The organism is Pseudomonas sp. BN607, from assembly GCF_029871175.1.
Classification (GTDB): domain Bacteria; phylum Pseudomonadota; class Gammaproteobacteria; order Pseudomonadales; family Pseudomonadaceae; genus Aquipseudomonas.
Genome location: NZ_SSOE01000067.1, coordinates 26829 through 139898 on the forward strand (window position 1 = coordinate 26829; position 113070 = coordinate 139898).

Below are 113070 nucleotides of genomic sequence, written 5' to 3' on the forward strand. Positions count from 1 at the left end.
GTGTTGGATTCTTCGCGGGGCAAGCCCGCTCCCACAGCTACCCCGCAGGCTTGAGGCTGATGCAGCACCTGGGGAAACGACCTGCTTGCTCAATTTCTAGAAGCTAGCGCGCACCCTGTGGGAGCACCTTGGGTCGTGACTGGGCCGCAAAGCGGCCCTGGGAATCAATAGAACAGCCAGTACCCCACCAACCCCGCTACCTCATTCAGCAACTGCCCGCTCTGCCACATGGCCCGGCTCTCTGGCAGCAACCCGCCAAACGGCCTGGCATGCTCGCGTCCGAGGAACCCAACCGGCGCCGGCACCACCTCGAACCCCGCCAGCTCAAAGCTCCAGCGCGAACGCTGCATGTGCCAGGCCTGGGTGACCACCACCACCCGGCGAATCCCCGCCGGCTGCAGCAGCTTGGCCGTCAGCTGGGCATTCTCCCAAGTCGTGCGGCTGGCCTCCTCGCGCCACTTCACCTGAACAGCAAAATCCTCATGCAGGCGATCAGCCATCAACTGCGCCTCGCTCGGCGGAGTGCCATAGTGCAGCCCACCGCTGGTCAGCACCGGCAACCCTGAAGCCTTGGCCAGTCGCGCGGCAAAGCGCATGCGCTCCAGCGCCGTGGCGGTGGGCTGGTCACTACCACCCCAGGCCGGGTCACCACGCTCGCGCCCCGCACCCAGCACCACGATGGCATCCGCGCGGCTCGCCAGCCCCGCCCAGTCGCTGACAGCCAACGGCGGCTCGGTCTCCAGCACCCGGGCGGTTTCCTGCACCACCAGCGGCAGGCTCATGAGCCACAGGCCTCCCAGCCCCAGGGCAAAGCACAGCGCCGCCAGCCGTGGCCGCCGCGCACGCAACCACCACGCGGCAAGCAGCAGCAAGAACAGGATGCCCGGCGGCATCAACCATTGTTTCAGGAAGAATCGAATCGGCATTGGCCACAGCTCCTTGGCAGGCGTGCAGCCTAGAGGGATCGACGCCGGTCAACAAGGGTTTGACCGGCGCCAATCGTGAGCTGTGATGATATTGAAGAACCGGCGCGCGATGGCCTGCGCCTGGCATCCTGAACGGCTAGCGATGTGGCAGCGTCCTGGATCTCGCCGTGCTGGCGGGGCGTTTCTTGTCCTTGAGCCAGATGATCTTGGCTGATGTCGGCTCCGCTTGTGGGTAACTGCCGACAGCGACATTCTGGCGCTCCGGAAGTGAATCCAGGTAGGCCTTGATCACTTCGAACTCTGCGTGGCTCAACCCACGCAACTCCAGCTCGGCTGGCATCTCGTCGCGCAATCGCACCGAGGTCCTGGCCGTTTCCAGTGCCAGGCCGAGCCGGTCGATCAGGCGCTCGTAAAGCTCCGGTCTGATTACGGGTAGCTGCGTCTCTCCCATCCGTTCACCTCATTGAAGATAAGAATATCTCCCCCCACACCTGAGCTTAGCGTCGATGCAAAAAGCAGCCGCGTGCCGCGACCAGCGGCCATTCGCAACGAAGGTTTCCCACGATGCGCGGCGCTGCTGTATGCTACGGCGTTCACTCTAAACGACACCGGAGTGCCGGACGCAGCGAGGTTCCGCTGCCTGGAACAAGGTCTCTTCCCTCTCAGCAAAAAGTAGCCATGCACGAACAATACACGCCCCGTGATATCGAAGCCGCCGCCCAGAACTTCTGGGACGAGCAACAATCGTTCGCTGTTACCGAACAGCCAGGCAAAGACACCTACTATTGCCTGTCGATGTTCCCGTACCCGAGCGGCAAGCTACACATGGGCCACGTGCGCAACTACACCATCGGTGACGTGATTGCCCGCTATCAGCGCATGCTGGGCAAGAACGTACTGCAGCCGATGGGCTGGGACGCTTTCGGCATGCCCGCGGAAAACGCGGCGATGAAGAACAACGTCGCCCCGGCCAAGTGGACGTACGAAAACATCGACTACATGAAGACCCAGCTCAAGAGCCTGGGCCTTGCCATCGACTGGGCACGTGAAGTCACCACCTGCAAGCCCGACTACTATCGCTGGGAGCAGTGGCTGTTCACCCGCCTGTTCGAGAAAGGCATTATCTACCGCAAGAACGGTACGGTGAACTGGGACCCGGCGGACCAGACCGTACTGGCCAACGAACAGGTCATCGACGGCCGTGGCTGGCGTTCGGGCGCGCTGATCGAGAAGCGCGAAATCCCGATGTACTACTTCCGCATCACCGATTACGCCGACGAGCTGCTGGAAAGCCTCGACGAGCTGCCGGGCTGGCCTGAGCAGGTCAAGACCATGCAGCGCAACTGGATCGGCAAGTCGCGCGGCATGGAAGTCCAGTTCCCGTACGACCAGGCCAGCATCGGCCACGAAGGCACCCTCAAGGTCTTCACCACCCGTCCCGACACGCTCATGGGCGCCACCTACGTCGCCGTCGCCGCCGAGCACCCGCTGGCCACCCAGGCCGCCCAGGGCAACCCGGCGCTGCAGGCGTTCATCGACGAGTGCAAGAGCGGCAGCGTCGCCGAAGCCGACATGGCCACCCAAGAGAAGAAGGGCATGGCCACTTCCCTGCTGGTGGAACACCCACTGACCGGCGAGAAGCTGCCGGTCTGGGTCGCCAACTACGTGCTGATGCACTACGGCGATGGCGCCGTGATGGCAGTACCCGCCCACGACGAGCGCGACTTCGAGTTCGCCCACAAGTACAACCTGCCGGTCAAGGCCGTGGTGCGCACCAGCGCTGGCGATGAAGTCGGCAGCGAGTGGCAGGACGCCTACGGCGAGCACGGGCAGCTGATCAACTCCGCCGAGTTCGACGGCCTGGATTTCGCCGGCGCCTTCGACGCCATCGAAGCAGCCCTGATCCGCAAGGAACTGGGCAAATCGCGCACCCAGTTCCGCCTGCGTGACTGGGGCATCAGCCGCCAGCGCTACTGGGGCTGCCCGATCCCGATCATCCACTGCCCGTCCTGCGGCGACGTGCCGGTGCCGGAAGACCAGCTGCCGGTTACCCTGCCAGAAAACGTGGTGCCAGATGGCGCTGGTTCGCCACTGGCGCGCATGCCGGAATTCTACGCATGCAGCTGCCCGAAATGCGGCACTGCGGCCAAGCGCGAAACCGACACCATGGACACTTTCGTCGAGTCGTCCTGGTACTTCGCCCGCTACGCTTCGCCGAACTACGAAGGTGGCATGGTCGACCCGAAAGCGGCCAACCACTGGCTGCCGGTCGACCAGTACATCGGTGGTATCGAACACGCCATCCTGCACCTGCTGTACGCGCGCTTCTTCCACAAACTGATGCGTGACGAAGGTCTGGTCACCTCCAACGAGCCGTTCAAGAACCTGCTGACCCAGGGCATGGTGGTCGCCGAAACCTACTACCGTGTAGCCAGCAACGGCGGCAAGGACTGGTTCAACCCGGCCGATGTCGAAATCGAGCGCGATGCCAAGGCCAAGATCATTGGTGCCCGCCTGAAGACCGACGGCCTGCCGGTGGAAATCGGCGGCACCGAGAAGATGTCGAAGTCCAAGAACAACGGCGTCGACCCGCAGTCGATGATCGACCAGTACGGTGCCGACACCTGCCGTCTGTTCATGATGTTCGCCTCGCCACCTGACGCGAGCCTGGAGTGGTCCGACTCCGGCGTCGAAGGCGCGAGCCGCTTCCTGCGCCGCGTCTGGCGCCTGGCCCAGGCCCATGTTGCCCAAGGCCTGCCGGGCCAGCTGGATGTCGCCGCCCTGGACGACGCGCAGAAGGTCATCCGCCGCGCTATCCACGCAGCCATCAAGCAAGCCAGTACCGATGTCGGCCAGTTCCACAAGTTCAACACCGCCATCGCCCAGGTGATGACCGTGATGAACGTGCTGGAAAAGGCTCCACAAGCCACTGCACAGGACCGCGCCCTGCTGCAGGAAGGCCTGGAGGCCGTGACCCTGCTGCTGGCGCCGATCACTCCGCACATCTCTCACGAGCTGTGGCAGCAACTGGGCCACCAGCAGGCCGTGATCGACGCCGCCTGGCCGGCTGTCGACGAAGCCGCCCTCGTGCAGGACACCGTCACCCTGGTGGTGCAGGTCAACGGCAAGCTGCGTGGCCAGGTCGAAATGCCGGCCGCCGCCAGCCGTGAAGAAATCGAAGCCGCCGCGCGCAGCAACGAGAATGTCCTGCGCTTCATCGATGGCCTGACCATCCGCAAGGTCATCGTGGTGCCGGGCAAGCTGGTCAACATCGTCGCCAACTGATGGCAACGCCCGCCCGCAGCCAATGCGGGCGGGCGGAACAGGCCCACAAGGGAGCAACAACATGATCAAACGCAATTTGCTGGTAATCGGCCTGGCGGTCATGCTCAGCGCCTGCGGTTTCCAGCTGCGCGGCACCGGCTCCACCGAGCTGAGCGTGAAGGAAATGGACGTCAGCGCACGCAACGCCTACGGCCCGACCGTGGTTCAGCTGCGCGAAGTACTGGAGCGTAGCGGCGTCAACGTGCACGCCGGCGCACCTTACCGTCTGGTGCTGACCAACGAGCAGGAGCGCGAGCGCTCGGCTACCTACAGCAGTGGCAACCGTACCGCCGAGTACGAGCTGACCACAGTGCTGGACTACAGCATCCAGGGCCTGAACAACCTGGAGCTGATGAGCGACAAGCTTGAAGTGCGCAAGATCTACCTGCGTGACGGCTCGAACATCACCGGTTCCGAGCAGGAAGCTAGCCGTGCGCGTGAAGAAATGCGCCGCGACCTGGTCAATGCCATGGTCGTGCGCCTGCAGATGCTGAGCCCCTCTCAGCTGGATGAGCTGCAGCGTAAAGCCGACGAGCGTGCCAAGGCCGAAGCCGACGCGCTGGAGGCTGCGCGCCGCCAGCAGGCCGAAACGCCTCAGCAGTCGCCACTGGAAGTTCCGGGCAACTAAGCCCGAGCGGGGCGCCCTTGGGCGCCCCGCCTGCTCCCCATGAAGCTCGCCCCCGCCCAACTCAACAAGCACCTGCAAGGCGCCCTGGCCCCTGTCTACGTGGTCAGCGGCGACGACCCGCTGCTGTGCCAGGAAGCCGCTGACGCCATTCGCAATGCCGCGCGCCAGCAAGGTTTTGACGAACGCCAGGTATTCAGTGCCGACGCCAACTTCGACTGGGGCACCCTGCTCCAGGCGGGCGCCAGCCTGTCGCTGTTCGCCCAGCGCCGCCTGCTGGAACTGCGCCTGCCCTCCGGCAAGCCCGGCGACAAGGGCGCCGCTGCGCTGATGGAATACTGCGCCAACCCTGCCGAAGACACCCTGCTGCTGGTCAGCCTGCCCAAGCTCGACGGCAGTGCACAGAAGACCAAGTGGGGCAAGTCGTTGATCGAAGGCGCCCATTGCCAGTTCATCCAGATTTGGCCGGTGGACGCGCAGCAGCTACCACAGTGGATCAACCAGCGCCTGCAACAGGCTGGCCTGTCCGCGCAACGTGACGCCGTCGACCTGATTGCTGCACGTGTGGAAGGCAACCTGCTGGCTGCCGCGCAGGAAATCGAAAAGCTCAAGCTGCTGGCCGAAGGCAGCCAGATTACCGTGGAAACCGTACAGGCCGCTGTCGCCGACAGCGCCCGTTTCGATGTCTTCGGCCTGGTCGACGCCATTCTGAACGGCGAAGCGGCGCACGCCCTGCGTATGCTTGAAGGTTTGCGCGGTGAAGGTGTGGAGCCGCCCGTCATCCTCTGGGCCTTGGCCCGCGAGCTGCGCCAGCTGGCGGGGCTAGCCCAGCAGTTCAGCCAAGGCGTGCCCCTGGACAAAGCGTTCAGCCAGGCCCGCCCGCCCATCTGGGACAAACGCCGACCGCTGGTCAGCAAGGCCCTGCAGCGCCTCTCGGCCCAGCGCTGGGCGCAACTGCTACAGGATGCCCAGCGCATCGATGCGCAGATCAAAGGGCAGGCAGAAGGTTCGCCCTGGGTTGGCCTGGCGCGGCTGTCGCTGTTGATGGCTGGCCAGCGCCTGGCCCTTCCTCCCGAGTAACTGGGGCACGCTCCACAGGGTTACCAAGCGCAGGATCTCGATCTATAAACACAATCAATTGGCTCCCCGGCAGCCCAAGCCCTACAGTGCGCCCCGAACCCCACCCAACCCGGGAACACCGCCATGAGCAAAAAGCCGAAAAAGCACGGCCCCAACAAGGCCAAGTCGATCATCGCCCAACCGCTGTTCCGCTGCCGCCAGGAACAGCCGAACAAGGGCAAAGGCAGCTACCGCCGCGAAGCCTTCCAATCGAGAGATTGGGAGGCTTCTTACTTTTTGGCTGCATGAAAGCATCGCAAGCGCAGGCATGGTATGGTCTTCATCTGACCTGCAATTCTGGATCTGTGCATGCTCTTCCGTCTTCTCCCCCGTTGGGAAACCCGCCAGCTGATCGCCGCCTCCAGCTTCATCCTGCTGGTTGCCTGCGCGGAAAAACCCACTGCCGCCGACGCGCTGCCGCTGGCCCCAGCCCAACCCGCTCCAGTGGTGACCGTGCCCGGCACAACGCCCGACGTCAGCACTGAAATCCAGCCTCTGCAAACCTTCGCGCAATGGCAGGCAGGCTTCCGTCAGCAGGCTCTCCAAGCCGGTATTTCGCCGAGTACCTTCGACCGCGCGTTCCTTGGTGTCACTCCAGACCTGGACGTGATCAAGGCCGACCGCAGCCAGCCGGAGTTCACCCGCCCGGTGTGGGAATACCTTGAAGGTGCACTTTCGCCGCTACGCGTGCGCAACGGCAAAAAACTGCTGGAGCAGAATGCCGAGTTGCTGACAAGCCTTGAGCAACGCTATGGCGTCGACCGCCAGGTGCTGGTCGCGGTATGGGGCATGGAAAGTAACTTCGGCCAGTTCCAGGGCAACAAGTCGGTGATCCGCTCGCTGGCGACCCTGGCCTACGAAGGCCGCCGCCCGCAATTCGCCCAGGACCAGCTGATCGCGGCCCTGCAGATCATCCAGCATGGCGACATCCAGCCAGAGGCCATGCGTGGCTCGTGGGCCGGCGCCATGGGCCAGACCCAGTTCATCCCGACCACCTATAACACCCATGCCGTGGACTTTGACGGCGATGGTCGCCGCGATATCTGGAACAGTACCCCGGACGCCCTGGCGTCGACTGCCCACTACCTGCAGAGCTCGGGCTGGAAGCGTGGTCAGCCATGGGGCTTCGAGGTACAAGTGCCCGCTGGGTTCGATTTCTGGCAAGCCGATGGGGCACTGCGCAAACCGGTCAGCGAATGGCTGGCGATGGGTGTGAAGCTGCCTGCAGGTACTCAGCTGCCGCCGGGTAGCAATCAGCTGCCTGCCGCCCTGCTGTTGCCAGCGGGCGCCCGAGGCCCGGCGTTCCTGGTGCTGGACAACTTCCGCGCCATCCTCAAGTACAACAACTCATCGTCCTATGCCCTGGCCGTCAGCCTGTTGGGAGACCGCTTCAGTGGCTGGGGCTTCATCGCCGGCAGCTGGCCCAAGGAAGACCTGCCGCTCAGCCGCAGCGAGCGTATGGAGTTGCAGAACTTGTTGAACAGCCGCGGCCATGAGGCGGGTAATGCCGATGGCATTATCGGTGCCAATACCCGCAAGGCCATCCGCAATGCCCAGCAGGGTCTGGGCTGGCCGGCCGATGGCTACCCAACCCACAAGCTGCTCGAGAGCCTGCGTAGCCAATAAGAATGCCGGGGGGGCGCGTTGCGCCCCTTTCGCGACACAAGGCCCTTCCCACCTAAGAATGCGATCTGCTGCGCAAGCGGCCTTGCGTCGTGATGGGCTGCAAAGCAGCCCGGGTACCTCAAGCCTTGAACAGATCCTGCTCCAGCACCAGGCTCTGCTGAACACTGTCCAGCCTTACCCGAGCCCCCAACGGCAGGCACACATTCGGGTCGCAGTGCCCACTGCGCCACCCCGCCAGCACCGGCACCCCCAGCGGCGCGAAGATATCTTTCAGCAACGGCGCCAAAGCCGCCGTGGTAATACCGGCAAAGTCCCCCACCAGTACGCCCTTCACGCCCTCCAGCTTGCCGGCCAGGCGCAATTGGGTCAGCAGCCGGTCCACCCGGTACAACGGCTCGTTGACGTCCTCGATGAACAGGATGCAGCCTTGGGTATCCAGCTCGGCCGGCGTCCCCATGGTCGCACCCAGCATCGACAGGTTGCCACCGAGCAGCGGGCCGCTGGCCACGCCCGGTAATACACTGCTCAAGGCATAGTCCGCCGGGTGCACGATCTGCTCGCCCGCGCGCACATGCCCCCCCAGCTGCGCCAGCAGCGACGACTCCGTCGGTGGCAACTTGGCCCCTAGCAGATCCGCATTGAGCATCCCGCCATGGAAGGTGAGTAACCCGGCGTGCCGGTAAATCGCCGCGTGCAACGCAGTGATGTCGCTATAGCCGATCAGCGGCTTGGGGTTGCGCCGGATCAGCGCGAAGTCGAGCTGATCGAGCAGGCGCATGCTGCCATAGCCGCCACGCATGCACAGGATGGCGTCGATGGCCGGCTCGGCAAAGGCATCATGCAGGTCCCGCAGGCGCTGCTGGTCTGGCCCCGCCAGGTAGCCCTGGGCCTGCAGGGCGCCTGGGTAAATCCGGCAACGGTAGCCACGGTCAGCGAACCACTGGCTTACCTTGTGCGTGTCCAGCCGCGCCGAGCCTGCCGGCGCAATGATCGCGAAGCAGGCATCCTTCGGGATCGCCCTGGGCAAAAGTACGTGAACAGTATCGACACAATTCATCATGCAGCTCCAGACTTCTTCTCGCTCGTAGCTTATGGCTTGTGGCCCGCAAAAAAAAATGCCGATGCTGCCTTTTCGGCAAGCATCGGCATTTGTGCTTCAGCCCAGGCTCAGAGCTTGATCTTGGCTTCGTGCGCCTGCTGGTCGGCGTGGTACGAAGAACGTACCAGAGGGCCCGATGCGACGTTCTTGAAGCCCATCTTGTAACCTTCCTCGGCGAACCAGGCGAAGGTGTCGGGGTGGACAAATCGCTGCACCGGCAGGTGGCTGCGCGAAGGCTGCAGGTACTGGCCGAGGGTGAGCATGTCGATGTCATGCTCACGCATGCGGTGCATCACTTCGATCACTTCCTCGTCGGTTTCGCCCAGGCCGAGCATCAGGCCCGACTTGGTGGGCACATGCGGTACCAGCTGCTTGAATTTCTGCAGCAGGTCCAGCGACCAGTCGTAGTCCGACCCCGGGCGCGCAGCCTTGTACAGGCGCGGTACGGTCTCAAGGTTGTGGTTGAACACATCCGGCGGCTCTTGCGCGGTAATTTCCAGCGCAACGTCCATACGGCCACGGTAATCCGGCACCAGGGTTTCCAGCTGGACACCAGGCGACAGCGCGCGGATTTCGCGGATGCAGTCGGCAAAGTGCTGGGCGCCGCCGTCGCGCAAGTCATCGCGGTCCACCGAAGTGATCACCACATACTTCAGGCGCAGGTCGGCGATGGCGACCGCCAGGTTTTTCGGCTCGTCCAGATCCAGCGGCTTCGGCCGGCCATGGCCAACGTCGCAGAATGGGCAACGACGGGTACAGATGTCACCCATGATCATGAAAGTGGCAGTACCACCAGAGAAACACTCGCCCAGGTTCGGGCAGGATGCCTCTTCGCAAACGCTGTGCAGCTTGTGCTTGCGCAGCAACTGCTTGATACGGTCGACCTCGGGCGATACCGGGATACGCACGCGGATCCAGTCGGGCTTTTTCGGCAGCTCGTCTGTAGGGATGATCTTTACCGGGATGCGCGCGACCTTGTCGGCGCCACGCAGCTTGACCCCAGCTTCCACCTTCTTTGGCGCTGGGCGCGGGGTGGCATCCTGGGTGGGTATCAGGTTCGGCACGGCTTCTTGCACAGTTGTCATATTCAGTCGATTCCGCCCGTGAGGGTCGTCTGCTCAGCGTAGTCGAGGTGCTTGACCAGCTGTCCGCGCAGCCTTGTCCTGACCTCGTCGAGTTCGATCGGGCCTGCCAGGTCACGCAGCTGGGTCATCGCCAGCCCCGCATAACCGCAGGGGTTGATTCGGCGGAATGGCGCAAGGTCCATGTCCACGTTCAGGGCAAGGCCGTGGAACGAACGGCCATTGCGAATTCGCAGGCCGAGGGAGGCGATTTTCGCTCCATCGACATAGACGCCTGGGGCGTCGGGCTTGGCAGAAGCCTGCACGGCGTAGCTGCTGAGCAGATCAACGAGGCTCTGCTCGATACGGCTGACCAGCTCACGCACGCCAAAGCCCAGACGGCGTACATCCAGCAGCAGGTAGGCCACCAGCTGCCCGGGGCCATGGTAGGTCACCTGGCCGCCGCGGTCGGTCTGCACCACCGGGATGTCGCCCGGCACCAGCAGGTGCTCGGCCTTGCCGGCCTGGCCCTGGGTGAAGACTGCGGGGTGCTCGACCAGCCAGACTTCATCCTGGCTGTCCGGGGTGCGCTGCTCGGTAAAGCGACGCATGGCCTCCAGCACCGGTTCGTACGGCTGTAGGCCAAGCTCGCGAAAACCGAGGCAGGCGGACATCAAAGCACCATTTTCACGATGCCGGTAGCACGCAGGGCGCTATTGATATCGTGCAGCTGGTTCTCGCTTTCGGCAACAATGTGCAATTGCACCGTGGTGTACTTGCCTTCCTTGCTCTGGCGTTCGGCCAGGGTGGAAATGTCGACCTTGGCGTGCTTGCTGAGGATCTCGATCACCGTGTCCTTGAAGCCGACAACGGTATCGCCGATTACCTTGATCGGGTAATCGGCGCAGGGGAATTCGATCTTGTGCGACTTTACGTCTGGTTCGCTCATGGCGGAAACGGCCTCGTAAGCCGTGGCAACAACAAGGCCCCCGCCGGATCTGCGGGGGCTTGCAGGTCACGTATCAGTTGAACAAGCCATAGAAGAATAGACGGATGCTATCCCACATACGGCGGAAGAAACCACCTTCCTCGACACCATCGAGGGCGATCAGGTCGGCGCTGTGAACCACTTGCTCGTCCAGTTTGACTTCCACTTTACCGATCACGTCACCTTTGGCAATTGGTGCAGTAATTTGCGGGTTCATGGTCATCGAAGCCTGCAGGCGCTTCAATTGGCCTTTAGGCATAGTCATGGTCAGGTCGTCGGCCAGGCCCGCCTTGACGACACTGGAGGCGCCTTTCCAGACCGGTGCCTGGGTCAGCTCGGTGCCCTTCTGGTAGAAGGTCTGGGTTTCGAAGAAGCGGAAGCCATAGGTCAGCAGCTTCTGGGTCTCGGCAGCGCGCGACTGCTCGCTGTTGGTGCCGAACACCACGGCGATCAGGCGCTGGCCGTCGCGCACAGCCGAAGCCACCATGCAGTAGCCGGCTTCCTCGGTGTGGCCGGTTTTCAGGCCGTCGACCGTCTTGTCACGCCACAGCAGCAGGTTGCGGTTAGGCTGCTTGATGTTGTTCCAGAAGAACTCTTTCTGCGAGTAGATGGCGTAGTGGGCCGGGTCGACGTTGATGATCGCACGGGCCAGGATCGCCATGTCGTGGGCAGACGAGTAGTGCTCCGGGTTCGGCAGGCCGGTCGGGTTCATGAAGTGGCTATTGCTCATGCCCAAGTCGGCAGCCGTCTTGTTCATCATGTCGGCGAACGCATCTTCGCTGCCGGCGATGTGCTCGGACAGGGCGACCGAGGCGTCGTTGCCGGACTGGATGATGATGCCGTGCAGCAGGTCGCTGACCGTTACCTGGCTGCCCACCTTGATGAACATGCGCGAACCGCCGGTACGCCAGGCGTTTTCGCTGACGGTAACCGGGTCATTCTCGCCGATCTGGCCACGACGGATGTCCAGGGTGGCGATGTAGGCAGTCATCAGCTTGGTCAGGCTGGCTGGCGGCAGGCGCTCGTCACCGTTGTTCTCGACCAGCACGTTGCCGCTGGACGCGTCCATGAGTACGTAGGACTTGGCTGCCAGTTGCGGTGGTGCAGGTGTCATCTGCTCAGCCGCGAAGGCGGCAGGCGTGATCAGCAGCAGTACAGGCAGGCAAAGTCGTTTGGCAAGGTTGGTGATGTTCATCCGTCTCTCGAAAATCGCTAATGGTCTGATGTTCCCTGGGCAAGATCATGTGCCCAGCGCCAGTCAGTCTAGTTTTATGGCCGAGGGCCTGGCCCAGCAAAGTGCGGCGTTATGTCACTGCGGGCAAAAGCCGACATTGTACATGCCTGCGCCCGGCAATTCATGACAAAACCGACAGTTTGGTGCCGCCTTCTCCGCGGGCAAGCCCGCCCCCACAGTCAGTCAGCTGTGACCAGCTTGGCCTGCCCCAAGTTCGCCAGGCGAATGCTGTCTTGAGCCTGTTGTATCTCGCCTTGGCTGCCGATCGGCCCCAGACGCACCCGATGCAGGGTCTGCTGGTTGCGCACGATAGAGCTGATGAACACCGGCGCGCTGACCATGGTGCTGAGCTTGGACCGCAGCAACTCGGCGGCGTCCGGGTTGGCGAAGGCCCCCACCTGCAGGAAGCTGCCGCCGTTGCCGCCAGGTACGTTGTTGCCACCCACCTGCACCGGCACCACCGGCGCCGCATGCTGCTGTGGCGGCGGGGTCCATTGCTCGACACGACCGGTAGTGGCCGGGATCGCCTGGGTCTGCGCCACTTGCGGTTCCTTCAGCACCATCGGCGGGGTCTGGCCACGCTGGGCCCACCACTGCTGCGGGTCGATGCCCTCGACACGCACGTGCGCGGTACCGATCTCGGCATAACCGAGTTTTTTTGCCGCAGCGTAGGACAAATCGATGATGCGGTCGGAATAGAACGGGCCACGGTCGTTGACCCGCAGGATGACGCTGCGGTTATTGGCGAGGTTGGTCACCTTGACGTAGGCCGGCAGGGGCAGGGTCTTGTGAGCCGCGCTCATGCCATACAGGTCGTACAGTTCGCCGTTGGCGGTGTTCTGCCCATGGAACTTGGTGCCGTACCACGACGCGGTGCCCTCGGCGCGGTAGTTGCGCGAGTCCTGCATCGGGTAATAGGTCTTGCCCAACACCGTATACGGGTTGGCCTTGTAGTTGCCGGTGTGCACGGTCGGCGTGGCGTCGGGGATCTTGTTCACATCCACGTCCCACCACGGTGCGCCGTCCTTGTGGGCCCGGTTGATGTCCAGGCCCGGCTGGCTACGCACGACGTTGCCGCTGCTTTGCTGGGTCGGGCGATTGGAGGAGCAGCTGGCCAGCACCACGCCGACGGCGAGGCAGGTCAGCAGCTTGAAAGAGTTGCCAGAGATGATTGCGCGCATTACTTGACGCCCCGTACTTGAACCAGCTGTTCCGCAAGCTGATGCACTGCCATGGCATACATCACGCTGCGGTTGTAGCGAGTGATCGCGTAGAAGTTCTTCAGCCCCATCCAGTACTCGGGGCCACTATCGCCTTCAAGACGGAAGGCTGTAACCGGCAGATCATCGCGCAGCGAATCATGAACCGACCAGCCAAGCGCGCGCAACTCCCCGACCGTCTTGACCGGCTCGATGCCAGTGGTCAAGCCCTCGTCGGCCCGCGCACCCTCGACCCAGGCACGGCTGACCACGCCCTCCCCGGCCACCCAGCCGTGGCGCTTGAAGTAGCTGGCGACGCTGCCGATGGCATCGTCCGGGTTGTTCCAGATATTGATGTGGCCGTCGCCGTCAAAGTCCACCGCGTAGTTGCGGAAGCTGCTTGGCATGAACTGCGGCAGGCCCATGGCCCCTGCATAGGAGCCCTTGAGTGTCAGCGGATCGAGCTGCTCATCACGGGCCAGCAACAAGAACTCGCGCAGCTCCTTGCGGAAGAATTCGGCCCGCGGCGGGTAGTCGAAGCCCAGGGTCGACAGCGCATCGATCACCCGGTAATTGCCGGTATTGCGGCCAAAGAAGGTTTCGACGCCGATGATGGCGACGATGTACTGCGCCGGTACGCCGTATTCCTGCTCGGCGCGGGCCAGCACAGCCTCGTGCTGGCGCCAGAAGTCCACACCGCGGGCGATGCGCGCGTCGGTAATGAACATCGGCCGGTAGTCCTTCCACGGCTTGACCCGTTCGGCCGGACGCGAAATGGCGTCGAGGATCGACTGCTTGCGCTGTACCTCACTGAACACACCCATCAGTTGCTCAGGGGCAAAACCGTAATCGCGGCTCATTTCGCCAACGAACGCGGCCACCTGTGGCGAGCCCTGGTAATCGCCGGCATGGGCCAGCTGTACAGCGCCGAACAGGCCCACCGCGCCGATCCACGGCACACAACGGGCAGCCCAGTTACGCACTGCTTGCATGAAATTGTTCACCTTATTCAAACCTGCGCGATCCATTTGCGGTGCGTGTGGATCGACATCAGCACGCCAAACGCTGACAGCAGCGTCACCAACGATGTTCCGCCATAGCTGATGAAGGGCAGCGGCACGCCCACCACGGGCAGAAGGCCGCTGACCATTCCGATATTGACGAACACGTATACAAAGAAGGTCATGGTCAGGCTGCCTGCCAACAGCTTGCCAAACAGGGTCTGCGCCTGGGCGGTGATCATCAGGCCACGGCCGATGAGCAGCAGGTAGACGATCAGCAGCAGGCAGATGCCGACCAGGCCGAACTCCTCGCCGAGCACGGCAATGATGAAGTCGGTATGGCTTTCCGGAAGGAAGTCCAGGTGCGACTGGGTGCCGAGCAGCCAGCCCTTGCCGAACACCCCGCCCGAGCCGATCGCCGCCTTGGACTGGATGATGTTCCAGCCGGTGCCCAACGGGTCGCTTTCCGGGTCGAGAAAGGTCAGTACCCGCTGTTTCTGGTAGTCGTGCATGACGAAGAACCACATCGCCACCGCCACCGGCACCGCCGCCGCCAGCACGCTGAGGATCCAGCGCCAGCGCAGCCCGCCCATGAACAGCACGAAGGCGCCGGAGGCGAGGATCAGCAGCGCCGTACCCAGGTCGGGCTGGCGCACGATCAGGATGAACGGCACACCGATCAGCACCAGGCTGATCGCCACATGTTTCAAGTGCGGCGGCAATGTGCGCTTGGACAAGTACCAGGCAATGGTCGCCGGCATGATGATCTTCATGAACTCCGACGGCTGGAAGCGGATCACCCCGGGGATGTTGATCCAGCGCGTGGCACCCATGGCGTTATGGCCCATCACGTCCACCACCACCAGCAACAGCACCCCGGTCAGGTAGGCCAAGGGCACCCAGCGGGCCATGAAACGCGGCTCCAGCTGGGCGATGACGAACATCGACACCAGCCCGATACCGAACGACGTGGCCTGTTTGAGCAGCAGGTCCCAGTTCTTGCCACTGGCCGAATACAGCACGAACAGGCTGCCGGCTGCGAGGGTCAGCAGGATGATCAGCAAGGGGCCGTCGACATGGATGCGCTGCAGAAAGCTGGCGCGCCGACGCATCACATCCTCGCTGGAGAGCATGCGATCGAAATTGTTCATCACAGGGACGATTCCTGGGTAACGGTGGCTGGCGCGAACTCGGGCTTGAGCCGGCCGTTTTCGTCGAGCAGCCAGGCGTCCATGATCTGGCGGACCACGGGCGCCGCGACACCGGAGCCGGACTCACCGTTCTCGACCATCACCGAGACCACGATCTTCGGGTCATCGGCCGGGGCAAAGGCGACGAACAGTGCGTGGTCGCGGTGGCGCTCCTGGAGTTTGTTGCGGTCGTACTTCTCGCCCTGCTTGATCGCCACCACCTGGGCGGTACCGCTCTTGCCGGCAATGCGGTACTGGGCACCAACAGCAGCCTTGCGCGCGGTACCACGGGCGTTGTGCATCACCTGCTCCATGCCATGGGTAACCTTGGCCCAGTCTGACTTGTCACGCAGCACGATGTTTTCCATCGGGTTCTCGTCCACCGGCGGCTGGCCCTCGATGGTCTTGGCCAGATGCGGGCGGTTCCACACGCCTTTGTTGGCGATCAGTGCAGTCGCTTGGGCAAGTTGCAGCGGCGTGGCCTGCATGTAGCCCTGGCCGATGCCGAGAATCAGGGTTTCGCCAGGGAACCAGGCCTGGCGACGAGTGGCGCGCTTCCATTCGCGCGACGGCATCAACCCGGAGGATTCCTCGAACATGTCGAGGGAAACCCGCTGGCCAATGCCGAATTTGTTCATGTAGCTGGACAGCCGATCGATGCCCATCTTGTGCGCAAGATCGTAGAAGTAGGTGTCGTTGGAACGCATGATCGCGGTGTCCAGATCGACCCAGCCATCGCCGGAGCGGTTCCAGTTACGGTACTTGTGATCGTAGTTGGGCAACTGGTAGTAGCCTGGGTCGAACACCCGGCTGCCGGCATTGACCACGCCACTGTCGAGGCCGGCGATGGCCACGGCCGGCTTGATGGTCGAACCGGGCGGGTACAGCCCGCGCAACACGCGGTTGAACAGCGGCCGGTCGATCGAGTCGCGCAGCTCGGCATAGGCCTTGAAGCTGATGCCGGTGACGAACAGGTTGGGATCGAAACTTGGCTGGCTGACCATCGCCAGCACTTCACCGGTACGCGGGTCGAGCGCCACCACCGCGCCACGCCGGCCACCCAAGGCGGCTTCGGCGGCCTCCTGCAGCTTGATGTCCAGGCTCAGCACAATGTCCTTGCCCGGCTTGGGGTCGGTGCGCTTGAGCACCCGCAGCACCCTGCCACGGGCGTTGGTCTCGACTTCCTCGTAACCCACCTGACCATGCAGGGCGTCCTCGTAGAAGCGCTCGATGCCGGTCTTGCCAATGTGGTGGGTGCCGCTGTAGTTGACCGGATCAAGGGTTTTAAGCTCTTTCTCGTTGATCCGCCCCACATAACCCACCGAATGCGCAAAATGCGCACCCTGCGGGTAATGCCGCACCAACTGGGCCACCACTTCCACGCCTGGCAGGCGGAACTGGTTTACCGCGACCCGGGCGATCTGCTCTTCGTTGAGCTCGAACAGGATCGGCACCGGCTCGAACGGCCGGCGCCCCTGGCGCATGCGCTTCTCGAACAACGCCCGGTCGTCGTCGGTCAGTTCCAGCACTTCGACGATGGTGTCCAGCACTTCCTGCCAATTACCCGCACGTTCGCGGGTCATCGACAGGCTAAAGCTGGGCCGGTTGTCGGCCACGATCACACCATTACGGTCGAAGATCAGCCCGCGTGTCGGCGGAATCGGCTGCACATGCACCCGGTTGTTTTCCGACAGCGTCGAGTGGTAGTCGTACTGGATGATCTGCAAGTAGTACAGCCGCGCAATCAACACGCAGATGAGCAACATGATCGCCACTGCGCCGACCACGACGCGGTTGCGCACCAGGCGGGCGTCTTTCTCGTGGTCCTTGAGACGGATCGGCTGCGACATCGGACTGCTTACAGGCTCATTTGTGGTAAGGGTGCCCGGACAACACGGTCCAGGCGCGGTAGATCTGCTCGCCGATGAGTATCCTTACCAACGGGTGCGGCAGGGTCAGCGGCGACAGCGACCAACGTTGCTCGGCGCGCGCGCAAACCTCCGGCGCCAGGCCTTCCGGGCCCCCCACCATCAAATTTACCGTGCGCGCATCGAGCCGCCAGCGGTCCAGCTCGGTGGCCAGCTGCTCGGTACTCCACGGCTTGCCATGGACCTCGAGGGTAACGATGCGTTCCCCGGGCTGCACCTTGCTCAGCATGGCTTCGCCCTCCTGACGGATCAGGCGGGCGACATCGGCATTCTTGCCACGGGTGTTCAGCGGGATTTCCACCAGCTCCAGCGACAGCTCGGCAGGCAGGCGCTTGGCATATTCATGCCAGCCTTCCTCGACCCACTTCGGCATGCGCGAGCCGACCGCGATCAGGCGCAGACGCACAGCGCTTTCCTTATTCGCGGTCTTTGAGCTTGTCGGAGTACTCGTGGGCATGGTCCGGGCTGTGGTGCTTGCCATCGGCGGCACGGCTTTGCTCGGCACCCTGCCACAGGCGCTCCAGGTCGTAGAACTGGCGAGCAGCGGCGGTCATCATGTGCACGATGACGTCGTTCAGGTCCAGCAGTACCCAGTCGCTGTCACCCTTGCCTTCTTCGCCCAGTGGCTGGGCGCCCTTGGCCTTGACGGCTTCGCGAACCTTTTCGGCCATCGCGTTGATCTGGCGGTTGGAGGTACCGGTGGCAATGATCATGTAGTCGGTCAGGCTGTGCTTGTCGCGCACGTCGATGACCTGGATATCCTGGGCCTTGACGTCTTCCAGCGCTGCCTTGGTCACTGCGACCAGTTCTTCGCCGTAAATTTTCTGCTTGGTCATATAAAACTCGTTCAACTCGTTGGATGAGGCGCCAGAGGCACCGTCAGTTAGGCGCACGATACAGTTCGTGCGCCTCGATGTAGGCCAGTACGGCGTCCGGCACCAGGAACCTCACCGATTTGCCGCTGGCCAGCAGCTGTCGGATCTGTGTAGCCGACACCGCAAGCGGTGTCTGCCAGACGAACGAAATATTTCCCGCCGGGCCGGACATGGCGGTGGGATCGCTCTCCGAGCGCGCAGCCAGCAGGTTGCGCAGCTCGTCAGGGGGTTCTACGTCGGCATCCGGGCGTTGCAGCACCAGGATGTGACAATGTTGCAGCAGTTCTTCCCAGCGATGCCAGGCAGGCAGGCCACAGAAGGCATCCCAGCCAAGCACCAGGAACAGCTGGTCGTGGCCGGCCAGTTCGGCGCGGATCGATTCCAGCGTATCGATGGTGTACGACGGTTTGTCCCGCTCCAGCTCGCGGGCATCGACGCTCAGGCAGTCGACGCCCTGCACCGCTTGGCGAACCATGGCCAGGCGATCCAGCGCGGCGACTTGCGGGGTATCGCGGTGCGGCGGCCGGGCGTTGGGCAACAGGCGCAGCTCGTCCAGCCCCATGAACTCGGCCACTTCCAGCGCGCTGCGCAGGTGGCCGATGTGCACGGGGTCGAAGGTGCCGCCTAGAATGCCGATGCGCCGGACTACCTGGGCCTTGCTCAACTCAGCAGGACCCCTGGCCGCGCAGCTGGCCGTCGCCGATCACCACGTACTTCTCGCAGGTCAGGCCTTCCAGGCCGACCGGGCCGCGAGCATGCAGCTTGTCGGTGGAAATACCGATTTCCGCGCCGAGACCGTACTCGAAACCGTCGGCAAAGCAGGTCGGGGTGTTGAGCATGACCGACGCCGAATCGACTTCAGCCATGAATTGGCGGGCCTCACCCTGATGCTCGCTGATGATCGAGTCAGTGTGGTGCGAGCCGTAATGGTTGATGTGCTCGATCGCCTGGTCCAGGCCGTCGACGACGCGAATCGACAGGATCGCGTCGAGGTACTCGGTGTGCCAGTCGTCTTCGGTGGCGGGCTTGGCGTCGATGAACGCACGGGTGCGCTCACAGCCACGCAGCTCCACGCCTTTTTCCAGGAAGCGGCGGGCCATTTCCGGCAGGAAGCGCTCGGCAACCTGCTGGTCGACCAGCAGCGTTTCCATCGCGCCGCAGATGCCGTACCGGTAGGTCTTGGCGTTGAAGGCCACGTTCCAGGCCTTGTCCAGGTCAGCATGCTGGCTGACGTAGACGTGGCAGATACCGTCCAGATGCTTGATAACCGGTACGCGGGCGTCGCGGCTGATGCGCTCGATCAGGCCACGGCCACCGCGCGGCACGATGACATCGACGAACTCGGGCATGCTGATCAGCGCGCCCACGGCTTCGCGGTCGGTGGTCTCGACCACTTGCACCACGGCCGCCGGCAGGCCGGCCTCGGCCAGGCCACGCTGGATGCAGGTGGCAATCGCGCGATTGGAATGGATGGCTTCGGAGCCGCCACGCAGAATGGTCGCGTTACCCGACTTCAGGCACAGGCTGGCGGCATCGATGGTCACGTTCGGACGCGATTCGTAGATGATCCCGATCACCCCCAGGGGTGTACGCATCTTGCCGACCTGGATACCCGATGGGCGGTAGCTCATGTCGCGGATGGCGCCGACCGGATCCGGCAGGCTGGCCACCTGGCGCAGGCCGGTGATCATACCGTCGATGCGGGCCGGGGTCAGCGCCAGGCGGTCGAGCAGCGCCGGCTCCAGGCCATTGGCGCGGCCAGCGGCCAGGTCCAGTTCGTTGGCGGCAGTGAGCTCGGCACGCGCGGCGTCCAGCGCATCGGCGGCGGCTTGCAGGGCGCGGTTCTTTTGCGCGGTGCTGGCACGGCCGATCACCCGGGAGGCCTCACGGGCAGCGCGACCCAGGCGGGTCATGTAGTCAAGAACGGACTCAGTCATGGGTTCGGTGTCTTGGCGAAGGGGAAATCGGCTGATTATAACTGCCGCGCAGGTGTACGCCCAGCGGCGGGTGGCGGATGGTAGAAAATGGGTGTTCGCCTGGAGGTGTTTGGCGCCTGTGAGATCGAGCGCCGCCCACGCGGCGCTCGATCTCACAGACACCCAACACCCCAAGGCGAACACCTCCAGCCCCCTACCAATGAAACATATGGATACCAATCAATCCCCCTGCAGGTTCAGCCTCGATTAAGCCATTCATTGCTATCATCCCCGCCTCCCCAGCCACGAACTGCCCGCATGCCAGCCCTGCCCGACAGCTTTTTCGACCGTGACGCCCAGACCCTGGCCAAGGCCCTGCTGGGCAAGGTCATCCGCCATCGCCAAGGCAACCTGTGGCTGGCCGCGCGCATCATCGAAACCGAGGCTTACTACCTGACCGACAAAGGCAGCCACGCCTCGCTCGGCTACACCGAAAAGCGCAAGGCACTGTTCCTCGACGGTGGGCACATCTACATGTACTACGCCCGTGGCGGCGATTCGCTGAACTTCAGCGCCCACGGCCCTGGCAACGCGGTGCTGATCAAATCGGCCTACCCTTGGCAGGACGCCCTCTCGGGGCCCGACAGCCTGGCGCAGATGCAACTGAACAACCCCGATGCCAGCGGCAGGCTACGCCCGGATGAGCGCCTGTGTGCCGGGCAGACCCTGCTGTGCCGCGCTCTGGGCCTGAAAGTGCCGCACTGGGACGCCCAGCGCTTCGACACCGGGCGCCTGTACGTGGAGGACTGCGGCAATGCCGTGCCGAAGGTGATCCAGGCCGCCCGCCTGGGCATCCCGCACGGGCGCGACGAACACTTGCCCTACCGCTTCGTCGATGCCGAATACGCCCGTTTCTGCACGCGGAACCCATTACGGCGCGGCCAAGTCGAAGGCCGCGATTTCTTCATTCTCGAACAAGGAAGCTGAACATGGGCGAATGGCTCGACAGCCTGACCGGCTGGCTCAGCGCCAACCCGCAGTGGCTTGGCGTGGCAATTTTCCTGGTGGCCTGCATTGAATGCCTGGCCATCGCTGGCATCATCGTGCCGGGCACCGTGTTGCTGTTCGCCGTTGCGGTACTGGCCGGCAGCGGCGCCTTCAGCCTGGGCGAAACACTGCTGCTGGGCTTTCTCGGCGGGCTGCTGGGCGATGCCCTGTCGTATACCGTGGGCAAGTACTTCCACCAGAATATTCGGCGCTTGCCCTTGCTCCGCCACCACCCGGAATGGATCGGCAGCGCCGAAACGTACTTCCAGCGCTACGGTATCGCCAGCCTGCTGGTAGGCCGCTTCATCGGCCCGCTAAGACCCATGCTGCCGATGGTCGCAGGCATGTTCGACATGCCGCTGCCGCGCTTCATTGCCGTCAGCCTGGTGGCCGGCGCCGGCTGGTCGGTGGCTTACCTGCTGCCTGGCTGGGCTACTGGCGCGGCCATGCGCCTACCGTTGCCTGAGGGCTTCTGGCTGGACGCCGGCATTATCGCCGGCACCCTGGCGGCGGTGATTGGCCTGAGCCTGAACAGCAGCATTCGCGACCAACGCCACGGCACCCGCCTGGTCGCGGGGTTGAGTTTCCTCGCCCTGGCTGGGATTTTCCTCGGTTGGCCCTACCTGCACGAATTCGACCAAGGCGTGATGACGCTGGTACAGGAGCACCGCAGCCAGGCCATTGACGGCACTGTGGTGCTGGTCACTCGCCTGGGCGACTTCAAGACCCAGTTCTTCCTCGGTGGCTTGCTGACAGGCTTGCTGCTGCTTGCCCGGCAGTGGCGACATGCGCTGTTCGCCGGGGGCGCCTTGATGGGTACAGCGCTCGCGAATGGCAGCCTTAAATGGCTGTTCGCCCGCGCCAGGCCCGAAGTACTGACCGATCCGCTGACCAGCTACAGCATGCCCAGCGGCCACAGCTCGGCGTCTTTTGCCTTTTTCCTGGTGATGGCGGTGCTGGCCGGGCGCGGTCAGCCGCCACGCATGCGCCTGACCTGGGTAATGCTGGGCTGCATTCCGGCGCTGGCGATCGCCCTGTCACGGGTATACCTGGGGGCGCACTGGCCAACCGACATTCTCGCCGGGGCCTTGCTGGCGTGCTGCGTGTGCGCGCTCAGCCTGACCTTGGTGCAGCAACAACAGACGCTACCGGCCTTGCCGCAACGGGTGTGGTGGCTGGTGCTACCGGCGTGCGTGGCGTTGCTGGCGTTCTTTGCCATGCATGCGTTGCCGCAGGCCTTGCTTAGATACCAATATTGATGCCGCCGGCATTGGCCTTTTCGCAGCACACGCTGCGGGGAGGCCGGCGCAGCCCCTGAAAAACGTCAGGCGAACAGCTCACCCTGAATCCGCTCCAGCAACTTCTGGATTTCCTCCAGCCGCTCTTGCGGCGAGTCAATGCTCAGCAAATCCAGCTTGTCTTCTTCCATGAACGGCAACAGGTACGCCAGCTGGTTGGCCAGCGCCTGGCGACCGTCCACCTGGCGCGGCATGTCCAGGGCTTCAACCATCGGATGCTCGCCCAGGGCCACCAGCAGCGCCAGCAGGTCGTCATCCGCCTCGAGCAACGGGCTGTCCGCCTGCTCGGGCAGCCATTGCACCTGCCCTACCAGCAATTGGTCCTTCTGCACCTCGGTGCTGTCCAGGTTGAAGCGCCGCACACCTTCAACGCGTATACCCAGCAGTCCGTTGTCCTGCTGCACGAAGTCGCGGATCACCGCTTCACAACCTATCGAGGCGACCACAGGCGGCGCCTTGCCGACCTGTTCGCCTTCAAGGATGCACACCACCCCGAAACCTTCGCCCTGCTTCATGCAGCGCCCGATCATGTCCAGGTAGCGCGCCTCGAAAATCTGCAAATCGAGGAAGCAGCCCGGAAACAGCACGGTATTGAGCGGAAACAGCGGTAGCGTCATCACAACTCCTCAAGCCACAAGGCTGACCGCCAGCGGCAGAAACACCGCCGTGGCCACGCCCATCAGGCTCATCGCCAGCGCGGCAAAGGCGCCGCATTCGTCACTTTCCTGCAGGGCCACCGAAGTACCCACCGCGTGTGCGGTCACGCCCAGCGACATGCCACGCGCCTCGGGGCTGTGCACGCCAAAGCGGCTCAACAGCGCCGGGCCGAAGATCGCCCCGATCACCCCGGTGATCAGCACGAAAACCGCCGCCAGGGCCGCCACGCCGCCGATCTGCTCGGCCACCAGCATGGCAATGGGCGAAGTCACCGACTTGGGCGCCATGGTCATCAGGATCATGTGCTCGGCGCCGAACCACCAGCCTAGCAGCAAGCAGCACAAGGTGGCGAACAGGCCCCCGACTACCAGCGTAGTAAAGATGGGCCAGAACAATTGGCGAATACGCCGCAGGTTGAGATACAGCGGCACGGCCAGGGCCACGGTGGCAGGCCCAAGCAGGGTGTTCATGATTTCGGTGCTCTTGCGGTACTCGCCGTAGTCGAGGCCGCACACCAGCAGCACGCCGATCACCAGCAGCATCGACACCAGTACCGGCTGCAGGAAGATCCAGCGCGTCTTCTCGTAGGCTGCCAGCACCACCTGGTAGGCCGCCAGGGTAATACCGATTCCGAACAAGGGATGATGCACGACCGCACTGAGGGTGCCTTGCCAGTCAAGCGTCATGGTTGCTCCTCACGCTTGCCCTGGCGATGGATGAGCTTTTGCATCAACACACCGACGAACACCAGGGTTAGCAGGCAGGAGATCAGCAAGGCGCCGGCAATCGCCCAGAAATCGGCGGCGATGTCCCTGGCATACACCATCACCCCCACGGCCGGTGGCACCAGCAAAAGCGGCAGGTAGCGCAGCAGGCTGCCGGCTGCTTCGTTCAGCGGCTTACCGACTTCGCCACGGGCCATCAGGAAGCACAACAGCAGCAACAGGCCGATGATCGGCCCTGGCAAGAACGGCACCAACAGATGATTGATCGCCGTCCCCAGCAGCTGGAACAGCACCAGCCAGGTCAAACCACGCAACAGCATAAGCATCTCCCTCGGGCATGGCCTCATTATAAGCACGCGGGGCAATAGACCGATATTCGCCGAAAAGCGGGTAACTTGACTGAAGCGGTTCGCCGTGCTGATCTTGCACTTTCGTACCAACTGACAATCTGGAGAGTCCGCGATGCCCTATGTACCGGTTACAGAGCTTTCGCAATACGTTGGTAAGGAGCTGGGGCGGTCGGCTTGGCTGAAGATCGACCAGCAGCGCATCAACCTGTTCGCCGAGGCCACCGGCGACTTCCAGTTCATCCATGTTGACCCGGAAAAGGCAGCAAAAACACCGTTTGGCGGCACGATCGCCCATGGCTTTCTGACCTTGTCCCTGATACCCAAGCTGATCGAAGACATTCTGGTGCTGCCACAAGGCTTGAAGATGGTCGTGAACTACGGGCTGGACAGCGTTCGCTTCATCCAGCCAGTGAAGGTGAATAGCCAAGTGCGTTTGAAGGTGGACCTGGCCGAGGTGACGGAGAAAAAGCCGGGACAGTGGCTGCTCAAGGCGATCGCCACACTGGAGATCGAGGGTGAAGACAAGCCTGCTTATATAGCTGAGTCGCTTTCGCTCTGCTTCGTCTGATCCGACCCTGAATGGATGCTGGAACACGGGGCCGCTTTGCGGCCCGATCGTGACGCAAGGCCGTCCCCACAAGGAGCGAGCCCGGCCTTCTCTACAAACCCCCCGCACTCGCGTAAACTGCCAGCCTTCGCGCAGCCTGGGGCTGCCTTCTGTCGATTTACCAAAGGTGCCCGCCATGCCTTGGCTGCAAGTACGCCTGGCCATCAGCCCGGAACAAGCCGAAACCTACGAAGATGCCCTGCTTGAAGTAGGCGCGGTCTCGGTCACGTTCATGGATGCCGAGGATCAACCGATTTTCGAGCCAGACCTGAACACCACCCCTCTGTGGTCACACACCCACCTGCTGGCCTTGTTCGAAGCCGATGCCGACCCTGAGCAGGTGTTCGCCCACCTGCGCCTGCTGACTGGCACCGCGTTGCCCGAGCACCAGGCCGAGGTGATCGAAGATCAGGACTGGGAGCGCAGCTGGATGGATAACTTCCAGCCGATGCGCTTCGGCCGCCGCCTGTGGATCGTGCCCAGCTGGCACGACGCCCCGGATAAAGCCGCCGTGAACCTGCTGCTGGACCCAGGCCTGGCCTTCGGCACCGGCACCCATCCCACCACCGCACTGTGCCTGGAATGGCTCGATGGCCAGCAGCTCGACGGCACCCAGGTGCTGGACTTCGGCTGCGGCTCGGGCATCCTCGCCATCGCTGCGCTGCTGCTGGGCGCCCGCGAAGCGGTGGGTACCGACATCGACGTGCAGGCCATCGAGGCCTCGCGCGACAACGCCCAGCGCAACGGCATTGCCGACGAGAAGCTGGCGCTGTACCTGCCCGAGCACATGCCGGCGATGCAAGCCGACGTGCTGGTCGCCAACATCCTTGCCGGCCCACTGGTGTCGCTGGCGCCGCAGCTGTCCGGCCTGGTCCGCCCAGGTGGCCTGCTGGCGCTGTCGGGCATCCTCGCCGAGCAGGGTGAAGAAGTGGCTGCCGCCTACGCTGCAGACTTCGACCTGGACCCGATCGTCGTCCGCGATGGCTGGGTACGCATCAGTGGTCGGCGCCGCTAAGCGGGCCTAGAATACTCTCTTGCACAGCTCCCGGATCGCCGCATGACCGACAGTTTCGTCACCCAGTGCCCGCATTGCCAGACCAGCTTTCGCGTCACCCACCACCAGTTGAGCGTGGCGCGTGGCGTGGTGCGTTGCGGCCACTGCCTGCAGGTGTTCAACGCCGCCAAGCAACTGCTGGAGCAAACCCGTGCCAATGCACCTGAGGTGCCGGTAGCGGCGCCAGCACCCGCGGCGCCTGCCGAGCCAGTGCCAGCGCCGGCGATTACCCCCGAACCTGTGAGCCGCGAGCGCAGCATAACGCCGGACGAGGAGTGGGCCCTCACTGCCCAAGCGCTGGACGCACTGGACCTCGACCAGGAACTGGCACGCCTGGAGCGGCGCGGCCAACCGGCCCCCGCACGCCCCGCCAATCCGGATAACGGGTTGCAGGCGCGGCGTGACGATCCGCACCCGGACGAGCATGCGCACGAGCACGGCCTGTTCGGCACTGCCACCGATGACCCTTTCGAGCCGCACCCTGCGGCAGAGCCCGCACCGGTGCTGCTTGAGCCGCAGCCCCACCCGCTGGACCTGCAGCCAGAACCCGGGGAGCGCACCGAGCCTACCCTGGGCAGCAACCTCGACCTGGACATCGATGAGGAGCCGCCCGTACACCGCGCAGCCGAAATCGATGACCAGCCCGCATTCAGCGAACCGCTGCGTGCCAGCGATGACGATATGCCGGAAAAAGGCCTGAGCGCCCGCGACGATGAGCCGTTGCCGCTGCACCTGTCGGCGCACGATGACGACCCTGTCGAGGCGTTACCCGGCGAACGCCTGGAACCGGGCCTGGCCAGCAAACCCGAGCGCCCGTCGCGCAAGGAGCCGCTGGTCGATGTGGTCGACGACCCGCTGCAGCTGGGCTGGGAAAAGCCCGCGCCCAACTGGGGCAAGCGTCTGCTGTGGGGCTTCCTGACCCTGCTGGCCGCTGGCTTGCTGGCATTTCAGTATGTCTGGTTCCACTTCGACGAAATGGCCCGCCAGGACCAGTACCGGCCGATGTTCCAGCAAGTCTGCCCGCTGGTCGGCTGTCAGGTCCCCACCCGCGTCGACATTGCCCGGATCAAGAGCAGCAACCTGGTTGTGCGCAGCCACCCGGACTTCAAAGGTGCCCTGATCGTGGATGCGATCATCTACAACCGTGCGCCGTTCGCCCAGCCGTTCCCGCTGCTGGAGCTGCGCTTCGCCGACCTCAACGGCCAACTGATCGCCAGCCGCCGGTTCAAACCGAGCGAGTACCTGTCGGGAGAACTGGCCGGCCGTGGCGAAATGCCCAGCCAGACACCGATCCACATAGCCCTGGACATCCTTGACCCAGGCCCGAAGGCGGTCAACTACAGCCTGAGCTTCCGTTCGCCGGAATAAACAGCACATTTTCCACCTCTCGGGAGTGGCCTTGCGACCCATCGCGACGCAAGGCCTCACCCACGGGTCTGCGCCAACCAAAGCAAATGTCATAAGCCGACAACTGTTCAGATTTTATCCAAATCCATCTTTATCCGGTCACCGAGAGCGGGTATCATGCCAACCCTTTTTCGAACTCCAAGATTCGGCCCCACAACAGGGATCACCTATGTCGGCGGTACGCATCGGCCCATACACACTACGCAATAACCTGATCCTTGCGCCCATGGCCGGGGTTACGGACCAGCCTTTCCGTACACTTTGCCAGCGCCTGGGTGCCGGGATGGTGGTGTCGGAAATGGTCAGCAGCGACATGAGCCTGTGGAACAGCCGCAAGTCGAGCCTGCGCCGCATCCATGAAGGTGATCCCGAGCCCCGCTCGGTGCAGATCGCCGGCGGTGATGCGCAGATGATGGCTGCGGCGGCACGGGCCAACGTCGAAGCGGGCGCCCAGATCATCGATATCAACATGGGCTGCCCGGCAAAAAAAGTCTGCAACAAAGCGGCGGGCTCTGCTTTATTGAGAGATGAAGCCTTGGTCGGCGAGATCCTCCACGCCGTGGTCGGCGCTGTGGATGTTCCGGTGACCCTGAAAATCCGCACCGGCTGGGACCGGGCGAACAAGAACGGCCTGAACGTGGCGAAGATCGCCGAGCAGGCCGGCATCCAGGCGCTGGCGGTGCATGGCCGTACACGCGCCGACCTGTACACCGGCGAGGCCGAATACGACACCATCGCTGCCATCAAGCAGGCGGTGTCGATCCCGGTCTTTGCCAACGGCGATATCACCTCGCCAGAAAAGGCCCGGGCGGTGCTGGACGCCACCGGCGTCGATGGCCTGCTGATTGGTCGGGCTGCCCAGGGGCGGCCATGGATCTTTCGCGAGATCGAGCATTACCTGCGTACCGGCGAGCACTTGCCGGCGCCGCAGCTGGACGAAGTGGAACGCATCCTGCTAGAGCACCTGGCCGCGCTGCATGCCTTCTATGGCGATGTGATGGGCGTACGTATCGCCCGCAAGCACGTTGGCTGGTACCTGGCAACACGACCCGGCGGCAAGGAGTTTCGCTCCCGGTTCAACGCTTTGGAAGACACACAAGCGCAGTGCGCCAACGTTCGCGGTTTTTTCAGCGAGCGTCGACAGAGCCTTGAGACAGAGGACGGACAAGGGGTGGCCGCATGACGATGATGACCGAGAATTTTGTGAGTGGAACAACGCCCGTGAGCGACAACGCCAACCTGAAACAGCACCTGAACACGCCGAGCGAAGAGGGCCAGACCCTTCGCGACAGCGTCGAGAAGGCGCTGCACAACTACTTCGCCCATCTGGAAGGCGCGACCGTCACGGACGTGTACAACCTGGTGCTCTCCGAAGTCGAGGCGCCCCTGCTCGAAAGCGTGATGAACTACGTGAAGGGCAACCAGACCAAGGCCAGCGAGATGCTCGGGCTGAACCGAGGCACCCTGCGCAAGAAGCTCAAGCAGTACGACTTGTTGTAAGCCAGAATCCCAACCAGAAAAGGCGGCTCCCTGAACAGAGGCGCCTTTTTTGCTGACTCCACCGCGTTATTGGAATCCGAAATGACCGACCAGACTACCCGCCTGCCAGTCCGCCGCGCCCTGATCAGCGTCTCCGACAAGACCGGTATCCTCGAATTCGCCCGTGAGCTGCAGCAGCTCGGTGTCGAGATCCTGTCCACCGGCGGCACCTACAAGCTGCTCAAGGACAACGGCGTAAACGCGGTGGAAGTGGCCGACTACACCGGCTTCGCCGAAATGATGGATGGCCGGGTCAAGACCCTGCACCCGAAGATCCACGGCGGCATCCTCGGCCGTCGTGGTACCGACGACGCCATCATGAACGAGCACGGCATCAAGCCGATCGACCTGGTGGCGGTCAACCTGTACCCGTTCGAAGCCACCATTTCCAAGCCTGGCTGTGACCTGCCGACCGCCATCGAGAACATCGACATCGGCGGCCCGACCATGGTCCGCTCGGCTGCCAAGAACCACAAGGACGTGGCCATCGTGGTCAACGCCAGCGACTACGCCGGCATCGTCGAAGGCCTCAAGGCCGGCGGCCTGACCTATGCCCAGCGCTTTGACCTGATGCTCAAGGCCTTCGAGCACACTGCTGCCTACGACGGCATGATCGCCAACTACATGGGCACCATCGACCAGGCCAAGGACACCCTCAGCACCGAGGCGCGCAGCGAGTTCCCGCGCACCTTCAACAGCCAGTTCGTCAAGGCCCAGGAAATGCGCTACGGCGAGAACCCGCACCAAAGCGCGGCGTTCTATGTCGAAGCCAAGAAAGGCGAAGCGAGCATCTCCACCGCCGTGCAGCTGCAGGGCAAGGAACTGTCGTTCAACAACGTGGCCGACACCGACGCCGCACTGGAGTGCGTGAAGAGCTTCGTCAAGCCGGCCTGCGTCATCGTCAAGCATGCCAACCCGTGCGGTGTGGCCGTTGTGCCTGAAGACGAAGGCGGCATCCGCAAGGCCTACGACCTGGCCTACGCCACCGACACCGAGTCGGCATTCGGCGGCATCATCGCCTTCAACCGCGAGCTGGACGGTGAAACCGCCAAAGCCATCGTCGAGCGCCAGTTCGTCGAAGTGATCATCGCCCCGAAAATCTCCCAGGCTGCCCGCGACGTGGTGGCTGCCAAGCAGAACGTACGCCTGCTGGAATGCGGCGAGTGGCCAGCCGAGCGCGCTGCCGGGTGGGACTTCAAGCGCGTCAATGGTGGCCTGCTGGTGCAGAGCCGTGATATCGGCATGATCACCGCCGATGACCTGAAAATCGTTACCAAGCGCGCCCCGACCGAGCAAGAAATCCACGACTTGGTGTTCGCCTGGAAGGTGGCCAAGTTCGTCAAGTCCAACGCCATTGTCTACGCCAAGCAGCGCCAGACCATCGGCGTCGGCGCCGGCCAGATGAGCCGCGTCAACTCCGCCCGCATCGCTGCAATCAAGGCTGAGCACGCTGGCCTGCAGGTACAGGGCGCGGTCATGGCTTCGGACGCGTTCTTCCCGTTCCGTGATGGCATCGACAATGCGGCTAAAGTGGGTATCAGCGCCGTGATCCAGCCGGGTGGCTCGATGCGTGATGCTGAAGTCATCGCTGCTGCCGACGAAGCCGGCATCGCCATGGTGTTCACCGGCATGCGCCACTTCCGCCACTAATTACGCGGATCCCGAGGCGAGTCGAGATCCTGTGGGAGCGGGCTTGCCCGCGAATACGATGGTGGATTCACCGCCGCATTCGCGGGCAAGCCCGCTCCCACAGTGTTCGGCGCAAGCCACTGGATCACTTGAATCGAGGTTTTGACATGAAAGTTTTGATCATCGGCAGCGGCGGCCGCGAGCACGCCCTGGCCTGGAAAGTCGCCCAGGACCCCCGCGTCGAGAAAGTCTTCGTTGCCCCCGGCAACGCTGGCACCGCCACTGAAGCCAAGTGCGAGAACGTCGCCATCGACGTTTGCGCCCTGGAGCAACTGGCCGACTTCGCCGAGAAAAACGTCGACCTGACCATCGTTGGCCCGGAAGCCCCGCTGGTCATCGGTGTGGTCGACCTGTTCCGCAGCCGCGGCCTGGACTGCTTCGGCCCAACCAAGGGTGCGGCCCAGCTGGAAGGCTCCAAGGCCTTCACCAAGGACTTCCTGGCACGTCACAAGATCCCGACTGCCGACTACCAGAACTTCACTGAGATCGAGCCAGCCCTGGCCTACCTGCAGGAAAAGGGCGCGCCGATTGTGATCAAGGCCGACGGCCTGGCTGCGGGCAAGGGCGTAATCGTCGCCATGACCCTGGAAGAAGCCGAAGCCGCCGTGCGTGACATGCTGGCCGGTAACGCCTTCGGTGAAGCCGGTTCGCGTGTTGTGATCGAAGAGTTCCTCGACGGCGAGGAAGCCAGCTTCATCGTCATGGTCGACGGCCACAACGTGCTGCCCATGGCCACCAGCCAGGACCACAAACGCGTCGGCGACCAGGACACCGGCCCGAACACCGGCGGCATGGGTGCCTACTCCCCTGCCCCGGTGGTTACCGCCGAGGTGCACCAGCGCGTGATGGACCAGGTGATCTGGCCGACCGTGCGCGGAATGGCCGAAGAAGGCAACGTCTACACGGGCTTCCTCTATGCTGGCCTGATGATCGACAAGGCGGGCAACCCCAAGGTCATCGAGTTCAACTGCCGCTTCGGCGACCCGGAAACCCAGCCAGTCATGCTGCGCCTGGAGTCGAGCCTGGTACTGCTGGTCGAGGCCGCTTTCGCCAAGGCGCTGGACAAGGTCGAAGCCCAGTGGGACCCACGCCCGAGCCTGGGTGTGGTGCTGGCAGCGGGCGGCTACCCGGGCGACTACGCCAAGGGCGACCTGATCAGCGGCCTGGACGCTGCTGCGCAGATCGAAGGCAAGGTATTCCACGCCGGTACTACGCTCAAGGATGGCCAGGTGGCTACCAACGGCGGCCGCGTACTGTGTGCCACTGCCATGGGCAGCACCGTTGCCGACGCGCAGCAGCAGGCATACCGCCTGGCCAAGGAAGTAAGCTGGAGCGGTAGCTTCTACCGTTCCGACATCGGCTACCGGGCCATCGCCCGCGAGCGCGGTGAGCACCAGCAGTAAGTACTACCGGAGCGCCGTGGCGCCTTGCGCACACGGCATCCGGCTGGTCGACAGGGCCCGGTTTGGGCCTTGCCTTCGACTTGGCGCGCCGCGCATAGTTAGTACCCGGCACATCGGCTAAGAAGGGATTTCGTAGTGCGTCGGCTTCGGATTGCCTCAGCTCTGATCGTCAGCTTGCTGACCCTGCTCTGCATGTTCCCGGCTATGGCCGAACAGGACGGAGGCTGGACCGTTCTGCTCGACGAACAGGCCAACCTGCAACTGAGCGACGTACGCTCCGAGCGCTACCGCAACCAGTTCAGCCCACTGGTGTTAGCCGAGCTGGATGCAGCGCCTGCGGAACAGGCCTTGTGGCTGCACTACCGCCTGCCCCCTGGCGATCAGGAGCAATTGCTGCGGGTGTTTGCCCCCGACCTTTCTGGCCTGGACCTCTACGCCCTCGAAGGCGACCATCTTCTGCGTCAGCTGCACCACGGCCGCCAGGCCGGCAATGCCAGCCCGACCCTGCGTGGCAGCGATCATGTACTGTCACTTCCCAACAGCAAGCAACCGCTGGACATCTATCTGCGCCTGGTCTCAGAGCACCAACTACGCCCGGCCATCAGCCTGGAGCCAGCGGCCGAGGCCGCCTCCGACCAAGGCCAGCCGCTGCTGTTCGGCATGCTGTTCGGTGGTTTGGTGATGCTGATCATGCACAACCTGATCCGCTTCCTTTACAGCCGCTCCAGTACCACCTTGATCCTGGCGCTGTACCACGGCCTGATGCTGCTCAGCGGCCTGATCCTGCTGAACCTCAGTGGCCCCTGGTGGCATGTATGGCACAGCGCGCAAACGCCCGCTGCCTACCTGACACTGGTGCTGGCCGGTCTGGCCGGGCTGTATTTCACCCAGCATTTCTTCTCGCCGTGCAACTCGCCACGGCTGAGCCGCCTGCTGCAAGGGGAAATGCTGATTGTCGGGGTCAGCGGCCTGGTGCTGCTGTTCGTCGATACCCTACCCCTTAACCTCATGACCTACGCCCTGATGGCACTGGGCAGCGTGAGCATGCTGCTGGTCAGCAGCTATCACTGGTACAAAGGCTATGCACCCGCGCGCCTGTTCAGCCTGGCCATGGTGGTGTTCAACCTGGGCGGGCTTGTGCTGCTCCCGGCATTGCTGGGTCTGACCCGCACTGCGACGCCGTGGCTGCTGTGTATTCTGCTGGGCCTGACCGTGGTCAGTGGCCTGCTGCTCAACCTGGCCGTCAGCGAGCGCCTGCGGCGCATGAGCGAAGAGCGTTTCAGCGCCAGCCGTGCACTGGCCGCCAGCGATGCCGAAATCAACGCCAAGGCCGAGTTTCTGGCCAAGATCAGCCACGAAATCCGTACCCCGATGAACGGTGTGCTGGGCATGACCGAGCTGTTGCTGGGCACCCCGCTGTCGGTCAAGCAACGCGACTACGTGCAGACCATTCATAGCGCCGGCAACGAGCTACTCACGCTGATCAACGAAATTCTCGACATTTCCAAGCTGGAATCCCGGCAGATCGAGCTGGACGACGTGCAGTTCGACCTCAATGCGCTGATCGAGGACTGCCTGAACATCTTCCGCGCCAAGGCCGAGCAGCAAAACATCGAACTGATCAGCTTCACCCAGCCGCAAGTACCGCGGGTGATCAGCGGCGACCCGACGCGCCTGCGCCAAGCCTTGTCGAGCCTGCTGGAAAACGCGCTGAAAAACACCGATCAGGGGGAGATCCTGCTGGTGGTGGCGCTGGACCAACGCGGCGAGGTGCCGCGCCTGCGCATTGCCGTGCAGGACAGCGGCGAGCCGCTGCCTGCCGCCGACCGCGAAGCGCTGCTGCAGGCCGAACTGCACAGCCACCACTTCCTCTCCAGCAACAAGCTGGGCGGCCACCTTGGGCTGGTCATCGCCAAGCAGCTGATCGGCCTGATGCAGGGTGAGTTCGGCATCAAGAGCAGCACCGGGATGGGCAATACCCTGTGGCTGACCTTGCCGCTGGACCCGTCGCGCCTCGAGCAGCCCCCGGCCGACCTGGACGGCCCGCTGCGCGATGCCCGCGTGCTGGTGGTGGACGACAACGACACCTGCCGCAAGGTGCTGGTCCAGCAGTGCAGCGCCTGGGGCATGAATGTCAGCGCAGTGCCGTCAGGCAAGGAAGCCTTGGCCCTGCTGCGCACCAAGGCGCACCTGCGCGACTACTTCGATGCCGTGCTGCTGGACCAGAACATGCCCGGCATGACAGGCATGCAACTGGCCGCCAAGATCAAGGAAGACCCCAGCCTGAACCATGACATCCTGGTAGTGATGCTCACCGGTATAAGCAACGCGCCCAGCAAGGTCATCGCGCGTAACGCAGGGGTCAAGCGGATACTCGCCAAGCCGGTAGCCGGCTATACGCTGAAAACCACCCTGGCCGAAGAACTTGCCCAGCGCGGCCGTGAGCAGGCGGTCCCTGCGAGCCCGCCCGGCATCCCCCAGGCACTGGACCTGCCCGGTGACTTCCGCGTGCTGGTCGCCGAAGACAACAGCATCTCGACCAAGGTGATTCGCGGCATGCTCGGCAAGCTCAACCTTGAGCCCGACACCGCCAGCAATGGCGAAGAAGCCTTGCAGGCGATGCAGGCACGCCGTTACGACCTGGTGTTGATGGACTGCGAAATGCCTGTTCTGGATGGCTTCTCGGCCACTCAGCAATTACGTGCCTGGGAGGCGGCCAATCAGCGCCAGCGTACCCCCGTGGTGGCGCTGACTGCGCATATTCTTGCCGAACACAAGGAGCGCGCGCGCCTGGCCGGCATGGACGGGCACATGGCCAAACCGGTGGAACTGTCGCAGTTGCGGGAGCTGATCCAGTACTGGGCCAATCACCGCGAAGCCACGGCAGACCCGGTGCATACTTCCTGATCTGCCGGCACAGGATGGCAACAGCATCTGCTGATAAACTCTGCCCAGCCATCACTGCCTGGACTACCCCCCATGCTCCATGAGTTGTTCAGCGTCTACCTGAAAATGCTCGTGCTCTACAGCCCGTTCTTCGTGCTGTCGTGCTTCATCAGCCTGACTCGTGGCCACTCCAGCAAGGAGCGCAAGCAACTGGCCTGGAAAGTGGCCTTCGCAGCGCTCATCGCCAGCGTGCTGCTGTACCTGTTCGGGCGGGCGATATTCGGCATTTTCGGCATTACCGCCGATGCGTTTCGTATCGGCGCAGGCAGCGTGCTGTTCATTTCCGCACTCGGCATGGCCCAAGGCAAACCCGCCGTCCAGGCCGATAACGTGCAACAGGACGTCACCATCGTGCCACTGACCATCCCGCTCACTGTCGGGCCTGGCACCATCGGTGCCTTGCTGGTGATGGGGGTAAGCCAACCACACTGGGACGACAAATTGCTGGCCATTGTCAGCATCGCCCTGGCCAGCTTTACCGTGGGCCTGGTGTTGTATCTCTCCCACGGTATCGAGCGGCTGCTCGGTGACCAGGGCTTGCAGATTGTCAGCCGGCTGATGGGGCTGTTCGTCTGCGCCCTGGCCGCGCAGATCATCTTCACCGGGATCCGCGGCTACCTGTTGCCCTGACTCACGGGCCGGGTGCTTTACAGTTGCAGGTCGTGTATGGCCTTGCCGTTTTGCTTGTCGACGCTGGCCTGTGCCCGCTTGCGGTAGTCCTCACGGAAGCCCTGCAAGTTGAAGTGGACCACTTCGACACGGATTTCCTCGAGCTTCACTTCCTTGGACGACTGGAGGAACAGAAAATCTTTCACGGTTTTCTTCATCGACATTTGCATATGAACCATCACCATGTCGATAAAGCCGCTGGACTGCTGAGCGCATGGAATCAACTGAAAACGCGCGATACCTTTGGAAGCAGCCGTGCTTTCGAAGGCGCTCAATGCCCGGGTGTCCTTGCGTAACGCCTGTAGAGAGGATTCCGCAGTCTGGTAGTGATTGGCTGAGCCTTTCTCACGAACCTTCGCAAGGGCCTGCTCCGCAATACTGGCCTTGTTAGGCCCCGGCCGAACCGACGTAGGCGCGAGTTTGCCGTCGAACCCCAGAAACGCAAAGTTCCGCCAGTAGTTCCTGAACCAGTCCGCCTCGAGGCCTTCGTTGAAATCCCCCCATGCTACCTGCTGGGCAAATGCGTTGGCCAACAGGATGTCCTGACGGGCTTCCCGACTCACGCCTGGCAAAAACGATATCAGGCTGCTGTGGACGAGTTTGCCACTGGCAACTTTTTGATTGAATTCACTCATGTTCTACTCCCAAAGCAACGACAGGTTTGATCTGGCTGCGGTATTGCAGTTGCTTGACTTTGATAGAGTCATGCAGACCCGCACTTATCGAATGAATCACCTTTTCATCGGTTTGATAGTGGGCATCGAACTGCTGGGTAGATTGGTCGCTTGCAAGTGTTAGCGGCTGCCTCAGCCAATTTCCAGTCAACGCCCCTGCAGTACTGAATCCCAGTTCGGTACTGATGATGCTTGAGTCGGCCAATATCAAGCGCAACTCAATACGTACATGGCTCATGCCTTTATCATCTGGCGGCCGAATGCACTCCTCTGCCAACAACTGCTCGATGGCGCCGTCTGACTGGGTTGGGTATGCGTCAAGGCATTGGGCTAGTGGCTCACGCAGGGTGCTGGGCACGCCTGTCAGGAGGTTGGCCCGCAATATCTGCCAAGGCTCGCAGGCCGTTGCGTTTTTCTCGGCAACAGGGCGGGACTGCATGTTGACGATCGTGCAACCGAAATTGCTCTGCACTCGCAGATAATTTCTATGCCATTCATCATCCTGAATAGCGTGTCCCTTGTTAGCGGTCAGGTAGGCTGCCAGCTGGATATTCAGTAATGTCTCTGACCGTGAAACACTGACGGTATCATCAATGAATACCAGGCTATTGCCGTTTAACCACAGTGTGTAGTTGGCTTGCATCTGCATGCCCTCCAGGCCTGCCGAAAACATATCGGCAGGCCAGCTTTCTAATTAAATATCCAGGGCCAGCAGAACTTCCAAGGCACTGGCGTCAAGTTTGCCTTCAACCGCGCTGCGCAGCTTTTCGTACTGGCGAGCATCGAACTCCAACACCGCACCACAGGCAAAGTTGGTGGTACCACTGCTGTCCCATTTGGCCAGCAGATAGTTAGCAGTTTTGTCGGGTTTGGCGTCGGTCTGAATCGCACTGACAGCCATGGCCATATTGCCCTCGCTCGAGTATTCGCATCGGTTGAGGCTCACCTCGGTTCGGTCATTTTCCGAAGTGGTGCGGCCAAGCAATTCAACGTTGTTGGCACTGGCGGCCAATGCGCTGACAACCGTTTTCCCAAGGCCCTCCAGCGCAGTTGCCAAATCGCCTGTGAAAGCGCCATAGGCCGTCTGCAGGCCCTTGCCCAGCAGGTTGCTGATTTCGAGGCGCTGATTGCTCTCTGTGACCTTCAATACGTCGACGTTGGTCGGCGACCAGCCCATCTTGGACATAACGAAAATGTAGTGGGCGAACCAGACCCGAGGATCGCTGATGGCGTTGTACAGTTTATTGGCACTTTGTGTTGCCAGGGCATGGCAAGCCTTTGCAGCATCGAGGTTTTCTTGGCTCATCCCCTCGGGGAAGACAAACAGGTTCTTGTCCGGCAGCACCTCAAGTTTCATCTTCTGGTGGTCAGTAGTCATAAGAAAGGTCTCCAAGTAGGGTTACGGTTGAAGCCTGATGGCTCCAGCCGCAAACCTACCTGTGACCTTTGCAGGAAACTGCCACGAAGCAGTTCCTCACCCGCCTACTCTGCCGCCGCTTATGGCTTTGCACCGTACCAGCGTGGGGTATAGACCCAGACCCCGCCAGCCAAGCGATCGAACGTGCAGGTGGTGGAAGACCCAACCAGCACCATGGTGCGCATGTCGACCATTTCTGGCAGCAATTCGGCCAATGTGACTACCTTCAGCGTCTGCCCCGGCCTACCGATGTCACGGCCAAGGACTACAGGCGTGTTCTCGTCACGATGACGGCGGACCACTTCGAGCGCCACACCGAGCTGATGCGGCCTGGATTTGGAAATCGGGTTGTAGAACGCCAATACCAGGTCGGCCTGCGCGGCCAGGTCCAAACGCTTTTCAATGATCGACCAAGGCTTGAGGTTGTCCGACAGCGACATCACGCAGAAGTCATGCCCCAGTGGCGCGCCTGCCTGGGCAGCGGTTGCCAGCGAAGCCGATACGCCCGGCAAGATCTCGAGGTCGACGCGATGCCAGGCGGGGTCGCTGGATTCGTGCAACGCCTCCAGCACCGCCGCCGCCATGGCGAACACGCCTGGGTCACCTGACGACACCACCACCACCGAGCGGCCTTGCGCTGCCAGCTCGAAAGCATGCCGGGCACGCTGCATCTCTTCACGGTTGTCGGTGCAGTGCATGACTTGGTCGTCACGGAACGGGCCGGCCATCCGCACATAGGTTTCGTAACCGAGCACATCCTCGGCCCGCGCCAGCTCGGCCTTGACCGCCGGCACCATCAGGTCGGCAGCGCCGGGGCCCAGGCCGATGACGGCCAGGCGACCACGACGGCGACCAACCTCTGCCACCTCGACCGGGGCAGGCGCCAACGCAATGACCGCGTCTGCCTGTTCGACCAACTGGGCATCTGGCAAAGCCGCCGCCACCATGCTGGCCACATCGGCTGGCTTGGCAGCGAAGCGCAGGGCAACACCCAAGGCCTGGGCCGCTTCGTGCAAGGCGACGTCGGCCATGGCTTGCTCGTCAGCCAATATACACGCCACCGACGGTTCGGCGATGCCGGCCTGCTGCAACGCTGCACGAATGCTGTGCAGATTGCCGCCCGCAACCCCCACAACCACCGAGCGCGGGTGGATGAGCAGCTCGTCGCGGCTGGCCGGGCGCGCCTGATAGCCCACATGGATCGTGCGCCGGGCCGCTTCGCTGGCGGGCAACTGCGCTTGCTGCAGCCAAGGCGCGTCACCTTCGATACGCACCGACTCGCCCGCCAGCAGGTCGGAGACAAAGCGCTTGCCTTGCTCGATATCCGCCAAGGCATAGCCTTGCGGCGGGTTCAACAGGCAGGTGCCAAAGCGCAGCTCGCCACTGGTGGTGATAGCGGCGGCAACGCCCAATGCTTCGGCAATTTCACGCGCCATCACGTTCACCCCGCCCAGGCCACCGAGCAATGGCACCACTGCGCTGCCGTCCTCGGCCACGGCCAATACCGGCGGCTCGCTGCCCTTCTCGCTGAGCAGGCTGGCAAGGCTGCGGATGATGATACCGGCGGCGCACAGGGCGATGATGGGCGTGTCTTGCTGGTACAGCCCACGCAAGGTATCGCCGAACGCACTGTAATAGCAGTCGACACCCTCGACACGGCCTTCCAGGCCATGGATCGACGCCTGTGGATAACACTGCTGGATGCGCTGCGCGGTGGCCAGGCTGCCGGGGCCAAGAACGACGATTGCCGGCGCCTTGTGCATGTTCAGCCCTGCCATTTTTCCCCCGGCACGATGATCAGCGAGAAGTACGGCGACGACTGCGGGTCGACCTGGTCCAGCGGTACGATCTTCTGGTTGGCCATGGTGGCCCGTTCCACGTACAGCGCACGCCCGTCCAGCCCCAGTTCGGCCAGCACCTCGCGCACCTTGGGGAAGTTGCGGCCGAGTTTCATGATCACCGCCGCGTCGGCATCGGCCAGGCGGCGCTTGAGCTCTGCGGCCGGCAATACGCCCGACAGCACCGACAGGCTCTGGTTGCGGTACACCAGCGGTGCACCCAACACCGAGGCGCCACCCAGCATCGAGCAGACACCAGGGATCACTTCGGCCTCGTAACGCTGCGCCAGCCGGTCGTGCAGGTACATGTAGGAGCCGTAGAAGAACGGGTCGCCTTCGCAGATCACCGCCACATCACGACCGGCATCCAGGTGCTCAGCCACCTGCACGCTGGCTTCGTCGTAGAAGTCGCTGATCACCTGCTCATAGGACAGAGGCGCCGGCAGGGCCTCGGTGGTCACCGGGTAGACCAGCGGCAGCAAGGTCTGCTCGGGCTGCAGGTGCGCCTCGATGATGCCGAAGGCATTGCCACGCTTGCCCTTGGCCACGAAGTAGCCGACCACCGGTGCCTCGCGCAGCAAGCGCAGGGCCTTGAGGGTAATCAGTTCAGGGTCGCCCGGGCCCACGCCAAGGCCCAGCAGTCGTCCACGCGGCGCCATCACTCCACCTCCGTGGCCAAGGCGTTGACCGCAGCGGCGGCCATCGCGCTGCCGCCCAGGCGGCCTTGCATGATCACGAACGGCACACCACGGCTGTCGGCGGCGAGCATGGCCTTGGACTCGGCCGCGCCGACGAAACCGACCGGGAAGCCCAGGATCAGCGCCGGCTTGGGAGCACCGGCATCGAGCATTTCCAGCAGGTAGAACAACGCGGTCGGAGCGTTGCCGATCACCACCACGCTGCCTTCCAGGTACGGGCGCCACAGCTCCAGAGCGACGGCGGAACGGGTGTTGCCGGCGTCCTTGGCCAGGCCGGGCACGCTCGGGTCACGCAGGGTGCAGATGACCTTGTTGTCTGCTGGCAGGCGGGCACGGGTGATGCCTTCGGCAACCATGTGCGCATCGCACAGGATCGGCGCGCCATTGAGCAATGCCTCGCGCCCGGCCCGGCCGGCGCCGTCGGAGAACTGCAAACCCTCGATAGCGTCGACCATGCCACAGGCGTGGATCACCCGTACGGCAAGCTTTTCGAGGTCTGCGGGGATCCGCTCGAGTCGGGCTTCCTCACGGATGATCCGGAAGGAATTGCGATAGATCTCCTGACCATCGCGGATGTAGTCAATCATTAAGGTGCTCCGTCGGCAGGTCGAGCATGGCGCCTGCTTCATTCAAGGTAAGGTCGGTGCCGCGCAGGGCACCAAAGCCCGGCTGGCGCGCGTCACGCAGGTACAGGTCATAACGGCCCGGCGAGCGGGCCAGCAGGGTGGCCGGGGCCACATGGGCCACGGCACAGGAACGGGGGCAGCCGGTGAGGTGCACGCTGGCAGGGGCACCGGGGCCCAGCAGCGCGGCCAGGGTGACTGCGTCGGCCTTGGTCTCGCCCAGCGCCTTGGCGCAACCGCTGCTGCCGGTGCAGGCGCTGATGCGCGCCAACGGCTCATGGGCATGACACAGCAGGCCGATTGCGGACAATCCGGCCCGGGCCTGGTCGATGTGTTGCGCTTGCAGGTTGGTCAGCACCAGGCTTTGCCAAGGGCTCAGACGCAGGCTGCCATCGCCCAGTTCACGGGCCACCTGTGCCGCACCGCGCAGCATGGCCGGGGTCAGCCGGCCTTGCGGTGGGGCTACCCCAAGGGCCAGGCCATGAGCCTGGGGCAGCTTGCCCAGCCAGGAAACGTGGTGCGGTTGTCGGCGCCAGGCGAGCACAGCAGGATCGCGGCGGATATCCAGGCCCAGGCCAGCGACGAAATCAGTTGCCGAGCAGACTTCAAGCAACTGACGCATGCGCGACTGTGCCGGTGTTGCCAGTTCGAGGAAGCGTTCCAGCACCGCGCTCACCAGCGCCAGCCCCTGTTCCAGGGGCACGGCGCCAAGCACCAGGCCGTCTGACGGACAACCCGCCAGGCCGAATGCCAGCCAGGGCTGTTGCTCCAGCCGCAGGGCCGACAGCCACAGGTCGTGGGGGTGTTCGAGCATGGCCAAGCCTTCGCCGGCATCCAGTTGCACGGCGAACTTGGCTGACAGCTGATGAAACCGCGGGGTGCCCTCCAACAGCTCGAGGATCTGCCCGGCCAGCGGCCTGGCGTCCAGCAGCATTACCGGATCATGCCCTGCCAGCGGGCTGAGCATCAGGTTGCGCACATCGTCGCCGGCCGCCTCGCGTGGGCCCAGGCCCGCAGCGAGCAGGGTGTCGACCAAGGCACGGTGCTCGCTGCCGATGCCGCGAATCTGCAGGTTGCCACGGTTGGTGGCTTCGATCACGCCGCCGGCGAAGCGCTCGGCTGCCGCGGCCACCGCATCGGCCTGGTCGGCCAGCAACAGGCCGCCCGGCAGCTTGATACGGCAGATACCGCCGTCACGGGCACTGACGATGCGCCACAACCCCGGGCAGGCCGAGGGACGAGGGATGACAGTGGGGGCTTCGGCCTGGGTCAATGGGGTGTCCGGCAATCTGTGAAAGTGCGCTTGAGTGTAGAAGGCGCGGTATTATGCCTGCTTTGTCCGGCGGCATGAAAAGCCGGTGGTCGAGCATCGTTCGGATTTGAGCCGATTTTTTTGGGGGCGCTGCGCGCCCCCAAAATCTTGAAGAGGTACACATGACACCCTGGCTGACAGTAGTAGGCATCGGCGAAGACGGCTTCAGCGGCCTGGGCAAACAGGCCCGGCGCGCCCTGCTGGGCGCTGTGCGGGTCTTCGGCAGCCCGCGCCAGCTGGCCTTGCTGCCACGGTGCGTAACCGCTGAACAGCTGGCCTGGCCAAGCCCATTCTCGCTGGCCCCGGTGCTGGCCCTGCGTGGCGAACCGGTGTGCGTCCTGGCCAGCGGCGACCCGATGTTCCATGGCGTCGGTGCCAGCCTGGCGCGGCAGGTGCCTGTCGCCGAAATGCGCGTGCTGTCGATGCCCTCCTCCTGCGCCTTGGCCGCTGCCCGCCTGGGCTGGCCGCTGCAGGACCTGCACGTGGTATCGCTGGTCACCCGACCGCTGGCGATACTCAATGCCCATTTGCACAGCGGCCTGCGTTTGCTGGTGCTGAGCAACGACGGTGATAGCCCGGCAGCCATTGCCACGCTGCTGCGTGAACGTGGCTTCGGGCCAAGCCGCCTGAGCGTGTTCGAGCACCTGGGTGGCGAAGCCGAACGCAAGCTGTGCGGCACCGCCCAGGACTGGCAGCATGCCGACATCGCCGCACTCAACCTGGTCGCCATCGAATGCCTGGCCGCGCCCGACGCCCCGCGCCAGCATCGCTTGGCCGGGCTGCCAGACAACGCCTTCCGCCATGACGGCCAGCTGACCAAACGCGATGTCCGCGCCATGACCCTGGCGCGCCTGGCGCCGCAGCCCGGTGAACTGTTGTGGGACGTGGGCGCAGGCTGCGGCTCGATCGGCATCGAATGGATGCGCGCCCACCCGGCCTGCCGCGCCCTGGCCATCGAGGCCGACGAAGGCCGCCAGGGTTTCATCGAGCACAACCGCGATGCACTCGGTGTACCGGGGCTGCAACTGATCCGCGGCAAGGCGCCAGCAGCGTTGCAAGGCCTGGAACCACCGCATGCCATCTTCATCGGCGGCGGGGTCACCCGTGAAGGTGTGCTCGACCACTGCTGGGCAACGCTTCGCCCTGGCGGCCGCCTGGTGGCCAACGCTGTAACCCTGCAAAGCGAACTGGCCCTGGCGCACTTTCGCGAGCAGCATGGTGGCGAGCTGACCCGCATCCATGTCGCCCATGCCCAGCCGTTGGGCGCGTTCGACACCTGGCGTCAGGCCCTGCCAATCACCCTGCTGGAAGTGGTGAAGCCTAACGATGCGTGAAGAAACCCGCGAACAGCCCGCGCCGCTGCGCAGCGGCTTGACGACCGGCAGCTGCGCCACTGCCACCAGCCTGGCAGCAGCCAAGTTGCTGCTCACCGGGCAGCGTGACGACGCGGTGGCTATCACCCTGCCCAAAGGCAAGGTGGTGCAGATGCGCCTGGAGTTTTGCCGCCTGCTAGGTGAGCGCGCCGAAGCCGGCACCCTCAAGGATGCCGGCGACGACCCCGACGTTACCCATGGTGCCCTGGTCTACAGCCAGGTGCGCCTGCTGAGCGAGCCGGGCATCCGCTTTGTCGCTGGCAGCGGCGTGGGCACCGTGACCCGCCCGGGCCTGGTGCTGGCGGTAGGTGAGCCTGCCATCAACCCGGTACCACGGCGCATGATCAGCGAGCACTTGCAGCGCCTGGCCGATGAGTGCGGCCATCCCGGCGGCTTCGAGGTCACGGTCAGTGTCCAGGGTGGCGAACAGTTGGCGCTGAAGACCATGAACCCGCGCCTGGGTATCCTCGGCGGGCTGTCGATCCTCGGCACCAGCGGTATCGTGCGGCCGTTTTCCTGCGCTGCTTACATCGCTTCGATCCACCAGGGCATCGACGTGGCCCACACCAACGGCTACACGCACATCGCCGCATGCACCGGCAATGCCAGCGAGGACACCATGCGCCGGGTCTACGGCCTGCCGGAAATCGCCCTGATCGAAATGGGCGACTTTGTCGGCGCGGTGCTCAAGCACCTGCGCAAGGTGCCTGTACCCCGCCTGACGCTGTGTGGCGGTTTCGGCAAAATCAGCAAGCTGGCTGCCGGGCACATGGACCTGCATAGCCGCCACTCCAGCATCGACCTGCCACAACTGGCCGGCTGGGCCGGGGACATCGGTGCTGACGCAGCGCTGCAGGCCGCCATCATTGGTGCCAACACCAGCCAGCAGGCGCTCGCGTTGGCCCATGCGGCCGGCATTGCCCTGGGTGATGCGGTATGTACTCATGCCTTGGCCTTCGCCCGCAGCGTGGTGCCGACGCAAGTACAGGTGGAAGTGTTCGCCATCGACCGCCAGGGCGGCATCGTCGGCAAGGCGGGCGTGCAATGACTGCCCGTATCCTGCTGCTGGGCGGCATCACCGAAGCCCTGGCCATCGCCCGCCGGCTCGGCCCACAGCATGTCTATAGCCTGGCCGGTGTCGGTCGCGTGCCGCAGGACCTGCAATGCCAGGTACGGGTCGGGGGCTTTGGCGGCGCGGAGGGCTTGGCCAGCTATCTGCGCGAGTCGGGCACTACTCTGCTGATCGATGCCACCCATCCCTATGCCGCGCAAATCAGCCGCAATGCCGCCAGCGCCGCGCACAGTGCCGGCATCCCATGCTGGGCCTTGCGCCGCCCGGCCTGGCAGGCGCAACCGGGGGACGATTGGCGCGAAGTGGAGGATTGGGCGGGGCTGGTCGCAGCACTCAAGCCGTTCCGCCGGCCGCTGTTCACCCTGGGGCGTGAGCCGCTGCAGCATCTGGATGAGATTCCGCCGGAGCAGTTCTGGACCTTGCGGGCCCTGGATGCCTGCCCTGGCAACGAGCGCTGCGAAGTGATCGGTGCGCGGGGGCCTTTTCATATCGCGGATGAACGGGCGCTGTTCCAGCGGCGCAGGATCGATGTGCTGATCAGCAAGAACAGCGGCAGCGTGGCGACCGAGCCCAAGCTGGAGGTGGCCAGGGAGTTGGGGGTGCCAGTGCTGGTCCTCAAGCGCCCGGCTTTGCCAGAGGTGGACCGGGCATTCAACTCGCAGCATGAATTGGCTGTAGCACTCGACCTGCGGTAGCAAATATCGCCAGCACGTTGCCTAACCTACAGCCCTTTCGGACTTTTCCTTCAACCCGGCGAGTGGCCCTGTGCCGCGCCGCTGCCTTAAACTGAGGCTCTCCCCTCTGGAAGGCACTGCCCATATGGAAATGCAATGGTGGATCTGGCTGGTGTTCGGCATCGCGCTGACCCTGCTCGAACTGGTCCTGCCGACGTTCTTCATCCTCTGGTTCGGCATCGGTGCCGTGCTGGTCGCGCTCATCGCGCTGGCCGCCCCCGGCCTGCAGCTGGACATGCAGGTGTTGCTGTGGGTCCTGCTGTCGTCGGCCACCACTGTGCTGTGGTTCAAGCTGTTCCGGCGCAAGCAGCCGGATGTGCGCTGGACCGCCGACAGCGTGATCGGCGAAGTCGGCCTGCTGACCGCTGGCGTGTCGGAGTTCCACAAAGGCCGCGTACGTTTCCAGAAGCCGATCCTCGGCAATGAAGAATGGACCTGCATCGCCGACAGCGAAATCGCCGCTGGCGAGCGGGTACGCCTCACCGCCATCGAAGGCAACACCGCCCGCGTCATTCGGGCCTGAACCCGCACTAAAAGGAATTTTGCATCATGACCAGCCTCATCGTCGTTGCCGCCATCGCGGTGTTCGTCCTGATCACCGTATTCAAAGGGGTACGCATCGTGCCCCAGGGCGAGGAATGGATTGTCGAACGCCTGGGCCGCTACAACAGCACCCTCAAGCCCGGCCTGAACATCGTTATCCCGTACATGGACGTGGTCGCCTACCGCCTGCCGACCAAGGACATCATCCTTGATGTGCAGGAGCAGGAAATCATCACCAAGGACAACGCGGTAATCGTCGCCAATGCGCTGTGCTTCGCCAAGGTGGTCGACCCGCAGAAGGCCTCGTATGGCGTCCAGAACTTCTCCTTCGCCGTCACCAGCCTGACCATGACCTCGTTGCGCGCCATCGTTGGTGCGATGGACCTCGATGAGGCGCTGTCCAGCCGCGAGCAGATCAAGGCACGCCTGCGCGAGGCAATGTCGGAGCAGACCGAAGACTGGGGGGTGACCGTGCGCTCGGTGGAAATCCAGGACATCAAGCCTTCGGAGAACATGCAACTGGCCATGGAGCGCCAGGCTGCGGCCGAGCGGGAGCGCAAGGCCGACGTGACCCGTGCCGAAGGGGCCAAACAGGCGGCGATCCTTGAAGCGGAAGCGCGGCTGCAGGCCGCCAGGCTGGATGCCGAGGCGCAGATCAGCCTGGCCGAGGCTTCGGCCCGGGCGATTTCGCTGGTGAAGGAAGCGGTGGGCAACGAGACAGTGCCGGCGATGTACTTGCTGGGCGAGCGTTATGTCGGGGCCATGGAGAACCTGGCGAGCAGCAACAACGCCAAGGTGGTGGTGCTACCGGCAGACCTGCAAGAGACCGTACGCGGGCTGATGGGTCGCAACAAGGCTTGAGATTGATTTGACCTTCTTCGCGGGCGTGCCCGCGAAGCAGCTGACAACGGTTCAACTGCCTGCCTGCGTCACTTCACCGCACCCCGCCATTTTTACCTATACTCCGCCTTACAATACCCACCACGATTCCTGACCGGATCTCTCCATGCCCCCACGTCGGCACATAGCCTGGATAGCCTGCCTAGCAGTGCTGTTCAACCTGCTGGCCATGCCGCTGGCCTCAGCCGTGCCCAAAGGCCCGGCCGAGCAGCTGCTGTGGGGGGCTTTCTGTTCCAGCATGGCCAACAAGGCCAAGGTCGATGTCCAGGCCCTGGCCAAGATCGATCTAGGCCCGCAAAGCGACGACAGCGGCGGCATGATGAACTGCTGGTGCTGCTCTGGCGCTGCACCGCTGCTGGCCCTGCCAGTCTACCCGCCGCAGTTGCACAACCCGCCGACAGTGCTCGCCGGGCTGTTGCAGCCACCTGCAGACTCCCAACCCACGCCGCGCCAGCTCTGGCCTGCGTTAAACCCCCGTGCCTCTCCGCTGGCCTGAGTTCTCACGCTGTCTGCCTGAACCTGAACAGAACGGAGATTCACCATGCTCAAGCACGCCCTCGTCATGGCCGCCCTGCTGCTGCCTGGCGCCTTTGCCAATGCCCATGAATACAGCGTGGGTGACCTGCACATTGCCCACCCCTGGTCACTGCAGCTGCCGCCCAACGCCCCCAACGTGGCGGCCTATTTCGTGGTGCACAACAATGGCCAGGCCGATGACCGCCTGCTCAGCGTCGACAGCCCCATCACCGATGATGCGCAATTGCATGAACACGCGATGAGCGCCAGCGGCGCCATGAAGATGCAGCAGGTACCGAGCGTGGCGGTGCCCGCCGGCAAGGACCTGACCTTTGCCCCCAGTGCCTACCACGTGATGCTGATGCAGCCCAAGGACCGCAGCCTGCTCGTTGATGGCAAGCGCTTCCCGTTGACGCTGCACTTCGAAAAAGCCGGCGACGTGACCGTCGAAGTGGCCGTGCAGAAGCAGCCGCCGACGGACCAGCCGCAAGCTCACGAACACGCGCACTGACACCTGCTTACAGGCACTCGCCATGAGCCTGCCGCGCAACAGCACCCGCCGTACCACCCGCCCTGACCGCAGGCGCGCCGGTGGCGGATGGCTGAGCCTGTTCGCCATGTGGATGATCTTCATCGGCCCGCTGATTTCCCAGTCGATGCCGATGGACCACCACGCCGGCATGCGCATGCCGATGGACATGCCGATGACGGCAGCCCATCAGCACGGCGACGCACATCACGGCCACGGCAGCGATGGCCAGCTGCACGTGATGTGGGAAAAATGCGGTTACTGCAGCCTGTTGTTCAATTGCCCGGCCTTGCCCCAGGCCCTGAGCCCGCTAAGCGCCGGCGGCCTTGCCCCCACCAGCCAGCTGTTTGCCGCAACGCACCAGGGCCATGCCCGGCAGGCTGTATTCCCCGGTGCGCGCAGCCGCGCCCCGCCCTCCTCGATCAGCGTCTGAAAGCACACTTTGCGCACGGAGCCAGGAGGCTTCGCGCTGACTCATGACTGATCGACTGGAATCATTATGTCTGGCTGCACCCCTGTTTTTGCCTTGTCCCTGCGTGGGACCATCGCCGCCGTGTGCGGCTCGCTGCTCGCGCCCGTGGCCCTGGCCGCCGACCTTGGCCAAGAAAGCCATGCGCACGATGCACCCGAGCTAAGCCCGACGGTAATCACTGCCGTGGCCCCGAGCTCACCGCTGACTGTGGTCACCAACCCGAAAGACCCACGCCAGCCGGTGCCGGCCAGCGACGGCGCCGACTACCTAAAGACCATCCCCGGCTTCTCGGCGATCCGCGCCGGCGGCACCAACGGCGACCCGGTCCTGCGCGGCATGTTTGGCTCGCGCCTGAACATTCTCACCAATGGCGGCCTGATGCTCGGCGCCTGCCCCAACCGCATGGACGCTCCCACTTCTTACATTTCGCCGGAAACCTACGACCGGCTGACCGTGATCAAAGGCCCGCAAAGCGTAATCTGGGGCCCCGGCGGCTCGGCTGGCACCATCCTCTTCGAACGCGAACCGGAAAAGTTCGGCACCCTCGGCAGCCGGGTCAACGCCAGCCTGCTGGCAGGTTCCAACGGCCGTTTCGACAAGGTGCTGGACGCCGCTGCCGGCAACAGCCAGGCCTATGCGCGCTTCGTCGGTAACCAGTCGCGCTCGGACGACTACCATGACGGCAGCCACGACACCGTGCCATCCCGCTGGGACAAGTGGAACGGCGACGTCGCGCTGGGCTGGACGCCCGACCAGGACACGCTGCTGGAGCTGACCGCCGGCAAGGGCGATGGCGAAGCCCGCTACGCCGGGCGCGGCATGGACGGCTCGCAGTTCAAGCGCGAAAGCCTGGGCCTGCGCTTTGAAAAGTCCAACCTCGGCGAGGTGCTGGACAAGGTCGAGGCCCAGGTCTACTACAACTACGCCGACCACGTGATGGACAACTACAGCCTGCGCACGCCGTCAGGCACCGGCATGATGGCCGGCCCCATGGCCGCCGCAGTCGACCGCCGCACCATGGGCGCGCGTATCAAGGCCACATGGCGCTGGGCTGACGTGCAGCTGATCAGCGGCATCGATGCGCAGACCAACGAACACCGCGCACGCAGTGCCATGGGTATCGACACCTACAAGAACCAGCCTTGGGACAAGGACGCCGACTTCCACAACTACGGTGCATTCGGCGAGCTGACGTGGTACGCCACTGGCACAGATCGGCTGATCACCGGCGCACGGCTGGACCGCGCCTCGGCCAAGGATTTCCGCGATGACAGCGCCACCAACGGCAACACCCGTGCCGACACCCTGCCCAGCGGCTTCCTGCGCTACGAGCACGACCTGGCGGCGCTCCCCGCCACCACCTACATCGGGCTTGGCCATGCTCAACGGTTCCCTGACTACTGGGAGCTGTTCTCCCCGGACCAAGGCCCTGCCGGCTCGGTCAATGCCTTCGACAGCATCAAGCCAGAGAAAACCACCCAGCTCGACTTCGGCATCCAATACCGCACCGAGCGTCTGGAGGCCTGGGCCTCGGGCTATGTCGGGCAGATCCGCGACTACATCCTGTTCGACTACCGCACCGGCATGATGGGCATGAGCACCTCGCAGGCACAGAACATCGACGCCCGCATCATGGGTGGCGAGCTGGGCGCAGCCTACCAGCTGACGGAAAACTGGAAGGCAGACGCCACGCTGGCCTACGCCTGGGGCAAAAACAGCAGCGACGGCAAGGCACTGCCGCAAATGCCACCGCTGGAAAGCCGCCTGGGCCTGACCTACAGCCGTGACGCATGGAGCGTCGGCGCGCTGTGGCGGCTGGTGGCGGCGCAGAACCGCATCGCCGAAAACCAAGGCAACGTGGTTGGCAAGGACTACGACAAGAGCGCCGGCTTCGGCGTGTTTTCGCTGAACGGCGCCTACAAGGTGAACAGCAACCTCAAGCTCAGCGCAGGGGTCGACAACCTGTTCGACAAAACCTACGCCGAGCATTTGAACCTGGCCGGGAATGCCGGGTTCGGCTACCCGGCAACCGATCCACAGCCGGTCAACGAGCCAGGCAGGACCTTGTGGACCAAGGTCGATTTCAGCTTCTGACAACAACCCGGGCGCATCTTCGGGTGCGCCCATCAGCTGGTCAAACAGGAGGTTCCCATGAGAGGAACACGCATCAGTTTCTATAACCTGGCCTGGCGTTGGCACTTCTATGCGGGGCTGTTCGTGGCCCCGTTCATGATCCTGCTGGCGATCACCGGGATCATCTACCTGTTCAAGCCGCAGCTTGACCCGCTGCTGTACCGCGACCTGATGGTGGTCGAGGCCGGCCACCATCGACAGGGCGCCGACCTGATGCTGGCCGAAGTGCGCCAGGCCTACCCCAAGGGCCATGTCGGCCAGTACCTGCCACCGCTGAACGCCGAGCGCAGCGCGCAGTTCGTGGTGCATGACGGTGGCCGCGAACTGAACGTGTTCGTCGACCCTTACAGTGGCAAGGTGCTCGGCGAGCAGGACGGCAAGCAGAACCTGCAGGCCATCGCCCGTGCCCTGCATGGCGAGCTGATGGTCGGCACGCTGGGTGACCGCCTGGTGGAACTGGCCGCAGGCTGGGGCATCGTGCTGGTGGTGTCGGGCCTGTACTTGTGGTGGCCACGCGGGCGCAAGGGTGCTGGCGTGCTGTGGCCACGGCTATCGGCACGCGGCCGGCTGCTGTGGCGCGACCTGCACGCGGTAACCGGTTTCTGGGGTTCGGCCCTGCTGTTGCTGATGCTGCTCAGCGGCATGACCTGGACCGGCCTGTGGGGCAAGCAGTACGCCGATCTGTGGAACCGCTTCCCGGCCGCCATGTGGAACGACGTGCCCAAGTCGGACCAGCAGGCCCGGGAGCTGAACAGTGCGCATCGCCAGACCGTGCCGTGGGCAATGGAAAACACGCCAATGCCGCAGTCCGGCGCGCACGCCGAGCATGCCGGGCACCACACCACTACTGCCATGCCCGCGGCACCGCTGGTGAGCCTGCAGCAGGTCGAGGACATCGCCACCGCGCGGCAGGTCGAGCCAGGCTACAGCATCACCCTGCCCACCACCGCAGACGGGGTGTTCACCATTGCCGTATTCGCCGACGACCCGCGCAACGACGCCACCCTGCATGTCGACCAGTACACCGGCAAGGTGCTGGCGGATGTGCGCTGGCAGGACTACAGCCCGGTCGCCCGCGCCACCGAGCTGGGGGTGATGCTGCATGAAGGCAAGATGTTCGGGGCGTTCAACCAGATCATCATCCTGCTGGTATGCCTGATGATCATGCTGGGCTCGGTGAGCGGGCTGGTGATGTGGTGGAAGCGCCGCCCCGAGGGTGGCCTGGGTGTGCCGCCGCTGCGTCATGACCTGCCGCGCTGGAAGGCAGCGGTGGGGGTGATGCTGGTGCTAGGGGTGCTGTTCCCGCTGGTAGGGGTATCGATGGTGGTGATGTGGGTGGTGGATAGCCTGGTAGTCAGGCGCCGCCGGGTGCTGGCCAGCGCCTGAGCCCTGCATACGCGAGCTTGCCCGCTTCCACAGGATCTCTGCCGCCCTCAGGCGTGGCGCGATACCTGTGGGAGCGGGCATGCCCGCGAAGAGGCCGGCGAAGGTGTCGGACTTTGCCTGGCAAAGCACGGCTGCTATCTGAAAATCGTGGCGTTCTGTCGCGATCTCGAATTGGAACGCCCGTGTTAGCCTAGCCGGCGACTTTCAAGGGAATGCAGCTTATGACCGCAATTTCACCAAAACCACAAGAAGAGCAGCACCTGCAACGCAACCTGACCAACCGCCACATTCAGCTGATCGCCATCGGCGGCGCGATCGGCACCGGCCTGTTCATGGGCTCGGGCAAGACCATCAGCCTGGCCGGGCCGTCGATCATCTTCGTCTACATGATCATCGGCTTCATGCTGTTCTTCGTCATGCGCGCCATGGGCGAACTGCTGCTGTCGAACCTCAACTACAAGTCGTTCATCGACTTCTCCGCCGACCTGCTCGGCCCGTGGGCCGGCTACTTCACCGGCTGGACCTACTGGTTCTGCTGGGTGGTCACCGGCATTGCCGATGTGGTCGCCATCGCTGCCTACACGCAATTCTGGTTCCCCGACCTGCCACAGTGGATACCGGCACTGACCTGCGTGGCGCTCCTGCTGTCGTTGAATCTGGTGACGGTGAAAATGTTCGGCGAGCTGGAGTTCTGGTTCGCCCTGGTCAAGATCGTTGCCATCCTCGGCCTGGTCGCCACCGGCCTGTACATGGTCATCACCGGCTTCACCTCGCCCAGCGGGCGCACTGCGCAGTTGGCCAACCTGTGGAATGATGGCGGCATGTTCCCCAACGGCCTGATGGGCTTCTTCGCCGGCTTCCAGATCGCCGTGTTCGCCTTCGTCGGCATCGAGCTGGTGGGTACCACCGCCGCAGAGGCCAAGAACCCGGAACGTACTTTGCCACGGGCGATCAACTCGATCCCGATCCGCATCATCGTGTTCTACGTACTGGCGCTGATCGCGATCATGGCGGTGACGCCATGGCGTGACGTGGTGCCGGGCAAGAGCCCGTTCGTCGAGCTGTTCGTGCTGGCCGGTCTGCCGGCAGCGGCGAGCATCATCAACTTCGTGGTACTGACTTCGGCGGCTTCGTCGGCAAACAGCGGCGTGTTCTCCACCAGCCGCATGCTGTACGGGCTGTCGCAGGAAGGCGACGCACCCAAAGCGTTCGAGAAACTGTCGAGCCGCTCGGTACCGGCCAACGGCCTGTTCTTCTCCTGCACCTGCCTGCTGCTGGGGGCAGTGCTGATCTACCTGGTGCCGAACGTGATCGAGGCGTTCACCTTGGTAACCACCGTTTCGGCGGTGCTGTTCATGTTCGTCTGGACGCTGATCCTGCTGTCGTACCTGAAGTACCGCAAGCACCGTGTGGCGCTGCACCAGGCATCGAAATACAAGATGCCGGGCGGGCGCTTCATGTGCTACGTGTGCCTGGTGTTCTTTGCTTTCATCCTGGTGCTGCTGAGCCTGGAAGACGATACCCGCGCGGCACTGGTGGTGACGCCGATCTGGTTTGTGCTGCTTGCGGTGACCTATCAGGGGGTGCGCAGCAAGCGCCATCCGCGCACGGCAGTGCGTAACGGCTGATGGCTCTGGGGCCGCACAGCGGCCCCAATCCTGTGCACATAAATCCATCAAGCACCAACCTGGATCCAACCAACGCCCCAACACCTCGCACAACCCCTCTATTGCGCGCATCCCGCCGTTAGGCACACCCCTTGCAATGCCTCTCCCCGCTTGGCCAACACCAAAAAAACTCAGCGGAGAGAGCACATGAAGCGTCGCAGTCTGATCAAGGCCTTTACCCTCAGCGCATCGATTGCCGCAATGGGCCTGAGCTGGAGCATCCAGGCCGCCGAGACCATCAAGGTCGGCATCCTGCATTCGCTGTCGGGGACCATGGCCATTTCCGAGACCTCGCTCAAGGACATGGCGCTGATGACCATCGACGAGATCAACGCCAAAGGCGGGGTCAACGGCAAAATGCTCGAACCGGTGGTGGTCGACCCGGCCTCCAACTGGCCGCTGTTCGCGGAAAAGAGCCGCCAGCTGCTGACCCAGGACAAGGTCGCCGTGGTGTTCGGCTGCTGGACCTCGGTGTCACGCAAGTCGGTGCTGCCGGTGTTCGAAGAGCTCAACGGCCTGCTGTTCTACCCGGTGCAATACGAGGGTGAGGAGATGTCGCCAAACGTGTTCTACACCGGCGCCGCGCCTAACCAGCAGGCCATCCCGGCGGTGGAATACCTGATGAGCGAAGACGGCGGCAGCGCCAAGCGCTTCTTCCTGCTGGGTACCGATTACGTCTACCCGCGCACCACCAACAAGATCCTGCGCGCGTTCCTGCACAGCAAGGGCGTGGCCGACAAGGACATCGAGGAGGTGTACACCCCGTTCGGTCACGCCGATTACCAGACCATCGTCGCCAACATCAAGAAGTTCTCCGCTGGCGGCAAGACTGCAGTCATCTCCACGGTCAATGGCGACTCGAACGTGCCGTTCTACAAAGAGCTGGCCAACCAGGGCCTGAAGGCCACCGACGTGCCCGTGGTGGCCTTCTCGGTGGGCGAAGAAGAGCTGCGTGGCATCGACACCAAGCCGCTGGTGGGCCACCTGGCCGCATGGAACTACTTCGAGTCCGTGGATAACCCGGTCAACCAGAAGTTCGTCGCCGACTGGAAAGCCTACGCCAAGGCCAAGGGCCTGCCGGGCGCCGACAAGGCAGTGACCAACGACCCGATGGAAGCCACCTACGTGGGCATCCACATGTGGGCCCAGGCTGTCGAGAAAGCCAAGTCCACCGACGTTGACAAGGTCCGCGAAGCACTGGCCGGGCAGAGCTTCAAGGCGCCGTCGGGCTTCACCCTGACCATGGACAAGACCAACCACCACCTGCACAAACCGGTGATGATCGGCGAAATCCAGGATGACGGGCAGTTCAGCGTGGTGTGGGAAACCGAGCAGCCGCTGCGGGCGCAGCCATGGAGCCCGTTCATTCCGGGCAACGACAAGCGGCCGGACTATGCGGTGAAAGGTAACTGAGTGCATGGGGCTGCCTTGCAGCCCATTCGCGGGGCAAGCCCGCTCCCACAGGCCTCTGGGAGCGGGCTTGTCCCGCGAAGAATCCACCACCGATTACCAGGACTACCCGCATGCTCAGACTGCTGCTCACCCTGCTTCTGCTGTTGCCCCTGGCCACCCAGGCCAGCGAGGGCGAATTCTTTCTAACCGCCAAGCCCGCCGAGCAAGCCCGCCTGCTCGAAGGCTGGGCAGCACAACCCGATGCCGGGCGCCTGCCGCTGCTGGACAACCTGCGCCAGGGCCGCATCGCCGCCGACGACACCCGCAAGGTGCGCCTGAACAACCGCCTGCGCGGCCTGATCGACAACGCCCTGGCCAGCCATCAGCTGCTCAGCGACAACAGCGCCACCCGCTTGGCCGCCGCCCAGCAACTACAGAAAAGCGCACAACCTGCGCAAATGGCCTTCCTCGACCGGCGCTTCGCCGCCGAGCCGGACGCTGCCGTGCGGGCTGCCCTCGGCCTGGCCCTGGCCAACCTGCAGCTGGGCGCCAGCGAGCCAGCAGTGCGCCTGGCCGCTGTGCGCCTGCTGGGTGAAACCGGTGACCCATTGGCCCGTACCCGCCTTGAGGCGCTGCTGCAACCAGGCGCGGAAACCGACGCGGGCGTGCGCACAGCCGCCGAAACCAGCCTGGCGCAGGTGCAGCGCAAGTTACTGGTCGGCGAACTGCTCGGCCAGGCCTTCAGCGGGCTGTCGCTGGGTTCGATCCTGCTGTTGGCGGCGCTCGGCCTGGCCATCACCTTCGGCCTGCTCGGGGTGATCAACATGGCCCATGGCGAAATGCTGATGCTCGGTGCCTACAGCACCTACATGGTCCAGGTGCTGATGCAGCGCTACGCGCCAGGTGCCATCGAGTTCTACCCGCTGATCGCCCTGCCGGTAGCCTTCGCCGTCAGTGCTGGGGTCGGCATGGCGCTGGAGCGCACCGTGATCCGCCACCTGTACGGCCGCCCGCTGGAAACCCTGCTGGCCACCTGGGGTATCAGCCTGATCCTGATCCAGGCCATCCGCCTGCTGTTTGGCGCGCAGAACGTCGAGGTCAGCAACCCGGCGTGGCTGTCGGGCGGCATCCAGCTGTTGCCAAACCTGGTGCTGCCATACAACCGCCTGGTCATCATCGGCTTCGCCCTGGCCGTGGTACTGCTGACCTGGCTGCTGCTCAACCGCACGCGGCTGGGCCTCAACGTGCGGGCCGTCACCCAGAACCGCAACATGGCGGCCTGCTGCGGGGTGTCCACCGGGCGCGTCGACATGCTCGCCTTCGGCCTTGGTTCAGGCATTGCCGGGCTTGGCGGCGTGGCCCTGAGCCAGGTCGGCAACGTCGGTCCGGACCTGGGCCAGAGCTACATCATCGACTCGTTCCTGGTGGTGGTGCTTGGCGGTGTCGGGCAACTGGCCGGCAGCCTCTGGGCCGCCTTCGGCCTTGGCATCGCCAACAAGCTGCTGGAGCCGCAGATCGGTGCGGTACTCGGCAAGATTCTTATCCTTGCGTTGATCATTCTGTTCATCCAGAAGCGCCCGCAAGGCCTGTTCGCCCTCAAGGGACGGGTAATCGACTGATGAACCAGCCACTGCTTGTCACCGCTACGCAAAAGGCCGGGCCGCGCCTGTCGCTGGCCATCGGCGCCGTCGTCGTCCTGGTGCTGGTGGCCCTGCCGCTGCTGTCGCTGCTGCCAGCGGACCACTCACTGCAAGTCTCGGCCTACACCCTGACCCTGGTCGGCAAGATCCTCTGCTATGCCATCGTCGCGCTGGCGCTGGACCTGGTCTGGGGCTACGCCGGCTTGCTTTCGCTGGGCCATGGCCTGTTCTTCGCCCTGGGCGGCTACGCCATGGGCATGTACCTGATGCGCCAGGCGGCCGGCGACGGTTTGCCGGGGTTCATGACCTTCCTGTCATGGACCGAGCTGCCGTGGTATTGGGCCGGTACCCAGCACTTTGCCTGGGCCCTGTGCCTGGTGGTACTGGCGCCTGGGCTGCTGGCGCTGGTGTTCGGCTGGTTCGCCTTCCGTTCACGGATCAAGGGCGTGTACTTCTCGATCATGACCCAGGCCCTGACCTTCGCCGGCATGTTGCTGTTCTTCCGCAACGAAACCGGCTTCGGCGGCAACAACGGCTTCACCAACTTCCGCACCATCCTGGGCTTTGACATTACCGCGCAAGGCACCCGGGCCGTGCTGTTCCTGCTGACTGTCGGCCTGCTGTTGGCCAGCCTCTACCTGTGCTGGCGCCTGACCCGTAGCAAGTTCGGCCGCCTGTTGACGGCAGTACGCGACGCGGAGAACCGCCTGATGTTCTGCGGCTATGACCCGCGCGGCTTCAAGCTGCTGGTGTGGGTGCTCAGCGCGGTGTTGTGCGGCCTGGCCGGGGCGCTTTACGTGCCGCAGGTGGGCATCATCAACCCCAGCGAAATGTCGCCGACCAACTCCATCGAAGCCGCCGTATGGGTGGCCCTCGGCGGGCGCGGCACGCTGATCGGCCCGCTGCTCGGCGCCGGCCTGGTCAATGGCATGAAAAGCTGGTTCACCGTGGCCTTCCCGGAGTTCTGGCTGTTCTTCCTCGGCGCGCTGTTCATCCTCGTTACCCTGTACCTGCCCAAGGGCGTGGTCGGCCTGTTGAAGAAAAGGAGCCAGCCATGAGAGGCGTGCCCCCGGTACACCCAGAATTCATGCTTGAGCCGGTGTTCGACCAGCTGGGCGCAGGCCGTGATGCCATCGGCCTGGGCCACAGCCGCAAGGCCGGCCTGGATACCCGCCACGGCACGGTGCTGAGCCTGGAGGACATCAGCGTCAGCTTCGATGGCTTCAAGGCCCTGAACGCCCTGAACCTGTACATCGGCGTGGGCGAACTGCGCTGCATCATCGGCCCCAATGGCGCCGGCAAGACCACCATGATGGACGTGATCACCGGCAAGACCCGGCCCGACAGTGGCACGGCTTATTTCGGCGACACCCTCGACCTGACCCGCATGGGTGAGTACCAGATCGCCCAGGCCGGCATTGGCCGCAAGTTCCAGAAGCCCACGGTGTTCGAAGCGCTGACGGTGTTCGAGAACCTGGAGCTGGCGCTGAAGACCGACAAGTCGGTGTGGGCCAGCCTGGCGGCACGTCTGGGCGGCGAGCAGCACCAGCGCATCGAGGAGGTGCTCACCACCTTGCGCTTGCTGCCGCTGGCCCAGCGCCAGGCCGGCCTGCTGTCGCACGGGCAAAAGCAGTTTCTGGAAATCGGCATGCTGCTGGTGCAGGAGCCGCAATTGCTGTTGCTGGATGAACCGGTGGCGGGCATGACCGATGCCGAGACCGAGTTTACCGCCGAGCTGTTCAAGGGCCTGGCCGGCAAGCATTCACTGATGGTGGTGGAACATGACATGGGCTTTGTCGGCAGCATTGCCGACCATGTGACCGTGCTGCACCAGGGCAGTGTGCTGGCGGAGGGATCGCTGGAGCAGGTGCAGGCGGATGAGCGGGTGGTCGAGGTGTATCTGGGCCGCTAGATCTTCAAACCTGTGCGGGCCTATCGCCTGCACAGGCACAGCATCTCTTCCAGGAATTCTCATATGCTCAAGATCGACACCCTGCACCAGTACTACGGCGGCAGCCACATCCTGCGCGGCCTGTCCTTTGAAGCCAACGTCGGCGAAGTCACCTGCCTGCTCGGCCGCAATGGCGTGGGCAAGACCACCCTGCTGCGCTGCCTGATGGGCCTGGTGCCGGCTCGCGAAGGCAATATCGAATGGGAAGGCAAGCCGATCACCGCACTGAAACCCCAGCAACGCGTTCACGCCGGCATCGCCTACGTGCCCCAGGGGCGCGAGATCTTCCCGCGGCTGACCGTCGAGGAAAACCTGCTGATGGGCCTGTCGCGCTTCCCCGCCCGTGAGGCCCGCGAAGTGCCAGCGTTCATCTATGAACTGTTCCCGGTATTGGAACAGATGAAGCAACGCCGCGGCGGCGACCTGTCCGGTGGCCAGCAGCAACAGCTGGCGATCGGCCGCGCCCTGGCCAGCCGGCCGCGGTTGCTGATCCTCGACGAGCCGACCGAGGGCATTCAGCCCTCGGTAATCAAGGAAATAGGCGCAGTGATCCGCCGCCTGGCCGAACGCGGGGACATGGCAATCCTGCTGGTGGAGCAGTTCTACGACTTTGCCGAAGAGCTGGCTGACCAGTACCTGGTCATGGCCCGTGGCGAAATCGTCCAGCGCGGCCGTGGCGAAAACATGCAGGCCGAAGGTGTGCGCGGGCTGGTAACCATTTAACCTGCAACCAACGACCCTGCGAGACGCTGTCATGAGTTACCAAATCCGCGACGCCCTGCCCGCCGACGTGCCGGGCATCCTCGACATCTACAACGACGCCGTGCGCAACACCACGGCAATCTGGAACGAAACCCCCGTCGACCTGGCCAACCGCCAGGCCTGGTTCGAAGCACGCGCGCAGCAGGGCTACCCGATCCTGGTGGCCAGGGATGAAACCGGCGTGCTGGGCTATGCCTCGTTTGGCGACTGGCGGCCGTTCGAGGGCTTCCGCCTGACTGTGGAGCACTCGGTGTATATCCGTGGCGACCAGCGGGGCAAGGGGTTGGGGCCGGTGTTGATGGCCGCGCTGATCGAGCGTGCTAAGGGGTGCGGCAAGCATGTGATGGTGGCGGCCATCGAGAGTGGCAATGCGGCGTCGGTTCGCCTGCATGAGCGGCTGGGCTTCGTGGTGACCGGCCAGATGCCGCAGGTGGGGGTAAAGTTTGGCCGCTGGCTAGATCTGACCTTCATGCAGCTGGTGTTGAACCCGGGCGCCGAACCGACCTGAAATTTGGTCCATTGCTGGATCAACTGTCTTGCTCAATTTCTAGAATCCAGCGCGATCCCTGTGGGAGCGGGCTTGTCCCGCGAACACGGGCGAAGCCCGTGCCATCCACCGTGTTGGCTTCTTCGCGGGCAAGCCCGCTCCCACAGGTACCCCGCAGGCTTGAGGCTTATGCAGTACTTGGGGCTGGGCAATCCCCCACAGATGCCGGCGGGGGAACTTACAGCTGGATAAACCGGCCCAGCCGCTGCTTCAGCATGCTGTTCTCACTGCGCAACTGCTGCACTTCCTGCAGTAGCTCCAGCGCCAGCGCCACGCCTTCCCATTCCAGTTCCAGCTCTTGGTGCAGCTTCACCGCGCGCTTGGCCAATAACGGCGCCTGATCGTCAAACAGCCAGTCCTCCGGCGTTCGCCCGGAAGGTTCGACAATGCCGTGTTCGACGATTTCGATCACGCAGTCCGCCGTCACATCGGCTTCCTGACACAAGGTACGCATGTCCAGTTGAACGATCAGGGTGCTGCTCATGATCACTTACTCCATTGTGTCCTCGGGTTGAACGCCGCCTTCTCGGAAAGCTTCGTCCACAGTTCGCGGGCAGATTCGTCGGATGCCGGTGGCATGACCACTTTGAGCTGCGCATAAAGGTTGCCGCGCTCGCCGTTCTTGTTGGCCAGGCCCTTGCCCGGTACGCGCAGGCGCTGGCCGCTCTGGCTGTCCGGGCGGATGGTGAGGTTGATCTTGCCTTCCAGGGTCGGCACCGCCACCTTGGTGCCCAGCGCAGCCTCCCACGGTGCCAGCGGCACGGTGATGATCAGGTCATGACCTTCGACATCGAACAGCGGATGCGGTGCCATGCGGATGGTCAGGAACAGGTCGCCATTGGCCCCACCACCGCTGCCCGGCGCGCCCTGGCCTTTGAGGCGGATGCGCTCGCCGTCGGTCACCCCGGCCGGAATCTTCACGTTCAGCGTCTTGGTGGTGAAGCCGGTGCGCTGGCCCATGGCATTGGTTTGCGGCACCTGGAAGCTGATCTGCTTGGACTCCTTGCTCAGGGTCTCTTCAAGGAATACCGCCAGTTCAAGTTCCACGTCCTGCCCCCGCCTGCCGGCGCTACGTTGCTGCTGCCGGGTGCCACCGAAGGGGTTGCCACCGCGGTTACCGAAGATCGAGCTGAAGAAGTCGGAGAAATCGCCGCCTTCGAAGCCGCCACCACCGCCACGGTTTTCCCAGCCTGGAGGTGCCTGGAATGGCCGGCCATGCTGACCGCCATACTTGCGGATTTCGTCGAACTCGGCACGTTTCTGCGCGTCGCCAAGCACCTCGTAGGCCTCGTTGGCCTCCTTGAACTTGTCCTCGGCATCGCGCTCCTTGCTGACATCGGGGTGATACTTGCGCGCCAGCTTGCGGTAGGCGGCCTTGATCGCCTTCTCGTCCGCCGTGGGCTCTACGCCAAGTATCTTGTAATAGTCTTTGAAGTCCATCTGTGGATCACCAGTGTGAAAGTGCGTGTTGCATCAGAAGATAGGGGTCAAGCATAGCCTTTCAAGACCACCTTGGGTTTGCCCCATGGCAGACGACTGGTCTTGATTCTGTAGCCAACTGGCATACACTGCGCGGCCGTTTTGCCTCCGGAAGCTATTTCCCCATGTCTGACGTATCCCCGGCCCGCGCCCTGGGCATCGACTTTGGCACCTCCAACTCCACGGTAGGCTGGCACCGCCCTGGCGCGGAATCGCTGATTGCCCTGGAAGACGGCAAGATCACCTTGCCTTCGGTGGTGTTCTTCAACATCGAGGAACGGCGCCCGGTATATGGCCGCCTGGCATTGCACGAGTACCTGGAAGGCTACGAAGGCCGCCTGATGCGCTCGCTGAAAAGCCTGCTGGGCTCCAAGCTGATCAAGCATGACACCAGTGTGCTGGGCAGCGCCTTGCCGTTCAAGGACCTGCTGGGCATGTTCATCGGCGAGCTGAAGAAGCGCGCCGAGGCCGCCGCAGGTCGTGAATTCGACCAGGTGGTGCTGGGCCGGCCGGTGTTCTTCGTCGACGAAGACGCGGCCGCCGACCAGGAGGCTGAAGACACCCTGGCCGAGGTGGCGCGCAAGATCGGCTTCAAGGACGTGTCGTTCCAGTACGAGCCGATTGCCGCCGCCTTCGACTACGAGTCGGGTATCAGCCGTGAAGAGCTGGTACTCATCGTCGACATCGGCGGTGGTACTTCGGACTTCACCCTGATCCGCCTGTCGCCCGAGCGCCACCTGGTCGCCGAACGCCAGAGCGACATCCTCGCCACCGGTGGCGTGCACATCGGCGGGACCGACTTCGACAAGCAGTTGAGCCTACAGGGCGTGATGCCATTGTTCGGCTACGGCAGCCGGATGAAGAGCGGCGCGCTGATGCCGACCAGCTATCACCTCAACCTGGCCACCTGGCACACCATCAACGCCTTGTACTCGCAGAAGTCGCAACTGGCGCTGGGCAGCATGCGCTACGACATCGAGGACAGCTTCGGTATCGACCGCCTGTTCAAGCTGATCGAACAGCGCGCCGGCCACTGGCTAGCGATGGAAGTGGAAGCCAGCAAGATCGAACTGACCGAGCATGACAGCCGTCGCATCGACCTGCGCCGGGTCGAGCCCGAGCTGACTGCGGAGCTGACCCGGGTGTTGTTCGAAGATGCCATCGAAGGGTTGCTGGAGCGTGTACGCGGTAGCGTGACCGAGTTGCTGGCCAAGGCCGGGGTGAATGAAGGGCAGGTCGACACCGTATTCTTCACCGGTGGCTCCAGCGGGATTCCGGCGCTGCGCAACAGCGTTTCGGCGATGCTGCCGAATGCCCGGCACGTGGAAGGCAATATCTTTGGCAGCATTGGTAGCGGGCTGGCCATTGAGGCGCGCAAGCGTTACGGCGCAGCCTGAGCCATCCCTTCAGCCTGTGCCCGCGAAGGGCCGGCACAGGCTAATCCTGAATCAGACCAGCTCCGCCCGCTTAAGCTCACTCTTGAGGTAGGCATAGTAGACTGGTCCCGCCACCACCCCGGGCAGACCGAACGCGGCCTCGAACACCAGCATCGCCAGCAGCAGCTCCCACGCCTTGGCACTGATCTGCCCACCCACGATCCGCGCGTTGAGGAAGTACTCGACCTTGTGGATGACGATCAGGTAACCCAGCGCCGCCGCCGCCACCCAGATCGACAGCGACAAGCCAACGATGGTGATCAGGGTGTTGGACATCAGGTTGCCGATCACCGGCAGCAGGCCCAACAGGAAGGTCAGCACGATCAGCGTCTTGGTCAGCGGCAGGTGCACGTCGAACAGGGGCAACACCACGGCCAGGAAGATACCGGTGAAGGTGGTGTTGAGCAGCGAAATCTTGATCTGCGCGAAGACAATGTTGCGAAACGCCTTCACCAGCAGGTTCAGGCGCTCGAACAGCGCCGCCGCCAGTGGCTTGCGTCGGGACACGTCGGGAATGCGCTGCAAGGCGATGATGGCACCGAGGATCATACCGATCAGGAGCGTCACGAACATGTGCGCCATGCCCTTGCCCACCAGTTGCAGATCGCTCAGGTGGCTTTTGATCCAGTCGCCGATGGCCACCTTGAATTCGGCGGCACTGGCAGGCAGGTAGGCTTCGATGAACGGCGGCAGCTGACTGCGGGCCTGTTCGACCAAGGCCATGAACTTGTCCAGCGAGGCGCCAGGGTTTTCCGCCTCGTGCAGCAGAAAACTGAAAGCACCGGCAATCAGCAAGGCCAGGGTAAAGACCACCAATGTGCCCAGCAGCGCCACGGCCAACCAGCGGGCGCGCTGCCCGGCAATCAGCGGCTGCAGGCGCGGGGTCAGCATGTTGACCAGTTCAAAGACCAACAGCCCGGCCAGCAGGCTGGGCAGCAATTTCAGGGGCAAGGCCAGCAGCAGCCCGGCCATGACGATGATCAGACTGGCCAGGGTCATCTGGCGGGGGGTGAAAGTCATACAGCCTCGACGGCAGACAGCAGGAATGCCCGCAGTCTGCCAGCCTTGGGGCTGCAGGCATAGGCGCAGGTCACTTCTTCTTCAGGCAGTCGCTCATGAAGGCTTTGCGCTCGTCCCCCTTCAGGGCCTTGGTGGTAGCGTCGGCGTTACAGGTTTTCATCTTCTCCTGCTGGGTTTGTGGCACATCCTTCTTCAAGCAGGTGCTCATGAAAGCCTTGCGCTCATCACCCTTTAGGGCTTTGGTGGTGGCGTCGGCGTTGCAGGTTTTCATCTTTTCCTGTTGCGCAGTATTGGCGGCGAAACCTTGCGCGCTGAACAATAGCGCCAGCGCCAGTAACGGAATGTGCAGCACTTTCATGGAGTGGTCTCCTTGGCTCCGCGCCCGATGCACGGGGGTCGAGCTGAGTGTAGCCAAGAATGCTCAGCGCCCCTTCGCGCCTGGCGAGGCGGGGGCAAGGGATGCATGACGTGAGTTCTGAGGGGTTGCAGAGATCGAGCGCCGCCCGCGCGGCGCATCGCGAGCTGCGCTCGCTCCTACGCTTGTTTCGGGCCAGTAACGCCTGTGACAGGCGCGCGCGGCCCCCTTTTTGTATGACGCAACATCGCGCCATGCGCCAAGGCGTTCGCGCGCAAATCCCACAGGCATAATTGGCACGAAAAAAACGTAGGAGCGAGCGCAGCTCGCGATGCGCCGCGCGGGCGGCGCTCGATCTGACAGGCGCTGCTGCTGTAACGGCCAACGCCTCCACACACTGCTTTGCGAGTACCCTTGCTACATGAATTATCTGTTCCCCCTCACCGCCATCCTCATCTGGGCCGGCAACACCGTGGTCACCAAGATGTCTGCCGGTGCCATTCACCCCGCCGAGATCGGCTTCTACCGCTGGCTGCTGGCCGGGCTGCTGTTCACCCCGTTCCTGCTACCCGCCGTGTGGCGCAACCGTGCCGCCATCCGACCGCACCTGGCCAAGGTGTTCGTGCTCGGCGTGCTGGGCATGGCGCTGTACCAGAGCCTGGCCTATTTTGCCGCCGGCATCACCAGCGCCACCAACATGGGCATCATCCTCTCGCTGATGCCGCTGATGTCACTGGCGTTGTCCATTGCCTGGCTGGGCCAGCGCCTGAGCTACGGCGCCCTGCTCGGCGCGCTGGTGTCGTTCTTGGGCGTGCTGGAAGTGGTCAGCGCCGGCCACCCGGTCAGCCTGCTGCAGCAAGGCCTGAACAGTGGTGATCTGCTGATGCTGGTGGCCACCCTGGCGTATGCCTTGTACAGCTTCCTACTGAAGAAATGGCAGCTGCGCCTGCCTCCGATGCAACTGCTGTATCTGCAGGTGCTGGTGGCCATCATCGTGTTGCTGCCGTTGTTCCTGCTGTCAGACAAGACCGGCCTGACCAGCCACAACATCGGCCTGGTGCTGTATGCCTGCGTACTGGCCTCGATGATCGCGCCATTGGTGTGGATGAAGGCCGTGCACCGCCTGGGCCCTAGCCGCACCACGCTGTTTTTCAACCTGCTGCCCCTGGTCACCGCGCTGATCGCCGCCGTGGTGCTGGACGAGCAACTCGCCAGCTACCACCTGGTCGGCGGCCTGCTGACCCTGGCCGGCGTGGTGCTGGCCGAGCGCTGGACCACGCCAGTCCGCCGCTAAAGCCCGGCTGCCTTGAGCCGCGCGGCGTGCTCGGTGAATAGCCGCACCGGCTCGGCGCCTTTGCCCACGGCGCCGAGCGACTGGTTGACGATATCCAGGTGATCAAGCGGGTAATCGTCGCCGATCACCTGCCCCAAGTGCGAGCTGAAGCGCCCGACCATACCGTCGCAGTGGCCCTTTTCCCTGACGAAGCTGCGCGCGAACAGGCGGCAGAAACGGCTGCTGCCGTCAAAGCGGTTGCGCCCCTGATCGGTCAGGCCGGGCTGCAAGGTACCGGACCAGGAGTAGTAGCGCACACCATTGACCTCATAAGCCCCTTCCCCGCCCCAGGTGTCTGGCAAGCCCTGTGGATAAGCCTGATTGAACAGCGCCACGCCGGCACTGGTCAGCGACTGGTGCGAGGCGTGCACGTCCACCGGCAGCGGGTCGCGCCGCCAGCCGGTTTCCAGCCACACCAAAAGCACGGCAAAGCCATGCAGCACGGCCTTGAGGATACGCCCTTGCGGGGAATTGCCCGGGGCCGTGCGCTCCAGGTGGTCGGCAAGCTCCGAGCCATGGTTGGGGCCCGCCACCGAAGTGACCGAAGCCACCCGCCCAGGCCGCTTGGCTGCGGCGTAACGTGCGCTAAGGGCGCCCTGGCTGTGGCCGATGAGGTTGACCTTGTCGGCGCCGGTGCGCTGGCAGATGTCTTCGATGATCGCCAGCAATTGCTCGCCGCGCACCTCGCTGGAATGCAGCGGCGAAACCTGCACCGGGAACACCTGCGCGCCGCCCTTGCGCAGCGCCGGGACAATGCCGAACCAGTAGGGATAGAACACTGCCCGGACAAAGCCGAGCATGCCCGGCACCAGCACCATCGGGTATCGCGTGGCCAATTCCTGCTGCATAGCCCCAGCCCCTTTCCGTGGACGATCGGCCAACACTACAGCGGTCTTCATGACCATCGCAATCGAACTCCCGGCCCGCGCTGTGGTTCCAAACCACACAGACCCTTTGCAAGGAGCGGGACCATGTACAAGCAGACCCTGGCAATCCTTCTGGCAAGCGCCACCCTCGCCGCCTGCGGCAGCCGCCCGGAAAACCCGGTGGACTATGTCACCTACCGCGATGAACCGCTGGTCAAGCAGGTGGAGCACGGCATGACCATGCAAAAGGTCATCGCCATCGGCGGCAGCCCGTCGAACGTGATTGACCTGCCGCACGGGGGCACCTGCAACGACTACATCCTCAACCATGACGGCAAGCAGCAGCCCTACTACGTGCGTTTCGACGCTACGGGCCATGTCGATGCCAAGGGTTTCAAAACGTGTAAACAACGCGAAGAAGACAGCGAAGCCGTACACGGCGCGTAAGTCTTTCGGCACATGCCACGACCACCCTGATGCTTTCGGAGATAAACATGAGTGCGACTGAACTGACCGATGTACAAACCCTGCGCGAACGTGCCCGCCAGCACGTGGAACAAGGCGCGGTGACCGAGGGTTACCACGCCGACCGCCAGGAGATCCTGCGCCTGTTGAACGAGTCGCTGGCCACCGAACTGGTGTGCGTGCTGCGCTACAAGCGCCATTACTTCATGGCCAGCGGCATCAAAGCCAGCGTGGCTGCCAGCGAGTTTCTCGAGCATGCCAACCAGGAAGCCGAACATGCCGACAAGCTGGCCGAGCGCATCGTACAGCTGGGCGGCGAGCCAGACTTCAACCCGGATAACCTGAGCAAGAATTCGCATGCCCAGTATGTGGCCGGCAATTCACTCAAGGAGATGGTGCTGGAAGATCTGGTCGCGGAGCGCATCGCCATCGACAGCTACCGCGAGATCATTCAGTACATTGGCGACAAGGACCCGACTACCCGGCGCATCTTCGAAGACATCCTGGCGCAGGAAGAAGAACACGCTGACGATATGTCCGATCTGTTGCAAGGGCTGTAATCGCTGGGGGCCGCATTGCGGCCCCTTTTCTCACTTCTTGGCTTTCACCGCAGCCGGCGCCTTGCCCGCCTTCATCTGCTGAAGCAACGGCGTGCACTGGTTGGGGTCATCCCCGCTGCTCGGTGCGATCAGCGCCAGCAACCCCGCCGCCGGCCCGGCAACCACCCCCAGTGCCACCATCCCCGCGCCACGCAAAGCCAGCGGTACCGCTTGCACCCCCGCACTCGGCTTGGCAAAGGCACCGCGCACATACAGCGGCGAACGCAGCGAGAACAGCCGCAGCCCTTTCGATTCAGGGGTGACTTTCAGGTCCAGCTGCTCACTGGCGAAATTGGCCGTGCCGTTGATGTAGATGATCGCGTTCTCGGTATCGAAGATGAACAGCCGCGTGGTCGCCAGGCCATCCTTGATCCCCACATCGGCCGCGGCGCAGTTGATCTTCACGTCCTCATCACCAAACAGCTTGCCAACCACGTAGTTACCCACGTTCAAACCGGCAATCTCCATCAGGCTGCGGCTGATGGCGCCATCATTGATCAGCATGCGCAGGTCGCCATTGGCGGTACCCAGCAGGGCCGCCACCGAATTGCCACGGCCACGGATGTCAGCATCACCGTTCAACTCACCAAAGCTGGTCTGCATCGGGGCAAAGGTGGGGAACAGCTGCTTGAGCTTGAAGCCTCGTGCCGTCAGCCGGGCACGGCCTTGCAGCGGCACGCTGCGCCCGTCCAGGCGGATGTTTGAAGCCAGGCTGCCACCTGCCACGCCAAAACGCAGGGGATCAAGGCGCAACTGACCATCGTCCAGGATCACGTGGGCCGACAAATCGTTGAACGGTAGTTGCTCGCTGTGCACGATGCGCTTGCCGGCAAAGGTCACGTCGGCATCCATCGCACGCCAGCGCTCGGTGCGAAACTCCTCCACTGGCAGCACCTTGCCAGCTGGCTGCTTGCTAGCGCCGCCACGCGCCTTCTGCTCGGCATTGGAGTCGGCGCCGATCAGTGGCGCCAGGTCCTTGAACAGCAGCTGGTTGGACACCAGGTTGCCAGACAACTTTGGCCGTGGCTGGCTGGCGACGAAGGCCAGGTCGCCATGGATATCGCTGTCACCGATCTTGCCGTTAAAACCTTGGTAGTTGAACGTGGCGCCTTGTGCCGCATGCAGGTTGGCCGTGAGGTGGCCGTCGGTGGAATAGGCGGGGGTGTCAGGCAAGGTGACCCCGGTCAGCGGGTACAGATTGCCCAGGCTGGCACCCGACAGGCGCAGGCGCAGATCGAGTGCGCCCAGATTGCGCGGGTCGGTCAGCGTGCCTGCAAGCACCACGTGTGTATCGGCGATGCGCACGTCGGCCTGTAGCGGGAACGGCTGGCTGGCGTCCTGCAGGGCCAGCAGGCCGCCAAGCTTGCCGGTGCCGGACACCGGCTGGCCCTTGTAGCGGCCTTGGGCCTTGAAGCCAAAGGCGTAGTCCTGTGTACCGCCAGCCTTCTCGGCGCTTGCCTTGCCGACTATGTCACTGAACGGGATCGGCTTGCCCAGCGGGTCGACCTGCACCTTCATGCTGGTTTTCAGGGTCTGGTCGTCGAAGCTGACATTGCCTTGGTCGAAGCCGATGGCGCCAATGTCCAGCTGCCATTTCGACGGTTCTTCATTTTCATCCTTCGGCCCGAAGTCGAACGTCCAGTTCGCGCGGCCATCAGCCAGACGGGTCAGGCTGGCCGTGGGCCTGGTCAGGTCGATGCGCGGGATGCTGATCTGCTGCAACAGCAGTGGCAGGGGTGCGAGGCGAAACTCCACACGCTCCAGGCCGACCATCTTCGGCTCCTTGAGCCATTCCGGGTTGCCCAGGGTAAGGTCTTCGGCAATGAAGTGCGGCCACGGCACCCAGGCGCGCCAACCGCCTTCTTCCGGCTCGGTACGCCAATGCACGGCCAGGTTGCCATTGATTGCGAATGGCCGGTGCAGGGCCTCGGAGACCTTTTCGTTGAGCATCGGCTTGACGCGGTTCCAGTCGAAGGTGGCGATCACCACCACCAGGATGGCCAGCACTGTCAGCAGGGTGGCGAGGGTCCAGACGAAGATTCTGGCGGGACGCGTCATTGCGTGATTCTCCTTGCGGCATGGCTCAAAACCGGCACAGCGGTGGCACTTAATAACTCGGACTGACGAAAAACCGTGGGGTTTTATCTGTCGCGTCATGATAGCGAAGTTTTTCCTGGCGCCTTGATCAACAATTCGTCCCGCCAGGCCATGCGTGATACGCCTCAGCGATGGGGTCAAAGTGCCATCAAGCGCCCTATATGACGCTGTCTAGAGCAGTTTCGAACCTCTATCAATACGGTCGATTGTTACCATTATCCGTATGAACTTCTCTCTGGCGCTACCCGGCGTAGCATTGGCTTCGTACCCACTTTCCAGCCCCCGAGAGGAGCACCTGATCATGAAACGCCACCTGCTGACCCTGACCCTGTCCGTCCTGGCTGCCAACGCTTTTGCCCTGCCAGCCGCCGAACAACATCTGACCGCCGAATCCCGCTCCAGCGCTGCTGAAATCGCTCAGCCGCTGAACACCGTTGCCGAAGGTGGTTCCGATCGCCTGATCGAACGATCCGGCCGCGTTGCAGAAGGTGGCTCGGACCGCCTGATCGAACGATCCGGTCGTGTTGCAGAAGGTGGCTCTGATCGCCTGATCGAACAATCCGGCCGTGTAGCTGAAGGTGGTTCTGATCGCCTGATCGAACAATCCGGTCGTGTTGCAGAAGGTGGCTCTGATCGCCTGATCGAACGATCCGGTCGTGTTGCAGAAGGTGGCTCTGATCGCCTGATCGAACAATCCGGCCGCGTAGCTGAAGGTGGCTCTGATCGCCTGGTTGAACTCAGCCGTGTGAGTTGATTGCCATGGTCGAAAAGAACAACCACTGTCACAACACCTGCTCCCCTCCCGGCCCGGTCATTGACCGGGCTTTGTTTTTTTAACTAGAGTGCCCAGCTTTACCGTCACAGAAGCCCGCACCATGCTGCCGCGCGCCGAACAGAAGCTACAGACCCGCCAGGCCCTGCTCGATGCCGCCTGCCTGCTCATGGAGAGTGGCCGTGGTTTCGGCAGTATCAGCCTGCGCGAAGTGGCAAAGACGGCAGGCATCGTGCCCACCGGCTTCTATCGGCATTTCTCCGACATGGACGCCCTGGGCCTGGCCCTCGTCGCCGAAATCGACACCACCTTCCGCCAGACCATCCGCCTGGTGCGCCAGAACGAATTCGAACTGGGCGGCATCACCGACGCCTCGGTGCGCATCTTCCTCGACGTAGTGGCCGCCCACCGGGCGCAGTTCCTGTTCCTGGCCCGCGAGCAGTACGGCGGCTCACAGCCCGTGCGCCAGGCGATTGCGCGCCTGCGCCAGGACATCAGCGATGACCTCGCTACCGACCTTGCACGGATGAAGCGCTGGCAACACCTGAACAACGCCGCGCTGGCGGTAATGGCCGACTTGGTGGTGAAGACGGTCTTCGCCACCCTGCCCGAGCTGATCGACAGCCCGGAAGCGGGTTATCCACAGGCCCTGACTCCGCAGGAAAAGATCACCCAGCAATTACGCTTCATCTTTGTAGGAGCGCGGCATTGGCAAGGGCTCGGCAACCCGAGTTGATCGTTAGCCTGGACTTGCCCTGATACCGGCACAGGCTACCGAAAACCCCAGTTCTGCTACCATGGCGCCCTGCCCGACAGCGACGAGCGCCGAAATGTCCGACCCCCGCCCTACCCTGCCCGAACTGGCCCGCTTCAACCAGCACTTCGCCGAGCGCATCGTGCCGATGTGGCAAGGCCCGGGCTGGAATGCCGACATGGCCCTGCCCTACGAAGCGCTAGACGCCCAACACCAGCCCTTGCCGGTGCAGCGCTATCGCGCCATGGCCTGCGCACGCCAGCTGTACCTGTTCAGCAGCCGTATCGAGCAACCGGGCGCAGCCGAACGTGCCGCCGCATTGTTCCGCTCGTTGCAGAAGCACTTTCACGACGCCGAACACGGTGGCTGGTTCTACAGCATCGACGCCCAGGGCAAACCGCTGGACCGGCGCAAAGACCTGTACACCCACGCGTTCATCGTGTTTGCCTGCGCGCACTATTGGGGCAAGGTGCGCGAAAGCCTGGTGGAATCCACCCTGAATGCTGCGCTGGACATCATCGACCAGCAGTTCGCCCGTGACGATGGCCTGTACGAGGCCACCCTTGGCGAGGATTGGGCGGACTTGGGCAGCGGTCCGCTGCAGAACCCGCAAATGCACCTGGCCGAAGCCTTCCTGCAGGTGCTGGCCGTGCGCGAGGACGAACATGCCCGGCAGTCGCTGCTGCAACTGTGCGAAGCACTGCAAGCGCATTTCATCGAACCCGCCCACGGCCTGATGCTGGAAAAGCCACGCGGGGCTGTGGATAACTGGTTTGAGCCAGGCCACCAGTTCGAGTGGTTTTACCTCCTTGATACTTCGCCGTTACTGCGTGAAACGCCGCTTCATGCGTCCATCGACCGGGCGTTCGGCTTTGCCGAGCAATTCGGGGTAAAAGATGCCGCCGTATTGGCAATGCTGAATGTGGATGGCTCGACGCTTGATGCCTCCCAGCGTATCTGGGCGCAGGCCGAGTACCTGCGGGCGCTTACTTTGCGTGAGGGCAGTGAAGCAAAGATAGCCAGGCAGCTAGGCGCTCTTTCAGCGCGGTTCCTGCGTAATGCAGGCTGGTATGAGTGCCGCGGTGGTGACGGAGCGGTCAGCAGGGATGACATGCCATCGACCACCCCTTATCACTTGGCCACCTGTCTGGAAGGGCTGAATAAGGCGAACGCCTGACTATTCATAGGGCCAACCTGTGAGGGGGGAGCCTTTCCCTCTGCCGGAACAATCTCCTCACTCCTATGTTGATGCTCCATTTTCGAATTTTCAGGAGTTATCAACATGGATTCAGAAGCCTTCAAGGCATTTGTCGAAGAGCAGATCAACCGAGCGGCACAAAAGATCATCGATAAGGGCCGCTGCTACGATGAGCACTCCCATGGCAAACTCAGCTACCTGCTAAGCCTGCGGCGTGTCATCAATTGTGAAGCAACGGCCGAGGACATGGGCCTGCATGACGCCATCAATGACATCCATCAAGCGTTAGGCATCATCCCTCACGATATAACCAGCTTCTCCTACATCAAGTGACCGATCCGGCTACACCGCGAACCGGGCCTTTCCGGTTCGCGGTTTGTGCTTAGCCTTTTGAACGGTCGATCGAGAACCCCGCCCAGTCCTGGCTCACCGGCATCAGCTCCAGGCTGTTGATGTTGATGTGCGCCGGCTGATTGAGGATCCAGAAAATGGTCTCGGCAATGTCCTGCGGCTGGATCGGCTCCGCACCCGCATAGGTAGCATCGTACTTGGCCTGGTCACCGCCGAAACGCACCAGCGAGAATTCGCTCTCGCACAGGCCCGGCTCGATATTGCTCACCCGCACACCCGTGCCGCGCAGGTCGCAGCGCAGGCTCAGCGAGAACTGCCCGACAAAGGCCTTGGTGCCGCCATACACGTTGCTACCAGGGTACGGGTAGTTGCCCGCCACGGAGCCGACGTTGAGAATCGACGCGCCGCGACCATGGGCAATCAGGCGTGGCAGGAGCAGGCGGGTGGTGTACATCAGGCCCTTGATGTTGGTGTCGACCATGGTTTCCCAGTCGTCCAGGCTGCAGTTCTGCGCGGCATCCACACCCAGCGCCAGGCCGGCGTTATTGACCAGGCCACGGATCTTTTCAAAGCCTGCCGGCAGGCCGGCGATGGCCTGCTCCATGGCCTTGCGGTCGCGAACGTCGAGAACCAGGCCATGGACTTCGGTCTTGGCCGACAACTCGGCGCACAGCGCGTCCAGACGCTCCTTACGGCGACCGGTTAGCACCAACTTCCAGCCGGCTTCGGCGAAGCGGCGGGCAGTGGCCTCGCCAAAACCGGAAGTGGCGCCAGTAATGAATACGGTGGACGTCATGCTCTGTTCCTCACGGTAGGTTTTCATGGCAGCTTCGCAGCATGCCCGCGGTCGGCGTTGGCAGCAAGCTGTATAAGCCGCTGTTCACTTTTTGTTCATGTTCTGCAAACCCCTGCCGCAGAGGGCTCCGCGGCAGCTATGCGCATGTTATCCACAAGGCTTTCCCCACGGATTGGGGGCAACTTGTCCACTACGCGGAACCCTTTCAGCGCAGAGTGGTCGGTCGAGAGCTTGAGAGTGATGGCGCAAGGCTTTCAAACATGCTGCCTGTAGCAGTCTGTCCAAGGTTTTTACACAGAGTTATCCACAGACTTTACGCGAATTCCCTGACATCTCAGGAGAATAGAAAAGTGGTGGAAATTCATCCACATGGCGCATGTGATCAAAAAATGACCACCATCCTGGAGGGCTTGTAATCAAAGGGCTCGAGGGAGATGCCACCATGTTTTCCACAGGCGGCTCCACATTATCAGTGGACAAAAAGGGCCTGTGGAAACAATGGCTTGTGGTCAGCTGGGGGAGTGCTTCAGTGAGGGGGATGAAACAGGTTGTCCACATTGGCTTCGGGGGCCGCTTTGCGGCTCATCGCGACGCAAGGCCGCTCCGACAGGCCGCGCATCAGCCCCCGAGTACCACTTAGTGCCCGCCCAGATACGCGTTACGCACCTCTTCGTTGACCAACAATTCTTGCCCGGTCCCGGTCATGCGGATCTGCCCGTTAACCATCACGTAGGCCCGGTCAGATAGTTTCAGCGCATGGTTGGCGTTCTGCTCCACCAGGAAGATGGTCATCCCGGTCTTGGCCAGCTCTCGCAACGTCGAGAAAATCTGCTTGACCACGATCGGCGCCAGCCCCAGCGAAGGCTCGTCCAGCAACAGCAACTTCGGCCGGCTCATCAACGCCCGGGCTATCGCCAGCATTTGCTGCTCGCCACCCGACATGGTCATGGCCCGCTGGTTACGCCGCTCCTTCAAGCGCGGGAACAGTTCGAACATGCGCTGCATGTCTTCGTCCGCATGCTTGTCGCCGATGGGGATGGTGCCCATCATCAGGTTTTCCTCGACGGTCATGTCGGGGAACACCCGGCGCCCTTCCGGCGATTGCGCGATGCCGTTGGAAGCGATGTAGTGGGACGACTTGCGGGTGATGTCGGTACCGCGGTAGACGATGTGCCCGGAAGCCGCCCGCGGCTGGCCGAAGATCGACATCAGCAGGGTGGACTTGCCGGCACCGTTGGCACCGATCAGGCTTACCGTCTCGCCTTCGTTGATGTGCATCGAGACCTTTTTCAGCGCCTGGATCGGCCCGTAGAACACGTCCAGGTCCTTGAGCTCGAGAATGGGTGCACTCATACCAGTTCCTCTTCATCGGCACCCAGGTAGGCGGCGATCACCGTCGGGTTGTGGCGGATATCCTGCGGCGAACCTTCGGCAATCACGTTGCCGTGGTCCAGCACCACGATATGGTCGGAAATGCTCATGACCATGCCCATGTCGTGCTCGATCAGCACCACAGTGATGTCATGCTCGTCACGCAGTACGCGAATCATGCGGCTAAGCGCTTCGGTTTCCTGCGGGTTCAGGCCCGCTGCCGGTTCGTCCAGGCAGATGATCTTAGGCCGCGTGCACATGGCCCGGGCAATTTCCAGGCGGCGCTGCTGGCCGTACGACAGTTCGCCGGCCAAGCGGTTGGCGCAATCGACCAGGTCGACCACTTCCAGCCAGTAGAAGGCGTGGTCCAGCGCATCGCTCTCCGCCTTGCGGTAGGCTTTGGTGTTGAGCACACCCGCCAGCAGGTTTCGGTTGACCCACATGTGCTGCGCCACCAGCAGGTTTTCCACCACCGACATTTCCTTGAACAGCCGGATGTTCTGGAAGGTGCGCGCCAGGCCGGCGCGGTTGACCAAGTGGGTACCGCCGAACATCTTGTAGTACATGCGGTTGGCAAAGCGCGCAGGTGAAACGAAGTCGGCCGCCTTGAAGCGCTCACCGAGCAGCTGGATCACGTTGGTATGGCTACCGCGCACGTTCAGTTCGATGCGCCCGCCACTGGCTTTGTAAAAGCCGGTCAGGCAGTTGAACACCGTAGTCTTGCCGGCGCCATTGGGGCCGATCAGGGCGAAGATCTGGTTGCGCCGGACCTTCAGGCTGACATCGCTGAGCGCCTTGATGCCACCGAACTGCATCATCAGGTTGTCGACCGAGAGAATGATATCGTCGCTCATGGCGCCACTCCTTTACGCGGGGTCACACCGGTACGGCTGATGCGGATCAGCCCACGCGGTCGCCAGATCATCATCAGCACCATCAGCACGCCGAACAGCAGCACCCGGTATTCGGAGAAGCTGCGCAGCAGCTCTGGCGCCACGGTCAGCACGAACGCCGCGATGACCACGCCCACGGTCGAGCCCATGCCCCCCAGTACGACAATGGCGAGGATCAACGCCGACTCGAAGAAGGTGAATGAAGACGGGTTGACGAAACCCTGGTAGGTGGCAAAGAAGACCCCGGCCAGGCCAGCGGTAGAGGCGCCAAGGGTAAACGCCGAAAGCTTGACCAGTACGTGGTTCAGGCCCATCGACCGGCACGCGATCTCATCTTCGCGCAGCGCTTCCCAGGCCCGGCCGACTGGCATGCGGGTCAGGCGGTGCTTGATGTAGAGCACCGCCAGCACGACCATGAACAGCACCGCATAGATGAACACGAACTTGAGGTTGGCGTTGTATTCGAAGCCGAAGAACTCATGGATCGGCACCCCACCGTCCTTGGCGCGGCGGCCGAACTCCAGGCCGAAGAAGGTTGGCGATGGCGCCGGCATGCCGTTGGGGCCACCGGTGAACGACAGCCAGTTGTTCAGCACCAGGCGAATGATTTCGCCAAAGCCCAAGGTCACGATCGCCAGGTAGTCGCCGTGCATCCGCAGCACCGGGAAGCCTAGAATGCAGCCCGCCAACGCTGCCGCGATGGCCGCCAGCGGCAGCACGCTCCAGAAGCCCAGGCCAAGGTACTGGTACCCCAGCGCCAGGCCGTAGGCACCGATGGCGTAAAACGCCACGTAACCCAGGTCGAGCAGGCCGGCCAGGCCCACCACGATGTTCAGGCCCAGGCCCAGCAGTACGTAGATCAGACCAAGAATGACCACAGTCAGCAGGTACTTGTTGGCGAAAATCGGGAAGACGATGGCAATCACCACCAGCGCCGGGATGATGTAGCGCAGCCGCGACACGTAGTTCGGCGCGCGCACATGCACGCCCGAGCCGCCGCTGTCGAAGCCCTCGAGCATGCGCCGCCCGGCGGCGGTCTGCACATACAGGCTGAGCAGGAAACGCCCGAGCATCACCCCGCCGACCAGCCAGGCCACCCGACGAGGTTCGGCGTTGAAGGTATAACCGTCGAGCACCACGCCGACGATCGGGCCGAAGACGATCAGCGCCAGCAAGCCGGCAACGATGGTCTCGAGCAGACTGCGTTTGATATCGAAACCTTTGGTTTCAGAGGCAGAGGCAATTTTGGCAATCGACATGTTCACACCTTAGCCACGAGCGGGCGACCCAGCAGGCCTTGTGGGCGGAAGATAAGGATCATCACCAGCAGCGAGAAGCTGAACACGTCCTTGTAGTCGGAGTTGATCAGGCCGGAGAACAGCGACTCGGAAATACCCAGAATGATCCCGCCCAGCATCGCACCCGGCAGCGAGCCGATGCCACCGAGCACTGCGGCGGTGAAGGCCTTGATGCCGATGATGAAACCGGCGTAGAAGTCGAAGGTGCCGTAGTTCAGGGTAATCAGCACGCCGGCCAGCGCGGCCATCACCGCACCGATCACGAACACGTAGGAAATCACCCGGTCGGTGTTGATGCCCAGAATGGAGGCCATCTTGCGGTCTTGTTGGGTAGCGCGGCACATGCGGCCGAGCTTGGTGTATTTGATCACGTAGGTGAGCAGGCCCATGCCGGCAAAGGCTGCCACCAGAATGAAGATCTTGGTGTAGGTCAGTTGCACGAAGCCGGTGCCGACCTCGATGCGCATGGCACCTTCCAGCAGGGTTGGCACGCCTTGCTGGCGAGCGCCCTGGCTGATCTGTGCATAGTTCTGCAGGATCAGCGAGATACCGATGGCACTGATCAGCGGTGCGAGGCGGGTAGAGTTACGCAGGGGTTTGTAGGCGATGCGCTCGATGGTGAAGCCATAGACGCCCGTGACGACGATGGTGAACAACAGCGTGCCCAACATCAGCAGGGGGAACGACTCGATACCGAAGTAAGCCAGCAATGCCAGGCTGATCGCCGCAAGGTATGCAGAGATCATATACACCTCGCCGTGCGCGAAGTTGATCATGCCGATAATGCCATAGACCATTGTGTAGCCGATGGCGATCAGGCCATAGACCGACCCGAGGGTCAGGCCGTTGACCAGTTGCTGCAGGAAAATACCATCCATAACGCAATCTCACTGAGCGAGACTGCACGCGTGCCGACCACCAACAGCCACGGATGAAGCGGCCCCAGCAGTGCAGAACCGTGCAGGTCTCCGAATAAGGACAGGTACCGCGGGGGCGTTGGCCCGGGCGCAAGCGCACCCGGGCTGGCGGCCGTTATTATTTTTGTTTATCCAGCTGGTGGTACTTGCCGCTCTTGTCCCACTGGTAGACCACGTAGTCGGACACTGTCAGGTCACCCTTCTTGTCCCACTTCTTCTCACCCATGACGGTCTTCACCGGGTTGGCCTTCAGCCACTTGGCGGCGTCTTCACCCTTGTTCGACTTGGCACCATTGAAACCGGCGGCCAGTGCTTCCAGCGAGGCGTAGGCATACAGGGTGTAGCCCTCGGGCTCGGTGCCATTCTTGCGGAACTCCTCCACTACAGCCTTGCTGTCTGGCAGCAAGCGTGGGTCGGCGCCGAAGGTCATGTACACGCCATCGACATACTGTGCGCCGCCAGCGGTGGATACCAGTTCATCGGTAACGATCCCGTCATCGGACATGAACTTGACGTCCTTCAGGCCCTGCTCGCGCAGCTGGCGTACCAGTGGGCCGGCTTCCGGGTGCAGGCCGCCGAAGTAGACCACGTCGGCACCGGCCGCGCGGATCTTGGTGACCACGGCGCTGAAGTCTTTCTCGCCACGGGTCAGGCCTTCGTACAGCACAGGCTTCACGCCGCGTTTCTCCAGCTGTGCCTTGGTGGCGTCAGCCAGGCCTTGGCCGTAGGTGTCCTTGTCGTGCAGCACCGCGACTTTCTTGCCCTTGAGCACGTCGACGATGTAGTCGCCAGCGACGATGCCCTGCTGGTCGTCACGGCCGCACATGCGGAACATGGCGCTCAGGCCGCGCTCGGTAACCTGCGGGTTGGTGGAGCCCGGGGTGATGGCTATCACGCCCGCCTCGTCATATACCTCGGACGCCGGGATCGTGTTGGAGGAACAGAAGTGGCCCACCACACCGATCACCTTGTCCTGGTCGACCAGTCGGTTGGCCACGGCCACGGCCTGCTTCGGTTCGCAGGCGTCATCGCCCTTGACCAGGACGATTTTCTCGCCATTCACGCCACCGGCGGCGTTGATCTTGTCGGCCGCTGCCTGCGCACCTTTCATGTACTGCTCGCCAAACGCTGCGTTGGCACCGGTCATTGGGCCCGCTACACCGATCTTGACGTCGGCCTGAACATACGAAGAAACACCCAGTGCCGTAGCTACGGCCAGAGCCAGGAAACCTTTCTTGTAAAACGTCTGCGACATGAGGTGGTGCTCCTAGAGTTTTTTTTGGTTGGCACTACAACTTCTCAGCCCTGTGCTCAGAGCAAGGGCCGTGCCATCGGTTTTGTATTCCGGGAAAACACACTGTGACAGGCGCCCGCAGGCGACCGACGGCCTTTCCTTTATTGCGCGTGCAACCGTCTGCCACGCGGCAGGCGCCACCACACGTACAGACAAGGAGCAACCATCGAGTGCCATCATTGCAACCCTGGCAAGTGTTTACGTGCAACCGCCCTGTAACAACGGACGTCACCGAACTGCACACCGCTGGTGCGCAACTGCTACAGGCGGCACCGTTTCAAGGCTAGCTGGCGCACGGAAAAACACCTCTGTTTTGGCAGATCCGCGGCCCTGTAGGCGCGGGTTCACCCGCGAAGAGGCCAGCCCAGACACAACGCGGCCCAAAAGGCTGGCACAATGTCGGCCACTCGCCGCTTCCGGAGCCCCCTTGATGAGCGAAAGCGCATTCGCCGAGCGCATCGTGCACAACCTGCTCGACACCGACTTCTACAAACTCACCATGATGCAGGGCGTGCTGCACAATTACCCGGACGCCGACGTCGAATGGGAATTCCGCTGCCGCAACGGCGAGGATCTGCGCCCCTATCTCGGCGAGATCCGCAACCAGCTCGACTTGCTCAGCGACCTCACCCTGGATGATGGCCAACTGGGCTTCCTTGAGCGCATCAGTTTCCTCAAGCCCGACTTCCTGCGCTTTCTGCGGCTGTTCCGTTTCAACCTGCGCTACGTGCGCATTGGCATCGAGAACGACCAGCTGTTTCTGCGCCTGAAAGGCCCGTGGCTGCATGTGATCCTCTTCGAGGTGCCGCTGCTGGCGATCGTCAGCGAAGTGCGCAACCGCCATCTGCACCCGCACATGCGCCTGGCCGAGGCACGCGACCAGCTGTACCGCAAGTTCGACTGGCTGCGCGCGCATGCCAGCGACGACGAGCTGGCCGAACTGCAGGTGGCCGACTTCGGCACCCGCCGGCGTTTCTCCAGCCGTGTGCAGGAAGAAGTGGTACGGGTGCTGCGCGACGACTTCCCGGGCCGCTTTGTCGGCACCAGCAACGTCGACTTGGCATGGAAACTGGATAGCAAGCCATTGGGCACCATGGCCCACGAGTGGATCATGGCCCACCAGCAACTCGGGCCGCGGCTGATCGACAGCCAGATCGCCGCGCTGGACTGCTGGGTGCGCGAGTACCGCGGCCTGCTGGGTATTGCCTTGACCGACTGCATCACCATGGATGCCTTCCTTGGCGATTTCGATTTGTACTTCGCCAAGCTGTTCGACGGCTTGCGCCACGACTCGGGCGAGCCGGTGGCCTGGGCGGAGAAGGCCATTGCCCACTACCAGAAACTGGGTATCGACCCGATGACCAAGACCTTGGTGTTCTCCGACGGCCTCAACCTGACCCGTGCACTGGAAATCTTCCGTGCCCTGCGCGGTCGCATCAACGTCAGTTTCGGCATCGGCACCAACCTCACGTGCGATATCCCGGGTGTGGTGCCCATGAGCATCGTGCTTAAAATGACCGACTGCAACGGCGCACCGGTGGCGAAGATCTCTGATGAAGCCGCCAAGACCCAATGCCGCGACGAGAACTTCGTTGCCTACATGCGTCACGTATTCAAAGTCCCCAGCAAGGAGTAACCCATGCAAGCGGTTCAGCAAGAGATTGCCCAGGCGCTGAAGGTACAGCCGCCATTCGCCGACGCTGCCGCGCTCGAGGCCGAGGTCACCCGGCGCGTGGCGTTCATCAAGGACTGCCTGGCCAACGCCCGGCTCAAGACCCTGGTACTGGGCATCAGCGGCGGCGTCGACTCGCTGACCGCCGCCCTGCTCGCCCAGCGCGCCATCAACGAGCTGCGCGCCGAAACCGGCGACAAGGCGTACACCTTCATTGCCGTGCGCCTGCCGTATCAGGTACAGCATGACGAGCATGATGCCCAGGCCTGCCTTGAAGTGATCAAGGCCGATGAAGTGCACACCGTGGACATCGCCCCGGCGGTGCGTGCATTGGCAACTGAAGTGGTGGCGCTGAAGAACGGCTCGCCGACGTTGGTGGACTTCGTGGTTGGCAACGTCAAGGCACGTACCCGCATGGTCGCCCAGTACACCATCGCTGGCGCCCGCGCAGGTCTGGTGATCGGAACCGACCACGCCGCCGAGGCGGTGATGGGCTTCTTTACCAAGTTTGGTGATGGTGCCTGCGACCTGGCCCCGCTGAGCGGGCTGGTAAAAAACCAGGTACGGGCCATTGCGCGCAGCTTCGGTGCGCCGGAATCACTGGTGGAGAAGGTGCCAACGGCCGACCTGGAAGACCTGGAGCCGGGCAAGCCGGACGAGGCGTCACATGGCGTGACCTACGCGCAGATCGATGCCTTCCTGCATGGGCAGCCGGTTGACCAGGCAGCGTTCGACATCATCGTCGCCACCTACCGCAAGACCCAGCACAAGCGCGAACTGCCGTTCGCCCCTTGATTAGGCTATAGAAGGACCTGTGGGAGCGGTTTCACCCGCGAATACAAGGGTGAATCCACCGACGCATTCGCGCTTGAACCCGCTCCCACAGGGTTCACCGTCAGCCTTTGATTACTTGACGATGACCTTGCCTTTCATCATCGAGATGTGGCCCGGGAAGGTGCAGAAGAAGCTGTAGTCACCACCGGCTTCCAGCTTGGAGGTGTCGACCTTCACTTCGGTTTCTTTCTCCGGCGCGCCGATCATCTTGGTGTGGGCGATGATCGCGGCGTTGTCAGCCTTCAGGTAGTCCTTCTCCAGACCCTGGCTCATGCCTTCGGTGGCAATGGCCTGCATGTCGGCAGTCTTGCTGATCACCAGGTTATGACCCATGACGTTCTTCGGCAGGCTGCCAGAGTGGGTCAGTTTGACGGTGAATTCCTTGCAGCTCTTGTCGACGGTGAATTCCTTGCTGGTGTAGGACATCTGGTCAGTCGAGTCGACAGTGACCGAGCACTCGGCGGCGAAGACAGAAGCGCTGGCGAGGGTCAGCAGGGATACCGCTACAGCTTTCGCAAACATCATGAATCTCCTTGGCAGGGTTTTATCAATTGCGAGACTGCCTGAAACCGTTCAGCCCCTTGGTGATATGAGTCAAGGGGCTGTCAAGCGGCCAGCCAGTAGAATTGTTCAATGGATTGTATACAACCAATCTAAGGGCACATCATGCCCTTTTATTAGACGATGGGACAACCAATCATTTAGGAGCAATACCAAATGCCCATCTCCAGCTTCCTCAACAGCCTGCTTGCGGCCTACGCCCACGGGGCCACAGGAGCCATCTGCGAATTCTCCCGACCAGAATGAACCCGGCCTTGGAAGCGACGGGCATGCGCCGTACCCTGTGCGCCTGAGTGACAGGAGATGAGCAATGCCCGTACGTTCCGTTTGTGTGTTCTGCGGCGCCAGCATGGGCGCCAACCCTGCCTACCGTGAAGCAGCCGTCGCGCTAGGCCAGGCCATTGCCCGCCGTGGCTTGACCCTGGTGTATGGCGGTGGCGCAGTCGGCTTGATGGGCGTGGTGGCCGACGCGGCCATGGCGGCCGGCGGCGAAGTGGTCGGGATCATTCCGCAGAGCCTGCTGGACGCTGAAGTCGGCCACAAAGGCCTGACCCGGCTGGAAGTGGTGGATGGCATGCATGCGCGCAAGGCCCGCATGGCCGAGCTAAGCGACGCCTTCATTGCCTTGCCGGGTGGCCTGGGTACGCTGGAGGAACTGTTCGAAGTGTGGACCTGGGGGCAGCTGGGCTATCACGCCAAGCCACTCGGGCTACTGGATGTGAACGGTTTCTACGACAAGCTGGGCGGGTTCCTCGACCACATCGTCGAAGAAGGCTTCGTGCGCCCGCAACACCGGGCGATGTTACTGCTGGGGCAGCAGCCGGACGAGCTGCTGGACGGGATGGACCGTTTCATCGCGCCGGTGGCGCCGAAGTGGGTCGACAAGCAACCTGACTGACCCAGATAGATGGGCCGAACACTGCCCCTGTGGGAGCGGGTTCACCCGCGAATCGATAGTGGATCTACCGACGCATTCGCGGGTGAACCCGCTCCCACAGGGCGCTATGTAGCCTTCAAGATCAGCGGGGAATGACAGGCTGGCGCGGCTTCTTGTTACCCTTGCCGCCCTTGCTCGCCTCTTTGCGCTCCTTGGCCGCCTGCTGGTTCCGCGCAAACGCCTCGGCCTTGGCCTTCTCACGTTTATCCCACGGCTTGCTGCCATCGCTTGCACGCGGTGGCAGGCCGGTGTGCTGGGTGAGGATCTTCTGGTCCTTGCCCACCTTGTGGCTGCCGGCCGGGGTCGAGTTCTTGCGGCGCGCGCTCTGGTAGCTGTCGGTCTGCGGCTGGTGCGCCGGGATCAACTGGTGCTTGCCTGGCCCGATCAAATCGGCTCGGCCCATACGTTCCAGCGCTTCACGCAGCATCGGCCAGCCCTTCGGGTCGTGGTACCGCAGGAACGCCTTGTGCAGGCGGCGCTGCTCGTCGCTCTTGACGATCTCCACCCCTTCACTCTTGTAGGTCACCTTGCGCAGCGGGTTCTTGCCTGAGTGGTACATGGCCGTAGCCGATGCCATTGGCGATGGGTAGAACGCCTGTACCTGGTCGGCACGGAAGCCATTGCCCTTTAGCCACAGGGCCAGGTTCATCATGTCTTCGTCGGTGGTACCGGGGTGCGCGGCAATGAAGTACGGGATCAGGTACTGCTCCTTGCCCGCTTCTTTCGAGAATTTCTCGAACATGCGCTTGAAGCGATCGTAGGTGCCGATACCCGGCTTCATCATCTTGTCCAGCGGGCCGCGCTCGGTGTGCTCCGGGGCAATCTTCAGGTAACCGCCAACGTGGTGGGTGACCAGTTCCTTGACGTACTCCGGCGATTCCACCGCCAGGTCATAGCGCAGCCCGGAAGCAATCAGGATCTTTTTCACACCCGGCAAGGCACGGGCCTTGCGGTACAGCTCGATCAGGGAGCTGTGGTCGGTGTTGAGGTTTTCGCAGATGCCCGGGAACACGCACGATGGCTTGCGGCAGTGCTTCTCGATCTCGTGGCTCTTGCAGGCGATGCGATACATGTTGGCGGTCGGCCCGCCAAGGTCGGAGACCACGCCGGTGAAGCCCGGCACCTTGTCACGCATCTCTTCGATTTCGTGCAGGATCGACTCGTGCGAGCGGTTCTGGATGATGCGGCCTTCATGCTCGGTGATCGAGCAGAAGGTACAGCCACCGAAGCAGCCACGCATGATGTTCACCGAGAAGCGGATCATTTCGTAGGCCGGGATGCGCTCCTTGCCGTAGGCCGGGTGCGGCACACGGGCGTACGGCATGCCGAACACGTAGTCCATTTCCTCGGTGCTCATCGGGATGGGTGGTGGGTTGAACCACACATCCACTTCGCCGTGCTTCTGTACCAGGGCACGGGCGTTGCCCGGGTTGGTCTCCAGGTGCAGCACGCGGTTGGCGTGGGCATAAAGCACTGGGTCGTTACGCACCTTTTCGAACGATGGCAGGCGGATCACCGACTTTTCCCGGGTCACGGCCGGGCTGTCGAGAATCTGCACCACCTTGGCTTCGTTCGGGTCTTCCTGATCGCCCTTGGCCTGCTCGATGGCGCAGGCCTGGGTGTCCTGAGTGTTCACGTACGGGTTGATGATCTTGTCGACGCGACCTGGGCGGTCGATACGGGTGGAATCGATCTCGTACCAGCCCTGCGGGGTATCGCGGCGCACGAAGGCAGTGCCGCGCACGTCGGTGATGGTTTCGATCTTCTCGCCGCTGGACAGGCGCTGCGCCACCTCGACCACCGCGCGCTCGGCGTTGCCGAACAGCAGGATGTCGGCGCTGGCGTCGATCAGGATCGAGTGACGAACCTTGTCCTGCCAGTAGTCGTAGTGGGCGATGCGGCGCAGCGAAGCCTCGATGCCGCCGAGCACGATCGGCACATGCTTGTAGGCCTCCTTGCAGCGCTGGCTGTACACCAGGCTGGCACGGTCCGGACGGCTGCCGGCCAGGCCACCAGGGGTGTAGGCATCGTCGGAACGGATCTTCTTGTCCGCGGTGTAGCGGTTGATCATCGAGTCCATGTTGCCGGCGGCCACGCCGAAGAACAGGTTCGGTTCGCCGAGCTTCATGAAGTCGTCTTTCGACTGCCAGTTCGGCTGGGCGATGATGCCCACGCGGAAGCCCTGGGCCTCCAGCAGACGGCCAATGATGGCCATACCAAACGACGGATGATCGACGTAGGCATCACCGGTCACGATGATGATGTCGCAGGAATCCCAGCCGAGCAGATCCATCTCCTCCCTGCTCATTGGCAGGAAAGGTGCTGGCCCGAAGCATTCGGCCCAGTACTTGGGATAGTCGTAGAGTGGTTTGGCTGCTTGCATGTCAGTGACCGGTTCTGGTGTGCAGGGAAATCGCGGGCGCGGAATATAGCACAAATTTTGACCAAATCCGACTGGATTCGTGGGGATTGGTGGGTGGGGCGACGGTTGGGGGGGAGGCTGCCAGGTGCTGGGCTTGAGGCGTGTGATGAGGTCGCCAAGTGCTCGCCGCAGCAGTTTCAGCGCCTGTGAGACCGAGCGCCGCGCGGGCGGCGCTCGATCTCACAGGCGCTGAAACTATTGCGTCGAACACATGGCGGCCTTTCATGCAACCTAAAGCCAACCCCTCACTGCCTCATGCCCAACATTGCCTGGGCTGGCCCTTTTGCGGATAAACCCCCTCCACAGGTACGGTGCCACTCTTGAAGCCTGTGGCGAACCTGTAGGAGCGGGTTCACCCGCGAAAGGGCCAGCCCAGGCTCACATCAACGAAGCCTTACAGCAGACACCTGCCCCTGCATCGGGTTGGCTTCAAGAAAAGGGGGGATTTCAGAAACGGCCTATGCGCAACGGGAAAAAGCTGATTATTTCTCGGCAACCAGGTCAAGAATCGTAGCCCGCCCCGTGAGGGCTTCGCATTTATACCCACTAAAGGCCGACGGGTATATGACGACAGTTTTGTTGCCTATCAGATCCAGGCAGACCTCAAGAGCAAGGCGATTACTCACAGGAAAAACTGGGCCTGCTTAGACCGATGGCGATCGCGCCCCCTGCTGAGCGATCGCAATCCCTTCAGATCTTTACTAAATATTTAGCCTCTCCAACCCTCAGAAAATGCTAACCGACTAATTATTAGTAGATTTTCTCCAGCCCTTGAAAAAATGTAGGAATCGAACTTCAAGTCCTAGTAAAAAATCCTACGACAGCTTTCTCCAACAAATCTCGAGCAGATCTTGAACCAATAAAAAAACAAGTGATACAACAGTGACGCGCTGAAAGGCGCACTCAAACCAACTCTACAGGAGCACTAGCCATGGGACGTCGTCGTTCTGAAATCCACACTCTGCAGATCCCACGCGTGATGAATTACACATTCACCGAGTCCGAGGTTGAATTTCTCAACCTTCTGTAAGTGACAAACCAGAAGGGGCTTAGCCCCTTCTGGCTCTACCAAGGAGCAGTACATGATTACCGAACGCGAGTTGAACATAGAAGAGGCCTACAACCGTCTGACAAGGCTGCATCATCACTTAGGGTTTCAATCGAAAACAGAACTATCAAAAAAGAGTAGCTTGGTCGCAACATGCCACTTATACGACAGCGCCTACCAAGAAGTTTCTTGCGGCGCAGGAAAAGGGGAACACTGCGAACTAGGAGCCCTTGCCGAGAGCCTAGAGCATTACTTCGTCGACAAGAGCACTCCACCCCTCATCGAAAGCGACCAAATTTTGCAATCGATAGCCCCATTTGACGATTGGCTCCTAAAATCCATTCCCCCGGATTGCCGAATACCCTATTTCAGTCTTCAGGCATTGAACAGCTACGACGAAATAGCCATCCCCGCGATATTGATAGCACCTTCCTCTAGAAACATTGATGAAATCGAAAAAACTGCAGCGGGCTTTCTTTCCAAATATTCGACAAACTCTGGCACAGCACTTGGCTGCACGGAGAACGAGGCTCTGCTCCACGCCATCAATGAAGCTATCGAACGTCACGCACTTTCCATGTACTACCTATCACTTTGCGGCCTGACTTCCCCACCCAAACTTTACCAACCTTCGAGTTCTTTTCTGGAAGAAACATTTGCCCATGACACCGAACTTCTCCGCCGGGCCGAAAAACTAGAAATATACTTGACGCACGACTACTACGAAGTTTCATTTTGCATTGCTGTTTCTCGTAGTAAAAAAGAAGGCTCACTCAGCAGCATTGGCTCCGGCAGTTCCGTCAACCCCTCCATTGCAATGTACCGCGCCGTAACGGAGCAGATTCAGTGCGAGCAGCTTTCTGGGGCTACAGAAAATCAAGAAGATCTCTCTGCTGAAAAAATGCTTACTCATTCAACCCGCCTTTCAGCACTTATACACCCATGCCCCACATATGCTGTACCCGCTTTTCACCCTCCGCATACCGATCTCAGCGTGCGCGGGCAAGTCAAGCGAACACTGATCAACTTGGAAAAACATAATAAGTTCGCATTCTATCGCACACTTTATGAGCACCCGAATCTCGCTACGATTGTTCAGGTGTTCATCCCCGGACTTGAACGCTTCCACCTGATCAGATCAGGTATTCCAGTCGCGCCACAGAGTGCACTCAAAGGCATAAGGCAATGACATGCAAATCTATAGAGGAATTCTCGCCGCCCTCGGCGCGACACTGCTCCTGAAAATCGCGACCGTCGTACCTGCTCTAGTCTTGGCCGATATCATTGACAACCTGGCCACCTCAGCCGCGTCTTCCCAGCTTCTGCTCGGAGCTTTCATATGCCTTGTCGCATTACAAGCCTCAATGACCCCTCTACAAGCCTGGTGCCTAGCGCGGCTTTGCCAGGAACGCGTGAAGCAACTTTCCATCCGCTGGTGCCGCGAATTGCTGGACAAGCGCTTCGAGGCCTATGGACAACTCCATGGCGGAACACTGGTAAAAGTACTGGATAGGGGCATTACTGCACAGGAGCGGTGGTTAGGCTTTCTGATTGGCTCGGCATGGCCGGTGCTAGCCGAAGCTGCAGTGCTGATAACGCTCTTCGCTTACCTGGGGGCTACTTCGGTATTGATCGGCCTCATCCCTTTGAGCCTGGCCTACCTGTGGGCCAACGATCGCCTGGTGCGCTGGCGCCGGCCACATATCGAGGCAGTGAACGCGCGCGAGGATGAACTGGCGGAACAATGGGTGGATACCTTCGCCAGCGCGGCAACGGTCAAACTGGAAAAGGCCGAGGATGCCGCAATGCTCCCTGTCAACCAGACACTTTCGCACTATGCCGACTCAGCAGTGCAGGTAGCTCACAGTGGGGGTTGGATTCAGAGCCTGCGCACCCTGTTCATAGGACTGGGCAGCGGCGGTTTGCTCATGTGGGGTATCCATGATCAGGCTCTGGCAACACCGCAATTGAGCCTGGGCGAGCTGGTTGCTCTCTTCACCTTGGTGAGCGGATTGCTGGCAGGGGTTGCGCAACTTGCTGAGGCCTGGCGATTGCTAGACCAGTTTCGACTAGACAAACGTAAACTCGAACACTGGCTCCAGCTCCCCTCGTTCGGCCCAGCATGCACTACTGAGGCGAAGTCCCAAGACAAGGACGCTGGCCTAAGCATCGTTCCGTGCCAGTTGAGCGCTCGAGATACTGTACAACTTCACATCGAAGAACCCTTGGTACTGCACAAAGGAGAACGGGTCGCACTGATCGGGCCCAGCGGATGTGGTAAATCGACACTTCTGCATACGCTGGCGGGAACGATATTCCCGTTGCGCAAGGATGTGCACCTGCACGGCAGGTGCCTGGCGTCGCTCGACGCTAGTGAACAATTCAGTCGATTACGACTCTGCCCTCAGGATGCGCATTTCATACCCGGCCCCCTGCCCCGCGCGGTACTGTTCGAGCAAGCTCATGATCGCGCTCAAATCGAACGATGGCTTGAACGGTTGGGCCTGAGCAAAGACTGGTACGAACTTGATCTGGATGCACGCGCAGAATCGATATCGGGTGGCGAAGCACGCAGGCTGACGCTGCTACGCCTTCTTAATCAGCCTGGGGAATTCAATTTCTTTGACGAACCCACAGCAGGGCTCGATGCCGCGTCGGCAGAGCGTACCTGGGACCTGTTGTTCGAAGCATTCAAAGGGCGAGGGCTGATTTGCGTGACGCATGATCAGAGCGCACTGTCGCGGTTTGACCGGGTGATCACCTTGAGCGAGGGGCGGATCATCAGCCAAGGGCAAACGAACATCGCTCAGATTTCAGCGCTAGCAGGCACACCACAAACATTGTAGGAGCGGCCTTGCTAGCTCAATGGGTTATTCATCATCATCAAAGTTGTACATCCCTGGCGCCAAGTTCTCGAACCGGGTGTACTTGCCGATAAACGCCAAACGCACGAAGCCGATGGGGCCGTTACGCTGTTTGCCGATGATGATTTCCGCCACACCCTTGTGTTCGGTCTCGGGGTGGTAAACCTCGTCGCGGTACACGAACATGATCACGTCGGCGTCCTGCTCGATTGCACCGGATTCACGCAAGTCGGAGTTCACCGGGCGTTTGTTCGGGCGCTGTTCCAGCGAGCGGTTCAACTGCGAAAGGGCAATGACCGGGCAGTTGAATTCTTTGGCCAGGGCCTTGAGCGAGCGGGAAATCTCGGAAATTTCGTTGGTACGGTTGTCACCGGCCGACCCCGGAATCTGCATCAGCTGCAGGTAGTCGACCATGATCATGGCGATTTCACCATGTTCACGGGCCAGGCGGCGGGTACGCGCGCGCATTTCCGAGGGGCTGATACCAGCGGTATCGTCGATGAACAATTTTCGGTCGTTGAGCAGGTTCACCGCCGAGGTCAGGCGCGGCCAGTCGTCGTCGTCCAGCTGACCGGAACGCACCTTGGTCTGGTCGATACGGCCCAGGGACGAGAGCATACGCATGATCAGCGACTCACCTGGCATCTCGAGGGAGAACACCAACACCGCCTTGTCGGTTCGCAGTACGGCGTTTTCCACGAGGTTCATGGCGAAGGTGGTCTTACCCATCGACGGACGGCCGGCGACGATGATCAAGTCTGCCGCCTGCAGGCCGCTGGTCTTCTCGTCGAGGTCGGTGTACCCGGTGGAAATACCGGTGATGTCGCTGTCGGAGTTGAACAGCGTGTCGATGCGATCGATGGCCATGGTCAACAGCTCGTTGACCCCCACCGGGCCGCCGGTTTTGGGCCGCGCCTCGGCGATCTGGAAGATCTGCCGCTCGGCGTCGTCGAGAATCTCGGCAGCGTTGCGCCCCTGCGGGTTGAACGCGTTGTCGGCGATGTCGGTACTGATGCTGATCAGCTGGCGCAACGTGGCCCGCTCGCGAATGATCGCGGCGTAGGCCTTGATGTTGGCCACCGAAGGGGTGTTCTTGGCCAGCTCGGCCAGGTAAGCCAAACCGCCGATCTGCGAGGACAGGCCTTCCTTGTCCAACTGCTCGTGCAGGGTCACCACGTCGAATGGCTGGTTGGCGTCGGCCAACTTGTGCACAGCGCGGAAGATCAGCCGGTGGTCATGCCGGTAGAAATCGCCGTCCGACACCTGGTCCAGCACCCGCTCCCAGGCATTGTTGTCCAGCATCAGGCCACCGAGCACGGCCTGTTCGGCCTCGATGGAATGCGGCGGTACCTTCAGGGCTGCGGTTTGCAGGTCAAGCTGTTCGGAGGTGGTGATCTCGTTCATGGCCACGAAAGAATTCTGGAGGATGAAAAAGACAAAGGGCACGGCCTGTCAAAAACAGGACCGTGCCCGATGTTAACCGCCTGACTCGCAAGGAGCCAGCCAGTTAGCGCAGCTTAGGCAGCTACGACGACCACGCGTACGGTGGCTTCAACGTCGCTGTGCAGGTGCACGGCTACGTCGTATTCGCCAACCTGACGGATGGTGCCGTTCGGCAGACGAACTTCAGCCTTGGCCACTTCAACGCCGGAGGCGGTCAGGGCGTCAGCGATGTCGTGGGTGCCGATCGAACCGAACAGCTTGCCTTCGTCGCCAGCGGTGGCAGTGATGGTCACTTCCAGCTCGGCCAGTTGGGCAGCGCGGCTTTCAGCCGAAGCTTTCTTGTCAGCGGCTGCTTTTTCCAGCTCGGCGCGACGCTCTTCGAACGCAGCCAGGTTGGCGGCGTTGGCAACGGTGGCCTTGCCGAATGGCAGCAGGAAGTTACGGCCGTAACCAGCCTTAACTTTTACTTTGTCGCCCAGGTTGCCCAGGTTAGCGACTTTTTCCAGCAGGATCAGTTCCATTTGGTAAAACCTCTTAACTTTTAACCTTCACCGTTCGCGGAGTCATTCCCCTTGGGGGACTTGCGACCGCGAAAATCAATCAGGCTGTCGACAATGGCCAAAACCACCAGCAACGGATAAATCAGCTGCATGATCAGCGGTAGCGTCACGTACATCCCCACCAGCCAGAAACCGGCCAGTCGGCCCTGTGCCACCAGCCCGTGCATCAAGGCGATGCCGGCCAGCACCAGTACCAGGCTGGAAGCCGATGCCAGGATGATGAACTGCGGGCCGATAAACGGCGCCACCACCATCACTGCCACCAAGACCGCCATGGTCTGTTTCGGCAACTTCAGTTCGCGAAACTCGCGACCGAAGCCTCCAGGGTTGTACAACGCTGCCTGCCAATAGCGCGCCAGCATCAACGCCAGCACACTGAACAATTGCACCGTCACTGCTGTGGAAGCGACCAGCACAGGGCGGATCAGCTCACCGGAGAGCACCGGTTGCCCTTCGATTTGCGGCATGGCTTCGGCAAACGCCTTGGCCAGCACATCGAAGGTTTGCGCCAGCGCCAGATCGAGCACGAGGCTGAAAGCCACGGCGAACACGGCACTGGCGAGCAACACCCGGCTCCAGGGATGCTCGGCACGCAACATGGCGGCCAGGGCCAAGGCACCCGCAATCACCAGAAAGGTGATGGGATCGCCCATGACCCACACGGCCAGCCCGGCCAGCAAGCCGCCGGCGATGACCGATGTAGCATCCTTGAACCCACGCCGCAGCAGCACAAGGCTGCCTGCAGCGGCACTCAACCAGAACAGCAGCGGCAGTACCGCGCTGATGACCACCACCAGGGTGGCCTGCACACGACCGCGCATGATGAAACTTGCTAACGCTCGCATGCTTATCCCTTACTGCTTGTCGACGACCCGGTCTCAGCGGCCGTGGCTGTCGGTGTAGGGCAGCAGGGCCAGGAAGCGGGCGCGCTTGATAGCGGTAGCCAGCTGACGCTGATAACGAGCTTTGGTACCGGTGATACGGCTTGGAACGATCTTGCCGGTTTCGGATACGTAAGCTTTCAGGGTGTTGAGATCTTTGAAGTCGATCTCTTTCACGTCTTCAGCAGTGAAGCGGCAGAATTTACGACGACGGAAGAAACGTGCCATTTAATAGGCTCCTCTAAAGGTCCGTGGATTACTCGTCAGCGTTATCGCTGGAGTCGCTGTCATTGCTGTCGTCGCCTTCGGCGGAGTCAGCATGCTCAGGACGCTCGCGACGCTCACGGCGCTCGCTGCGGTTCTCTTCAGCCTTCAGCATCTCGGACTGGCCGGTAACGGCTTCGTCGCGACGGATGACCAGGTTACGGATAACGGCATCGTTGTAGCGGAAGTTGTCTTCCAGCTCGGCCAGGGCCTTGCCGGTGCACTCAACGTTCAGCATCACGTAGTGAGCCTTGTGAACATTGTTGATTGCGTAGGCCAGTTGACGACGGCCCCAGTCTTCCAGGCGGTGGATTTTGCCACCATCTTCTTCGATCAGCTTGGTGTAACGCTCAACCATGCCGCCGACTTGTTCGCTCTGGTCCGGGTGAACCAGGAAGATGATTTCGTAATGACGCATGAATGCTCCTTACGGGTTAGTAGTCTGCCAGTGAATCTGGTCAGACAAGGAGTGAATGACACTGTATGTCTTGCACGGAGGGGAGGCACATGAGCGCCTGCCAGCTCGGCAAGGGGCGCAATTGTAGAGAAGCCGGGGCCCACAAGCAAGGTAATTGGTGAATATTTGAACAGCCTGAAACATATTCACAGGCTAGCGGCCCATTCGCGGGCGAACCCGCTCCCACAGGTACCCACTGCTTGAAATCCAGTGAAAATCCTGTGGGAGCGGGTTTACCCGCGAATGGGCCGGAACAGGCTGAGGATCAGCGCTTGGCCTGACGCTGACGCACGGCTTCGAACAGGCAAACCCCGGTGGCCACCGACACGTTCAGGCTGCTGACGCTACCGCCCATCGGCAACTTCACGAGGAAATCGCAATGCTCACGGGTGAGCCGGCGCATGCCCTTGCCTTCCGCGCCCATGATCATCACCAGCGGCCCGGTCAGATCCTGCTGATAAATTTCCTGCTCGGCCTCACCGGCGGTACCCACCACCCACAGACCACGTTGCTGCAACTTCTCCAGCGTACGCGCCAGGTTGGTCACGGCCACCAGCGGAATGACCTCGGCAGCACCGCAGGCCACCTTGCGCACAACCGGGGTAAGGGTTGCCGATTTGTCCTTGGGCACGATCACTGCCGTGGCACCGGCCGCATCCGCGGTACGCAAACAAGCACCGAGGTTGTGCGGGTCGGTCACGCCGTCCAGCACCAGGATCAGCGGTGGCGTTTCTGTGCGCTCAAGCAGCTCTTCGAGCATCAACTCGCCCCACACCTGGCTCGGGCTGACCTCGGCAACGACGCCTTGGTGAACTCCCTCGACCCAGGCATCCATCTCACGGCGCTCGGCCTGGCCCACCGCCACGCGGTTTTCAGCGGCCAGCGCCAACAGCGCCTGCAGGCGAGGTTCGCTGCGCCCTTCCGACAGCCAGATCTGCTTGACCCGCTTCGGATGGTGCTGCAGCAATGCCTGCACGGCATGCACGCCGTAGATCTTTTCCAGCTGACTCATGACTTGCTCTTGCTCTTGCGTGGCGCACCGGACTTCGGTGGGCCTTTACGGTGCTTGGTAGGCTTGCCAGTGGCCTTGCCACCTTTGTCCGACTTGCTGCTGGCATGGCCGCCAGTGCGCGCCTCACTCATCAGCGCCTTCTTCATTTCGCGGCTTTTGCGCACTTCGGCGTTACGCTGCACGGCATCTTTCGGGAAGTAAGCCTCGGCGGCTTCGCTCTTGCGGCTGCGTGGCTTGGGCGTGGCTTTCGCTTCGCTCAGCGGCGGCTGCTCAACCTTGTCGCCAGCGGGTGCGGCGCTGCGCTGCTTGCGACCGATCGGTGCGGCAAGGGTCTTCTCCGACACTTCGAAGTCGATCTTGCGCTCGTCCAGGTCGACGCGCATCACCTTGACTTCGATGGTGTCGCCCAGGCGGAAGCTACGCCCGGTACGCTCGCCGGACAGGCGGTGGTGTACCGGGTCGAAGTGGTAGTAGTCACCCGGCAGCGCACTGACGTGCACCAGGCCTTCCACATAGATATCGGTCAGCTCGACGAACAGGCCGAAGCCGGTCACCGCAGTGATCACACCCGGGAAGGTCTCGCCAACGCGGTCCTTCATGAACTCGCACTTGAGCCAGTTGACCACGTCACGGGTTGCTTCGTCAGCGCGGCGCTCGGTCATCGAGCACTGTTCGCCGAGTTGCTCCAGAGTGTTTTCGTCGTACGGATAAATACGCGCCTTGGGGATGCTCATGGCACCGGCACGCTTGACGTGCGGGGTATCGACCTTGGAGCGGATGATGCTGCGGATGGCGCGATGCACCAGCAGGTCCGGGTAACGACGGATCGGCGAGGTAAAGTGGGTGTAAGCCTCGTAATTCAGGCCAAAGTGGCCATTGTTCTCGGTGCTGTACACGGCCTGGCTCAGCGAGCGCAACATCACCGTCTGGATCAGGTGGAAGTCCGGGCGACCGGCGATGCTCGCCAGCAAGGCCTGGTAATCCTTCGGCGACGGGTCCTTGCCCTTGTGCAGGCTCAGGCCCAGCTCGCCGAGGAAGGCGCGCAGTTTTTCCAGGCGCTCCGGCGGCGGACCGTCGTGCACGCGGTACAGGGCCGGTACGCCGTGCTTCTGCAGGAACTCGGCAGTGGCCACGTTGGCCGCCAGCATGCATTCCTCGATCAGCTTGTGGGCTTCGTTGCGCACGGTCGGGCGAATTTCCGCGATCTTGCGCTCGTCACCAAAGATGATGCGAGTTTCCTGGGTCTCGAAGTCGATGGCACCCCGGGTGTGACGCGCCTCCACCAGCACCTTGTACAGGTTGTACAGGTTCTTCAGGTCCGGCACGACCTCTTTGTACTCTTCGCGCAGCGCCTTGCCCTCTCGGGTACGCGAGTGCTCGAGCATGCTGCTGACCTTGTTGTAGGTCAGGCGGGCGTGGGAGTGGATCACACCTTCGTAGAACTGGTAGTCGACCATCTGGCCGGCTTTGTTCATGGTCATTTCACAGACCATGGCCAGGCGATCGACATGCGGGTTCAGCGAGCACAGGCCGTTGGACAGCTCTTCGGGGAGCATCGGCACCACGCGCTCGGGGAAGTACACCGAGTTGCCGCGCTGCTGGGCCTCGACGTCCAGGGCCGAACCCAGGCGCACATAGCTGGACACGTCGGCGATGGCCACGTACAGGCGCCAGCCACCGGAGAACAGGCGCAGCTTGCCGAGCGGTTCGCAATAGACGGCGTCGTCGAAGTCGCGGGCGTCTTCACCGTCGATGGTGACGAACGGCAGGTGACGCAGGTCGACGCGCTTCTCCTTGTCCTTGTCTTCGACTTCGGAGCGGAACTTGCGCGCTTCCTTGATCACGTCCTTGGGCCAGACATGCGGAATGTCGTAGCTGCGCAGGGCAACGTCGATTTCCATGCCAGGGGCCATGTAGTTGCCGATGACCTCCACCACGTCGCCTTGCGGCTGGAAGCGTGGGGTTGGCCAGTGGGTGATCTTGATCTCGACGAACTGGCCGATCTTCGCGCCACCGTTACGCCCGGCAGTAACCAGCACTTCCTGCTGGATCTTCGGGTTGTCCGGGGTCACGTAACCGATGCCACCTTCTTCGAAGTAGCGACCGACCACGCTTTCGTGGGCGCGGGAGATGACCTCGACCAGCACGCCTTCGCGACGACCACGGCGGTCGACGCCAGAAACGCGGGCCAGGCCGCGGTCACCGTCGAATACCAGGCGCATCTGCGACGGGCTGAGGAACAGGTCTTCGCTGCCGTCATCCGGGATAAGGAAGCCGAAGCCGTCGCGGTGGCCGGAGACGCGGCCGCAGATCAGGTCCAGCTTGTCTACCGGGGCATAAGTGCCGCGCCGGGTATAGATAAGCTGGCCATCGCGTTCCATGGCACGCAGGCGGCGGCGCAGGGCTTCGATCTGGTCTTCTTCATACAGACCAAACTCTTTCGCCAGCTCCTCGCGTGCAGCAGGCTCGCCACGGTCGGCAAGGCGCTGCAGGATCAGCTCACGGCTGGGAATGGGGTTGTCGTATTTTTCCGCTTCGCGAGCGGCCTCGGGATCGAGGGATTGCCAATCGGCCATCAGAAGGGGTTCACCTTGGGGTATATAGATAGGAATTCTGGCATAGGCGTATTGAAACCGGAAATGTCGGCCTTGGACAGCCCCCGCTGCAGTGCATGAACAGCAGGAATAGGCCTGTGGAATCAACAAGTTGAATTTTTTGAAATTTTTTTTGCCTGGGGGGTTTACAGCCCCCCGGACCGTCCGTATAGTGCGCACCACAACGACGGACAAGCCCGCAGTTGTAGTAGAGATTAGCGACGCTGTAAAGCATCAAATAATCTCGAATGTGTGCCCAGGTGGCGGAATTGGTAGACGCGCTGGTTTCAGGTATCAGTGACCGCAAGGTCGTGGAAGTTCGAGTCTTCTCCTGGGCACCAAGTATTTTCAAGTAACAGATGACCAAGGATCTGTTACTACTGTGTGAAAGCGAACGTTTTTCGCATTCATCAGATGATTAAAAGCTTTGCCCAGGTGGCGGAATTGGTAGACGCGCTGGTTTCAGGTATCAGTGACCGCAAGGTCGTGGAAGTTCGAGTCTTCTCCTGGGCACCATACAAAAACCCACTAGCTTGCTAGTGGGTTTTTTCTTGCCTGCGTTTTTTGCCTCCCGCCCTTCCCCGCTATCTCCTTGCCAATAAGGCATAGCCCTGTCGCGGCCTTTTCAGACCGTTGCACCATGGTCTGACCATGAATTTCTCGTCACCCGGCCACTTGAGAAACGATTTCGTTTACCATTGTTTCCGAATATGTAGCCGTAAGCGAGGAAGTACCCGCATGACGATCCGCCCGCAACCGCTGATGCGCACCCTGGCCGCCGCCGTGCTGAGCCTGGTCATCGGCGCCCCGGCCGCCATGGCAGATGCACCGGTCACCCTGACCATGTACAACGGTCAGCACAAGGAAATCGGCGAAGCCATCGCCAAGGCCTACGAGGCCAAGACCGGCATTCACATCAATATCCGCAAGGGCAGCAGCAACCAGCTGGCCAGCCAGATCATCGAGGAAGGCGACCGCTCGCCGGCCGACATCATCTATACCGAAGAGTCCCCGCCACTTAACAACCTTGGCGAGTTGGGCCTGCTGGCAAAGATCGACGACGCCACGCTGAACATGCTGCCCAAGGAATATGTGGCCGCCAACGGCTCCTGGATGGGCGTTACCGCACGCACCCGGGTGGTGGTCTACAACCCGAAGAAGATCGACGAGAAAGACCTGCCGACCACCGTCATGGATTTCGCCAACCCTGAGTGGGACGGCCGCGTCGGCTACGTGCCGACCAGCGGTGCCTTCCAGGAACAGGCCGTAGCCATTCTGAAAATGCACGGCCGCGAAGCCACCGAAGAATGGCTGACCGGTCTGAAAGCCTTCGGCAAGACCTACACCAACAACATGGTCGCGCTGAAAGCCGTTGAAAAAGGCGAAGTCGCTGCCGTGCTGGTGAACAACTACTACTGGTACGCACTGGAGCGTGAGCGCGGCAAGCTCGACTCGAAGTTGTACTACCTGGCCGATGGCGATGCCGGCAACCTGGTGACTATCTCTGGCGCCGCCGCGGTCAAGGCCAGCAAGCACCCGAAAGAAGCCCAGGCTTTGCTCAACTGGATGGCCAGCGAAGAAGGCCAGCGCGTGATCACCCAGACCACCGCCGAATACCCGCTGCATAAAGGCATGGTCTCCGACCGCGGCCTGAAACCGTTCGAGGAGCTGCGCCCACCGAAGATTTCGCCGGCTGACCTGGGCAATGCCGAGGAAGCCATCGAGCTTGAACGTGAGGTCGGCCTGCTCTGATGACCGCCGCCCTGTCCGAGCCGGCGCCGGTACGCTTCGTACCGCGCCGCAAGCGCCCCTCGATCTGGGTGCTGCTGCCTGTGCTGTTCCTGGTGGCGATGAGCCTGCTGCCATTGGCCTATGTCGCCATCAAAGCCTGGGAAGCCGGCTGGCGGGAGGCTTTGCACCTGCTGTGGCGGCCCTTTGTCTGGGGGCTGATGCGCAACACCCTGATGCTGATGGTCGGTGTAACACTGACCTGCATGGTGGTAGGCCTGGCGCTTGCCTGGCTGCTGGAACGTAGCAACCTGGCCGGCCGCCGGCTGTGGGGCGTGGTGCTGTGCCTGCCATTCGCCGTACCGTCGTTCGTCAGCAGCTTTACCTGGGTGTCGCTCAGCTCGGACTTCGAAGGGCTTGGCGGGGCGATCATGGTCATGGCGCTGTCCAAGTACCCGCTGGTGTTCCTGCCGGTGGCCGCCACGCTGCGCAACCTCGATACCTCGCTGGAGGAGTCGGCGCGCACCCTGGGTTGTAGCCGCTGGGGCGTGCTCATCAAGGTCACCCTGCCGCTGTTGTGGCCATCGATGCTCGGTGGCGCGCTGCTGATTGCCCTGCACATGCTGGTGGAGTTCGGCGCCCTGTCGATCCTCGGCCTGCAAACCTTCACCACCGCTATCTACCAACAGTTCGAACTGGAGTTCAGCAATGCCAACGCGGCCATGCTGTCTGCCGTGCTGCTGGCGATGTGTCTGGTGATGCTGTGGCTGGAGTTGCGCGTACGTGGCAAGGCCCGCCATGTACGCATCGGCCAGGGGGTGGCACGCCGCGCACAGCCGGTGCGACTGCGCGGCTGGGCGGTGTTGGCGCAACTGTTCTGCGTGGCCCTGGCGGTGTTGGGCAGCGGTATTCCACTGGCGATGCTTGGCTACTGGCTGAGCGTGGGTTCGTCGGCGGCGTTCCCGGTGGCGGCCATCTCGCAAGCGTTGTTCACCTCGCTGTCGGTGTCACTAGGCGGTGCCGGCTTCTGCGTACTGCTGGCTCTGCCTATCAGCTTTTTGGTGGTGCGCTACAAAGGCCGCCTGGCGATCTGGGCCGAGCGTCTGCCCTATCTGCTGCACGCCCTGCCCGGTCTGGTGATTGCCCTGACCCTGGTGTTCTTCGCCTTGCACTACGTGCCGGCGCTGTACCAGACCACGGCATTGCTGCTGCTGGCCTATGCGCTGCTGTTCCTGCCACTGGCGCAGTCGCCGGTACGAACCGCGCTGAACAAGGCTTCGCCAACGCTGGAGGAGGCCGCACGCACGCTGGGTGCGAGCAGCTTTGCGGCGTTCTGCCGAGTGACCCTGCCGATCATCTTCCCGGCCATGGCCGCGGCTTTCGCGCTGGTGTTCCTGGATGCCATGAAGGAGCTGACTGCCACCCTGCTGCTCAGCCCGACCGGGATGACCACACTGGCCACCGAGGTGTGGGCGCACACGGCCAACGTCGAGTTCGCGGCAGCGGCGCCTTATGCGGCATTGCTGATAGTGGTGTCGGGGTTGCCGGTGTATCTGCTGACTACGCGGATGTATTTGAACAAGGCTTGATCCGCGTCGCCTTCATCCCCGGCAAGCCAGCTCCCACAGGTATCGCGCCGCCCTCAAGGCCTGTGCAGTACCTGTGGGATGCCGGCGATGGAGCCATCAGATGTTCCGCAGCATCCGGCGGACGATTGGCCCATGAGCCTTACCGACGGGCAGCATGTAGAGGCGACCGAAACGATTGAAGCACTGCACCGAGGTGGTCACATTCAAGCGTTGCCAGCCCTGCCCTGCTTCATCCAGATCCATGCTCACCATCACCGCCAGATGCGTGTCACGCGAGGTCAGGACCAGTTGCTGGTCGCTGATTCCCTCGACGGTAAAGAAATCCAGTAGCTCACCCACTGCCGGAACCCGCTCGGGGTTACGCGATGAAAAACCGTGGATAGTGGCAACGTTGAACCGACGCGAGATTAAGTCGCGCAGGCGAAAAGCCATGGCCAGCCAGCCCGGAACGTCCGAGGTCATGGCGCAGTAGGCCTGGATGGCGGTCATTGGTGCGGTGACGCAAATGCCATCGCTATGAAGAAAATCCAGTTCAGCCGGAGCGGCGACCAGTTGGGCGGACATGAACAACTCCCTTTGCCATGTGTCGCCGCCATCATAGCAACACCTCCCACAGAGAACGCATCAGCCGATCAAGCGCGGAATTGGCCAAGGCTTGCCCGTAGCTGCGCGGCCAGGTCATCCAGCACCTTGCTGCTGGCTGTTGTCTGCATCACCACTTCGGCCGAGCGCTCAGCCTGGGCATGGATAGTCTCCACCCGCCCCCGCACGGCCTGCGCCCCGCTCGCCTGCTGCTCAGCTGCGCGGGTCGCCAGGCCAATGGCCGCATGCACCTGCTCCACCGCCGCCTGCACAGACTGCTGCCGGCGCTCGTTATCACGCAGTACCAGCAGCCCTTCGCTGGCCTTGAGCCCGGCCTGGCTGATGGTCGCCACGGCCTCCTTAGCGCCTTTCTGCAACGCCGCGATGTGCGACTGGATATCCCCCGTGGAGCTTTGCGTCTTGCTCGCCAACGCCCGCACCTCATCGGCCACCACGGCAAACCCGCGCCCGGTCTCCCCTGCCCGGGCGGCTTCGATGGCCGCGTTCAGCGCCAGCAGGTTGGTCTGCTCGGCAATGCCGTGGATCACCGTCAACACCACTTCGATCTGCTCGCTTTGCTTGGCCAGCCGCTCGATCACCTGGGAGCCCGTCTGCACCTGGCCTGCCAGGTTCTCGATCAACCCCGCGAGCTGGGTCGAGGTGCGGCTGTTTTCGTCGGTGGCCTGGCGGATATCCACCACCTGTTTCAAGGCCGCCTGCATCGCATGGCTTTCGGCCTGAGCTTCATCGGCCATGCTCGAAAGGTCGCGCAGGCTGGCTGCCACTTCATCGCGTTGCAATGCGGCGGCAGCATCCGCGCCAGCGTTGCGCTGGGCCATCGCGCCAATCTCCACACCCGTGCGCTGCGCCACCTCGCCCGCCTCACGCACGATCGGTTGCAACTTGTCGACAAAGCGATTCACAGCCGAAGCCATGTCGCCAATTTCGTCACGGCTGTCGAGCGGCACGCGCTTGGTCAAGTCGCCCTCACCCGCCGCCAGGTCGTCCAGGGCGGTAATCAGCAGGCGCAGCTTGCTCAGGACCCGACGACCAAGCACCACGGCCACCACCAGCAACACGCACAGGCCGACCAGCACCAGGCCCAGACCGATACGCCAGCGCAGCTCAGCAGCAGCATCGCGCACGGTCTGCGCGGTATTGGCCTGCATTGCGGCAGCGCTGCCCTGCGCCTTCTCCAGGCGCTCACGCAGAGTCTTGCCACTGTCGGCGGCAGCACCGACCAAGCTGTCGCCGACCAGTTGCTCACCACTGGCGATCAGCGCAGCGAAGCGCTGGTCGAGGGCCTTCAGTTCCTGATCGATGCCGGCAGTGGATACGCCCATCACCACCTTGCCGATTTCTGCACCATTGGGGTTGATCGAGGCTTCTACGAAATACACCCCTGGGTCGCGCCGGGCGGCATCGATCACTTTGTCCAAGGCGCGCTCACCCTGGCCTTTTTCCATCAGTGCCTGGTTGATCGGATTCTGCCGGTTCAGGTAGCGGGTCAGGTGCTGGCCCTGGGCGTCGTCGTAGACAACGAACAGCACATTGGGATTGCGCTGGGCACGGCGAGCGAAATCGGAGAGCACTGGCACATCGTTGTCCCAGATTGCCCGCGGGGCAACCGAAGCCAGCAGCTCGGCCATGTCGTTGGCGGAATCCTTGAGGTTCTTTTCCAGGGTGCTGCGCAGTTGCTGCTGTTCGCTTTGCAGGCGCTCCGACAACCCGGCACTCAGGCGCTGGCGGGTGCTGCTGGAAAGGCTGTCCAGGCCCGCGCGCACATCCTGCCCGGCCTGCTCCAGGTCGCTGGCGAGTTGGCGGCTGTCATCGCCCAGGCGTTCACCCAAGTCGGCTTCCAAAGCGGTGACCGTGCTGCGAGTGAGGGCAACTGCAACCAGCACCTGCACCAATAGAGCGATACCAAGGGCAACAAACACAGGCCGCAAAAGGCGGCTTCGTAACAGTGAGAGGATGGCAGACACGGTGTAACCCTCGTGTTTTCTGGCGCCACTATTTTGATGGCATCTTCAGAAACTTCTTACAGCAAGGGTTGTGCCGGAGGCAGCAGGGATAAACGCCAAGGTTCAGCAAGGGGGGCTGCCTGTCGTGGCGTACCGCACAAATGAAAACGCCGCAGCCCCTTTCAGGGCCGCGGCGTCAGATCAGCCTGGAGGGCGGATCAGGCGAACGGGTGACGCAGCACGATGGTCTCGTTGCGGTCCGGGCCGGTCGAAATGATGTCGATCGGCGCGCCTACCAGCTCTTCGATGCGCTTGATGTAGTCACGCGCAGCTTGTGGCAGCTCTTCCAGGGTTTTCACGCCCAGGGTCGACTCGCTCCAGCCTGGCATCTCTTCGTACACCGGCTCCAGGCCAATGTAGCTGTCGGCATCGGAAGGCGCGTCGATGACAGCGCCGTTCTCGTTCTTGTAGCCAACACAGATGTTGATGGTTTCCAGGCCGTCCAGTACGTCCAGCTTGGTCAGGCAGATGCCAGAGATGCTGTTGACGTCGATGGCGCGACGCAGGATCACGGCATCGAACCAACCGCAGCGGCGAGCGCGGCCGGTAGTGGAACCGAACTCGTGGCCACGTTTGGCCAAGGTAGCGCCAGTCTCGTCGAACAGTTCGGTCGGGAAAGGACCGGAACCTACGCGAGTGGTGTAGGCCTTGGTGATGCCGAGGATGTAGTCGAGGTACATCGGGCCAACGCCGGAACCGGTAGAGATACCGCCAGCAGTGGTGTTGGAGCTGGTGACGTACGGGTAGGTACCGTGGTCGATGTCCAGCAGCGAGCCTTGGGCGCCTTCGAACATGATGTCCTTGCCGGCGCGACGCAGGTTGTGCAGCTCGGCGGTGACGTCGAGCATCATCGGCTTGAGCTGTTCGGCGTAAGCCATGCACTCGTCCAGGGTCTGCTGGAAGTCGATGGCTGGCTCTTTGTAGTAGTTCACCAGCTGGAAGTTGTGGTAGTCCAGCAGCTCACCCAGCTTGGCGGCGAAACGCTCGCGGTGGAACAGATCGCCCACACGCAGGCCGCGGCGGGCAACCTTGTCTTCGTAGGCTGGGCCGATACCACGGCCGGTGGTGCCAATCTTGGCTTCGCCACGGGCTTTTTCGCGGGCCTGGTCCAGGGCCACGTGGTACGACAGGATCAGCGGCGCAGCCGGAGAGATGCGCAGGCGCTCGCGCACGGGCACGCCCTTCTCTTCCAGCTTGGTGATTTCACGCATCAGCGCATCCGGGGCAACGACCACGCCGTTACCGATCAGGCACTGTACGCCCTCACGCAGGATGCCGGACGGAATCAGGTGCAGAACGGTCTTTTCACCGTTGATCACCAGGGTGTGGCCCGCGTTGTGACCACCCTGGTAGCGCACTACGGCGGCAGCATGTTCGGTCAGCAGATCGACGATCTTGCCTTTGCCCTCATCACCCCACTGGGTGCCCAGGACGACGACATTCTTACCCATTACATTGGTCCTCATTCACGCAAACTTGGTTGCCGGCCTGTTGCCGACGCAGAAACTCACTGGGCCAGCGGCAGAACCTGCCAGCGCCCGTCTTGCTGAATCAATTGCCGATCACAATCCGCCTCGAGAGCAGCACTCAACGGCTGGCCAGGCAAAGCCTGGACCACACGCTGGCCCTCGTTGCGCAACTGGCAGACTTGCTGCCAGAGGGCCGCGTCGCCACTGTCCGGCATCCAGATGCCGCCAGTTGGCAATACGACCTCCGCTCGCCCCAGTGTGACCAGGGTCTTCAAATCCGTGGAGAAACCGGTAGCCGGGCGTGCCCGGCCAAAGTCGGCGCCGATGTCGTCGTAGCGCCCGCCCTGGGCGATCGATTGACCTTCGCCCGGGACAAACACGGCGAACACCACGCCAGTGTGGTAGTGGTAACCGCGCAGCTCGCCGAGGTCGAAGTACAGCGGCAGGTCCGGGTAGCGCGACGCCAGGCGGTCAGCGATCGCCAGCAGGTCGTCCAGCGCTGCCAGCACGCTGGCCGGGGCACGGCCCAGCCGCACACGGGCTTCGGCCAGGACTTCGCGACCACCGCACAACTCGACCAACGCACGCAGCATGTTGCCCAGGTCCTTCGGCAGGTCGGCGGTCAGCGCCTGGACTTCATCGACGGCCTTGCGCTGCATGGCGTCGAACAGCTGTTGCTCGACCGCACCGGAGAGGCCGGCAGCACGGGCCAGGCCGCGGTAGATACCGACGTGGCCGAGGTCCATGTGCACATCCGGCACATCGGCCAGCTGCAGCGTGGCGAGCATCAGGCTGATGACTTCAACGTCGCTGGTCGGACTGGCGTCGCCGTACAGCTCGGCACCCAGCTGAATCGGGCTGCGCGAGGTCGACAGTGCCCGCGGCTGGGCGTGCAGCACGCTGCCGGCGTAGCACAGGCGGCTCGGGCCTTCACGGCGCAGGGTGTGGGCGTCGATGCGCGCCACCTGCGGGGTGAAGTCGGCGCGGAAGCCCATCAGGCGGCCGGACTGCGGGTCCACCACCTTGAAGGTGCGCTGATCCAGGTCCTGGCCGGCGCCGGTCAACAGCGACTCCAGGTACTCGATATGCGGGGTGACGACCAGTTCGTAGCCCCAACTCTGGAACAGGTCCAACACCTGGCGGCGCGCGATCTCGATGCGCGCAGCCTCAGGTGGCAGTACTTCCTCGATGCCATCTGGCAGCAGCCAGCGGTCTACCGTTGCCATTACGCCATTTCCCCTCTGGTCCGGGCGGCTAGCCAGCAGGCGAGCCGTCAGTAAAGCCGGTATCGCGCACAGCAGCGGGCAGCACTGATCCCAGCGCAGCCACCGTACCCGATACCCTCGAATTGCCTTGCGAGCTGACCAAACCGTCAACTGGCGCTGTGCCAATCAACCTTGCAGACGCAAAAAAGCCGGGAAATTTCCCGGCTGCCTCATCATACACCCCTTTTCATTCAGGATGCACCCCGCCTGGTGTTTTAGCTGCCAGGCGGGGCGCCGCTGCACGAAAATCAGGGCCTGAGCATCACGGCTTGCTCTTGTCCAGGAAGCGGAAGAACTCGTTCTTCGGGTCCAGGACCAGCACGTCGCTCTTGCTCGAGAAGCTCTCGCGGTACGCTTTCAGGCTACGGTAGAACGCGTAGAAATCCGCGTCCTGGGTGTAAGCCTTGGCGTAAATGGCGGCCGCCTGGGCGTCACCGTCACCGCGGGTCTCTTCTGCTTCGCGATAAGCCTCGGCCAGCAGCACGCGGCGCTGACGGTCGGCATCGGCACGAATACCTTCAGCCAGCTCGTTACCCTTGGCACGGTGCTCGCGAGCTTCACGCTCACGCTCGGTGCTCATACGGTCGAACACGCTGCGGTTGACTTCCTTCGGCAGGTCGATGGCCTTGACGCGCACATCGACCACTTCGATACCCAGCTCTTTGTTGGCCATGCGGTTCAGCGATGCAGTGATGTCAGCCATCAGTGCATCACGCTCACCGGATACCACTTCGTGCAGGGTGCGTTTACCGAACTGGTCACGCAGGCCGCTTTCCAGGCGACGGGACAGGCGCTCGTCGGCGATCTGCTTCATGCCGGAGGTGGCGGTGTAGAAGCGCTCGGCATCCTTGACGCGCCACTTGGCGTAGGCGTCGACCATCACCGCTTTCTTCTCCAGGGTCAGGAACCGCTGGGTCGGGGCGTCGAGGGTCATGAGGCGGGCGTCGAACTTGCGCACCTGGTTCACGTACGGGATCTTCACGTGCAGGCCTGGCTGGACATCTGCCTGGACCACCTTACCGAAACGCAGCATGACTGCACGCTCGGTCTGGGACACGATGTAGAAGCTGTTCCAGGCCACGATGGCCAGGACCACGGCAGCGATCAGGGCGATCAGCGATCTATTGCTCATCAGCGGCTCTCCCTAGTACGCAGCTGCTGCTGTTGCTGTTGCAGGTCCTGCGCTGCACGCGCGGCCGCATCGTTGGCCGATGGCGACACTGTGGCAGCTGGCGCGGAGGTGTTGCGGCCACCTTCGACCATCTTGTCCAGCGGCAGGTAGAGCAGGTTGTTCTGCCCGTCCTTGGTCGCCACCATGACTTTGCTCGAATTGCTGTAGACCTCTTGCATGGTCTCCAGGTACAGACGCTGACGGGTCACATCAGGTGCTTTGTGGTACTCGGTGACCAGCTTGCTGAAGCGGTCGGCCTCACCCTTGGCACGAGCGATGACTTCGTCGCGGTAACCGTTGGCGTCCTCGATGATGCGCTGGGCCTGACCACGGGCTTCCGGCACCACGCCATTGGCGTAGGACTCGGCCTGGTTGCGGGCACGCTGCTCGTCTTCGCGGGCACGGATCACGTCGTCGAAGGCTTCCTGCACTTCACGCGGGGCTGCCGCGCTCTGTACGTTGACCTGGGTAACGGTGATACCGGTACGGTAGTTGTCGAGGAAGCGCTGCAGGCGTTCGCGGATATCCACGGCCATCTGCTCACGGCCTTCGGTCAACACCTGATCCATCGAGGTGGAACCCACCACGTGGCGCAGGGCACTTTCGGTCGCGTGCTGCAGGCTGACCTCGGGCTGGTCGACGTTGAGCACGAAGTCCTGCAGGTTACTGATCTTGTACTGGACGGTCAGCGGCACCTCGACGATGTTCTCGTCTTCGGTCAGCATCTGCCCCTGCTTGGTGTAGGCACGCTCGCGCGTGACGTTTTCCATGTACTTGCGATCGAGCGGCGGGAAGTAGATGTTCAGGCCGGGACCGACCGTCTCATAGTACTTGCCGAAGCGCAGCACAACGGCCTGCTCCTGCTCGTCGACCACGTACACGGCACTGTACAGCCAGATGGCAGCCAGCACCGCCAGGCCTATGCCCAGCAGGCCAAGGCCACCGCCCTTGCCGACATTGCGGTCACCGCCGCCACGTTTCTTTTTACCGCCGAACATGCCGTTCAGGCTGTCCTGCAGTTTGCGGAAGGCCTCGTCCAGATCCGGCGGACCTTTCTTGTCACCACCACCGCCACCGCCACCACGGCGGCCGCCCCAGGGATCCTGATTGTTCGAGTTGCCACCCGGCTCGTTCCAAGCCATAGCGCTCTCCATCTGATAAAGCAAAGACGCGCCCACGGCGCGCCGTCCAATGCTACAGAATGCCTGTCACTGCTGCCCGGCGACCTCGACGGGCATTTATTGCAAAGTGTGTTGCTCGACAAACACTTGCGGCTCCATGCCTTCGCGGCTGACCAGGCGATTCAGTTCCACCATGGGCAGTCGCACGCTCAGCAGGCTGCGCCCTTCTTCATCATGCTCTTCACTCTGCACCGCTCCCAGGGCAAAGAATTGCGCGCGCAGGCGGGCAAAACGCTGCTCCAGGCACAGGGTGCCGACAAACAGATCATCCCCCAGCAACTCGGCAATCGCCTGGCCAACCAGCTCCAGGCCACGCCCATCACGTGCCGATACCCAGACCCGTTCCGGCTTGCCATCGGCATTGCGCTGGATCTGTGGCTCGACATCTTCGAGCAGGTCGAGTTTGTTATACACCTCGAGGATCGGCAACCCTTCGGCACCAATCTCGCCCAATACGGCCAGCACTTGCTCGATCTGTTCCATGCGCTCTGGCTCATGGGCGTCGATCACATGCAGCAGCAGATCGGAATTGCTCGACTCTTCGAGCGTAGCCCGAAATGCCTCGACCAGCTTGTGCGGCAGGTGGCGAATGAAGCCCACGGTGTCGGCCAGCACGATCGGCCCCAGGTCGTTGAGCTCAAGCCGGCGCAGGGTCGGGTCGAGGGTGGCGAACAGCTGGTCCGCGGCGTATACCTCGGATTGGGTCAGGGCGTTGAACAACGTGGATTTGCCGGCGTTGGTATAACCTACCAGCGACACCGAAGGGATATCCGCGCGTTTGCGCCCGCGACGCGCCTGCTCGCGCTGGCTGCGCACCTTCTCCAGGCGCGATTTGATCTGGCGAATGCGCACTCGCAACAGGCGGCGGTCGGTTTCCAGCTGGGTTTCACCCGGACCGCGCAGGCCGATACCACCTTTCTGACGCTCAAGGTGAGTCCAGCCGCGTACCAGTCGCGTGCTCATGTGCTCCAGCTGGGCCAGTTCGACCTGCAGCTTGCCTTCATGGGTACGCGCCCGCTGGGCGAAAATATCGAGGATCAGCCCGGTACGGTCGAGCACACGGCACTCGAACACACGTTCAAGGTTGCGCTCCTGACTGGGCGTGAGGGTGTGATTGAAAATCACCAGGTCTACCTGTTCGGCATGGACCAGGTCGTGCAGCTCTTCGACCTTGCCACTGCCAATCAGGTATTTGGCGGAAGGCTGATGCCTTGACACCGTGACCAGAGAGACGATGTCGGCACCGGCCGACAATGCCAGTTCCTGAAACTCCTGCGGGTCTTCGCGCGCCTCAGGGTTCTGACCTTCCAAGTGAACGAGCAACGCCCGCTCACCACCACCGTGGCGCTCAAAGAACAATGCAGGCTCCTATCAGGCGTTGCCTGGCTCGCTGTCGCCGTGCTCGCCGTCGGTCGGGCTTGGCAGGCGGACCGGACGGGCCGGAACGACGGTCGAAATGGCGTGCTTGTAGACCATCTGGCTGACAGTGTTCTTCAGCAGTACCACGAACTGGTCGAACGATTCGATCGAACCCTGCAGCTTGATACCGTTGACCAGGTAGATGGAAACCGGGACCTTTTCTTTTCTCAAGGTGTTCAAGTAAGGGTCTTGTAGCGAATGCCCTTTTGACATATGCCGCACTCCTGTAAGGATAAATAATAGAAAATCAATAAAATCGATATATTAGGCCGCCCCTTCGCAAGAATAGACGGCAATCAGCAGGGACTCAGCTCAATATGGAGACGGCCCCAAGGTATTTCAAGGTGCGGGACAGATTGTCGCAGGCCAGGCTGTCAAGCCAGTGTACGTCAGGCCAGCCACGCAACCAGGTGAACTGCCGCTTGGCCAGCTGCCTGGTAGCAATGATACCGCGTTCACGCATCTCATTCTCAGTCAGCTTGCCGTCCAGGTAATCCCAGACTTGCCGATAACCCACTGCCCGTATAGACGGCAGCCCGGCGTGCAAGTCACTTCTGGCTCGCAGCGATCGGACCTCGTCAACGAAGCCCTGTTCCAGCATCTGCGAAAATCGTAACGCAATTCGCTGATGCAAAATGTGACGATCTGTAGGAGCAATCGCCAAACTGGCGACAGTATAGGGCAAATGCCCGTCAGCGCCTGCGTCTGCGCCGCGACTTTCCGCGAATTGACGTTGGCGATGTGCCGTCATGCTCTGGCCGCTCACCCGGTAAACCTCAAGCGCACGAATCAGCCGCTGCGGGTCGTTGGGGTGAATGCGCGCCGCCGACTCCGGGTCGACCTCAGCCAGTTGGCGGTGCAGCTCGGCCAGGCCCAACGCTTCGGCTTGGGCTTCCAGCTCGGCGCGTACCGCGGCATCGGCTGCTGGCATGTCGGCCAGGCCATCGATCAACGCCTTGTAATAGAGCATGGTGCCACCGACCAGCAGCGGGATCTTGCCGCGCGCAGTGATCTCGGCCATGGCCTCGAGGGCGTCGGCGCGAAACTGCGCGGCCGAGTAGCTCTCGGCCGGGTCACGGATGTCGATCAACCGGTGCGGGTGGGCGGCGAGGATTTCTTTCGAGGGCTTGGCCGAACCGATGTCCATGCCACGATAGACCAGCGCCGAATCGACACTGATCAGCTCACACGGCAGCACTTTGGTCAGTTCGATGGCCAAGTCGGTCTTGCCGGCCGCCGTCGGGCCCATCAGGAATATTGCAGGGGGCTTGCCGCTCATTTCATCGACCGCGCAGGAAGAGTTTGTCCAGGTCGTCCAGGCCCATCTGGGTCCAGGTAGGCCGGCCATGGTTGCACTGGCCACTGCGCTCGGTGTTTTCCATGTCACGCAGCAGGGCATTCATCTCGGGAATGGCCAGGCGCCGGTTGGCGCGCACTGCGCCGTGGCAGGCCATGGTACCGAGCAGTTCGTTGAGGTGCGCCTGGATACGATCGCTGGTGCCGTATTCCATCAGATCGGCAAGCACGTCCTGCACCAGGCGGTTGGCCTCGGCCTGCTTGAGCAAGGCCGGGATCTGGCGGATCGCCAAAGTTTCCGGGCCCAGGCGCTGCAATTCGAAACCCAGGCGCTGGAACCATTGCGCGTGCTCCTCGGCACAGTCAGCCTCACGCTGGCTGAGGGCGAGGGTTTCCGGCACCAGCAACGGCTGGCCGCTGAGGCCTTCGCTGGCCATGGCCACCTTCAGGCGCTCGTACATGATCCGCTCGTGGGCGGCATGCATGTCAACCAGTACCAGGCCAACGGCGTTCTCGGCCAGGATGTAGATGCCCTTGAGCTGCGCCAGCGCGTAGCCCAGTGGGGGAATGTCACCCTGGCTTTCAGGCAGGGCCGTCCCCGAGCCCGCAGTATTCTCCAGCGGCTTGTAAAATTCGCGATACACCGCCTGCGTCTCGGCGACAGGCAACGGCTGCGAAGGGCGTGGGGTGTACTGGTACTGGTAACCGGCACCGCTACCGCCATTGGAGATCGTATGCTGCGGCGCCTGTGGTCGTTCAAGCACAGGTGAGGCCAGGCGCATTTCACCCTGAGGGCCGAACTCACCAGCCTGCTGGCCGGTGGGGCGTACCAGGTCAGGCACGGCAGCGGGCGCTGCGAGCTGGTCCTCCGGGCGGACATCGGCCAAGGCACGGTGCAAGGTGCCGTAGAGGAAGTCGTGCACCGAGCGCCCTTCGCGGAAGCGCACTTCATGCTTGGTGGGGTGCACGTTGACATCCACGCCGTTGGGCTCGAGCTCCAGGAACAGCACGAAAGTCGGGTGCCTGCCATTGAACAGCACGTCTCGGTAAGCTTGGCGCACGGCGTGGGCGACCAGCTTGTCGCGCACCGCTCGGCCGTTGACGAAGAAGTACTGCAGGTCGGCCTGGCTACGCGAGAAAGTTGGCAGACCGACCCAGCCCCACAGGCGCAGGCCGTTGCGCTCGACGTCGATCGGCAGCGCCTGCTCCATGAAGCCCGGGCCGCAGATGGCGCCCACTCGCCGCGCACGCGCCACTTCATCATGGGCTTCGTGCAGGCTGAGAATGCTCTTGCCGTTGTGGCGCAGGTGGAAGCCCACATCGAAACGCGCCAGCGCCAACCGGCGGATCACTTCCTGCAAGTGATCGAACTCGGTTTTCTCGGCCTTGAGGAATTTCCGGCGCGCCGGGGTATTGAAGAACAGATCGCGCACTTCCACCGACGTGCCTACGGGGTGCGCCGCCGGCTGCACCCGCGGCAGCATGTCCCGGCCTTCGGTTTCTACCTGCCAGGCCTCTGTGGCACTGGCGGTGCGCGACGTCAGGGTCAGGCGCGCCACCGAGCTGATCGAGGCCAAGGCCTCGCCTCGGAAGCCCAGGCTCAACACGCCTTCAAGGTCTTCCAGCTCGCGGATCTTGCTGGTGGCGTGACGAGCCAGGGCCAATGGCAAGTCATCGGCGGAAATACCACTGCCATCGTCGCGCACTTTCAGCAGCTTGACGCCGCCCTGCTCCACTTCCACATCGATGCGCCGGGCACCAGAGTCCAGGCTGTTTTCCAGCAGCTCCTTGGCCACCGAGGCCGGCCGCTCGACAACCTCGCCAGCAGCAATCTGGTTGGCCAGCCGCGGGCTAAGCAGCTGGATGCGCGAACCGCCACTCATTGCGAGGCCAGTGTGGTGGCAGGGATGTCGAGGCGTTGGCCTACCTTCAGCTCATCGGTCTTGAGGCTGTTGCTGCTGCGCAGGCTGGCCACGCTGACCTGGTAGCGCACCGCGAGCATCGCCAGGGTTTCGCCTGGGCGCACGGTGTGCTCGCGCGGGCCGGCGGCGATCTTGCCAGTGTCACGCAACCAGGCGATATAGGTGCCAGGCGGCGGATTCTGCTGGAAGTACTGGCGCACGCCGGTGTGGATCGAACGCGCCAAGGCCTGCTGGTGGCTGGCAGTGGCCAGTTTGGCAGCTTCGTTGTTGTTTGAGATGAACCCGGTTTCAACGAGGATCGATGGAATATCCGGCGACTTCAGCACCATGAAGCCTGCTTGCTCCACCCGCTGCTTGTGCAGCGAGGTGATGCGGCCCATGTTGCCCAGTACCTTTTGCCCGACATTCAGGCTGGAGCTGAGCGTGGCCGTCATCGACAGGTCGAGCAGCACACCGGCCAGCATGCGGTCCTTGTCGTCGAGGCTTACATTACCGGCACCACCGATCAGGTCGGAGCGGTTTTCCGTGTCAGCCAGCCAACGTGCGGTCTCGGAGGTAGCGCCGCGGTCAGACAAGGCGAATACCGAGGCACCGAAGGCAGCGCGCGACGGCGCGGCGTCGGCGTGAATCGAGATGAACAGGTCGGCGCCCTTCTTGCGGGCGATTTCCGTGCGCTTGCGCAGCGGAATGAAGTAGTCGCCGGTACGCGTCAGCTCGGCACGGAAGCCTTTTTCGGTATTCAGCTGGCGTTGCAGTTCCTTGGCGATCTGCAGCACGATGTCTTTTTCGTGCTGGCCACGCGAGCCCGAGGCGCCAGGGTCTTCGCCGCCGTGACCGGCGTCGATGGCAACCACGATGTCACGCTTGCCGCTGGGTACGGGTGGCAGCTTGATGGCGGGC

General features: G+C 62.6%; 105 protein-coding genes and 2 tRNA genes (1 of these 107 cut by a window edge). 50 read left to right on the forward strand and 57 right to left on the reverse strand.

Annotated features, from left to right (window positions below):
* Nucleotides 1–164 precede the first annotated feature (164 nt).
* Nucleotides 165–926 (reverse strand): YdcF family protein, encoded by a 762-nt coding sequence (locus tag E8E68_RS25005; protein WP_280345882.1) that lies wholly within the window; start codon nucleotides 924–926, stop codon nucleotides 165–167.
* Nucleotides 927–1062: 136 nt separating this feature from the next.
* Nucleotides 1063–1377, reverse strand: a complete 315-nt coding sequence (locus E8E68_RS25010; RefSeq protein WP_110746037.1) for a hypothetical protein — start codon at nucleotides 1375–1377, stop codon at nucleotides 1063–1065.
* A 227-nt stretch (nucleotides 1378–1604) separates the two neighbouring features.
* Between E8E68_RS25010 and leuS the strand changes: the two genes are divergently transcribed.
* The 5 genes from leuS to E8E68_RS25035 all read left to right on the forward strand — a co-directional run bounded on the left by leuS (nucleotide 1605) and on the right by E8E68_RS25035 (nucleotide 7620).
* Nucleotides 1605–4211, forward strand: coding sequence for a leucine--tRNA ligase (leuS, locus tag E8E68_RS25015; protein WP_266029271.1), 2607 nt, complete (start codon nucleotides 1605–1607; stop codon nucleotides 4209–4211).
* Nucleotides 4212–4272: 61 nt separating this feature from the next.
* Nucleotides 4273–4878, forward strand: a complete 606-nt coding sequence (lptE, locus tag E8E68_RS25020; RefSeq protein ID WP_266029272.1) for an LPS assembly lipoprotein LptE — start codon at nucleotides 4273–4275, stop codon at nucleotides 4876–4878.
* Nucleotides 4879–4917: 39 nt separating this feature from the next.
* Nucleotides 4918–5955 (forward strand): DNA polymerase III subunit delta, encoded by a 1038-nt coding sequence (gene holA / locus E8E68_RS25025; RefSeq protein WP_266029273.1) that lies wholly within the window; start codon nucleotides 4918–4920, stop codon nucleotides 5953–5955.
* Nucleotides 5956–6078: 123 nt separating this feature from the next.
* Entirely contained in the window at nucleotides 6079–6243 is a 165-nt protein-coding gene (gene arfA / locus E8E68_RS25030; protein WP_003257578.1) for an alternative ribosome rescue factor ArfA, read from the forward strand.
* 60 nt (nucleotides 6244–6303) lie between these two features.
* Nucleotides 6304–7620 (forward strand): lytic murein transglycosylase, encoded by a 1317-nt coding sequence (locus E8E68_RS25035; protein ID WP_266029274.1) that lies wholly within the window; start codon nucleotides 6304–6306, stop codon nucleotides 7618–7620.
* Between the two features lie 118 nt (nucleotides 7621–7738).
* Here E8E68_RS25035 and E8E68_RS25040 read toward each other — a convergent pair whose 3' ends face one another.
* The 13 genes from E8E68_RS25040 to E8E68_RS25100 form a co-directional block, all read right to left on the reverse strand.
* On the reverse strand, nucleotides 7739–8677 hold the full coding sequence (locus E8E68_RS25040; RefSeq protein WP_280345889.1) for an LD-carboxypeptidase: 939 nt from the start codon (nucleotides 8675–8677) through the stop codon (nucleotides 7739–7741).
* A 110-nt stretch (nucleotides 8678–8787) separates the two neighbouring features.
* Nucleotides 8788–9804: a lipoyl synthase gene (gene lipA, locus E8E68_RS25045; protein WP_003249742.1), complete on the reverse strand. Its 1017-nt coding sequence runs from the start codon at nucleotides 9802–9804 to the stop codon at nucleotides 8788–8790.
* A 2-nt stretch (nucleotides 9805–9806) separates the two neighbouring features.
* On the reverse strand, nucleotides 9807–10454 hold the full coding sequence (gene lipB, locus E8E68_RS25050; protein WP_266029276.1) for a lipoyl(octanoyl) transferase LipB: 648 nt from the start codon (nucleotides 10452–10454) through the stop codon (nucleotides 9807–9809).
* On the reverse strand, nucleotides 10454–10729 hold the full coding sequence (locus E8E68_RS25055) for a DUF493 domain-containing protein (protein ID WP_110746030.1): 276 nt from the start codon (nucleotides 10727–10729) through the stop codon (nucleotides 10454–10456). Before E8E68_RS25055 ends, lipB begins: the two co-directional genes overlap by 1 nt.
* Nucleotides 10730–10802: 73 nt before the next feature.
* Entirely contained in the window at nucleotides 10803–11963 is a 1161-nt protein-coding gene (locus E8E68_RS25060; RefSeq protein ID WP_266029277.1) for a D-alanyl-D-alanine carboxypeptidase family protein, read from the reverse strand.
* Between the two features lie 218 nt (nucleotides 11964–12181).
* Nucleotides 12182–13183: a septal ring lytic transglycosylase RlpA family protein gene (locus E8E68_RS25065; protein WP_110746028.1), complete on the reverse strand. Its 1002-nt coding sequence runs from the start codon at nucleotides 13181–13183 to the stop codon at nucleotides 12182–12184.
* On the reverse strand, nucleotides 13183–14193 hold the full coding sequence (gene mltB / locus E8E68_RS25070) for a lytic murein transglycosylase B (protein ID WP_266029279.1): 1011 nt from the start codon (nucleotides 14191–14193) through the stop codon (nucleotides 13183–13185). The genes E8E68_RS25065 and mltB overlap by 1 nt, the downstream gene beginning before the upstream one ends.
* A gap of 17 nt (nucleotides 14194–14210) precedes the next feature.
* Nucleotides 14211–15314, reverse strand: coding sequence for a rod shape-determining protein RodA (gene rodA, locus E8E68_RS25075; RefSeq protein WP_009685828.1), 1104 nt, complete (start codon nucleotides 15312–15314; stop codon nucleotides 14211–14213).
* Between the two features lie 38 nt (nucleotides 15315–15352).
* Nucleotides 15353–17242 carry a penicillin-binding protein 2 gene (gene mrdA, locus E8E68_RS25080; RefSeq protein WP_266029280.1) on the reverse strand — a complete coding sequence of 630 codons (1890 nt, stop codon included), beginning with the start codon at nucleotides 17240–17242 and terminating at the stop codon, nucleotides 15353–15355.
* A gap of 16 nt (nucleotides 17243–17258) precedes the next feature.
* Complete coding sequence (rlmH, locus tag E8E68_RS25085; protein ID WP_003249722.1) at nucleotides 17259–17726, reverse strand: 23S rRNA (pseudouridine(1915)-N(3))-methyltransferase RlmH; 468 nt, start codon at nucleotides 17724–17726, stop codon at nucleotides 17259–17261.
* A gap of 10 nt (nucleotides 17727–17736) precedes the next feature.
* A complete protein-coding gene (gene rsfS / locus E8E68_RS25090) occupies nucleotides 17737–18156 on the reverse strand; it encodes a ribosome silencing factor (protein WP_003249719.1) in 420 nt (139 codons plus the stop codon).
* Between the two features lie 43 nt (nucleotides 18157–18199).
* A complete protein-coding gene (gene nadD, locus E8E68_RS25095; protein ID WP_110746026.1) occupies nucleotides 18200–18859 on the reverse strand; it encodes a nicotinate-nucleotide adenylyltransferase in 660 nt (219 codons plus the stop codon).
* 1 nt (nucleotide 18860) lies between these two features.
* On the reverse strand, nucleotides 18861–20132 hold the full coding sequence (locus E8E68_RS25100; RefSeq protein ID WP_280345902.1) for a glutamate-5-semialdehyde dehydrogenase: 1272 nt from the start codon (nucleotides 20130–20132) through the stop codon (nucleotides 18861–18863).
* Between the two features lie 297 nt (nucleotides 20133–20429).
* Between E8E68_RS25100 and E8E68_RS25105 the strand changes: the two genes are divergently transcribed.
* A complete protein-coding gene (locus E8E68_RS25105; protein WP_110746024.1) occupies nucleotides 20430–21098 on the forward strand; it encodes a DNA-3-methyladenine glycosylase in 669 nt (222 codons plus the stop codon).
* Nucleotides 21099–21100: 2 nt separating this feature from the next.
* A complete protein-coding gene (locus E8E68_RS25110; protein WP_280345907.1) occupies nucleotides 21101–22417 on the forward strand; it encodes a bifunctional DedA family/phosphatase PAP2 family protein in 1317 nt (438 codons plus the stop codon).
* A 65-nt stretch (nucleotides 22418–22482) separates the two neighbouring features.
* Here E8E68_RS25110 and E8E68_RS25115 read toward each other — a convergent pair whose 3' ends face one another.
* Genes E8E68_RS25115 through E8E68_RS25125 form a run of 3 tightly spaced genes read right to left on the reverse strand, consistent with a single transcriptional unit; the run spans nucleotide 22483 to nucleotide 24158 of the window.
* A complete protein-coding gene (locus tag E8E68_RS25115) occupies nucleotides 22483–23073 on the reverse strand; it encodes an LON peptidase substrate-binding domain-containing protein (protein ID WP_266029284.1) in 591 nt (196 codons plus the stop codon).
* A gap of 9 nt (nucleotides 23074–23082) precedes the next feature.
* Complete coding sequence (locus E8E68_RS25120; protein WP_110746021.1) at nucleotides 23083–23799, reverse strand: LrgB family protein; 717 nt, start codon at nucleotides 23797–23799, stop codon at nucleotides 23083–23085.
* On the reverse strand, nucleotides 23796–24158 hold the full coding sequence (locus E8E68_RS25125) for a CidA/LrgA family protein (protein ID WP_280345914.1): 363 nt from the start codon (nucleotides 24156–24158) through the stop codon (nucleotides 23796–23798). Before E8E68_RS25125 ends, E8E68_RS25120 begins: the two co-directional genes overlap by 4 nt.
* A 142-nt stretch (nucleotides 24159–24300) precedes the next feature.
* Here E8E68_RS25125 and E8E68_RS25130 point away from each other — a divergent pair, with 142 nt between their 5' ends.
* The 9 genes from E8E68_RS25130 to E8E68_RS25170 all read left to right on the forward strand — a co-directional run bounded on the left by E8E68_RS25130 (nucleotide 24301) and on the right by E8E68_RS25170 (nucleotide 35463).
* Nucleotides 24301–24756, forward strand: a complete 456-nt coding sequence (locus tag E8E68_RS25130) for a MaoC family dehydratase (protein ID WP_110746019.1) — start codon at nucleotides 24301–24303, stop codon at nucleotides 24754–24756.
* A 175-nt stretch (nucleotides 24757–24931) separates the two neighbouring features.
* Entirely contained in the window at nucleotides 24932–25810 is an 879-nt protein-coding gene (gene prmA, locus E8E68_RS25135; RefSeq protein WP_110746018.1) for a 50S ribosomal protein L11 methyltransferase, read from the forward strand.
* A gap of 42 nt (nucleotides 25811–25852) precedes the next feature.
* Nucleotides 25853–27217, forward strand: a complete 1365-nt coding sequence (locus E8E68_RS25140) for a DUF3426 domain-containing protein (protein ID WP_280345917.1) — start codon at nucleotides 25853–25855, stop codon at nucleotides 27215–27217.
* A gap of 208 nt (nucleotides 27218–27425) precedes the next feature.
* Nucleotides 27426–28439, forward strand: coding sequence for a tRNA dihydrouridine synthase DusB (dusB, locus tag E8E68_RS25145; RefSeq protein ID WP_266029287.1), 1014 nt, complete (start codon nucleotides 27426–27428; stop codon nucleotides 28437–28439).
* Complete coding sequence (gene fis / locus E8E68_RS25150; RefSeq protein WP_003249693.1) at nucleotides 28436–28756, forward strand: DNA-binding transcriptional regulator Fis; 321 nt, start codon at nucleotides 28436–28438, stop codon at nucleotides 28754–28756. The genes dusB and fis overlap by 4 nt, the downstream gene beginning before the upstream one ends.
* Before the next feature lie 81 nt (nucleotides 28757–28837).
* Complete coding sequence (gene purH, locus E8E68_RS25155; protein WP_266029288.1) at nucleotides 28838–30445, forward strand: bifunctional phosphoribosylaminoimidazolecarboxamide formyltransferase/IMP cyclohydrolase; 1608 nt, start codon at nucleotides 28838–28840, stop codon at nucleotides 30443–30445.
* A 146-nt stretch (nucleotides 30446–30591) separates the two neighbouring features.
* Nucleotides 30592–31887, forward strand: a complete 1296-nt coding sequence (gene purD, locus E8E68_RS25160; RefSeq protein WP_266029289.1) for a phosphoribosylamine--glycine ligase — start codon at nucleotides 30592–30594, stop codon at nucleotides 31885–31887.
* A 135-nt stretch (nucleotides 31888–32022) separates the two neighbouring features.
* Nucleotides 32023–34794: a hybrid sensor histidine kinase/response regulator gene (locus E8E68_RS25165; RefSeq protein ID WP_266029291.1), complete on the forward strand. Its 2772-nt coding sequence runs from the start codon at nucleotides 32023–32025 to the stop codon at nucleotides 34792–34794.
* Between the two features lie 72 nt (nucleotides 34795–34866).
* Nucleotides 34867–35463 carry a MarC family protein gene (locus tag E8E68_RS25170; RefSeq protein WP_266029293.1) on the forward strand — a complete coding sequence of 199 codons (597 nt, stop codon included), beginning with the start codon at nucleotides 34867–34869 and terminating at the stop codon, nucleotides 35461–35463.
* 17 nt (nucleotides 35464–35480) lie between these two features.
* Here E8E68_RS25170 and E8E68_RS25175 read toward each other — a convergent pair whose 3' ends face one another.
* From E8E68_RS25175 to cobG, 7 genes are all read right to left on the reverse strand, one after another.
* Nucleotides 35481–36137 (reverse strand): hypothetical protein, encoded by a 657-nt coding sequence (locus E8E68_RS25175; protein WP_266029294.1) that lies wholly within the window; start codon nucleotides 36135–36137, stop codon nucleotides 35481–35483.
* Nucleotides 36130–36819, reverse strand: coding sequence for a hypothetical protein (locus E8E68_RS25180; RefSeq protein ID WP_280345925.1), 690 nt, complete (start codon nucleotides 36817–36819; stop codon nucleotides 36130–36132). Before E8E68_RS25180 ends, E8E68_RS25175 begins: the two co-directional genes overlap by 8 nt.
* A gap of 51 nt (nucleotides 36820–36870) precedes the next feature.
* A complete protein-coding gene (locus E8E68_RS25185) occupies nucleotides 36871–37554 on the reverse strand; it encodes a hypothetical protein (protein WP_266029296.1) in 684 nt (227 codons plus the stop codon).
* Nucleotides 37555–37673: 119 nt separating this feature from the next.
* Nucleotides 37674–39371 (reverse strand): precorrin-3B C(17)-methyltransferase, encoded by a 1698-nt coding sequence (gene cobJ / locus E8E68_RS25190; RefSeq protein ID WP_280345928.1) that lies wholly within the window; start codon nucleotides 39369–39371, stop codon nucleotides 37674–37676.
* Nucleotides 39359–40090 carry a precorrin-2 C(20)-methyltransferase gene (locus tag E8E68_RS25195; protein ID WP_280345930.1) on the reverse strand — a complete coding sequence of 244 codons (732 nt, stop codon included), beginning with the start codon at nucleotides 40088–40090 and terminating at the stop codon, nucleotides 39359–39361. Before E8E68_RS25195 ends, cobJ begins: the two co-directional genes overlap by 13 nt.
* Nucleotides 40090–40716 carry a precorrin-8X methylmutase gene (locus E8E68_RS25200; protein WP_280345933.1) on the reverse strand — a complete coding sequence of 209 codons (627 nt, stop codon included), beginning with the start codon at nucleotides 40714–40716 and terminating at the stop codon, nucleotides 40090–40092. The genes E8E68_RS25195 and E8E68_RS25200 overlap by 1 nt, the downstream gene beginning before the upstream one ends.
* The gene (cobG, locus tag E8E68_RS25205) at nucleotides 40709–42040 is read right to left on the reverse strand and encodes a precorrin-3B synthase (RefSeq protein WP_280345936.1); all 1332 of its coding nucleotides are present in this window, start codon (nucleotides 42038–42040) and stop codon (nucleotides 40709–40711) included. The genes E8E68_RS25200 and cobG overlap by 8 nt, the downstream gene beginning before the upstream one ends.
* A gap of 146 nt (nucleotides 42041–42186) precedes the next feature.
* Here cobG and cbiE point away from each other — a divergent pair, with 146 nt between their 5' ends.
* The 17 genes from cbiE to E8E68_RS25290 all read left to right on the forward strand — a co-directional run bounded on the left by cbiE (nucleotide 42187) and on the right by E8E68_RS25290 (nucleotide 59642).
* The gene (cbiE, locus tag E8E68_RS25210; RefSeq protein WP_266029300.1) at nucleotides 42187–43398 is read left to right on the forward strand and encodes a precorrin-6y C5,15-methyltransferase (decarboxylating) subunit CbiE; all 1212 of its coding nucleotides are present in this window, start codon (nucleotides 42187–42189) and stop codon (nucleotides 43396–43398) included.
* Nucleotides 43391–44485, forward strand: coding sequence for a cobalt-precorrin-5B (C(1))-methyltransferase (locus E8E68_RS25215; RefSeq protein WP_266029301.1), 1095 nt, complete (start codon nucleotides 43391–43393; stop codon nucleotides 44483–44485). Before cbiE ends, E8E68_RS25215 begins: the two co-directional genes overlap by 8 nt.
* Entirely contained in the window at nucleotides 44482–45204 is a 723-nt protein-coding gene (locus tag E8E68_RS25220; RefSeq protein WP_266029302.1) for a cobalt-precorrin-6A reductase, read from the forward strand. Before E8E68_RS25215 ends, E8E68_RS25220 begins: the two co-directional genes overlap by 4 nt.
* Before the next feature lie 124 nt (nucleotides 45205–45328).
* Nucleotides 45329–45766 carry an NfeD family protein gene (locus tag E8E68_RS25225; RefSeq protein ID WP_280345940.1) on the forward strand — a complete coding sequence of 146 codons (438 nt, stop codon included), beginning with the start codon at nucleotides 45329–45331 and terminating at the stop codon, nucleotides 45764–45766.
* A gap of 26 nt (nucleotides 45767–45792) precedes the next feature.
* Nucleotides 45793–46647: an SPFH domain-containing protein gene (locus E8E68_RS25230; protein WP_110746003.1), complete on the forward strand. Its 855-nt coding sequence runs from the start codon at nucleotides 45793–45795 to the stop codon at nucleotides 46645–46647.
* Between the two features lie 145 nt (nucleotides 46648–46792).
* The gene (locus tag E8E68_RS25235; protein WP_266029303.1) at nucleotides 46793–47182 is read left to right on the forward strand and encodes a DUF2946 domain-containing protein; all 390 of its coding nucleotides are present in this window, start codon (nucleotides 46793–46795) and stop codon (nucleotides 47180–47182) included.
* A 45-nt stretch (nucleotides 47183–47227) separates the two neighbouring features.
* Nucleotides 47228–47713 (forward strand): copper chaperone PCu(A)C, encoded by a 486-nt coding sequence (locus E8E68_RS25240; RefSeq protein WP_266029304.1) that lies wholly within the window; start codon nucleotides 47228–47230, stop codon nucleotides 47711–47713.
* A 22-nt stretch (nucleotides 47714–47735) separates the two neighbouring features.
* Entirely contained in the window at nucleotides 47736–48164 is a 429-nt protein-coding gene (locus tag E8E68_RS25245; protein ID WP_266029305.1) for a DUF2946 domain-containing protein, read from the forward strand.
* Between the two features lie 66 nt (nucleotides 48165–48230).
* On the forward strand, nucleotides 48231–50297 hold the full coding sequence (locus tag E8E68_RS25250) for a TonB-dependent copper receptor (protein ID WP_280345945.1): 2067 nt from the start codon (nucleotides 48231–48233) through the stop codon (nucleotides 50295–50297).
* 57 nt (nucleotides 50298–50354) lie between these two features.
* A complete protein-coding gene (locus E8E68_RS25255; RefSeq protein WP_280345947.1) occupies nucleotides 50355–51722 on the forward strand; it encodes a PepSY domain-containing protein in 1368 nt (455 codons plus the stop codon).
* Between the two features lie 221 nt (nucleotides 51723–51943).
* Nucleotides 51944–53350, forward strand: coding sequence for a D-serine/D-alanine/glycine transporter (gene cycA / locus E8E68_RS25260; RefSeq protein ID WP_266029308.1), 1407 nt, complete (start codon nucleotides 51944–51946; stop codon nucleotides 53348–53350).
* 186 nt (nucleotides 53351–53536) lie between these two features.
* Nucleotides 53537–54802, forward strand: coding sequence for an urea ABC transporter substrate-binding protein (urtA, locus tag E8E68_RS25265; RefSeq protein WP_012274414.1), 1266 nt, complete (start codon nucleotides 53537–53539; stop codon nucleotides 54800–54802).
* A gap of 110 nt (nucleotides 54803–54912) precedes the next feature.
* Nucleotides 54913–56400 (forward strand): urea ABC transporter permease subunit UrtB, encoded by a 1488-nt coding sequence (urtB, locus tag E8E68_RS25270; RefSeq protein ID WP_280345950.1) that lies wholly within the window; start codon nucleotides 54913–54915, stop codon nucleotides 56398–56400.
* Nucleotides 56400–57479 (forward strand): urea ABC transporter permease subunit UrtC, encoded by a 1080-nt coding sequence (gene urtC / locus E8E68_RS25275; RefSeq protein WP_110745994.1) that lies wholly within the window; start codon nucleotides 56400–56402, stop codon nucleotides 57477–57479. Before urtB ends, urtC begins: the two co-directional genes overlap by 1 nt.
* Entirely contained in the window at nucleotides 57476–58333 is an 858-nt protein-coding gene (gene urtD, locus E8E68_RS25280) for an urea ABC transporter ATP-binding protein UrtD (RefSeq protein WP_110745993.1), read from the forward strand. The genes urtC and urtD overlap by 4 nt, the downstream gene beginning before the upstream one ends.
* 63 nt (nucleotides 58334–58396) lie before the next feature.
* Complete coding sequence (gene urtE / locus E8E68_RS25285; RefSeq protein ID WP_110745992.1) at nucleotides 58397–59095, forward strand: urea ABC transporter ATP-binding subunit UrtE; 699 nt, start codon at nucleotides 58397–58399, stop codon at nucleotides 59093–59095.
* A 31-nt stretch (nucleotides 59096–59126) separates the two neighbouring features.
* Nucleotides 59127–59642 carry a GNAT family N-acetyltransferase gene (locus E8E68_RS25290; RefSeq protein ID WP_266029311.1) on the forward strand — a complete coding sequence of 172 codons (516 nt, stop codon included), beginning with the start codon at nucleotides 59127–59129 and terminating at the stop codon, nucleotides 59640–59642.
* A 217-nt stretch (nucleotides 59643–59859) separates the two neighbouring features.
* Here the strand turns inward: E8E68_RS25290 and E8E68_RS25295 are convergent, their stop codons facing one another.
* Nucleotides 59860–60165, reverse strand: a complete 306-nt coding sequence (locus E8E68_RS25295) for a chaperone modulator CbpM (RefSeq protein ID WP_110745990.1) — start codon at nucleotides 60163–60165, stop codon at nucleotides 59860–59862.
* A 2-nt stretch (nucleotides 60166–60167) separates the two neighbouring features.
* Nucleotides 60168–61121: a curved DNA-binding protein gene (cbpA, locus tag E8E68_RS25300; protein ID WP_266029312.1), complete on the reverse strand. Its 954-nt coding sequence runs from the start codon at nucleotides 61119–61121 to the stop codon at nucleotides 60168–60170.
* A gap of 164 nt (nucleotides 61122–61285) precedes the next feature.
* Between cbpA and E8E68_RS25305 the strand changes: the two genes are divergently transcribed.
* Complete coding sequence (locus E8E68_RS25305) at nucleotides 61286–62557, forward strand: Hsp70 family protein (protein ID WP_110745988.1); 1272 nt, start codon at nucleotides 61286–61288, stop codon at nucleotides 62555–62557.
* Nucleotides 62558–62608: 51 nt separating this feature from the next.
* Here the strand turns inward: E8E68_RS25305 and E8E68_RS25310 are convergent, their stop codons facing one another.
* Entirely contained in the window at nucleotides 62609–63616 is a 1008-nt protein-coding gene (locus E8E68_RS25310; protein WP_266029313.1) for a hypothetical protein, read from the reverse strand.
* 70 nt (nucleotides 63617–63686) lie between these two features.
* Nucleotides 63687–63974 carry a PsiF family protein gene (locus E8E68_RS25315; protein WP_110745986.1) on the reverse strand — a complete coding sequence of 96 codons (288 nt, stop codon included), beginning with the start codon at nucleotides 63972–63974 and terminating at the stop codon, nucleotides 63687–63689.
* A 418-nt stretch (nucleotides 63975–64392) separates the two neighbouring features.
* On the opposite strand from E8E68_RS25315, the gene E8E68_RS25320 reads away from it, so the two are divergent.
* Complete coding sequence (locus E8E68_RS25320) at nucleotides 64393–65265, forward strand: DMT family transporter (protein ID WP_280345960.1); 873 nt, start codon at nucleotides 64393–64395, stop codon at nucleotides 65263–65265.
* Here the strand turns inward: E8E68_RS25320 and E8E68_RS25325 are convergent.
* Complete coding sequence (locus E8E68_RS25325; RefSeq protein ID WP_280345963.1) at nucleotides 65262–66152, reverse strand: triacylglycerol lipase; 891 nt, start codon at nucleotides 66150–66152, stop codon at nucleotides 65262–65264. The two genes, E8E68_RS25320 and E8E68_RS25325, sit on opposite strands and share 4 nt — an antisense overlap.
* Nucleotides 66153–66275: 123 nt before the next feature.
* Here E8E68_RS25325 and osmE point away from each other — a divergent pair, with 123 nt between their 5' ends.
* On the forward strand, nucleotides 66276–66617 hold the full coding sequence (osmE, locus tag E8E68_RS25330; protein WP_009683294.1) for an osmotically-inducible lipoprotein OsmE: 342 nt from the start codon (nucleotides 66276–66278) through the stop codon (nucleotides 66615–66617).
* Between the two features lie 47 nt (nucleotides 66618–66664).
* Nucleotides 66665–67195, forward strand: a complete 531-nt coding sequence (locus E8E68_RS25335) for a ferritin-like domain-containing protein (protein WP_110748063.1) — start codon at nucleotides 66665–66667, stop codon at nucleotides 67193–67195.
* Between the two features lie 30 nt (nucleotides 67196–67225).
* Here E8E68_RS25335 and E8E68_RS25340 read toward each other — a convergent pair whose 3' ends face one another.
* Nucleotides 67226–69292 carry an AsmA family protein gene (locus E8E68_RS25340; RefSeq protein ID WP_280345967.1) on the reverse strand — a complete coding sequence of 689 codons (2067 nt, stop codon included), beginning with the start codon at nucleotides 69290–69292 and terminating at the stop codon, nucleotides 67226–67228.
* A 340-nt stretch (nucleotides 69293–69632) separates the two neighbouring features.
* Here E8E68_RS25340 and E8E68_RS25345 point away from each other — a divergent pair, with 340 nt between their 5' ends.
* From E8E68_RS25345 to E8E68_RS25360, 4 genes are all read left to right on the forward strand, one after another.
* Entirely contained in the window at nucleotides 69633–70085 is a 453-nt protein-coding gene (locus E8E68_RS25345; protein ID WP_280345969.1) for a phage infection protein, read from the forward strand.
* A gap of 121 nt (nucleotides 70086–70206) precedes the next feature.
* Nucleotides 70207–70839, forward strand: coding sequence for a TetR family transcriptional regulator (locus E8E68_RS25350; protein ID WP_266029318.1), 633 nt, complete (start codon nucleotides 70207–70209; stop codon nucleotides 70837–70839).
* 94 nt (nucleotides 70840–70933) lie between these two features.
* Complete coding sequence (locus tag E8E68_RS25355) at nucleotides 70934–72034, forward strand: AGE family epimerase/isomerase (protein WP_280345973.1); 1101 nt, start codon at nucleotides 70934–70936, stop codon at nucleotides 72032–72034.
* Nucleotides 72035–72139: 105 nt separating this feature from the next.
* Nucleotides 72140–72388, forward strand: coding sequence for a hypothetical protein (locus tag E8E68_RS25360; RefSeq protein ID WP_110748081.1), 249 nt, complete (start codon nucleotides 72140–72142; stop codon nucleotides 72386–72388).
* A gap of 49 nt (nucleotides 72389–72437) precedes the next feature.
* Here E8E68_RS25360 and E8E68_RS25365 read toward each other — a convergent pair whose 3' ends face one another.
* The 6 genes from E8E68_RS25365 to E8E68_RS25390 all read right to left on the reverse strand — a co-directional run bounded on the left by E8E68_RS25365 (nucleotide 72438) and on the right by E8E68_RS25390 (nucleotide 78936).
* Nucleotides 72438–73202 (reverse strand): SDR family oxidoreductase, encoded by a 765-nt coding sequence (locus E8E68_RS25365; RefSeq protein WP_110748084.1) that lies wholly within the window; start codon nucleotides 73200–73202, stop codon nucleotides 72438–72440.
* 636 nt (nucleotides 73203–73838) lie between these two features.
* On the reverse strand, nucleotides 73839–74555 hold the full coding sequence (locus E8E68_RS25370) for an ABC transporter ATP-binding protein (RefSeq protein WP_110748087.1): 717 nt from the start codon (nucleotides 74553–74555) through the stop codon (nucleotides 73839–73841).
* Nucleotides 74552–75427 (reverse strand): ATP-binding cassette domain-containing protein, encoded by an 876-nt coding sequence (locus tag E8E68_RS25375; protein ID WP_266029321.1) that lies wholly within the window; start codon nucleotides 75425–75427, stop codon nucleotides 74552–74554. The genes E8E68_RS25370 and E8E68_RS25375 overlap by 4 nt, the downstream gene beginning before the upstream one ends.
* Entirely contained in the window at nucleotides 75424–76725 is a 1302-nt protein-coding gene (gene livM, locus E8E68_RS25380; protein WP_003249592.1) for a high-affinity branched-chain amino acid ABC transporter permease LivM, read from the reverse strand. Before livM ends, E8E68_RS25375 begins: the two co-directional genes overlap by 4 nt.
* Nucleotides 76726–76727: 2 nt before the next feature.
* Nucleotides 76728–77642 (reverse strand): branched-chain amino acid ABC transporter permease LivH, encoded by a 915-nt coding sequence (locus E8E68_RS25385; RefSeq protein WP_266029322.1) that lies wholly within the window; start codon nucleotides 77640–77642, stop codon nucleotides 76728–76730.
* Between the two features lie 157 nt (nucleotides 77643–77799).
* On the reverse strand, nucleotides 77800–78936 hold the full coding sequence (locus E8E68_RS25390) for a branched-chain amino acid ABC transporter substrate-binding protein (RefSeq protein ID WP_266029323.1): 1137 nt from the start codon (nucleotides 78934–78936) through the stop codon (nucleotides 77800–77802).
* A 469-nt stretch (nucleotides 78937–79405) separates the two neighbouring features.
* Between E8E68_RS25390 and pncB the strand changes: the two genes are divergently transcribed.
* Nucleotides 79406–80611, forward strand: coding sequence for a nicotinate phosphoribosyltransferase (gene pncB, locus E8E68_RS25395; protein ID WP_110748096.1), 1206 nt, complete (start codon nucleotides 79406–79408; stop codon nucleotides 80609–80611).
* A gap of 3 nt (nucleotides 80612–80614) precedes the next feature.
* On the forward strand, nucleotides 80615–81442 hold the full coding sequence (nadE, locus tag E8E68_RS25400; protein WP_266029324.1) for an ammonia-dependent NAD(+) synthetase: 828 nt from the start codon (nucleotides 80615–80617) through the stop codon (nucleotides 81440–81442).
* Between the two features lie 111 nt (nucleotides 81443–81553).
* Here the strand turns inward: nadE and azu are convergent, their stop codons facing one another.
* Nucleotides 81554–82003 carry an azurin gene (gene azu, locus E8E68_RS25405; RefSeq protein WP_110748103.1) on the reverse strand — a complete coding sequence of 150 codons (450 nt, stop codon included), beginning with the start codon at nucleotides 82001–82003 and terminating at the stop codon, nucleotides 81554–81556.
* A 349-nt stretch (nucleotides 82004–82352) separates the two neighbouring features.
* Here azu and E8E68_RS25410 point away from each other — a divergent pair, with 349 nt between their 5' ends.
* Complete coding sequence (locus tag E8E68_RS25410; RefSeq protein WP_012053851.1) at nucleotides 82353–82940, forward strand: TIGR00730 family Rossman fold protein; 588 nt, start codon at nucleotides 82353–82355, stop codon at nucleotides 82938–82940.
* 121 nt (nucleotides 82941–83061) lie between these two features.
* Here the strand turns inward: E8E68_RS25410 and E8E68_RS25415 are convergent, their stop codons facing one another.
* Nucleotides 83062–85362 (reverse strand): YgiQ family radical SAM protein, encoded by a 2301-nt coding sequence (locus E8E68_RS25415; protein ID WP_110748112.1) that lies wholly within the window; start codon nucleotides 85360–85362, stop codon nucleotides 83062–83064.
* 1121 nt (nucleotides 85363–86483) lie between these two features.
* Here E8E68_RS25415 and E8E68_RS25420 point away from each other — a divergent pair.
* A complete protein-coding gene (locus tag E8E68_RS25420) occupies nucleotides 86484–87638 on the forward strand; it encodes a YcaO-like family protein (protein ID WP_266029326.1) in 1155 nt (384 codons plus the stop codon).
* A gap of 1 nt (nucleotide 87639) precedes the next feature.
* Entirely contained in the window at nucleotides 87640–89295 is a 1656-nt protein-coding gene (locus E8E68_RS25425) for an ATP-binding cassette domain-containing protein (RefSeq protein WP_266029327.1), read from the forward strand.
* A 24-nt stretch (nucleotides 89296–89319) separates the two neighbouring features.
* Here E8E68_RS25425 and dnaB read toward each other — a convergent pair whose 3' ends face one another.
* The 7 genes from dnaB to rnr all read right to left on the reverse strand — a co-directional run bounded on the left by dnaB (nucleotide 89320) and on the right by rnr (nucleotide 96506).
* Nucleotides 89320–90717 (reverse strand): replicative DNA helicase, encoded by a 1398-nt coding sequence (gene dnaB, locus E8E68_RS25430; protein WP_003249571.1) that lies wholly within the window; start codon nucleotides 90715–90717, stop codon nucleotides 89320–89322.
* A gap of 113 nt (nucleotides 90718–90830) precedes the next feature.
* Nucleotides 90831–91277 (reverse strand): 50S ribosomal protein L9, encoded by a 447-nt coding sequence (rplI, locus tag E8E68_RS25435; protein WP_003249568.1) that lies wholly within the window; start codon nucleotides 91275–91277, stop codon nucleotides 90831–90833.
* Nucleotides 91278–91297: 20 nt separating this feature from the next.
* On the reverse strand, nucleotides 91298–92161 hold the full coding sequence (locus E8E68_RS25440; RefSeq protein WP_110745922.1) for a hypothetical protein: 864 nt from the start codon (nucleotides 92159–92161) through the stop codon (nucleotides 91298–91300).
* Nucleotides 92162–92194: 33 nt separating this feature from the next.
* Entirely contained in the window at nucleotides 92195–92425 is a 231-nt protein-coding gene (gene rpsR / locus E8E68_RS25445; RefSeq protein ID WP_003249563.1) for a 30S ribosomal protein S18, read from the reverse strand.
* 28 nt (nucleotides 92426–92453) lie between these two features.
* On the reverse strand, nucleotides 92454–92879 hold the full coding sequence (gene rpsF, locus E8E68_RS25450; protein ID WP_003249557.1) for a 30S ribosomal protein S6: 426 nt from the start codon (nucleotides 92877–92879) through the stop codon (nucleotides 92454–92456).
* 304 nt (nucleotides 92880–93183) lie between these two features.
* On the reverse strand, nucleotides 93184–93930 hold the full coding sequence (gene rlmB, locus E8E68_RS25455; RefSeq protein ID WP_110745923.1) for a 23S rRNA (guanosine(2251)-2'-O)-methyltransferase RlmB: 747 nt from the start codon (nucleotides 93928–93930) through the stop codon (nucleotides 93184–93186).
* Nucleotides 93927–96506 (reverse strand): ribonuclease R, encoded by a 2580-nt coding sequence (gene rnr / locus E8E68_RS25460; protein ID WP_266029328.1) that lies wholly within the window; start codon nucleotides 96504–96506, stop codon nucleotides 93927–93929. Before rnr ends, rlmB begins: the two co-directional genes overlap by 4 nt.
* A 272-nt stretch (nucleotides 96507–96778) precedes the next feature.
* Between rnr and E8E68_RS25465 the strand changes: the two genes are divergently transcribed.
* From E8E68_RS25465 to E8E68_RS25480, 4 genes are all read left to right on the forward strand, one after another.
* Nucleotides 96779–96865, forward strand: a tRNA-Leu gene (locus tag E8E68_RS25465).
* 88 nt (nucleotides 96866–96953) lie between these two features.
* A tRNA-Leu gene (locus E8E68_RS25470) sits at nucleotides 96954–97040 on the forward strand.
* Nucleotides 97041–97262: 222 nt separating this feature from the next.
* Complete coding sequence (locus E8E68_RS25475; protein WP_110745925.1) at nucleotides 97263–98276, forward strand: extracellular solute-binding protein; 1014 nt, start codon at nucleotides 97263–97265, stop codon at nucleotides 98274–98276.
* The gene (locus E8E68_RS25480) at nucleotides 98276–99841 is read left to right on the forward strand and encodes an iron ABC transporter permease (protein ID WP_266029329.1); all 1566 of its coding nucleotides are present in this window, start codon (nucleotides 98276–98278) and stop codon (nucleotides 99839–99841) included. Before E8E68_RS25475 ends, E8E68_RS25480 begins: the two co-directional genes overlap by 1 nt.
* A 96-nt stretch (nucleotides 99842–99937) precedes the next feature.
* Here E8E68_RS25480 and E8E68_RS25485 read toward each other — a convergent pair whose 3' ends face one another.
* From E8E68_RS25485 to E8E68_RS25535, 11 genes are all read right to left on the reverse strand, one after another.
* The gene (locus E8E68_RS25485) at nucleotides 99938–100405 is read right to left on the reverse strand and encodes a DUF2867 domain-containing protein (protein WP_280345995.1); all 468 of its coding nucleotides are present in this window, start codon (nucleotides 100403–100405) and stop codon (nucleotides 99938–99940) included.
* A 68-nt stretch (nucleotides 100406–100473) separates the two neighbouring features.
* Nucleotides 100474–102408 carry a methyl-accepting chemotaxis protein gene (locus E8E68_RS25490; RefSeq protein ID WP_266029331.1) on the reverse strand — a complete coding sequence of 645 codons (1935 nt, stop codon included), beginning with the start codon at nucleotides 102406–102408 and terminating at the stop codon, nucleotides 100474–100476.
* Nucleotides 102409–102605: 197 nt separating this feature from the next.
* A complete protein-coding gene (locus E8E68_RS25495; RefSeq protein ID WP_003249542.1) occupies nucleotides 102606–103898 on the reverse strand; it encodes an adenylosuccinate synthase in 1293 nt (430 codons plus the stop codon).
* Between the two features lie 56 nt (nucleotides 103899–103954).
* Entirely contained in the window at nucleotides 103955–105142 is a 1188-nt protein-coding gene (locus E8E68_RS25500) for an ATP phosphoribosyltransferase regulatory subunit (RefSeq protein WP_003249540.1), read from the reverse strand.
* Between the two features lie 301 nt (nucleotides 105143–105443).
* A complete protein-coding gene (gene hflC, locus E8E68_RS25505; RefSeq protein ID WP_266029332.1) occupies nucleotides 105444–106313 on the reverse strand; it encodes a protease modulator HflC in 870 nt (289 codons plus the stop codon).
* The gene (hflK, locus tag E8E68_RS25510; protein WP_266029333.1) at nucleotides 106313–107494 is read right to left on the reverse strand and encodes an FtsH protease activity modulator HflK; all 1182 of its coding nucleotides are present in this window, start codon (nucleotides 107492–107494) and stop codon (nucleotides 106313–106315) included. Before hflK ends, hflC begins: the two co-directional genes overlap by 1 nt.
* A gap of 96 nt (nucleotides 107495–107590) precedes the next feature.
* Entirely contained in the window at nucleotides 107591–108892 is a 1302-nt protein-coding gene (gene hflX, locus E8E68_RS25515; RefSeq protein WP_110745939.1) for a ribosome rescue GTPase HflX, read from the reverse strand.
* A 12-nt stretch (nucleotides 108893–108904) separates the two neighbouring features.
* Nucleotides 108905–109165 (reverse strand): RNA chaperone Hfq, encoded by a 261-nt coding sequence (hfq, locus tag E8E68_RS25520; protein ID WP_012274457.1) that lies wholly within the window; start codon nucleotides 109163–109165, stop codon nucleotides 108905–108907.
* A gap of 94 nt (nucleotides 109166–109259) precedes the next feature.
* A complete protein-coding gene (gene miaA, locus E8E68_RS25525; protein WP_280346007.1) occupies nucleotides 109260–110231 on the reverse strand; it encodes a tRNA (adenosine(37)-N6)-dimethylallyltransferase MiaA in 972 nt (323 codons plus the stop codon).
* A 1-nt stretch (nucleotide 110232) separates the two neighbouring features.
* A complete protein-coding gene (gene mutL, locus E8E68_RS25530) occupies nucleotides 110233–112131 on the reverse strand; it encodes a DNA mismatch repair endonuclease MutL (protein ID WP_266029338.1) in 1899 nt (632 codons plus the stop codon).
* Nucleotides 112128–113070, reverse strand: the 3' portion of a protein-coding gene (locus E8E68_RS25535) for an N-acetylmuramoyl-L-alanine amidase (protein ID WP_110745942.1). The gene runs 488 nt beyond the window's last position; the window shows 943 of its 1431 coding nt (coding positions 489–1431); its start codon lies off the right edge, out of view; the stop codon is at nucleotides 112128–112130. Before E8E68_RS25535 ends, mutL begins: the two co-directional genes overlap by 4 nt.

What these genes read in the sequence shown, in the direction of transcription:
- E8E68_RS25240 (WP_266029304.1), top strand. Translation starts at nt 47,228, where the DNA reads ATGCTCAAGCACGCCCTCGTCATGGCCGCCCTGCTGCTGCCTGGCGCC.
- E8E68_RS25235 (WP_266029303.1), top strand. Translation starts at nt 46,793, where the DNA reads ATGCCCCCACGTCGGCACATAGCCTGGATAGCCTGCCTAGCAGTGCTG.
- E8E68_RS25115 (WP_266029284.1), bottom strand. Translation starts at nt 23,073, where the DNA reads ATGACGCTACCGCTGTTTCCGCTCAATACCGTGCTGTTTCCGGGCTGC.
- E8E68_RS25315 (WP_110745986.1), bottom strand. Translation starts at nt 63,974, where the DNA reads ATGAAAGTGCTGCACATTCCGTTACTGGCGCTGGCGCTATTGTTCAGC.
- E8E68_RS25010 (WP_110746037.1), bottom strand. Translation starts at nt 1,377, where the DNA reads ATGGGAGAGACGCAGCTACCCGTAATCAGACCGGAGCTTTACGAGCGC.
- E8E68_RS25215 (WP_266029301.1), top strand. Translation starts at nt 43,391, where the DNA reads ATGCGTGAAGAAACCCGCGAACAGCCCGCGCCGCTGCGCAGCGGCTTG.
- hflC (WP_266029332.1), bottom strand. Translation starts at nt 106,313, where the DNA reads ATGAGCAATAGATCGCTGATCGCCCTGATCGCTGCCGTGGTCCTGGCC.
- E8E68_RS25495 (WP_003249542.1), bottom strand. Translation starts at nt 103,898, where the DNA reads ATGGGTAAGAATGTCGTCGTCCTGGGCACCCAGTGGGGTGATGAGGGC.
- hflK (WP_266029333.1), bottom strand. Translation starts at nt 107,494, where the DNA reads ATGGCTTGGAACGAGCCGGGTGGCAACTCGAACAATCAGGATCCCTGG.
- E8E68_RS25185 (WP_266029296.1), bottom strand. Translation starts at nt 37,554, where the DNA reads ATGACTACTGACCACCAGAAGATGAAACTTGAGGTGCTGCCGGACAAG.
- rplI (WP_003249568.1), bottom strand. Translation starts at nt 91,277, where the DNA reads ATGGAACTGATCCTGCTGGAAAAAGTCGCTAACCTGGGCAACCTGGGC.
- rnr (WP_266029328.1), bottom strand. Translation starts at nt 96,506, where the DNA reads ATGGCCGATTGGCAATCCCTCGATCCCGAGGCCGCTCGCGAAGCGGAA.
- E8E68_RS25140 (WP_280345917.1), top strand. Translation starts at nt 25,853, where the DNA reads ATGACCGACAGTTTCGTCACCCAGTGCCCGCATTGCCAGACCAGCTTT.
- rpsF (WP_003249557.1), bottom strand. Translation starts at nt 92,879, where the DNA reads ATGCGTCATTACGAAATCATCTTCCTGGTTCACCCGGACCAGAGCGAA.
- urtA (WP_012274414.1), top strand. Translation starts at nt 53,537, where the DNA reads ATGAAGCGTCGCAGTCTGATCAAGGCCTTTACCCTCAGCGCATCGATT.
- urtD (WP_110745993.1), top strand. Translation starts at nt 57,476, where the DNA reads ATGAGAGGCGTGCCCCCGGTACACCCAGAATTCATGCTTGAGCCGGTG.
- holA (WP_266029273.1), top strand. Translation starts at nt 4,918, where the DNA reads ATGAAGCTCGCCCCCGCCCAACTCAACAAGCACCTGCAAGGCGCCCTG.
- E8E68_RS25195 (WP_280345930.1), bottom strand. Translation starts at nt 40,090, where the DNA reads ATGGCGCCGCGTGGACGACTGCTGGGCCTTGGCGTGGGCCCGGGCGAC.
- E8E68_RS25200 (WP_280345933.1), bottom strand. Translation starts at nt 40,716, where the DNA reads ATGATTGACTACATCCGCGATGGTCAGGAGATCTATCGCAATTCCTTC.
- E8E68_RS25035 (WP_266029274.1), top strand. Translation starts at nt 6,304, where the DNA reads ATGCTCTTCCGTCTTCTCCCCCGTTGGGAAACCCGCCAGCTGATCGCC.
- E8E68_RS25355 (WP_280345973.1), top strand. Translation starts at nt 70,934, where the DNA reads ATGTCCGACCCCCGCCCTACCCTGCCCGAACTGGCCCGCTTCAACCAG.
- pncB (WP_110748096.1), top strand. Translation starts at nt 79,406, where the DNA reads ATGAGCGAAAGCGCATTCGCCGAGCGCATCGTGCACAACCTGCTCGAC.
- E8E68_RS25415 (WP_110748112.1), bottom strand. Translation starts at nt 85,362, where the DNA reads ATGCAAGCAGCCAAACCACTCTACGACTATCCCAAGTACTGGGCCGAA.
- prmA (WP_110746018.1), top strand. Translation starts at nt 24,932, where the DNA reads ATGCCTTGGCTGCAAGTACGCCTGGCCATCAGCCCGGAACAAGCCGAA.
- E8E68_RS25100 (WP_280345902.1), bottom strand. Translation starts at nt 20,132, where the DNA reads ATGACTGAGTCCGTTCTTGACTACATGACCCGCCTGGGTCGCGCTGCC.
- E8E68_RS25230 (WP_110746003.1), top strand. Translation starts at nt 45,793, where the DNA reads ATGACCAGCCTCATCGTCGTTGCCGCCATCGCGGTGTTCGTCCTGATC.
- E8E68_RS25130 (WP_110746019.1), top strand. Translation starts at nt 24,301, where the DNA reads ATGCCCTATGTACCGGTTACAGAGCTTTCGCAATACGTTGGTAAGGAG.
- rpsR (WP_003249563.1), bottom strand. Translation starts at nt 92,425, where the DNA reads ATGGCACGTTTCTTCCGTCGTCGTAAATTCTGCCGCTTCACTGCTGAA.
- rodA (WP_009685828.1), bottom strand. Translation starts at nt 15,314, where the DNA reads ATGCGTCGGCGCGCCAGCTTTCTGCAGCGCATCCATGTCGACGGCCCC.
- E8E68_RS25105 (WP_110746024.1), top strand. Translation starts at nt 20,430, where the DNA reads ATGCCAGCCCTGCCCGACAGCTTTTTCGACCGTGACGCCCAGACCCTG.
- E8E68_RS25220 (WP_266029302.1), top strand. Translation starts at nt 44,482, where the DNA reads ATGACTGCCCGTATCCTGCTGCTGGGCGGCATCACCGAAGCCCTGGCC.
- mrdA (WP_266029280.1), bottom strand. Translation starts at nt 17,242, where the DNA reads ATGTCGCAGCCGATCCGTCTCAAGGACCACGAGAAAGACGCCCGCCTG.
- cbpA (WP_266029312.1), bottom strand. Translation starts at nt 61,121, where the DNA reads ATGGACTTCAAAGACTATTACAAGATACTTGGCGTAGAGCCCACGGCG.
- E8E68_RS25245 (WP_266029305.1), top strand. Translation starts at nt 47,736, where the DNA reads ATGAGCCTGCCGCGCAACAGCACCCGCCGTACCACCCGCCCTGACCGC.
- E8E68_RS25420 (WP_266029326.1), top strand. Translation starts at nt 86,484, where the DNA reads ATGATTACCGAACGCGAGTTGAACATAGAAGAGGCCTACAACCGTCTG.
- dnaB (WP_003249571.1), bottom strand. Translation starts at nt 90,717, where the DNA reads ATGAACGAGATCACCACCTCCGAACAGCTTGACCTGCAAACCGCAGCC.
- E8E68_RS25500 (WP_003249540.1), bottom strand. Translation starts at nt 105,142, where the DNA reads ATGGCAACGGTAGACCGCTGGCTGCTGCCAGATGGCATCGAGGAAGTA.
- E8E68_RS25295 (WP_110745990.1), bottom strand. Translation starts at nt 60,165, where the DNA reads ATGAGCAGCACCCTGATCGTTCAACTGGACATGCGTACCTTGTGTCAG.
- miaA (WP_280346007.1), bottom strand. Translation starts at nt 110,231, where the DNA reads ATGAGCGGCAAGCCCCCTGCAATATTCCTGATGGGCCCGACGGCGGCC.
- E8E68_RS25385 (WP_266029322.1), bottom strand. Translation starts at nt 77,642, where the DNA reads ATGGATGGTATTTTCCTGCAGCAACTGGTCAACGGCCTGACCCTCGGG.
- E8E68_RS25290 (WP_266029311.1), top strand. Translation starts at nt 59,127, where the DNA reads ATGAGTTACCAAATCCGCGACGCCCTGCCCGCCGACGTGCCGGGCATC.
- E8E68_RS25255 (WP_280345947.1), top strand. Translation starts at nt 50,355, where the DNA reads ATGAGAGGAACACGCATCAGTTTCTATAACCTGGCCTGGCGTTGGCAC.
- mltB (WP_266029279.1), bottom strand. Translation starts at nt 14,193, where the DNA reads ATGCAAGCAGTGCGTAACTGGGCTGCCCGTTGTGTGCCGTGGATCGGC.
- E8E68_RS25120 (WP_110746021.1), bottom strand. Translation starts at nt 23,799, where the DNA reads ATGACGCTTGACTGGCAAGGCACCCTCAGTGCGGTCGTGCATCATCCC.
- E8E68_RS25425 (WP_266029327.1), top strand. Translation starts at nt 87,640, where the DNA reads ATGCAAATCTATAGAGGAATTCTCGCCGCCCTCGGCGCGACACTGCTC.
- E8E68_RS25125 (WP_280345914.1), bottom strand. Translation starts at nt 24,158, where the DNA reads ATGCTGTTGCGTGGTTTGACCTGGCTGGTGCTGTTCCAGCTGCTGGGG.
- E8E68_RS25390 (WP_266029323.1), bottom strand. Translation starts at nt 78,936, where the DNA reads ATGTCGCAGACGTTTTACAAGAAAGGTTTCCTGGCTCTGGCCGTAGCT.
- E8E68_RS25350 (WP_266029318.1), top strand. Translation starts at nt 70,207, where the DNA reads ATGCTGCCGCGCGCCGAACAGAAGCTACAGACCCGCCAGGCCCTGCTC.
- E8E68_RS25325 (WP_280345963.1), bottom strand. Translation starts at nt 66,152, where the DNA reads ATGCAGCAGGAATTGGCCACGCGATACCCGATGGTGCTGGTGCCGGGC.
- E8E68_RS25225 (WP_280345940.1), top strand. Translation starts at nt 45,329, where the DNA reads ATGGAAATGCAATGGTGGATCTGGCTGGTGTTCGGCATCGCGCTGACC.
- E8E68_RS25365 (WP_110748084.1), bottom strand. Translation starts at nt 73,202, where the DNA reads ATGACGTCCACCGTATTCATTACTGGCGCCACTTCCGGTTTTGGCGAG.
- E8E68_RS25170 (WP_266029293.1), top strand. Translation starts at nt 34,867, where the DNA reads ATGCTCCATGAGTTGTTCAGCGTCTACCTGAAAATGCTCGTGCTCTAC.
- E8E68_RS25250 (WP_280345945.1), top strand. Translation starts at nt 48,231, where the DNA reads ATGTCTGGCTGCACCCCTGTTTTTGCCTTGTCCCTGCGTGGGACCATC.
- cycA (WP_266029308.1), top strand. Translation starts at nt 51,944, where the DNA reads ATGACCGCAATTTCACCAAAACCACAAGAAGAGCAGCACCTGCAACGC.
- E8E68_RS25175 (WP_266029294.1), bottom strand. Translation starts at nt 36,137, where the DNA reads ATGAGTGAATTCAATCAAAAAGTTGCCAGTGGCAAACTCGTCCACAGC.
- E8E68_RS25370 (WP_110748087.1), bottom strand. Translation starts at nt 74,555, where the DNA reads ATGAGTGCACCCATTCTCGAGCTCAAGGACCTGGACGTGTTCTACGGG.
- E8E68_RS25410 (WP_012053851.1), top strand. Translation starts at nt 82,353, where the DNA reads ATGCCCGTACGTTCCGTTTGTGTGTTCTGCGGCGCCAGCATGGGCGCC.
- lipB (WP_266029276.1), bottom strand. Translation starts at nt 10,454, where the DNA reads ATGTCCGCCTGCCTCGGTTTTCGCGAGCTTGGCCTACAGCCGTACGAA.
- lptE (WP_266029272.1), top strand. Translation starts at nt 4,273, where the DNA reads ATGATCAAACGCAATTTGCTGGTAATCGGCCTGGCGGTCATGCTCAGC.
- cobJ (WP_280345928.1), bottom strand. Translation starts at nt 39,371, where the DNA reads ATGGCAGGGCTGAACATGCACAAGGCGCCGGCAATCGTCGTTCTTGGC.
- E8E68_RS25305 (WP_110745988.1), top strand. Translation starts at nt 61,286, where the DNA reads ATGTCTGACGTATCCCCGGCCCGCGCCCTGGGCATCGACTTTGGCACC.
- E8E68_RS25110 (WP_280345907.1), top strand. Translation starts at nt 21,101, where the DNA reads ATGGGCGAATGGCTCGACAGCCTGACCGGCTGGCTCAGCGCCAACCCG.
- urtB (WP_280345950.1), top strand. Translation starts at nt 54,913, where the DNA reads ATGCTCAGACTGCTGCTCACCCTGCTTCTGCTGTTGCCCCTGGCCACC.
- E8E68_RS25320 (WP_280345960.1), top strand. Translation starts at nt 64,393, where the DNA reads ATGAATTATCTGTTCCCCCTCACCGCCATCCTCATCTGGGCCGGCAAC.
- cbiE (WP_266029300.1), top strand. Translation starts at nt 42,187, where the DNA reads ATGACACCCTGGCTGACAGTAGTAGGCATCGGCGAAGACGGCTTCAGC.
- E8E68_RS25005 (WP_280345882.1), bottom strand. Translation starts at nt 926, where the DNA reads ATGCCGATTCGATTCTTCCTGAAACAATGGTTGATGCCGCCGGGCATC.
- E8E68_RS25065 (WP_110746028.1), bottom strand. Translation starts at nt 13,183, where the DNA reads ATGCGCGCAATCATCTCTGGCAACTCTTTCAAGCTGCTGACCTGCCTC.
- hfq (WP_012274457.1), bottom strand. Translation starts at nt 109,165, where the DNA reads ATGTCAAAAGGGCATTCGCTACAAGACCCTTACTTGAACACCTTGAGA.
- urtE (WP_110745992.1), top strand. Translation starts at nt 58,397, where the DNA reads ATGCTCAAGATCGACACCCTGCACCAGTACTACGGCGGCAGCCACATC.
- rlmB (WP_110745923.1), bottom strand. Translation starts at nt 93,930, where the DNA reads ATGAGTCAGCTGGAAAAGATCTACGGCGTGCATGCCGTGCAGGCATTG.
- E8E68_RS25340 (WP_280345967.1), bottom strand. Translation starts at nt 69,292, where the DNA reads ATGACGCGTCCCGCCAGAATCTTCGTCTGGACCCTCGCCACCCTGCTG.
- nadE (WP_266029324.1), top strand. Translation starts at nt 80,615, where the DNA reads ATGCAAGCGGTTCAGCAAGAGATTGCCCAGGCGCTGAAGGTACAGCCG.
- fis (WP_003249693.1), top strand. Translation starts at nt 28,436, where the DNA reads ATGACGATGATGACCGAGAATTTTGTGAGTGGAACAACGCCCGTGAGC.
- E8E68_RS25180 (WP_280345925.1), bottom strand. Translation starts at nt 36,819, where the DNA reads ATGCAAGCCAACTACACACTGTGGTTAAACGGCAATAGCCTGGTATTC.
- leuS (WP_266029271.1), top strand. Translation starts at nt 1,605, where the DNA reads ATGCACGAACAATACACGCCCCGTGATATCGAAGCCGCCGCCCAGAAC.
- azu (WP_110748103.1), bottom strand. Translation starts at nt 82,003, where the DNA reads ATGTTTGCGAAAGCTGTAGCGGTATCCCTGCTGACCCTCGCCAGCGCT.
- E8E68_RS25475 (WP_110745925.1), top strand. Translation starts at nt 97,263, where the DNA reads ATGACGATCCGCCCGCAACCGCTGATGCGCACCCTGGCCGCCGCCGTG.
- E8E68_RS25040 (WP_280345889.1), bottom strand. Translation starts at nt 8,677, where the DNA reads ATGAATTGTGTCGATACTGTTCACGTACTTTTGCCCAGGGCGATCCCG.
- E8E68_RS25360 (WP_110748081.1), top strand. Translation starts at nt 72,140, where the DNA reads ATGGATTCAGAAGCCTTCAAGGCATTTGTCGAAGAGCAGATCAACCGA.
- E8E68_RS25310 (WP_266029313.1), bottom strand. Translation starts at nt 63,616, where the DNA reads ATGACTTTCACCCCCCGCCAGATGACCCTGGCCAGTCTGATCATCGTC.
- urtC (WP_110745994.1), top strand. Translation starts at nt 56,400, where the DNA reads ATGAACCAGCCACTGCTTGTCACCGCTACGCAAAAGGCCGGGCCGCGC.
- E8E68_RS25480 (WP_266029329.1), top strand. Translation starts at nt 98,276, where the DNA reads ATGACCGCCGCCCTGTCCGAGCCGGCGCCGGTACGCTTCGTACCGCGC.
- osmE (WP_009683294.1), top strand. Translation starts at nt 66,276, where the DNA reads ATGTACAAGCAGACCCTGGCAATCCTTCTGGCAAGCGCCACCCTCGCC.
- E8E68_RS25440 (WP_110745922.1), bottom strand. Translation starts at nt 92,161, where the DNA reads ATGCGAGCGTTAGCAAGTTTCATCATGCGCGGTCGTGTGCAGGCCACC.
- E8E68_RS25060 (WP_266029277.1), bottom strand. Translation starts at nt 11,963, where the DNA reads ATGAACATCACCAACCTTGCCAAACGACTTTGCCTGCCTGTACTGCTG.
- E8E68_RS25335 (WP_110748063.1), top strand. Translation starts at nt 66,665, where the DNA reads ATGAGTGCGACTGAACTGACCGATGTACAAACCCTGCGCGAACGTGCC.
- E8E68_RS25375 (WP_266029321.1), bottom strand. Translation starts at nt 75,427, where the DNA reads ATGAGCGACGATATCATTCTCTCGGTCGACAACCTGATGATGCAGTTC.
- dusB (WP_266029287.1), top strand. Translation starts at nt 27,426, where the DNA reads ATGTCGGCGGTACGCATCGGCCCATACACACTACGCAATAACCTGATC.
- livM (WP_003249592.1), bottom strand. Translation starts at nt 76,725, where the DNA reads ATGTCGATTGCCAAAATTGCCTCTGCCTCTGAAACCAAAGGTTTCGAT.
- mutL (WP_266029338.1), bottom strand. Translation starts at nt 112,131, where the DNA reads ATGAGTGGCGGTTCGCGCATCCAGCTGCTTAGCCCGCGGCTGGCCAAC.
- lipA (WP_003249742.1), bottom strand. Translation starts at nt 9,804, where the DNA reads ATGACAACTGTGCAAGAAGCCGTGCCGAACCTGATACCCACCCAGGAT.
- E8E68_RS25485 (WP_280345995.1), bottom strand. Translation starts at nt 100,405, where the DNA reads ATGTCCGCCCAACTGGTCGCCGCTCCGGCTGAACTGGATTTTCTTCAT.
- E8E68_RS25345 (WP_280345969.1), top strand. Translation starts at nt 69,633, where the DNA reads ATGAAACGCCACCTGCTGACCCTGACCCTGTCCGTCCTGGCTGCCAAC.
- purH (WP_266029288.1), top strand. Translation starts at nt 28,838, where the DNA reads ATGACCGACCAGACTACCCGCCTGCCAGTCCGCCGCGCCCTGATCAGC.
- arfA (WP_003257578.1), top strand. Translation starts at nt 6,079, where the DNA reads ATGAGCAAAAAGCCGAAAAAGCACGGCCCCAACAAGGCCAAGTCGATC.
- E8E68_RS25055 (WP_110746030.1), bottom strand. Translation starts at nt 10,729, where the DNA reads ATGAGCGAACCAGACGTAAAGTCGCACAAGATCGAATTCCCCTGCGCC.
- purD (WP_266029289.1), top strand. Translation starts at nt 30,592, where the DNA reads ATGAAAGTTTTGATCATCGGCAGCGGCGGCCGCGAGCACGCCCTGGCC.
- rsfS (WP_003249719.1), bottom strand. Translation starts at nt 18,156, where the DNA reads ATGACCAAGCAGAAAATTTACGGCGAAGAACTGGTCGCAGTGACCAAG.